The 115,343-nt window shown below is 56.8% G+C and carries 93 protein-coding genes, 11 tRNA genes, 6 rRNA genes and 1 riboswitch (2 of these 111 running past the window's edge); of the genes, 25 read left to right on the forward strand and 85 right to left on the reverse strand.

The window, feature by feature from the left end:
- The 11 genes from aceB to pepQ form a co-directional block, all read right to left on the reverse strand.
- On the reverse strand, nucleotides 1–1,055 hold the 5' portion of the coding sequence (gene aceB, locus V1599_RS01715) for a malate synthase A (RefSeq protein WP_395301554.1). The gene continues 547 nt to the left of window position 1, outside the view; only the first 1,055 of its 1,602 coding nucleotides appear in the window; the start codon lies at nucleotides 1,053–1,055; its stop codon lies beyond the left edge, outside the window.
- Nucleotides 1,056–1,323: 268 nt separating this feature from the next.
- Nucleotides 1,324–2,253 carry a homoserine O-succinyltransferase gene (gene metA / locus V1599_RS01720; RefSeq protein WP_112013231.1) on the reverse strand — a complete coding sequence of 310 codons (930 nt, stop codon included), beginning with the start codon at nucleotides 2,251–2,253 and terminating at the stop codon, nucleotides 1,324–1,326.
- A gap of 176 nt (nucleotides 2,254–2,429) precedes the next feature.
- Nucleotides 2,430–2,545, reverse strand: a 5S ribosomal RNA gene (gene rrf, locus V1599_RS01725).
- 71 nt (nucleotides 2,546–2,616) lie between these two features.
- Nucleotides 2,617–5,522, reverse strand: a 23S ribosomal RNA gene (locus V1599_RS01730).
- Nucleotides 5,523–5,702: 180 nt separating this feature from the next.
- Nucleotides 5,703–5,778, reverse strand: a tRNA-Ala gene (locus tag V1599_RS01735).
- Nucleotides 5,779–5,820: 42 nt separating this feature from the next.
- A tRNA-Ile gene (locus V1599_RS01740) sits at nucleotides 5,821–5,897 on the reverse strand.
- Nucleotides 5,898–5,967: 70 nt separating this feature from the next.
- Nucleotides 5,968–7,509 (reverse strand): 16S ribosomal RNA (locus tag V1599_RS01745).
- The 16S, 23S and 5S rRNA genes sit together here with 2 tRNA genes alongside, the layout of an rRNA operon.
- Nucleotides 7,510–7,863: 354 nt before the next feature.
- A complete protein-coding gene (gene hemG / locus V1599_RS01750) occupies nucleotides 7,864–8,409 on the reverse strand; it encodes a menaquinone-dependent protoporphyrinogen IX dehydrogenase (protein WP_112012589.1) in 546 nt (181 codons plus the stop codon).
- 10 nt (nucleotides 8,410–8,419) lie between these two features.
- Nucleotides 8,420–9,871, reverse strand: a complete 1,452-nt coding sequence (gene trkH, locus V1599_RS01755; protein WP_112012590.1) for a Trk system potassium transporter TrkH — start codon at nucleotides 9,869–9,871, stop codon at nucleotides 8,420–8,422.
- 40 nt (nucleotides 9,872–9,911) lie between these two features.
- Nucleotides 9,912–10,526, reverse strand: coding sequence for an IMPACT family protein (locus tag V1599_RS01760; protein WP_112012591.1), 615 nt, complete (start codon nucleotides 10,524–10,526; stop codon nucleotides 9,912–9,914).
- Nucleotides 10,526–11,857 carry a Xaa-Pro dipeptidase gene (pepQ, locus tag V1599_RS01765; RefSeq protein ID WP_112012592.1) on the reverse strand — a complete coding sequence of 444 codons (1,332 nt, stop codon included), beginning with the start codon at nucleotides 11,855–11,857 and terminating at the stop codon, nucleotides 10,526–10,528. Before pepQ ends, V1599_RS01760 begins: the two co-directional genes overlap by 1 nt.
- 190 nt (nucleotides 11,858–12,047) lie before the next feature.
- Between pepQ and fadB the strand changes: the two genes are divergently transcribed.
- Together fadB and fadA are read left to right on the forward strand one after the other, a co-directional pair.
- Entirely contained in the window at nucleotides 12,048–14,237 is a 2,190-nt protein-coding gene (gene fadB, locus V1599_RS01770) for a fatty acid oxidation complex subunit alpha FadB (protein ID WP_112012594.1), read from the forward strand.
- A 9-nt stretch (nucleotides 14,238–14,246) separates the two neighbouring features.
- Nucleotides 14,247–15,410 carry an acetyl-CoA C-acyltransferase FadA gene (gene fadA, locus V1599_RS01775; protein WP_297123343.1) on the forward strand — a complete coding sequence of 388 codons (1,164 nt, stop codon included), beginning with the start codon at nucleotides 14,247–14,249 and terminating at the stop codon, nucleotides 15,408–15,410.
- Between the two features lie 182 nt (nucleotides 15,411–15,592).
- On the opposite strand, the gene fre is transcribed toward fadA, so the two are convergent.
- Both fre and ubiD read right to left on the reverse strand, forming a co-directional pair.
- Entirely contained in the window at nucleotides 15,593–16,294 is a 702-nt protein-coding gene (fre, locus tag V1599_RS01780) for an NAD(P)H-flavin reductase (RefSeq protein ID WP_112012596.1), read from the reverse strand.
- A 30-nt stretch (nucleotides 16,295–16,324) separates the two neighbouring features.
- Complete coding sequence (gene ubiD / locus V1599_RS01785) at nucleotides 16,325–17,830, reverse strand: 4-hydroxy-3-polyprenylbenzoate decarboxylase (RefSeq protein WP_395300935.1); 1,506 nt, start codon at nucleotides 17,828–17,830, stop codon at nucleotides 16,325–16,327.
- A gap of 161 nt (nucleotides 17,831–17,991) precedes the next feature.
- Here ubiD and rfaH point away from each other — a divergent pair, with 161 nt between their 5' ends.
- The gene (rfaH, locus tag V1599_RS01790) at nucleotides 17,992–18,483 is read left to right on the forward strand and encodes a transcription/translation regulatory transformer protein RfaH (protein ID WP_395300936.1); all 492 of its coding nucleotides are present in this window, start codon (nucleotides 17,992–17,994) and stop codon (nucleotides 18,481–18,483) included.
- Here rfaH and tatD read toward each other — a convergent pair.
- The 9 genes from tatD to udp form a co-directional block, all read right to left on the reverse strand.
- The gene (gene tatD / locus V1599_RS01795; RefSeq protein WP_112012660.1) at nucleotides 18,480–19,262 is read right to left on the reverse strand and encodes a 3'-5' ssDNA/RNA exonuclease TatD; all 783 of its coding nucleotides are present in this window, start codon (nucleotides 19,260–19,262) and stop codon (nucleotides 18,480–18,482) included. The two genes, rfaH and tatD, sit on opposite strands and share 4 nt — an antisense overlap.
- Nucleotides 19,263–19,303: 41 nt before the next feature.
- The gene (gene tatC / locus V1599_RS01800; RefSeq protein ID WP_112012599.1) at nucleotides 19,304–20,074 is read right to left on the reverse strand and encodes a Sec-independent protein translocase subunit TatC; all 771 of its coding nucleotides are present in this window, start codon (nucleotides 20,072–20,074) and stop codon (nucleotides 19,304–19,306) included.
- Between the two features lie 2 nt (nucleotides 20,075–20,076).
- Complete coding sequence (tatB, locus tag V1599_RS01805; protein ID WP_297123337.1) at nucleotides 20,077–20,619, reverse strand: Sec-independent protein translocase protein TatB; 543 nt, start codon at nucleotides 20,617–20,619, stop codon at nucleotides 20,077–20,079.
- Nucleotides 20,620–20,622: 3 nt separating this feature from the next.
- Nucleotides 20,623–20,877 carry a Sec-independent protein translocase subunit TatA gene (tatA, locus tag V1599_RS01810; RefSeq protein ID WP_297123335.1) on the reverse strand — a complete coding sequence of 85 codons (255 nt, stop codon included), beginning with the start codon at nucleotides 20,875–20,877 and terminating at the stop codon, nucleotides 20,623–20,625.
- 76 nt (nucleotides 20,878–20,953) lie between these two features.
- Nucleotides 20,954–22,594: a ubiquinone biosynthesis regulatory protein kinase UbiB gene (ubiB, locus tag V1599_RS01815; RefSeq protein ID WP_395300937.1), complete on the reverse strand. Its 1,641-nt coding sequence runs from the start codon at nucleotides 22,592–22,594 to the stop codon at nucleotides 20,954–20,956.
- Nucleotides 22,591–23,196 carry a ubiquinone biosynthesis protein UbiJ gene (ubiJ, locus tag V1599_RS01820; protein ID WP_395300938.1) on the reverse strand — a complete coding sequence of 202 codons (606 nt, stop codon included), beginning with the start codon at nucleotides 23,194–23,196 and terminating at the stop codon, nucleotides 22,591–22,593. The genes ubiB and ubiJ overlap by 4 nt, the downstream gene beginning before the upstream one ends.
- Nucleotides 23,197–23,209: 13 nt before the next feature.
- On the reverse strand, nucleotides 23,210–23,965 hold the full coding sequence (gene ubiE, locus V1599_RS01825; RefSeq protein WP_112012604.1) for a bifunctional demethylmenaquinone methyltransferase/2-methoxy-6-polyprenyl-1,4-benzoquinol methylase UbiE: 756 nt from the start codon (nucleotides 23,963–23,965) through the stop codon (nucleotides 23,210–23,212).
- 66 nt (nucleotides 23,966–24,031) lie between these two features.
- Nucleotides 24,032–25,489, reverse strand: a complete 1,458-nt coding sequence (rmuC, locus tag V1599_RS01830; RefSeq protein WP_112012605.1) for a DNA recombination protein RmuC — start codon at nucleotides 25,487–25,489, stop codon at nucleotides 24,032–24,034.
- A gap of 140 nt (nucleotides 25,490–25,629) precedes the next feature.
- Complete coding sequence (gene udp / locus V1599_RS01835; protein WP_112012606.1) at nucleotides 25,630–26,391, reverse strand: uridine phosphorylase; 762 nt, start codon at nucleotides 26,389–26,391, stop codon at nucleotides 25,630–25,632.
- Nucleotides 26,392–26,640: 249 nt separating this feature from the next.
- Here udp and V1599_RS01840 point away from each other — a divergent pair, with 249 nt between their 5' ends.
- The gene (locus tag V1599_RS01840; protein WP_112012607.1) at nucleotides 26,641–27,447 is read left to right on the forward strand and encodes a dienelactone hydrolase family protein; all 807 of its coding nucleotides are present in this window, start codon (nucleotides 26,641–26,643) and stop codon (nucleotides 27,445–27,447) included.
- A gap of 85 nt (nucleotides 27,448–27,532) precedes the next feature.
- Here V1599_RS01840 and metE read toward each other — a convergent pair whose 3' ends face one another.
- Nucleotides 27,533–29,794, reverse strand: coding sequence for a 5-methyltetrahydropteroyltriglutamate--homocysteine S-methyltransferase (metE, locus tag V1599_RS01845; protein WP_395300939.1), 2,262 nt, complete (start codon nucleotides 29,792–29,794; stop codon nucleotides 27,533–27,535).
- Between the two features lie 116 nt (nucleotides 29,795–29,910).
- On the opposite strand from metE, the gene metR reads away from it, so the two are divergent.
- A complete protein-coding gene (gene metR / locus V1599_RS01850; protein ID WP_112012609.1) occupies nucleotides 29,911–30,864 on the forward strand; it encodes an HTH-type transcriptional regulator MetR in 954 nt (317 codons plus the stop codon).
- Here the strand turns inward: metR and V1599_RS01855 are convergent.
- The 3 genes from V1599_RS01855 to pldB all read right to left on the reverse strand — a co-directional run bounded on the left by V1599_RS01855 (nucleotide 30,752) and on the right by pldB (nucleotide 33,557).
- Nucleotides 30,752–31,651, reverse strand: coding sequence for a carboxylate/amino acid/amine transporter (locus tag V1599_RS01855; RefSeq protein ID WP_112012610.1), 900 nt, complete (start codon nucleotides 31,649–31,651; stop codon nucleotides 30,752–30,754). The two genes, metR and V1599_RS01855, sit on opposite strands and share 113 nt — an antisense overlap.
- Nucleotides 31,652–31,733: 82 nt before the next feature.
- Nucleotides 31,734–32,534, reverse strand: coding sequence for a sugar/pyridoxal phosphate phosphatase YigL (gene yigL / locus V1599_RS01860; protein WP_112012611.1), 801 nt, complete (start codon nucleotides 32,532–32,534; stop codon nucleotides 31,734–31,736).
- Between the two features lie 30 nt (nucleotides 32,535–32,564).
- Nucleotides 32,565–33,557: a lysophospholipase L2 gene (gene pldB, locus V1599_RS01865; RefSeq protein ID WP_112012612.1), complete on the reverse strand. Its 993-nt coding sequence runs from the start codon at nucleotides 33,555–33,557 to the stop codon at nucleotides 32,565–32,567.
- Nucleotides 33,558–33,666: 109 nt separating this feature from the next.
- Between pldB and rhtB the strand changes: the two genes are divergently transcribed.
- The gene (gene rhtB / locus V1599_RS01870) at nucleotides 33,667–34,287 is read left to right on the forward strand and encodes a homoserine/homoserine lactone efflux protein (RefSeq protein ID WP_112012613.1); all 621 of its coding nucleotides are present in this window, start codon (nucleotides 33,667–33,669) and stop codon (nucleotides 34,285–34,287) included.
- Here rhtB and rhtC read toward each other — a convergent pair.
- The 3 genes from rhtC to pldA all read right to left on the reverse strand — a co-directional run bounded on the left by rhtC (nucleotide 34,284) and on the right by pldA (nucleotide 37,755).
- Entirely contained in the window at nucleotides 34,284–34,904 is a 621-nt protein-coding gene (rhtC, locus tag V1599_RS01875; RefSeq protein WP_112012614.1) for a threonine export protein RhtC, read from the reverse strand. The genes rhtB and rhtC overlap by 4 nt on opposite strands.
- 61 nt (nucleotides 34,905–34,965) lie before the next feature.
- Nucleotides 34,966–36,795 (reverse strand): ATP-dependent DNA helicase RecQ, encoded by a 1,830-nt coding sequence (gene recQ, locus V1599_RS01880; protein WP_112012615.1) that lies wholly within the window; start codon nucleotides 36,793–36,795, stop codon nucleotides 34,966–34,968.
- A gap of 90 nt (nucleotides 36,796–36,885) precedes the next feature.
- On the reverse strand, nucleotides 36,886–37,755 hold the full coding sequence (gene pldA / locus V1599_RS01885; protein ID WP_395300940.1) for a phospholipase A: 870 nt from the start codon (nucleotides 37,753–37,755) through the stop codon (nucleotides 36,886–36,888).
- A gap of 158 nt (nucleotides 37,756–37,913) precedes the next feature.
- Here pldA and yigI point away from each other — a divergent pair, with 158 nt between their 5' ends.
- Together yigI and rarD are read left to right on the forward strand one after the other, a co-directional pair.
- Nucleotides 37,914–38,381 carry an acyl-CoA thioesterase YigI gene (yigI, locus tag V1599_RS01890; protein ID WP_112012617.1) on the forward strand — a complete coding sequence of 156 codons (468 nt, stop codon included), beginning with the start codon at nucleotides 37,914–37,916 and terminating at the stop codon, nucleotides 38,379–38,381.
- Between the two features lie 51 nt (nucleotides 38,382–38,432).
- Nucleotides 38,433–39,329, forward strand: coding sequence for an EamA family transporter RarD (gene rarD / locus V1599_RS01895; protein WP_112012618.1), 897 nt, complete (start codon nucleotides 38,433–38,435; stop codon nucleotides 39,327–39,329).
- Between the two features lie 78 nt (nucleotides 39,330–39,407).
- Here the strand turns inward: rarD and corA are convergent, their stop codons facing one another.
- The 8 genes from corA to V1599_RS01935 form a co-directional block, all read right to left on the reverse strand.
- Nucleotides 39,408–40,358, reverse strand: a complete 951-nt coding sequence (gene corA / locus V1599_RS01900; protein WP_112012619.1) for a magnesium/cobalt transporter CorA — start codon at nucleotides 40,356–40,358, stop codon at nucleotides 39,408–39,410.
- Nucleotides 40,359–40,508: 150 nt separating this feature from the next.
- A complete protein-coding gene (gene ysgD, locus V1599_RS01905) occupies nucleotides 40,509–40,565 on the reverse strand; it encodes a YsgD/CorL family protein (protein WP_212743980.1) in 57 nt (18 codons plus the stop codon).
- A gap of 149 nt (nucleotides 40,566–40,714) precedes the next feature.
- Entirely contained in the window at nucleotides 40,715–42,877 is a 2,163-nt protein-coding gene (uvrD, locus tag V1599_RS01910) for a DNA helicase II (RefSeq protein WP_112012621.1), read from the reverse strand.
- Between the two features lie 76 nt (nucleotides 42,878–42,953).
- Nucleotides 42,954–43,670, reverse strand: a complete 717-nt coding sequence (yigB, locus tag V1599_RS01915) for a 5-amino-6-(5-phospho-D-ribitylamino)uracil phosphatase YigB (protein ID WP_112012622.1) — start codon at nucleotides 43,668–43,670, stop codon at nucleotides 42,954–42,956.
- Nucleotides 43,670–44,572 (reverse strand): tyrosine recombinase XerC, encoded by a 903-nt coding sequence (gene xerC / locus V1599_RS01920; RefSeq protein WP_395300941.1) that lies wholly within the window; start codon nucleotides 44,570–44,572, stop codon nucleotides 43,670–43,672. Before xerC ends, yigB begins: the two co-directional genes overlap by 1 nt.
- Nucleotides 44,569–45,276 (reverse strand): DUF484 domain-containing protein, encoded by a 708-nt coding sequence (locus V1599_RS01925; RefSeq protein WP_395300942.1) that lies wholly within the window; start codon nucleotides 45,274–45,276, stop codon nucleotides 44,569–44,571. The genes xerC and V1599_RS01925 overlap by 4 nt, the downstream gene beginning before the upstream one ends.
- Nucleotides 45,273–46,097, reverse strand: a complete 825-nt coding sequence (gene dapF, locus V1599_RS01930) for a diaminopimelate epimerase (protein ID WP_297123309.1) — start codon at nucleotides 46,095–46,097, stop codon at nucleotides 45,273–45,275. The genes V1599_RS01925 and dapF overlap by 4 nt, the downstream gene beginning before the upstream one ends.
- 35 nt (nucleotides 46,098–46,132) lie before the next feature.
- Nucleotides 46,133–46,336 (reverse strand): lipoprotein, encoded by a 204-nt coding sequence (locus V1599_RS01935; protein WP_297123307.1) that lies wholly within the window; start codon nucleotides 46,334–46,336, stop codon nucleotides 46,133–46,135.
- A gap of 134 nt (nucleotides 46,337–46,470) precedes the next feature.
- Here V1599_RS01935 and cyaY point away from each other — a divergent pair, with 134 nt between their 5' ends.
- Nucleotides 46,471–46,791, forward strand: coding sequence for an iron donor protein CyaY (cyaY, locus tag V1599_RS01940; RefSeq protein ID WP_006179235.1), 321 nt, complete (start codon nucleotides 46,471–46,473; stop codon nucleotides 46,789–46,791).
- 50 nt (nucleotides 46,792–46,841) lie between these two features.
- Here the strand turns inward: cyaY and cyaA are convergent, their stop codons facing one another.
- The gene (cyaA, locus tag V1599_RS01945) at nucleotides 46,842–49,382 is read right to left on the reverse strand and encodes a class I adenylate cyclase (RefSeq protein WP_395300943.1); all 2,541 of its coding nucleotides are present in this window, start codon (nucleotides 49,380–49,382) and stop codon (nucleotides 46,842–46,844) included.
- A 349-nt stretch (nucleotides 49,383–49,731) separates the two neighbouring features.
- Here cyaA and hemC point away from each other — a divergent pair, with 349 nt between their 5' ends.
- From hemC to hemY, 4 genes are read left to right on the forward strand one after another with little or no spacing between them, the layout of a single operon-like run.
- Nucleotides 49,732–50,673, forward strand: a complete 942-nt coding sequence (gene hemC, locus V1599_RS01950) for a hydroxymethylbilane synthase (protein WP_146745795.1) — start codon at nucleotides 49,732–49,734, stop codon at nucleotides 50,671–50,673.
- The gene (gene hemD / locus V1599_RS01955; RefSeq protein ID WP_112012629.1) at nucleotides 50,670–51,410 is read left to right on the forward strand and encodes a uroporphyrinogen-III synthase; all 741 of its coding nucleotides are present in this window, start codon (nucleotides 50,670–50,672) and stop codon (nucleotides 51,408–51,410) included. The genes hemC and hemD overlap by 4 nt, the downstream gene beginning before the upstream one ends.
- A 20-nt stretch (nucleotides 51,411–51,430) precedes the next feature.
- Entirely contained in the window at nucleotides 51,431–52,615 is a 1,185-nt protein-coding gene (gene hemX / locus V1599_RS01960) for a uroporphyrinogen-III C-methyltransferase (RefSeq protein WP_395300944.1), read from the forward strand.
- A gap of 2 nt (nucleotides 52,616–52,617) precedes the next feature.
- Nucleotides 52,618–53,817 carry a protoheme IX biogenesis protein HemY gene (gene hemY, locus V1599_RS01965; RefSeq protein ID WP_395300945.1) on the forward strand — a complete coding sequence of 400 codons (1,200 nt, stop codon included), beginning with the start codon at nucleotides 52,618–52,620 and terminating at the stop codon, nucleotides 53,815–53,817.
- 538 nt (nucleotides 53,818–54,355) lie between these two features.
- On the opposite strand, the gene V1599_RS01970 is transcribed toward hemY, so the two are convergent.
- From V1599_RS01970 to trxA, 17 genes are all read right to left on the reverse strand, one after another.
- Nucleotides 54,356–54,432, reverse strand: a tRNA-Pro gene (locus tag V1599_RS01970).
- A gap of 45 nt (nucleotides 54,433–54,477) precedes the next feature.
- Nucleotides 54,478–54,564, reverse strand: a tRNA-Leu gene (locus V1599_RS01975).
- Between the two features lie 22 nt (nucleotides 54,565–54,586).
- A tRNA-His gene (locus tag V1599_RS01980) sits at nucleotides 54,587–54,662 on the reverse strand.
- A gap of 64 nt (nucleotides 54,663–54,726) precedes the next feature.
- Nucleotides 54,727–54,803: transfer RNA gene (locus V1599_RS01985), tRNA-Arg, on the reverse strand.
- A gap of 102 nt (nucleotides 54,804–54,905) precedes the next feature.
- The gene (locus V1599_RS01990) at nucleotides 54,906–56,291 is read right to left on the reverse strand and encodes an amino acid permease (RefSeq protein WP_297123301.1); all 1,386 of its coding nucleotides are present in this window, start codon (nucleotides 56,289–56,291) and stop codon (nucleotides 54,906–54,908) included.
- A gap of 196 nt (nucleotides 56,292–56,487) precedes the next feature.
- Nucleotides 56,488–57,228, reverse strand: coding sequence for a lipopolysaccharide N-acetylmannosaminouronosyltransferase (wecG, locus tag V1599_RS01995; RefSeq protein WP_112012633.1), 741 nt, complete (start codon nucleotides 57,226–57,228; stop codon nucleotides 56,488–56,490).
- A 12-nt stretch (nucleotides 57,229–57,240) separates the two neighbouring features.
- Entirely contained in the window at nucleotides 57,241–58,593 is a 1,353-nt protein-coding gene (wzyE, locus tag V1599_RS02000) for an ECA oligosaccharide polymerase (protein WP_112012634.1), read from the reverse strand.
- Nucleotides 58,590–59,669, reverse strand: coding sequence for a TDP-N-acetylfucosamine:lipid II N-acetylfucosaminyltransferase (locus V1599_RS02005; RefSeq protein ID WP_112012635.1), 1,080 nt, complete (start codon nucleotides 59,667–59,669; stop codon nucleotides 58,590–58,592). The genes wzyE and V1599_RS02005 overlap by 4 nt, the downstream gene beginning before the upstream one ends.
- Entirely contained in the window at nucleotides 59,666–60,916 is a 1,251-nt protein-coding gene (wzxE, locus tag V1599_RS02010; RefSeq protein ID WP_112012636.1) for a lipid III flippase WzxE, read from the reverse strand. The genes V1599_RS02005 and wzxE overlap by 4 nt, the downstream gene beginning before the upstream one ends.
- Before the next feature lies 1 nt (nucleotide 60,917).
- Entirely contained in the window at nucleotides 60,918–62,048 is a 1,131-nt protein-coding gene (gene rffA, locus V1599_RS02015; RefSeq protein WP_297123292.1) for a dTDP-4-amino-4,6-dideoxygalactose transaminase, read from the reverse strand.
- Nucleotides 62,049–62,052: 4 nt separating this feature from the next.
- Nucleotides 62,053–62,730, reverse strand: coding sequence for a dTDP-4-amino-4,6-dideoxy-D-galactose acyltransferase (gene rffC, locus V1599_RS02020; RefSeq protein WP_112012638.1), 678 nt, complete (start codon nucleotides 62,728–62,730; stop codon nucleotides 62,053–62,055).
- Nucleotides 62,727–63,989, reverse strand: coding sequence for a UDP-N-acetyl-D-mannosamine dehydrogenase (gene wecC, locus V1599_RS02025; protein WP_297123288.1), 1,263 nt, complete (start codon nucleotides 63,987–63,989; stop codon nucleotides 62,727–62,729). Before wecC ends, rffC begins: the two co-directional genes overlap by 4 nt.
- Complete coding sequence (gene wecB / locus V1599_RS02030; RefSeq protein ID WP_112012640.1) at nucleotides 63,986–65,116, reverse strand: non-hydrolyzing UDP-N-acetylglucosamine 2-epimerase; 1,131 nt, start codon at nucleotides 65,114–65,116, stop codon at nucleotides 63,986–63,988. Before wecB ends, wecC begins: the two co-directional genes overlap by 4 nt.
- 56 nt (nucleotides 65,117–65,172) lie before the next feature.
- Complete coding sequence (wzzE, locus tag V1599_RS02035) at nucleotides 65,173–66,219, reverse strand: ECA polysaccharide chain length modulation protein (protein WP_112012641.1); 1,047 nt, start codon at nucleotides 66,217–66,219, stop codon at nucleotides 65,173–65,175.
- Between the two features lie 12 nt (nucleotides 66,220–66,231).
- Nucleotides 66,232–67,338: a UDP-N-acetylglucosamine--undecaprenyl-phosphate N-acetylglucosaminephosphotransferase gene (gene wecA, locus V1599_RS02040; RefSeq protein ID WP_112012642.1), complete on the reverse strand. Its 1,107-nt coding sequence runs from the start codon at nucleotides 67,336–67,338 to the stop codon at nucleotides 66,232–66,234.
- 241 nt (nucleotides 67,339–67,579) lie between these two features.
- Entirely contained in the window at nucleotides 67,580–68,839 is a 1,260-nt protein-coding gene (gene rho, locus V1599_RS02045; protein ID WP_001054528.1) for a transcription termination factor Rho, read from the reverse strand.
- Between the two features lie 341 nt (nucleotides 68,840–69,180).
- On the reverse strand, nucleotides 69,181–69,510 hold the full coding sequence (gene trxA, locus V1599_RS02050) for a thioredoxin TrxA (protein WP_004386384.1): 330 nt from the start codon (nucleotides 69,508–69,510) through the stop codon (nucleotides 69,181–69,183).
- Nucleotides 69,511–69,654: 144 nt separating this feature from the next.
- Between trxA and rhlB the strand changes: the two genes are divergently transcribed.
- Nucleotides 69,655–70,923 (forward strand): ATP-dependent RNA helicase RhlB, encoded by a 1,269-nt coding sequence (rhlB, locus tag V1599_RS02055; protein WP_112012643.1) that lies wholly within the window; start codon nucleotides 69,655–69,657, stop codon nucleotides 70,921–70,923.
- 134 nt (nucleotides 70,924–71,057) lie between these two features.
- On the forward strand, nucleotides 71,058–72,539 hold the full coding sequence (gene gppA, locus V1599_RS02060) for a guanosine-5'-triphosphate,3'-diphosphate diphosphatase (protein ID WP_112012645.1): 1,482 nt from the start codon (nucleotides 71,058–71,060) through the stop codon (nucleotides 72,537–72,539).
- Nucleotides 72,540–72,586: 47 nt separating this feature from the next.
- Here gppA and rep read toward each other — a convergent pair whose 3' ends face one another.
- Nucleotides 72,587–74,611, reverse strand: a complete 2,025-nt coding sequence (rep, locus tag V1599_RS02065; RefSeq protein WP_297123283.1) for a DNA helicase Rep — start codon at nucleotides 74,609–74,611, stop codon at nucleotides 72,587–72,589.
- An 85-nt stretch (nucleotides 74,612–74,696) separates the two neighbouring features.
- Here rep and ppiC point away from each other — a divergent pair, with 85 nt between their 5' ends.
- Nucleotides 74,697–74,978: a peptidylprolyl isomerase PpiC gene (ppiC, locus tag V1599_RS02070; protein WP_395300946.1), complete on the forward strand. Its 282-nt coding sequence runs from the start codon at nucleotides 74,697–74,699 to the stop codon at nucleotides 74,976–74,978.
- 93 nt (nucleotides 74,979–75,071) lie between these two features.
- Here ppiC and ilvC read toward each other — a convergent pair whose 3' ends face one another.
- On the reverse strand, nucleotides 75,072–76,547 hold the full coding sequence (gene ilvC, locus V1599_RS02075) for a ketol-acid reductoisomerase (RefSeq protein ID WP_297123281.1): 1,476 nt from the start codon (nucleotides 76,545–76,547) through the stop codon (nucleotides 75,072–75,074).
- Nucleotides 76,548–76,699: 152 nt separating this feature from the next.
- On the opposite strand from ilvC, the gene ilvY reads away from it, so the two are divergent.
- Nucleotides 76,700–77,599, forward strand: a complete 900-nt coding sequence (gene ilvY / locus V1599_RS02080; protein WP_112012649.1) for an HTH-type transcriptional activator IlvY — start codon at nucleotides 76,700–76,702, stop codon at nucleotides 77,597–77,599.
- A 35-nt stretch (nucleotides 77,600–77,634) separates the two neighbouring features.
- Here ilvY and V1599_RS02085 read toward each other — a convergent pair whose 3' ends face one another.
- The 3 genes from V1599_RS02085 to V1599_RS02095 all read right to left on the reverse strand — a co-directional run bounded on the left by V1599_RS02085 (nucleotide 77,635) and on the right by V1599_RS02095 (nucleotide 81,429).
- The gene (locus V1599_RS02085) at nucleotides 77,635–78,879 is read right to left on the reverse strand and encodes an oligosaccharide MFS transporter (protein ID WP_181573263.1); all 1,245 of its coding nucleotides are present in this window, start codon (nucleotides 78,877–78,879) and stop codon (nucleotides 77,635–77,637) included.
- Nucleotides 78,880–79,039: 160 nt separating this feature from the next.
- Nucleotides 79,040–79,987, reverse strand: a complete 948-nt coding sequence (locus V1599_RS02090) for an aminoimidazole riboside kinase (protein ID WP_395300947.1) — start codon at nucleotides 79,985–79,987, stop codon at nucleotides 79,040–79,042.
- Nucleotides 79,984–81,429, reverse strand: coding sequence for a glycoside hydrolase family 32 protein (locus tag V1599_RS02095; protein WP_395300948.1), 1,446 nt, complete (start codon nucleotides 81,427–81,429; stop codon nucleotides 79,984–79,986). The genes V1599_RS02090 and V1599_RS02095 overlap by 4 nt, the downstream gene beginning before the upstream one ends.
- A 195-nt stretch (nucleotides 81,430–81,624) precedes the next feature.
- Here V1599_RS02095 and V1599_RS02100 point away from each other — a divergent pair, with 195 nt between their 5' ends.
- Nucleotides 81,625–82,620 (forward strand): LacI family DNA-binding transcriptional regulator, encoded by a 996-nt coding sequence (locus tag V1599_RS02100; RefSeq protein WP_112012651.1) that lies wholly within the window; start codon nucleotides 81,625–81,627, stop codon nucleotides 82,618–82,620.
- Nucleotides 82,621–82,651: 31 nt separating this feature from the next.
- Here the strand turns inward: V1599_RS02100 and ilvA are convergent, their stop codons facing one another.
- The 7 genes from ilvA to ilvL form a co-directional block, all read right to left on the reverse strand.
- Complete coding sequence (gene ilvA / locus V1599_RS02105) at nucleotides 82,652–84,196, reverse strand: threonine ammonia-lyase, biosynthetic (RefSeq protein WP_395300949.1); 1,545 nt, start codon at nucleotides 84,194–84,196, stop codon at nucleotides 82,652–82,654.
- A 2-nt stretch (nucleotides 84,197–84,198) separates the two neighbouring features.
- Nucleotides 84,199–86,049, reverse strand: coding sequence for a dihydroxy-acid dehydratase (ilvD, locus tag V1599_RS02110; protein WP_112012653.1), 1,851 nt, complete (start codon nucleotides 86,047–86,049; stop codon nucleotides 84,199–84,201).
- Between the two features lie 60 nt (nucleotides 86,050–86,109).
- On the reverse strand, nucleotides 86,110–87,039 hold the full coding sequence (gene ilvE / locus V1599_RS02115; protein ID WP_297123273.1) for a branched-chain-amino-acid transaminase: 930 nt from the start codon (nucleotides 87,037–87,039) through the stop codon (nucleotides 86,110–86,112).
- Between the two features lie 18 nt (nucleotides 87,040–87,057).
- Nucleotides 87,058–87,321, reverse strand: a complete 264-nt coding sequence (gene ilvM, locus V1599_RS02120; protein ID WP_112012655.1) for an acetolactate synthase 2 small subunit — start codon at nucleotides 87,319–87,321, stop codon at nucleotides 87,058–87,060.
- Entirely contained in the window at nucleotides 87,318–88,964 is a 1,647-nt protein-coding gene (gene ilvG / locus V1599_RS02125; RefSeq protein ID WP_395300950.1) for an acetolactate synthase 2 catalytic subunit, read from the reverse strand. The genes ilvM and ilvG overlap by 4 nt, the downstream gene beginning before the upstream one ends.
- A 2-nt stretch (nucleotides 88,965–88,966) precedes the next feature.
- Nucleotides 88,967–89,017 (reverse strand): peptide IlvX, encoded by a 51-nt coding sequence (gene ilvX / locus V1599_RS02130; RefSeq protein ID WP_112012665.1) that lies wholly within the window; start codon nucleotides 89,015–89,017, stop codon nucleotides 88,967–88,969.
- Between the two features lie 86 nt (nucleotides 89,018–89,103).
- Entirely contained in the window at nucleotides 89,104–89,202 is a 99-nt protein-coding gene (ilvL, locus tag V1599_RS02135; protein ID WP_001311244.1) for an ilv operon leader peptide, read from the reverse strand.
- 342 nt (nucleotides 89,203–89,544) lie between these two features.
- Here ilvL and V1599_RS02140 point away from each other — a divergent pair, with 342 nt between their 5' ends.
- A complete protein-coding gene (locus V1599_RS02140; protein WP_395300951.1) occupies nucleotides 89,545–91,065 on the forward strand; it encodes a YifB family Mg chelatase-like AAA ATPase in 1,521 nt (506 codons plus the stop codon).
- A 32-nt stretch (nucleotides 91,066–91,097) separates the two neighbouring features.
- On the opposite strand, the gene V1599_RS02145 is transcribed toward V1599_RS02140, so the two are convergent.
- Nucleotides 91,098–91,436: a DUF413 domain-containing protein gene (locus V1599_RS02145; protein ID WP_112012658.1), complete on the reverse strand. Its 339-nt coding sequence runs from the start codon at nucleotides 91,434–91,436 to the stop codon at nucleotides 91,098–91,100.
- A gap of 118 nt (nucleotides 91,437–91,554) precedes the next feature.
- Between V1599_RS02145 and hdfR the strand changes: the two genes are divergently transcribed.
- On the forward strand, nucleotides 91,555–92,376 hold the full coding sequence (gene hdfR, locus V1599_RS02150) for an HTH-type transcriptional regulator HdfR (RefSeq protein ID WP_112012659.1): 822 nt from the start codon (nucleotides 91,555–91,557) through the stop codon (nucleotides 92,374–92,376).
- 99 nt (nucleotides 92,377–92,475) lie between these two features.
- Here the strand turns inward: hdfR and V1599_RS02155 are convergent.
- The 9 genes from V1599_RS02155 to btuB all read right to left on the reverse strand — a co-directional run bounded on the left by V1599_RS02155 (nucleotide 92,476) and on the right by btuB (nucleotide 100,832).
- Nucleotides 92,476–92,551: transfer RNA gene (locus tag V1599_RS02155), tRNA-Trp, on the reverse strand.
- A gap of 53 nt (nucleotides 92,552–92,604) precedes the next feature.
- Nucleotides 92,605–92,681: transfer RNA gene (locus V1599_RS02160), tRNA-Asp, on the reverse strand.
- Nucleotides 92,682–92,736: 55 nt separating this feature from the next.
- Nucleotides 92,737–92,852 (reverse strand): 5S ribosomal RNA (gene rrf / locus V1599_RS02165).
- A 70-nt stretch (nucleotides 92,853–92,922) separates the two neighbouring features.
- Nucleotides 92,923–95,828, reverse strand: a 23S ribosomal RNA gene (locus tag V1599_RS02170).
- Between the two features lie 180 nt (nucleotides 95,829–96,008).
- A tRNA-Ala gene (locus V1599_RS02175) sits at nucleotides 96,009–96,084 on the reverse strand.
- Between the two features lie 42 nt (nucleotides 96,085–96,126).
- Nucleotides 96,127–96,203: transfer RNA gene (locus V1599_RS02180), tRNA-Ile, on the reverse strand.
- Nucleotides 96,204–96,273: 70 nt separating this feature from the next.
- A 16S ribosomal RNA gene (locus tag V1599_RS02185) occupies nucleotides 96,274–97,815 on the reverse strand.
- A 379-nt stretch (nucleotides 97,816–98,194) separates the two neighbouring features.
- Nucleotides 98,195–99,046, reverse strand: coding sequence for a glutamate racemase (murI, locus tag V1599_RS02190; protein ID WP_395300952.1), 852 nt, complete (start codon nucleotides 99,044–99,046; stop codon nucleotides 98,195–98,197).
- Entirely contained in the window at nucleotides 98,991–100,832 is a 1,842-nt protein-coding gene (gene btuB, locus V1599_RS02195) for a TonB-dependent vitamin B12 receptor BtuB (RefSeq protein WP_395300953.1), read from the reverse strand. Before btuB ends, murI begins: the two co-directional genes overlap by 56 nt.
- Before the next feature lie 65 nt (nucleotides 100,833–100,897).
- Nucleotides 100,898–101,074, reverse strand: a riboswitch (cobalamin riboswitch).
- 104 nt (nucleotides 101,075–101,178) lie between these two features.
- Between btuB and trmA the strand changes: the two genes are divergently transcribed.
- Complete coding sequence (gene trmA / locus V1599_RS02200) at nucleotides 101,179–102,279, forward strand: tRNA (uridine(54)-C5)-methyltransferase TrmA (RefSeq protein ID WP_112012311.1); 1,101 nt, start codon at nucleotides 101,179–101,181, stop codon at nucleotides 102,277–102,279.
- Nucleotides 102,280–102,371: 92 nt separating this feature from the next.
- On the opposite strand, the gene V1599_RS02205 is transcribed toward trmA, so the two are convergent.
- Together V1599_RS02205 and fabR are read right to left on the reverse strand one after the other, a co-directional pair.
- Complete coding sequence (locus tag V1599_RS02205; RefSeq protein ID WP_112012312.1) at nucleotides 102,372–102,731, reverse strand: YijD family membrane protein; 360 nt, start codon at nucleotides 102,729–102,731, stop codon at nucleotides 102,372–102,374.
- A gap of 9 nt (nucleotides 102,732–102,740) precedes the next feature.
- Nucleotides 102,741–103,379, reverse strand: coding sequence for an HTH-type transcriptional repressor FabR (gene fabR, locus V1599_RS02210; RefSeq protein ID WP_112012313.1), 639 nt, complete (start codon nucleotides 103,377–103,379; stop codon nucleotides 102,741–102,743).
- A gap of 196 nt (nucleotides 103,380–103,575) precedes the next feature.
- Between fabR and sthA the strand changes: the two genes are divergently transcribed.
- Entirely contained in the window at nucleotides 103,576–104,976 is a 1,401-nt protein-coding gene (gene sthA / locus V1599_RS02215; RefSeq protein ID WP_112012314.1) for a Si-specific NAD(P)(+) transhydrogenase, read from the forward strand.
- Here sthA and oxyR read toward each other — a convergent pair.
- The 4 genes from oxyR to argC form a co-directional block, all read right to left on the reverse strand.
- Nucleotides 104,959–105,876: a DNA-binding transcriptional regulator OxyR gene (gene oxyR / locus V1599_RS02220; RefSeq protein WP_112012315.1), complete on the reverse strand. Its 918-nt coding sequence runs from the start codon at nucleotides 105,874–105,876 to the stop codon at nucleotides 104,959–104,961. The genes sthA and oxyR overlap by 18 nt on opposite strands.
- A 354-nt stretch (nucleotides 105,877–106,230) precedes the next feature.
- The gene (gene argH / locus V1599_RS02225) at nucleotides 106,231–107,604 is read right to left on the reverse strand and encodes an argininosuccinate lyase (RefSeq protein WP_112012316.1); all 1,374 of its coding nucleotides are present in this window, start codon (nucleotides 107,602–107,604) and stop codon (nucleotides 106,231–106,233) included.
- A 74-nt stretch (nucleotides 107,605–107,678) separates the two neighbouring features.
- On the reverse strand, nucleotides 107,679–108,455 hold the full coding sequence (argB, locus tag V1599_RS02230) for an acetylglutamate kinase (RefSeq protein WP_395300954.1): 777 nt from the start codon (nucleotides 108,453–108,455) through the stop codon (nucleotides 107,679–107,681).
- Between the two features lie 6 nt (nucleotides 108,456–108,461).
- Nucleotides 108,462–109,466, reverse strand: coding sequence for an N-acetyl-gamma-glutamyl-phosphate reductase (gene argC / locus V1599_RS02235; protein ID WP_395300955.1), 1,005 nt, complete (start codon nucleotides 109,464–109,466; stop codon nucleotides 108,462–108,464).
- A gap of 88 nt (nucleotides 109,467–109,554) precedes the next feature.
- Here argC and argE point away from each other — a divergent pair, with 88 nt between their 5' ends.
- Nucleotides 109,555–110,706, forward strand: coding sequence for an acetylornithine deacetylase (gene argE, locus V1599_RS02240; protein ID WP_395300956.1), 1,152 nt, complete (start codon nucleotides 109,555–109,557; stop codon nucleotides 110,704–110,706).
- Nucleotides 110,707–110,756: 50 nt separating this feature from the next.
- On the opposite strand, the gene yicI is transcribed toward argE, so the two are convergent.
- On the reverse strand, nucleotides 110,757–113,075 hold the full coding sequence (gene yicI / locus V1599_RS02245) for an alpha-xylosidase (protein WP_395300957.1): 2,319 nt from the start codon (nucleotides 113,073–113,075) through the stop codon (nucleotides 110,757–110,759).
- Between the two features lie 12 nt (nucleotides 113,076–113,087).
- On the reverse strand, nucleotides 113,088–114,479 hold the full coding sequence (locus V1599_RS02250; protein ID WP_112012321.1) for a glycoside-pentoside-hexuronide family transporter: 1,392 nt from the start codon (nucleotides 114,477–114,479) through the stop codon (nucleotides 113,088–113,090).
- 291 nt (nucleotides 114,480–114,770) lie between these two features.
- Between V1599_RS02250 and V1599_RS02255 the strand changes: the two genes are divergently transcribed.
- Nucleotides 114,771–114,865: transfer RNA gene (locus V1599_RS02255), tRNA-Sec, on the forward strand.
- 120 nt (nucleotides 114,866–114,985) lie between these two features.
- A protein-coding gene (locus tag V1599_RS02260) for a hypothetical protein (protein ID WP_112012322.1) crosses the window boundary here: on the forward strand, nucleotides 114,986–115,343 show its 5' end (the start). Its footprint extends 1,442 nt past the window's final position; the window shows 358 of its 1,800 coding nt (coding positions 1–358); the start codon lies at nucleotides 114,986–114,988; its stop codon lies off the right edge, out of view.

The raw sequence follows: 115,343 nt of genomic DNA on the forward strand, positions 1-115,343 counted from the left end.
TCCGCCTTCACCTTGCTCAGAACCTGATTATTGCGCTCGGCATCTTTGCTCGGGATGAAAGCCGCCATGCCGCCCATCGCAAAGGCACCGCGCCTGTGGCAGGTCTTAATCAGCAGGCGTGAATAGGCGCTCAGGAAAGGCTTATCCATGGTGACGACCTGGCGATCCGGAAGCACACGATCGGCGTGATTTTTTAGCGTTTTGATGTAGCTGAAGATGTAGTCCCAGCGACCGCAGTTCAGGCCAACGATGTGGTCGCGCAGCGCGTGCAGGATTTCATCCATCTGGAACACCGCCGGCAGCGTTTCAATCAGCAGCGTGGCCTTGATGGTGCCGCGCGGCAGGCTAAACCGATCCTCCGCGTAGCTGAAGACTTCGCTCCACCACGCGGCTTCCTGCCATGACTGGGTTTTTGGCAGATAAAAATAGGGACCGCTGCCTTTTGCCAGCAGGTTTTTATGGTTGTGGAAGAAGTACAGCCCGAAGTCGAACAGGCTGCCCGGAATTGCCTCGCCGCGCCAGGTGACGTGCTTTTCAGGCAGGTGCAGACCGCGCACGCGACAGACCAGAACCGCAGGATTGGGCTTGAGCTGATAAATTTTCCCAGCTTCGTTGGTATGGCTGATCGTGCCGTTAACGGCATCGCGAAGGTTAACCTGCCCGTCGATCACTTTGCGCCAGTCTGGAGCCAGGGAGTCTTCAAAATCTGCCATAAACACTTTAACGTTGGCATTCATGGCGTTAATCACCATCTTGCGCTCAACCGGGCCGGTGATCTCAACGCGACGATCCTGCAAATCCTCCGGAATACCGCGAATTTTCCACTCGCCGCTACGAATGGAAGCAGTTTCCGAAATAAAGTCTGGAAGATTACCGTTGTCAATGGCTTCCTGCTGCTGAATGCGTGCAGCCAGCAGCTTGTTACGCTTCGGCGTAAAGCGGGTAACCAGCTCAGACAGAAATTCGACGGCCTCCGTCGTTAAAATCTGCTGTTCCTGCTCGCCGTGAGGCTGGTTAAACGTAAGTTCGTCCGCCGTCGTTGCCTGTTGAGTCATCATTCTGCTCCTCATCAAAGATCCCAATCCACTCCCCATTACGAGCGAAGATCGTTGTGTAGTTTTCGCTCAGCAGAATTAAGCCTATCTTTATTTTTTCTAAAATCAAAAACTATTTCCATTTTAATTAACAATCACCTGTAACTTATTGATTAATAGTTGATTAAAGTTTTTCTCAGCGTTGAGCTGAATTTCGGAAATAAAAAAGGCACCCGAAGGTGCCTGAACTGATTAGCTGAAACGCTTTAGGATCGATTTTTGCAGAAGATTACTCCAGCGTAGGATTCATGTTCCGCAGATCGTATGGCGTGATTTGATAGACGTAATAGTTAAGCCAGTTGGTAAACAGCAGGTTTCCATGGCTGCGCCAGGATGCGCGCGGCGTGTTTTGCGGATCGTTTTTCGGGAAATAGTTGTACGGCACGTCCGGATTAAGGCCGGCTTCAACGTCACGGAAAAATTCTGTCGCCAGCGTATCGGGATCGTATTCCGGGTGGCCGGTGACGAAGGCAATACGTTTATCTTTGCTGGCGAACAGGTATGCATCACCGTCTTCCGTTTCGGCCAGGATCTCCAGGTCAGTGTAATCACGAATCAGCTGGGCCGGGAAATCTGCGTAGCGGGAGTGCGGCGCGAGGAAAGAATCATCAAAACCACGGGTCAGTAATGCGTGCGGTTGAAGGATGTGGTGTTCATAAACGCCGGAGAGCTTTTCGGTACGCGTTTGCTTAGGGATGCCATAGAGGATGTTTAGCGCGGCCTGTACCGCCCAACAAACAAACAGCGTGGACGTCACGTGATCTTTGGCCCACTCCAGTACCTGTTTGATCTGCGGCCAGTAGGCAACGTCGTTAAACTCCACCAGGCCCAGCGGCGCGCCGGTGACGATCAGGCCATCGAAGTTTTCACCGCGAATGTCATCGAAGTTGCAGTAGAAAGTGTTGAGATGCTCTGACGGCGTGTTACGTGACTCGCGGGCATCGATTCGCAGCAGCTGGATATCAACCTGAAGCGGAGAGTTCGAGAGCAGGCGCAGGAACTGATTCTCAGTTTCGATCTTTTTGGGCATAAGATTGAGGATGAGCACCTTCAGCGGGCGAATTTCCTGACCTGTCGCACGCGAAGCCGTCATCACAAAGACGTTTTCCTCACGTAAGAAATTGACGGCTGGCAGCTCGTCCTGTACCCGAATCGGCATAACTCTCTTTCCTCACAACATACGTATAAACGTTTAGACATCCAGACAGCTAACGATACTTCTAAACGATCGGAATGTCGAGTCTGCAAGTTGAAGGTGAGAAAGTTTCAGGGAGAGGGCGAAATACAAAAGCAAAAAACCCCGCACCTTTCGGTACGGGGTTCTTCTTAATTGATGCCTGGCAGTTCCCTACTCTCACATGGGGAGACCCCACACTACCATCGGCGCTACGGCGTTTCACTTCTGAGTTCGGCATGGGGTCAGGTGGGACCACCGCGCTAAAGCCGCCAGGCAAATTCTGTTCATCTGTATCAGGCTGAATTTTGATTGTTCGTCTCTTCGCCAAAACACCTTCGGCGTTGTAAGGTTAAGCCTCACGGTTCATTAGTATCGGTTAGCTCAACGCATCGCTGCGCTTACACACCCGACCTATCAACGTCGTCGTCTTCAACGTTCCTTCAGGACCCTTAAAGGGTCAGGGAGAACTCATCTCGGGGCAAGTTTCGTGCTTAGATGCTTTCAGCACTTATCTCTTCCGCATTTAGCTACCGGGCAGTGCCATTGGCATGACAACCCGAACACCAGTGATGCGTCCACTCCGGTCCTCTCGTACTAGGAGCAGCCCCCCTCAATTCTCCAGCGCCCACGGCAGATAGGGACCGAACTGTCTCACGACGTTCTAAACCCAGCTCGCGTACCACTTTAAATGGCGAACAGCCATACCCTTGGGACCTACTTCAGCCCCAGGATGTGATGAGCCGACATCGAGGTGCCAAACACCGCCGTCGATATGAACTCTTGGGCGGTATCAGCCTGTTATCCCCGGAGTACCTTTTATCCGTTGAGCGATGGCCCTTCCATTCAGAACCACCGGATCACTATGACCTGCTTTCGCACCTGCTCGAGCCGTCACTCTCGCAGTCAAGCTAGCTTATGCCATTGCACTAACCTCCTGATGTCCGACCAGGATTAGCTAACCTTCGTGCTCCTCCGTTACTCTTTGGGAGGAGACCGCCCCAGTCAAACTACCCACCAGACACTGTCCGCAACCCGGATCACGGGTCTACGTTAGAACACCAGCCATTAAAGGGTGGTATTTCAAGGTTGGCTCCACGCAGACTGGCGTCCACGCTTCAAAGCCTCCCACCTATCCTACACATCAAGGACCAGTGTTCAGTGTCAAGCTATAGTAAAGGTTCACGGGGTCTTTCCGTCTTGCCGCGGGTACACTGCATCTTCACAGCGAGTTCAATTTCACTGAGTCTCGGGTGGAGACAGCCTGGCCATCATTACGCCATTCGTGCAGGTCGGAACTTACCCGACAAGGAATTTCGCTACCTTAGGACCGTTATAGTTACGGCCGCCGTTTACCGGGGCTTCGATCAAGAGCTTCGCGTTGCCGCTAACCCCATCAATTAACCTTCCGGCACCGGGCAGGCGTCACACCGTATACGTCCACTTTCGTGTTTGCACAGTGCTGTGTTTTTAATAAACAGTTGCAGCCAGCTGGTATCTTCGACTGATTTCAGCTCCACCCGCAGGGGCTTCACCTACATATCAGCGTGCCTTCTCCCGAAGTTACGGCACCATTTTGCCTAGTTCCTTCACCCGAGTTCTCTCAAGCGCCTTGGTATTCTCTACCTGACCACCTGTGTCGGTTTGGGGTACGATTTCGTGTTACCTGATGCTTAGAGGCTTTTCCTGGAAGCAGGGCATTTATCACTTCAGCACCGTAGTGCCTCGTCGTCACACCTCAGCGTTAATAAGGTACCGGATTTACCTGGAACCTCCGCCTACATGCTTAAACCGGGACAACCGTCGCCCGGCTGACATAGCCTTCTCCGTCCCCCCTTCGCAGTAACACCAAGTACAGGAATATTAACCTGTTTCCCATCGACTACGCCTTTCGGCCTCGCCTTAGGGGTCGACTCACCCTGCCCCGATTAACGTTGGACAGGAACCCTTGGTCTTCCGGCGAGCGGGCTTTTCACCCGCTTTATCGTTACTTATGTCAGCATTCGCACTTCTGATACCTCCAGCAACCCTCACAGGCCACCTTCAACGGCTTACAGAACGCTCCCCTACCCAACAACACCTGAGTGTCGCTGCCGCAGCTTCGGTGCATGGTTTAGCCCCGTTACATCTTCCGCGCAGGCCGACTCGACCAGTGAGCTATTACGCTTTCTTTAAATGATGGCTGCTTCTAAGCCAACATCCTGGCTGTCTGTGCCTTCCCACATCGTTTCCCACTTAACCATGACTTTGGGACCTTAGCTGGCGGTCTGGGTTGTTTCCCTCTTCACGACGGACGTTAGCACCCGCCGTGTGTCTCCCGTGATAACATTCTTCGGTATTCGTAGTTTGCATCGGGTTGGTAAGCCGGGATGGCCCCCTAGCCGAAACAGTGCTCTACCCCCGAAGATGAGTTCACGAGGCGCTACCTAAATAGCTTTCGGGGAGAACCAGCTATCTCCCGGTTTGATTGGCCTTTCACCCCCAGCCACAGGTCATCCGCTAATTTTTCAACATTAGTCGGTTCGGTCCTCCAGTTAGTGTTACCCAACCTTCAACCTGCCCATGGCTAGATCACCGGGTTTCGGGTCTATACCCTGCAACTTAACGCCCAGTTAAGACTCGGTTTCCCTTCGGCTCCCCTATACGGTTAACCTTGCTACAGAATATAAGTCGCTGACCCATTATACAAAAGGTACGCAGTCACACCACGAAGGTGCTCCCACTGCTTGTACGTACACGGTTTCAGGTTCTTTTTCACTCCCCTCGCCGGGGTTCTTTTCGCCTTTCCCTCACGGTACTGGTTCACTATCGGTCAGTCAGGAGTATTTAGCCTTGGAGGATGGTCCCCCCATATTCAGACAGGATACCACGTGTCCCGCCCTACTCTTCGAGTTCACAGCCTGTGTGCTTTCGTGTACGGGACTGTCACCCTGTACCGTGCGACTTTCCAGACGCTTCCACTAACACACAAGCTGATTCAGACTCTGGGCTGCTCCCCGTTCGCTCGCCGCTACTGGGGGAATCTCGGTTGATTTCTTTTCCTCGGGGTACTTAGATGTTTCAGTTCCCCCGGTTCGCCTCGTTAACCTATGTATTCAGTTAACGATAGTGTGACGAATCACACTGGGTTTCCCCATTCGGACATCGCCGGGTCAAGGGTTCATATCACCTCGCCGGCGCTTTTCGCAGATTAGCACGTCCTTCATCGCCTCTGACTGCCAGGGCATCCACCGTGTACGCTTAGTCGCTTAACCTCACAACCCGAAGATGTTTCTTTCGATTCATCATCGTGATTGCGAAAATTTGAGAGACTCGAACACACATAACATGTGTGTCGTTTCAATTTTCAGCTTGATCCAGATTTTTAAAGAGCAAAACTTCGCAGTGCACCTTTTCAGGTTCACTCTGAAGTTTTCTTGTTTGTGCAGTAAAGATGGTGGAGCTATGCGGGATCGAACCGCAGACCTCCTGCGTGCAAAGCAGGCGCTCTCCCAGCTGAGCTATAGCCCCATCGTTTGCAATCTCTGTACCGCTCATCCTTTAAAAGGAGTTTGGTAGGCCTGAGTGGACTTGAACCACCGACCTCACCCTTATCAGGGGTGCGCTCTAACCACCTGAGCTACAAGCCTGCAGAGATTTTTACTGCTGTTTTTTCATCAGACAATCTGTGTGGACACTGCAAAGGCAGGTTCTTTAAGGTAAGGAGGTGATCCAACCGCAGGTTCCCCTACGGTTACCTTGTTACGACTTCACCCCAGTCATGAATCACAAAGTGGTAAGCGCCCTCCCGAAGGTTAAGCTACCTACTTCTTTTGCAACCCACTCCCATGGTGTGACGGGCGGTGTGTACAAGGCCCGGGAACGTATTCACCGTAGCATTCTGATCCACGATTACTAGCGATTCCGACTTCATGGAGTCGAGTTGCAGACTCCAATCCGGACTACGACGTACTTTATGAGGTCCGCTTGCTCTCGCGAGGTCGCTTCTCTTTGTATACGCCATTGTAGCACGTGTGTAGCCCTACTCGTAAGGGCCATGATGACTTGACGTCATCCCCACCTTCCTCCAGTTTATCACTGGCAGTCTCCTTTGAGTTCCCGGCCTAACCGCTGGCAACAAAGGATAAGGGTTGCGCTCGTTGCGGGACTTAACCCAACATTTCACAACACGAGCTGACGACAGCCATGCAGCACCTGTCTCAGAGTTCCCGAAGGCACCAAAGCATCTCTGCTAAGTTCTCTGGATGTCAAGAGTAGGTAAGGTTCTTCGCGTTGCATCGAATTAAACCACATGCTCCACCGCTTGTGCGGGCCCCCGTCAATTCATTTGAGTTTTAACCTTGCGGCCGTACTCCCCAGGCGGTCTATTTAACGCGTTAGCTCCGGAAGCCACGCCTCAAGGGCACAACCTCCAAATAGACATCGTTTACGGCGTGGACTACCAGGGTATCTAATCCTGTTTGCTCCCCACGCTTTCGCACCTGAGCGTCAGTCTTCGTCCAGGGGGCCGCCTTCGCCACCGGTATTCCTCCAGATCTCTACGCATTTCACCGCTACACCTGGAATTCTACCCCCCTCTACGAGACTCAAGCCTGCCAGTTTCGAATGCAGTTCCCAGGTTGAGCCCGGGGATTTCACATCCGACTTGACAGACCGCCTGCGTGCGCTTTACGCCCAGTAATTCCGATTAACGCTTGCACCCTCCGTATTACCGCGGCTGCTGGCACGGAGTTAGCCGGTGCTTCTTCTGCGGGTAACGTCAATCGACAAGGTTATTAACCTTATCGCCTTCCTCCCCGCTGAAAGTACTTTACAACCCGAAGGCCTTCTTCATACACGCGGCATGGCTGCATCAGGCTTGCGCCCATTGTGCAATATTCCCCACTGCTGCCTCCCGTAGGAGTCTGGACCGTGTCTCAGTTCCAGTGTGGCTGGTCATCCTCTCAGACCAGCTAGGGATCGTCGCCTAGGTGAGCCGTTACCCCACCTACTAGCTAATCCCATCTGGGCACATCCGATGGCAAGAGGCCCGAAGGTCCCCCTCTTTGGTCTTGCGACGTTATGCGGTATTAGCTACCGTTTCCAGTAGTTATCCCCCTCCATCGGGCAGTTTCCCAGACATTACTCACCCGTCCGCCGCTCGCCGGCAAAGTAGCAAGCTACTTCCCGCTGCCGCTCGACTTGCATGTGTTAGGCCTGCCGCCAGCGTTCAATCTGAGCCATGATCAAACTCTTCAATTTAAGTTTGATGCTCGTGAATTAAACTTCGTAATGAATTACGTGTTCACTCAGAGACTTGGTATTCATTTTTCGTCCGAGGACGTTAAGAATCCATGTCACTTTGAGTGCCCACACAGATTGTCTGATAAATTGTTAAAGAGCAGTGCAACGCGGCTTTCGCTCACCGTTGCGAGGTCCCGTATAATACGTTTTCCTCATTCAGAGTCAAGCGCTTATTTTCGCTTTTCTCCGCTAACCCGGCGGCCTGTAAGCCGTTGTTCCGTGTCAGTGGAGGCGCATTATAGGGAGTTATTCTGAAGTGACAAGCATAAAATACAAAAAACTTTTCATTCGCTTACTTTTCAAACATCGCGTTTATTTAACCCGCGAATCGATGGTTAAATGCGCGATTTCACGGGCAAAACTCGCGACCTGCGCCCAGTCGGTATAAACCACCTCTTTGCGCGTATCCGTTTCACCTCCCGTCATCTTCATAATCAGACGGATCATAAAGCGGTCATACCAGCGATAGCGTGGATAACGGAGCGCGCCTGCAAACACCGCGGACAGATCCGGCTGCCATGGCGAGTTCAGTAAAAACTTGCGCGTGTAGCTATTGGTCTGCGGAGTACGCTTCTCCGCTTTCCGCGCCACCAGGTTTACCGAAAAGAACGCGCCGGGTAGCGCATTCAGCACCGTCATGTGCTTTTTCACAAAACGATCCAGCGCTGGATGGAAATGCCCATAGCGAATAGATGCGCCAATAACGACGCGGTCATACTCCTGCCAGGCGATGTCTTCAGTGCGGTTCAGGTTCACCACGTCAGCATAAACGCCGAGCTCCTTTAATTCAGAAGCAATATAGGAGGCAATTTCACGCGTTTGCCCGTCTCGGGTAGAGAAAAGAATAAGTGTTTTCACCGACGTCTCCTTACTCGCGCCAGAATGTTGGGGTAAACAGCACCAGCAGCGTAAAGACCTCAAGGCGCCCAAACAGCATATTGGCGATTAAGATCCACTTCGCGACCGGGTTCATGCTGGCAAAGTTATCCGCTACTACGCCCAGCCCGGGGCCTAAGTTATTCAGCGTCGCTACCACAGAGGCAAACGCCGAGAAATCATCCACGCCGGTTGCGATAATGGCCAGCATGCTGACGATAAACACCAGCGCATACGCCGAGAAGAATCCCCATACCGCTTCCAGAATACGTTCCGGCAGCGCGCGGTTCCCAAGCTTGATGCTGTAAACCGCGTTCGGATGAACCAGACGCTTGAGCTCGCGATTCCCCTGCTTAAACAGCAGCAATATGCGAATCACCTTCAGACCACCGCCCGTCGACCCCGCACAGCCGCCAATAAACGCAGAGCAGAGAAGCAGAACCGGGAGGAACAGCGGCCAGCGCGCGATGCTGTCCGTGGTGAAGCCTGCGGTAGTGGCCATTGACACCACCTGGAAGAACGCCTGGTTTAGCGTGGTGACCGCAGAGCTGTAGACGTCATGGAACCACAGCACCAGAGTACAGATGATCACCAGCGTCAGCTGGACGCCAATAAACATGCGAAATTCTGGATCGCGCCAGTAAACCTTCAGGCTGCGCCCGCTCAGCAGGGAGAAGTGCAGGCCGTAGTTACAGCCGGAGATCAGCAGGAAAATAGCAATAATGGTGTTTATCGTCGGGCTATCAAAGTAGCCGACGCTGGCATCGTGAGTAGAAAACCCGCCGATGGCAATGGTCGCAAAGCTGTGCCCGATGGCGTCAAACGCGGGCATCCCGGCAAACCACAGCGCCAGCGCGCAGGCGACCGTCAGCAATACGTAGATGAGCCACAGCGTTTTTGCCGTCTCCGCGATGCGCGGGCGCATTTTGTTATCCTTCAGCGGGCCGGGCATTTCCGCGCGATAAAGCTGCATGCCGCCTACGCCCAGAATGGGCAGGATGGCCACGGCCAGGACGATGATCCCCATCCCGCCGAACCACTGCAGCATCTGGCGATAAAAGAGAATGGCGTGCGGGAGTGAATCCAGCCCCACCAGCGTCGTCGCGCCCGTGGTCGTTAACCCGGAGAAAGATTCAAAGAAAGCGTCGGTAATCGTCAGGTTCGGCTGCTCGGCAAAGATAAAGGGCAGCGCACCCACGCTTCCCAGCACCGTCCAGAACAGCACCACAATCAAAAAACCCTCGCGGGATTTGAGCTCTCCCTTTTCGCGGCGGTTGGGCCACCACAGCAGCGAACCGATGGCCAGCGCGACAAAAAACGTCTGGGTAAACGCACGCCCCGCACCGTCCCGGTAGATAAGCGCCACCAGCCCAGGGACAATCATCGTCCCGGAAAAGAGTATGACCAGCAGTCCAACGATTCGGGTTATGGCACGAAAATGCATCTCTGCCGCTTCCTTTGGTATTCAAAAAGTAAGGTGGGGATTATTCTTCAATCGGCAGCAATTGCAACGAACCGCGACTAAAATCCGCCAGTTTTGCTGAAAAAGCAGCCAGCTCAGCCTGAGGAAGCGCCACGCGTAATTGCACCATCGCCTGATATTCACTGTGCGCAATCACGCCGTTGAACTGTTTAAGCAACGATTCAATACCCGATAGCTGAGCGTAATCGCACAACAAAGTATATTCGGTCAGCGGCGTTTTGCGGACGGTATTAAGCAGATTGAGCGCCTGCTGGACACCTCCACCGTAGGCTTTGACCAGCCCGCCGGTCCCTAACAAAATACCGCCGTAGTAGCGAACCACCACGGCGGTAATTTCACCCACGCCGCTGCCCATTAGCTGGGAGAGCATGGGTTTACCGGCCGTGCCCGCCGGTTCACCATCATCGGAAAAACCCAGCTGCTGCGAGTCATTCGGCGGCCCGGCGACCCACGCCACGCAGTGGTGGCGCGCGTCAGGATGCTGCGCGCGAACCGATTCGACAAACGCTTTTGCTTGCTCAACGCCGTCTGTATGCGCCAACAGCGTGATAAAGCGGCTTTTCTTTATTTCCTCGACGAAGGTGACCGGTTCAGCCGGTATCAGCCAGCTTTCCATCAGGCCAGCTTCAGATCTCGCGTCATGTTCTCAACGCCGTTTTCGTGGATAACCACGTTATCTTCGATACGAATGCCGCCGAACGGCTTCAGCGCTTCAATTTTGTCCCAGTTGAAGTGCTTGCTGAACTCGCCTTCGCGCCACGGAGCCAGAAGAGATTCGATGAAGTAGATGCCCGGCTCGATGGTCAACACCATGCGCGGCGCAAGCACGCGGGTGCAGCGCAGGTAAGGATATTTAGACGGGGCCGCGAGGTGCGTCCCGGTATCATCCTGCATAAAGCCCGCGACGTCGTGAACCTGCAGGCCCAGCGGGTGACCAATGCCGTGCGGCATAAATGGCCCGGTCAGATTGTTCTCGACCATCGCCTCTTCGCTCATGTCCTTCACAATCTGATGCTTACGCAGCAGCTTGGCGATGCGCTGATGGAACTGGATGTGATAATCCACGTAGCTGGTTCCGGCTTTCATGGTGCCGATAAGCGCCAGCTGTTCGTCGTTCACGTCTTTAATCAGGTGGGCAAAATCGGTATCCGCATTTGCCGCCCAGGTGCGGGTGAGATCCGCCGCATAGCCGTTGTACTCTGCCCCCGCGTCCAGCAGGAAGCTGCGCATTTCGGACGGCACGTGGTGGTCGAGTTTGGTGTAGTGCAGAACGGAAGCATGCTCGTTCAGCGCGACGATGTTGCTGTAGGGCACATCGGTGTCGCGGTGTCCGGTTGCGGTCAGATAGGCCTGGTTGATATCGAACTCGCTCATCCCGGACTGGAACGCTTCGTGCGCCGCGCGATGGCCAATCACGGCCGTTTTTTGCGCTTCACGCATGCAGTACAGCTCGTAATCGGTTTTGTACGCGCGATAGTAGTGCAGGTAGTCCAGCACGCCTTTCGGGTTGAGCTTATCGGCAGGAATATCCAGCCCCAGCGCACGTTCGGCGACCGGGCCAATATAAGCGATGTTGCCGCGCGCAGCAGGCAGCTGGCCGCCAATGCCATCCGCTTTTGGCAGCGCAATAACGTCAATTTCTTCCGTCCAGAAAGAGGTCGGCAGAGGCTCCACGTTATGCCAGTAATCCACCGGCAGGTAGAACCACAGCTTCGGCTTGTTGACGCCGTCCACCAGCAGCCAGCAGTTAGGGACCTGCGTCACCGGCACCCAGGCTTTGAACTGGGGGTTCACCTTAAACGGGTAGGCATGGTCGTCCAGAAACGTGTTCATTAGCTCGCCGGAGTGAATTAATAGCGCATCCAGCTTAAAACGGGCCAACACGTCGCGGGTACGTTCCTGTAGGGTAACGATATGATTTTTATAGAGCGAAGCCAGTGAGTCCATCATTCTTCCTTTCGATTTTATGACCTCAAGTCCTCGCATCTTAGCACACCTCGCTCCGACTGCGTGATCTCCACCAACCGTGATCGGCGCAGCATTTTCTTAATGACTAATTTGCATTTCTTTAACATAAATTCCACACTCGGTCTCATCTGGTATGACCAGATCCCCTTGCTGGATTCAGGAGACTGACATGCTCTACAAAGGCGACACCCTGTACGTAGACTGGCTGGAAGATGGCATCGCCGAACTCGTGTTCGATGCGCCCGGCTCAGTGAACAAGCTTGATACCGCGACGGTGGCCAGCCTTGGCCATGCTCTGGACGTGCTTGAAAAGCAATCTGATTTAAAAGGGCTGCTGCTGCGCTCAAACAAAGCGGCCTTTATCGTCGGTGCCGACATCACCGAATTTCTTTCGCTGTTTCAGGTGCCTGAAGAACAGCTCAGCCAGTGGCTGCACTTTGCCAACAGCGTCTTTAATCGTCTGGAAGATCTGCCGGTTCCGACCCTCTCCGCGGTTAACGGCTACGCGCTGGGCGGCGGCTGCGAATGCGTCCTGGCAACGGATTACCGCCTGGCTACCCCCGACCTGCGCATCGGCCTGCCGGAAACCAAGCTGGGCATTATGCCGGGCTTTGGCGGTTCCGTGCGTATGCCGCGCATGCTGGGTGCCGATAGCGCCCTCGAAATCATTGCCGCAGGTAAAGACGTGGGCGCAGAACAGGCGCTGAAGATTGGCCTCGTCGACGGCGTCGTTAAGCCAGAAAAACTGGTCGAAGGTTCCCTCGCCATACTGCGCCAGGCGATCGATGGCGACCTCGACTGGAAAGCCAAACGCCAGCCGAAGCTTGAACCGCTCAAGCTCAGCAAAATTGAAGCCACCATGAGCTTCACCATCGCCAAAGGCATGGTGATGCAGACGGCGGGTAAACACTACCCGGCGCCCATTACCGCCGTTAAGACCATTGAAGCCGCGGCCCGCATGGGGCGCGATGACGCGTTGAAATTAGAAAACCAGAGCTTTGTTCCGCTGGCGCACACCAATGAAGCGCGCGCGCTGGTTGGTATCTTCCTTAACGATCAGTTCGTAAAAGGGAAAGCCAAACAGCTGACCAAAAGCGTTGAAACGCCAAAACACGCGGCGGTGCTCGGCGCGGGCATCATGGGCGGCGGCATTGCCTACCAGTCCGCCTGGAAAGGCGTCCCGGTGGTGATGAAGGACATCAGCGAAAAATCGCTGACGCTCGGCATGACCGAAGCGGCCAAGCTGCTGAATAAACAGCTTGAGCGCGGCAAGATTGACGGACTCAAGCTCGCTGGCGTGATCTCTACCATCCAGCCAACGCTGGAATATAGCGGTTTTGACCGCGTTGACGTGGTCGTCGAAGCGGTCGTTGAAAATCCGAAAGTTAAAAAAGCCGTGCTGGTCGAGACGGAAGATAAGGTTCGCCCGGGAACCGTTTTGGCCTCTAACACATCAACAATTCCTATCAGCGAGCTGGCAGGCGTGCTGAAGCGCCCGGAAAACTTCTGCGGCATGCACTTCTTTAACCCGGTGCACCGCATGCCGCTGGTTGAGGTGATTCGCGGGGAGAAAACCTCCGACGAGACCATTGCTAAAGTGGTGGCCTGGGCCAGCAAGATGGGCAAAACGCCAATCGTAGTAAATGATTGCCCTGGATTCTTCGTTAACCGCGTGCTGTTCCCGTACTTTGCCGGCTTCAGCCAGCTGCTGCGCGACGGCGCGGACTTCCGCAAGGTTGATAAAGTGATGGAGAAACAGTTCGGCTGGCCGATGGGCCCGGCCTATCTGCTGGACGTGGTCGGCATCGATACCGCGCACCACGCGCAGGCGGTGATGGCGGCGGGCTTCCCGCAGCGCATGCAGAAAGATTACCGCGACGCGATCGACGCGCTGTTCGACGCTAACCGCTTTGGCCAGAAAAACGGCCTCGGCTTCTGGCGCTATAAAGAAGACAGCAAAGGCAAACCGAAGAAAGAAGAAGACCCGGCTGTGGATAGCCTGCTGGCAGAGGTAAGCCAGCCGAAACGCGACTTCTCCGATGACGAAATTATTGCCCGCATGATGATCCCGATGATCAACGAGGTGGTGCGTTGTCTGGAAGAAGGCATTATCGCCAGCCCGGCAGAAGCGGATATGGCGCTGGTCTATGGCCTCGGTTTCCCTCCGTTCCACGGCGGCGCGTTCCGCTGGCTGGATACGCTCGGCAGCGCGCGCTATCTCGACATGGCCCAGCAGTATCAGCACCTTGGTCCGCTTTACGACGTGCCGGAAGGCCTGCGCAATAAAGCGCGCCATAACGAACCCTATTATCCAGCGGTTGAGCCAGCCCGTCCGGTTGGCGAGCTGAAAACGGCTTAAGGAGTCACAATGGAACACGTAGTCATTGTTGATGCGATTCGCACCCCGATGGGCCGTTCAAAGGGCGGCGCATTTCGCAACGTGCGCGCCGAAGATCTGTCCGCACACCTGATGCGCAGCCTGCTGGCGCGCAACCCGGCGCTTGACGCCGCCGCGATCGATGATATTTCCTGGGGCTGCGTACAGCAGACCCTGGAACAAGGCTTCAATATTGCCCGTAACGCCGCGCTGCTGGCGGAGGTACCCCACTCCGTTCCGGCCGTTACCGTTAACCGCCTGTGCGGCTCGTCAATGCAGTCATTGCACGATGCGGCGAGGATGATCATGACCGGCGATGCGCAGGTCTGCATGATTGGCGGCGTAGAGCATATGGGCCACGTGCCGATGAGCCACGGCGTGGATTTCCATCCGGGCCTGAGCCGTAACGTCGCAAAGGCTGCCGGCATGATGGGGCTGACCGCCGAAATGCTCGCACGCATTCACGGTATTAGCCGCGAAATGCAGGATGCTTTCGGCGCGCGATCTCACGCTCGCGCCTGGGCAGCAACGCAGTCCGGCGCGTTTAAGAACGAGATCGTCCCCACCGGCGGTCACGATGCTGACGGCGTGCTGAAGCAGTTTAGCTACGACGAGGTGATCCGCCCCGAAACCACCGTTGAAGCGCTTTCCACGCTGCGCCCGGCGTTTGACCCGGTGACCGGCACCGTTACGGCGGGGACATCCTCGGCGCTGTCCGACGGCGCCGCGGCGATGCTGCTGATGAGCGAAAGCCGCGCCCGCGAGCTGGGCCTCACGCCGCGCGCCCGCATTCGCTCGATGGCGGTTGTCGGCTGCGATCCGTCCATTATGGGTTACGGCCCGGTCCCGGCGTCGAAGCTGGCGCTGAAAAAAGCGGGATTAACCGCCGGCGATATCGACCTGTTTGAGATGAACGAAGCCTTCGCCGCGCAGATCCTGCCGTGCATTAAAGATCTGGGGCTGATGGAACAGATCGATGAGAAGATTAACCTCAACGGCGGCGCGATTGCGCTCGGCCACCCGCTGGGCTGCTCCGGGGCACGTATCAGCACGACGCTGATTAATCTGATGGAGCGCAAAGACGCCCAGTTTGGCCTGGCAACGATGTGTATCGGTCTGGGTCAGGGGATCGCAACGGTGTTTGAAAGGGTGTAAATCAGTAAAAGTATCTCAAAGCCAATGACGTCAGAACAAGGCGGCAAGCGAGCGAATCCCGATGATCTTACTCAAGTAAGTGATTCGGGTGAGCGAGTGCAGCCAACGCGGTTATGGCGTCATTGGCGAAGAGAGACAGTTTAGTTGCCGTTCTTCCCGCCTGTCAGGGGCGGGTTTTTTATTTAGATAAACGCAAACGCATCGCCGAACAGGCGATCTTCACGCGCGCCGCGCTCGTTGCAGAACAGGTCGCGGGCAATTTTCGCCATCTCAAAACGTCCGGCAATATAGATATCGTGTCCCGCCAGCGTGCCGTGATCCTGCAGGACCGCCGTCAGCACCGTGCCGCTGCGGCCGCGCCAGCCCTCTTCCGGCTGTTCAACCACCGGCTCGATGCGCAGGTTCGAATGCGTCACGCTCAGCGCTTCCAGCTCGGACAGGTCATAGAGGTGTTTTTCCTCACGACCGCCCCAGTAGATGGTGATGTCCCGATTCGGATTGCGCGCCAGCGCCGTAAGCAGAATTGAGCGCACGTAAGAGAAGCCCGTGCCGCCAGCAATCAGGATCAGCGGGCGGTCTTCGTCATCGCGCAGCCAGGCTTCACCGTGAGGAATATCAACCACGATTTCACGATCTTTCAGAATGCGATCCATCACGGCCATCGCATAAAGATTAAGCTCAGACGCCCCAATATGAAGCTCAATAAATTCCTGCTCTGCTGGCGTAGAGGCCATAGAGAAAGGACGCTTATCACGCTCGTCCATCACCACCATCAAGTACTGGCCAGCGCGGAAAGAGAACGCCGCTTCTGGCACTAAACGGACGCGATATACGGTGTCGGTGATAGCATCTACCGAGGTCACTTTACAGCTTAAGGTTGTCATTCGCTCTCTCTGTCGGGAAGTCTATAGGGCTTAACGGTCAGTCTCTGGCTTACCGTTACTCATTATGGCCAACTCGTTCCAGATCGCGTCAATTCGCGCGGTCACGGCAGGATCTTTTTTGATCGGGCGGCCCCATTCACGTTCGGTTTCGCCTGGCCATTTGTTCGTGGCATCCAGTCCCATTTTTGAGCCAAGCCCGGAAACCGGCGAGGCAAAGTCCAGATAATCTATCGGCGTATTTTCGACTAACACCGTATCACGCGCCGGATCCATGCGCGTGGTGATAGCCCAAATGACATCGTTCCAGTCGCGGGCGTTGACGTCATCATCGCAGACAATAACAAATTTGGTATACATAAACTGGCGCAGGAAAGACCAAACGCCCATCATGACGCGTTTCGCGTGGCCCGCGTACTGCTTCTTCATCGTCACCACCGCCAGGCGATAGGAACATCCTTCCGGCGGCAGATAAAAATCAACAATTTCCGGGAACTGCTTTTGCAGAATCGGAACGAACACCTCGTTCAGCGCCACGCCCAGTACGGCCGGTTCATCCGGTGGGCGACCCGTATAGGTCGAATGGTAAATCGCATCTTCACGCTGGGTAATATGCGTAACGGTAAACACCGGGAAATTATCCACTTCATTGTAATAGCCCGTGTGGTCGCCGTAAGGCCCTTCCGGGGCCAGCTCGCCCTGTTCGATATAGCCTTCAAGGACGATTTCAGCGCTGGCAGGCACTTCTAGATCGTTAGAAATGCATTTTACCACTTCGGTTTTCGTGCCGCGCAGCAGCCCGGCAAAGGCATATTCGGAAAGGGTATCAGGAACCGGCGTGACCGCGCCCAGAATCGTTGCCGGGTCAGCGCCCAGCGCCACGGAGACGGGGAAACGCTCACCGGGATGCGCCGCGCACCACTCCTGGAAATCCAGCGCGCCGCCGCGATGCGACAGCCAGCGCATGATAAGTTTATTTTTACCGATCCGCTGCTGGCGATAGATGCCGAGGTTCTGACGCTCTTTGTGCGGACCGCGCGTCACGGTCAGGCCCCAGGTGATGAGCGGCGCAGCATCTTCAGGCCAGCACTGCATAATCGGGATTTTCGTCAGGTCGACCGCCTCGCCCTCCAGCACTTTTTGCTGGCACGGCGCGCCGCGCAGGCGTTTGGTGGGCATGTTCAACACCTGCTTAAACTGCGGCAGCTTGTCGAACAGATCGCGGAAGCCTTTAGGCGGCTCCGGCTCTTTCAGAAAGGCCAGCAGCTTGCCGACTTCACGTAACGCCGTGACATCCTCTTGCCCCATGCCCAACGCCACGCGCCGAGGCGTGCCAAACAGGTTGCACAGCACCGGCATTGAGTAGCCTTTGGGGTTTTCAAACAGCAGCGCCGGGCCACCGGCACGCAGGGTGCGGTCGGCTATTTCTGTCATTTCCAGATAGGGATCAACAGGTAGCGTAATGCGCTTGAGTTCGCCCTGCTTTTCCAGCAGCGTCAGGAAGTCGCGAAGATCGTGATATTTCATGCAGTTAGTCATGGCCTCTCTGTAAGCGCTTCATTATACGGCGTAAGGCGGCGTGATGCTGTAATTTTGTTAAATTAGCGTGAACTACCGCGGCTTACGGCCATTATAATCACCTTAGCGATCCAGAAGGGTTTTTGGTATGCTTGCGCCCCGAACAAAGGGAAAAAGTGATTATGCAGGCCTGGTATTTACTGTATTGCAAACGCGGCCAACTTCAGCGCGCGCAGGAACATCTTGAACGTCAGTCTGTAAATTGCCTGACGCCCGTCATTACGCTTGAAAAAATGCAGCGTGGGAAGCGCACGACCGTCAGTGAACCGCTTTTTCCCAACTATCTGTTCGTCGAGTTTGATCCGGAAGTTATCCACACCACAACCATCAGCGCAACGCGCGGCGTCAGCCATTTTGTGCGCTTTGGTGCGCAACCGGCGACGGTTCCGTCAAAGGTTATCCATCAGCTTTCTGTCTATCAACAGCCCGAAGACATCACCGACCCTGACACGCCTTATGAAGGCGACAGCGTGGTGATTACCGAAGGTGCGTTTGAAGGATTGCAGGCCATCTTCTCCGAGCCGGATGGGGAAGCGCGCTCTATGCTGCTGCTTAACCTGCTGAACAAGCAGGTGCTGCAGAGCGTCAAAAACACCGACTTCCGCAAAGTTTAAAATTGCACGCCAAACAGGCGGCGCACGTTTTCGTCCGTTTGCGCTGCCAGCTGCTGCACGTTTTCTCCGCGCCAGTGCGCGACGCGCTCAACAATATGCCCCAGATACGCCGGTTCATTGCGCCGGGATGCAGGCTTAGGCTTCATATCGCGCGGCAGCAGATAGGGTGCATCGGTTTCGACCAGCAGCCGCTCGGCCGGAATTGAGGGCAGCAGTTCTCGGAGTGCCAGCCCGCGGCGTTCGTCGCAGACCCAGCCCGTAATGCCCAGATAAAGCCCCCGCTTCAGGCAATCCTGCGCCTCCTGATATGAACCGGTGAAGCAGTGCAGCACCGCGCCGGGCAGTTTATCGAGCCACGGTTCCAGCAGCGCCAGAAAACGCTCGTGCGCGTCTCGGCAGTGCATAAACACCGGCATCCCCAGCTCTGCCGCCAGCGCAAGCTGCACGGTAAAGGCGTACTCCTGCTCCTGAGGCGTGGAGAAGTTGCGGTTAAAATCCAGCCCGCACTCGCCGATCGCCACTACTTCAGGCGTTTGTGCCAGCGCGCGGAGCGCTTCAGCGCTTTCATTGGTCCACTGGCTGCTGTCATGCGGATGCACGCCCGCGGTCGACCAGCATCGCGCGTAGCGATGCGCCATCTGCTGCGCCTGTTCACTTTCGTGAAGATTCGTACCGGTCAGTAACAGCCCCTTCACGCCTGCATCAAACGCGCGCGCCACAACCTCATCGCGATCTTTAGCAAACTGCGAGCTGGTCAGATTGAGCCCGATATCAAACATGCTGGTCCCCATGTAAAAACCGCCCTGACGGGCGGCTGGAATTATTCTTCGGTGGTCTTTTCAGACTCGTCGTCTTCGTCGTCCCGCCGACGTCCTTTACCCACGTAGAAACGGGAGAAGAAGACCCCCACCTCAAACAGGCAGTACATCGGAATGGCTAACAGCGTTTGCGAGAAAACGTCCGGCGGCGTGAGCAGCATACCGACCACGAACGCGCCAACCAGAATATACGGACGCTTTTTGCGCAGGTCTTCAGGCGTGGTCACGCCAACCCAGCAGAGCAGCACGATCGCTACCGGCACTTCAAACGCCACGCCGAACGCCATAAACAGCGCCATGACGAAGCTAAGGTAGCTTGCGATGTCGGTAGAGACCTGCACCCCAACCGGCGCGGTGTGCGTCAGGAAGCCAAAGGCCAGCGGGAACACCACGAAATAGGCAAACGCCATGCCGATATAGAACAGCAGGGAGCTGGACACCAGCAGCGGGATAACCAGCTTGCGCTCGTGTCTGTACAGCGCGGGTGCCACAAACGCCCACACCTGGTACAGAATGACCGGGGCAGAGGCAATCAGCGACACCCAAAACGTCAGCTTAATCGGGGTAAAGAACGGTGAAGCAACATCCGTTGCAATCATCGTCGCACCCAGCGGCATCTGTTTGATCAGCGGCGCGGAGACAACCTGGTAGATATCGTTGGCGAAATAGACCAGGCACAGGAAAATGAGGAAAACCGCAATAATGCAGTTTAACAGGCGCTTACGCAGCTCAATAAGATGCGTAATAAGCGGTTGAGTATCATCTACTGCCATGGTTACGCTTTATCACTCGACGAGGGGGATGATTCGGAAACGGGCGCTGCGGGTTTGGCTTCAGCCGTTTTGCCGACGGCCTCTTCCGGCTGTACCTGTTTTTTGAGTTCAGATTCCTGCGGCGTCTGCTCCGGCGCATCGGCCTGATGCTCCGCGCTGGCAGGCGTGACGCCCTCTCGCTGCGCTTCGCTGTTCTTCACCACCGGATTATGGATAGTGTTAGCTTCATCGCTCGCTTTTTCAGGATCGTTAACGCTGTATGAGCGCTTCATAGATTCCGCCGCTTCGCGCAGTTCATCCATTGAGGCTTTCAGCTCCGGCGTCAGGTTGTCCATGCTCGCCTTCTCAACCTTTTTCAGGCTGTCCTGAAATTCCTGAAGCTTAAGCTCTTGCGCCAGCTCGTTCTGTACGGTGGTTGCCAGCGAGCGAAGCGCGCGCACCCAACCTACCACGGTTTTCACCGCAACAGGCAAACGCTGAGGCCCAAGCACAATCAGGCCAATCACGAAGACCAATAGCAGCTCACCAAAACCAATATCGAACACGAATTACACCTGCTCTTTATCGTGGCGTTTAGCGTCTTCCTTTTTGGCTTCATCCTGCTTGTCGGCAATAGATTTAGCAGTGAAGTCAGCGTCCTGGCTGGATTTATCCTGCTTATTCTCATCATCGCTCATGGCTTTTTTGAAGCCTTTAATTGATGCACCAAGGTCGGAACCAATGGAACCGAGTTTCTTCGTGCCAAACAGCAGCACGACGATGACGGCAATAATGACCAATTGCCAGATACTGATACCACCCATACATATTCCTCAGTGATAGATGATTAATTAATCAGATCGCATTATACGTATGCGACCTGGTGATAGCGATGCAATTTCAGCGCGTTTTTCTCCAGCCCGCGAGCCAGACGACAACACCAGCGGCCATTAGCCAGGCGGGCATCATTTCCCAATCTGGCCGATTGATCAGCAGAAGCGTTCCGCTTAGCAGCAGCGTCGCGCCAATACCGAAGAGATAGCGCGACTGCCCCTGGCGAACGCGACTAGCCTGCAACTCGCTGGCGATTTTATCCATGCTGTGCTGAAGATTCTTGCTCTGACGCAAACTGTCGTAAACCAGTTCAGGTATTTCGGGCATTTTTTCGATCCAGAACGGTGCTTTCTCCTTAAACGAGCGCACCAGCGCCGGAATACCGACCTGATCCTTAATCCAGGATTCCAGGAATGGCTTTGCCGTTTTCCACAAGTCTAACTGAGGATAGAGCTGGCGGCCTACGCCCTCAACGTAAAGTAATGTTTTCTGAAGTAAAACTAATTGCGGCTGGACTTCCATATTGAAGCGGCGCGCGGTGTTGAACAGGTTCAGCAGAACGTGGCCAAAAGAGATCTCTGACAGCGGTTTTTCAAAAATGGGTTCACACACCGTACGAATAGCAAACTCAAACTCTTCAACGTTGGTATCGGGCGGAACCCAGCCGGAGTCAACGTGCAGCTCAGCCACCTTGCGGTAGTCGCGATTGAAGAAGGCGATAAAGTTCTCGGCGAGATAGCGCTTATCTTCTTTGTTCAGCGAGCCAACAATACCGCAGTCGATACCAATGTATTTTGGGTCTTCGGGATGTTCATAGCTGACGAAGATATTGCCCGGATGCATGTCCGCATGGAAAAAGCTGTCGCGGAACACCTGGGTAAAGAAGACCTGCACGCCGCGCTCGGCCAGCAGCTTCATGTTGGTACCCTGTTTTTCAAGCGCGGCCACGTCAGACACTGGAATACCGTAAATGCGTTCCATCACCATCATATTCTGGCTGCAGTAGTCTGAGTAGACTTCGGGGACGTACAGCATGGGGCTGTCTTCGAAGTTGCGTCGTAACTGAATAGCGTTCGCGGATTCACGCAGCAGGTTCAGCTCGTCAATCAGCGTTTTTTCATATTCACGCACGACTTCCATAGGACGCAGACGGCGTCCATCAGGCAGCAGGCGCGGCACCCAGCGGGCCAGGCGGTAAATTAGCTTCATGTCCGCTTTAATAACCGGCAGGATATCCGGGCGGATCACCTTGATGACGACCTCTTTGCCGTTCTCCTTCAGCCGAGCGGTGTGAACCTGGGCGATTGACGCGGATGCCAGCGGTTTAATATCAAAATCATCAAACCAGGTATCGACGGGAATGCTGCCCATCGCCTCTTCAATCTGTTTTTTCGCTCTCTCTCCGTCAAACGGGGCAACGCGGTCCTGCAGCATCGCAAGCTCATCGGCAATCAGCGGCGGGAAGAGATCGCGCCGGGTAGACAGCATCTGTCCAAACTTGATCCATACCGGGCCAAGCTCCTGCAGCGCAAGGCGCAGACGTTCACCTAACGGCTGATCTTTGTGACGGTTTGGCATCCAGAATAACATCCGCCGCCAGATGCGAAGCGGCAGCGTGATACGCATTTTGGGGATAAGCTCGTCGAGCCCGTAACTCAAAAAGGTGCGGATGATAAAATAGAGGCGCCGAATTTCACCAGGCGTCATTTGCCCTCCAGTTTTTCCAGCCGTTTGGTCAATGCATCAACTGCGCGCTCAACGGCTGCGGTCTCTTCCGCAAACCATGCCATTTCAAGTGGCCCGGGCGCCATGCGCCACTCTTCGGTTAATACTTCAGCCGCGTAGCGCTGCTGGCGCTGCAGGCTTTTACGCAGGAACGTCGTACCGCCGTGGACCGCTTTGCTGATCCCTTCGGCGGCGATGTCGCCAATATAAGGTGCAAGCAGCTCTGCGGGATCAAACTCCGCCAGATCGCTCAGCGCAACGAAGTTCTGTACCACCTGGATATCGCCCTCAACCTGCAATTCACCGCTGCGGATCAGCGTCGTCAGCTGCTGGCGATCGCGCAGTTTTGGCAGCACGCTCATGCGCGTGATAACAGAGCAGTCGGCTTCACCTTCCCACTCGCCCAGCACGTCGAGCTGGCGCTCGCTGAAGACCAGCACAAGCGGCGTTGAAAACTCGCTTAACGAAATGCGTAACACCTTTCCGTTGAGGCGCTGGCGCGCGGACTTTAACGCTGGCGCACGGTACAGGAAGGCATTAAGCACATTCTCGATGCCTGCGGTGACTAAGGGTTTAAAGGGCACAGGAGACCTCCACTCAGAACTTATAACCGCGATGCAGCGCAACGACACCCGCCGTCATGTTGAAATACTCAACGTTTTCAAATTCTGCATCCTGCATCATCGCTTTCAGGGTGTCCTGATCCGGGTGCATACGGATGGATTCCGCCAGATAGCGATAGCTCTCCGCGTCGTTTGCCACAAGCTCGCCAATGCGCGGAAGCACATGGAACGAATAAGCGTCGTAGGCTTTGCTCAGCGGATCGATAATCGGTTTTGAAAATTCCAGCACCAGCAGGCGTCCGCCGGGCTTAAGCACGCGGTACATGGAGCGCAGCGCTTTGTCTTTATCGGTAACGTTACGCAGGCCGAATGAGATGGTGATGCAGTCGAAGGTGTTATCCGGGAACGGCAGTGCTTCGGCGTTGGCCTGCACATACTCCACGTTGCCCACCACACCGATGTTACGCAGCTTTTCGCGTCCCATTTTCAGCATGGAATCGTTGATGTCGGCCAGAACAACGCGGCCGGTTTCGCCTACCAGACGGGAAAACTTCGCTGTCAAATCGCCCGTGCCGCCCGCCAAATCAAGTACCGTTTGCCCGCGACGCACGCCGCTGCAGTCGATGGTGAAGCGCTTCCACAAGCGATGAATGCCGAACGACATCAGGTCATTCATTACATCGTACTTCGCCGCCACGGAATGAAATACGTGGGCCACCATGTCTGCCTTCTGCGCCTTGGCGACAGTCTGAAAGCCAAAGTGCGTCGTGTCTTGTGAATCTTCAACCATCTCAGAGCCTGCTTATCAGTAAAATGTTTGTGAAGTGTAACAGATTGGGCGCGTTTGCCCTACGATTCAACCGCCGCGAACGTAACGTTCCGTTGACTCATCTGGTGGTAAATTCGCCGCTAAATCGTTGTCTCCACCGCCTGTTTTATGATTGTCAGAGGCTTCCCGGAGCCGGAACTCTTCATCCTGCGCCGTCGCCTGCTCCACCAGTTCCGGATTAATCTCGCGTTTTACTTCCACCCCCAAGCTACGAAATGCCTCAGCCTGCGCTAAAAGATTACCGCGCCCGGAAGAGAGCTTTTTCATTGCCTGGCGGTAGTTATCCTGCGCGCGATCCAGGCTTTGCCCAACGGAGGACATGTCGTCCACGAACAGGCGCATTTTGTCGTACAGCTTGCTGGCGCGATCGGCGATTTGCTGTGCGTTACGGCTCTGATGCTCGTAACGCCAGAGATTCGCAATGGTGCGCAAAGCCACCAGCAGCGTCGTCGGGCTAACCAGCATAATGTTATTTCTCAGCGCTTCGGTAATCAGTTCGGGCTGTCTGTCGAGCGCCAGCAGAAACGCGGGCTCTACCGGAATAAACATCAGCACGTAATCTAACGAGCGCAGCCCCGGAAGCTGTTGATAATCTTTTCTGCCCAGCAGGCGAATGTGGTTACGCACGGAGGCAATATGCTCCTGCAGCGCCGCCTCGCGGGTATAGTCGTCTTCCGCATTGAAATAGCGCTCGTAGGCCACCAGCGTCATTTTGGCATCGATCACCACGTCCTTGCCCTGTGGCAGGCGCACGATCACGTCAGGCTGCATACGCGAGCGGGCGTCGTTCTCAATGCTAACCTGTGTTTCGTATTCATATCCTTCACGCAGGCCGGACGCTTCGAGCACGCGCGTCAGCACCACCTCGCCCCAGTTGCCCTGCGTTTTATTGTCGCCCTTAAGCGCGCGCGTCAGGTTAACCGCCTCCTGCGCCATCTGCGCATTCAGCTGCTGGAGATTGCGGATCTCATGCGCCAGCGTGTGGCGCTCGCGCGCTTCCTGGCCAAAGCTGTCCTGTACCTGACGGCGAAAACCGTCCAGCTGCTCGCGCAGCGGCGTTAATAGCCCATTCAGGCTTTGCCTGTTTTGTTCGTCAACGCGCCGGTTGCTCTGCTCAAATATTCGGTTGGCGAGGTTCTCAAACTGCTCGCTCAGGCGCTGTTCGCTGTTGATCATCTGACGAATTTTGTCTTCGGCGTGCAGCTGCGTGGATTCGAGGCGGGTGGTGACTTCGCGGAGATCGGCCTCCAGCGAGGTGTTGATATCGCGAAGGTTTCGCAATTCGTTGTTGAGCAGTTCACACTCGTCGCGCCAGTGGGCACTTTGCGCAAGCTGTTGCTTTGTCGCGCTTAGCTCCGCAACGATCTCTTCGCGCTCTGCAAGCTGGTCGGCTTTTTGCTGCGCGTGTTGATAGCTGGAGATTAGCCAGCCAACGCCTGCGCCCACCAGCGCTATCACCGCATAAATCAGGAATGAGATGTCCACAATGCCCCCTGCATCAACGAATTACCCGCACAACATAGAATTGTGCTGTATAAACGTCCAGTTTGAAAGGGTTTTCCTGCGAGGCGTTACGCAAAAAAGAAAAGGCCGAACGTGTCGGCCTTTTGTCACTGAAGAGAGAACTAGATCAGGCGGCGAGCCGCTTCCACCACGATTTTCACCGCATGACTTTCGGTCTGCTTCATGGTTTCAGCGTTCGGGATCTCCTGCTGGGTACGGTTGACGATAACGCCCGCCACCATACCGGCACGCAGACCCTGGCTTGCGCACATGGTCAGCAGCGTTGCTGACTCCATTTCATAGTTCATAACGCCCATGGACTGCCACTCTTCCATAGAGCCTTTGAAGCGGCTGACCACGCGGCCAGAGAAGGTGTCGTAACGCTCCTGACCAGGATAGAAGGTATCGGAGGAGGCGGTTACGCCCACGTGGGTGGTTGCACCTACGGATTTCGCGGCTTCAACCAGCGCGGTTGTACAGGCGAAGTCCGCCACTGCCGGGAATTCCATCGGCGCGAAGTGCAGGCTTGCCCCGTCCAGACGCACGGATGCGGTCGTCACCAGCACGTCGCCCACGTTGATGTGCGGCTGAATAGCGCCCGTTGTACCGATACGCAGGAAAGTACGAATGCCCAGCTGCGCCAGTTCCTCAACGGCAATAGAGGTAGACGGGCCACCGATGCCGGTAGAACATACGATCACCGCTTTGCCATCCAGCTCTGCGCGCCAGGTGGTGAACTCGCGATGGGCTGCCAGCTTAACCGGCTTATCCATCAGCGCGGCGATCTTTTCCACACGCTCAGGATCGCCCGGGACGATAGCCAGCGTAGCCCCTTGTAGATCGTTTTTAGTGAGGCCGAGATGAAAAACATCAGACTTAGACATAGGTGACTCCTCTGTGGGTCGGTTAGTCAGAAGAAGCAAAACGGTACTTTACAGAAGCACTACGCACATTTTCGTGATGGATCTCACTGCAAGTGAAAATGATTGCAGTGATTTTCCATAAAAAGGTGATTCACATCACATTAACAAGTTATATCGTCGCGTGTTGCACAAAAGATAGACCGTTTCGGGCAGTGTGGGTTGTTATCTTGAGGTCTATATTTATATGCACTTACGGGTACGGAGAATACCATGATTCAGAAAACCAATTTTGCACCTGCCGCCGCCCCGCATGCTTCAACCATTGTTTCTACTTCTGAAGAAGCCATCGTGGCGGGTGAGACCTCCATTCCCTCGCAGGGGGAGAATATGCCTGCCTATCACGCGCGGCCAGAATCTGCCGACGGCCCGCTGCCGATCGTGATTGTGGTTCAGGAGATTTTCGGCGTTCATGAACACATCCGCGACCTCTGCCGCCGCCTGGCGAAGGAAGGCTATCTGGCCGTGGCGCCGGAGCTCTATTTCCGTCAGGGCGATCCGAATGATTACAGCGATATCCCCACCCTGTTCAGCAATCTGGTGAGCAAAGTGCCTGACGCGCAGGTGCTGGCGGATCTTGACCACGTAGCAAGCTGGGCGGCACGTAACGGCGGCGATCCGCACCGCTTAATGGTGACCGGCTTCTGCTGGGGCGGGCGCATTAGCTGGCTGTATGCTGCGCACAATCCGCAGCTAAAGGCCGCCGTTGCCTGGTACGGCAAGCTGGTGGGTGAAAAGACGCTGAACTCTCCTGAGCATCCTGTTGATATCGCAACCGATCTTAACGCGCCGGTTCTGGGGCTGTATGGCGGACAGGATACGGGCATTCCGCTCGACACCGTGGAAACCATGCGCCACGCGCTGCGCGCCGCTAACGCAAAGGCGGAAATAGTGGTTTATCCGGATGCCGGGCACGCGTTTAACGCCGACTACCGGCCAAGCTATCACGAAGAGTCGGCCAAAGACGGCTGGCAGAGGATGCTGGCGTGGTTTAGCCAGCACGGTGGCAAGAAAGCGTAATAGCAAAAAGCCCGGTGGCGGCAACGCCTTACCGGGCCTGCTGGTAGGCCGGGTAAGCGTTAGCGCCACCCGGCAGTCCACACTACTACGCCTGACGCAAATTCTGCGCCGCCTTGACCATGTTCGCCAGCGCGGCGCGCGTCTCCGGCCAGCCGCGGGTTTTGAGGCCGCAGTCCGGGTTCACCCACAGGCGTTCTGCGGGGATCCGCTGGGCAGCCTTCTGCAACAGCGCTTCGATCCACTCCACGCTTGGGACGTTCGGCGAGTGAATATCGTACACGCCCGGCCCGATTTCGTTCGGGTAGTCGAACTCCTCGAACGACTCCAGCAACTCCATGTCCGAGCGCGAGGTCTCGATGGTGATCACGTCGGCGTCCAGGGCGGCAATAGAATCCATGATGTCGTTAAACTCGCAGTAGCACATGTGGGTGTGGATCTGGGTATCGTCCTTCGCCACCGCGGCGTTGATGCGGAAGGCTTCCACGCCCCACTTCAGGTACGCATCCCAGTCGCTGCGGCGCAGCGGTAAACCTTCGCGCAGCGCCGGTTCGTCAATCTGAATGATGCCGATGCCCGCCGCCTCGAGGTCCGCCACTTCGTCACGCAGCGCGAGGGCAATTTGCTTCGCGATGGTTTCACGGCTGACGTCTTCACGCGGGAAAGACCAGCAAAGAATGGTCACCGGCCCGGTCAGCATGCCTTTCACCGGCTTGTCCGTCAGCGACTGGGCGTACTTCGCCCATTCGACGGTAATCGCTTCCGGGCGGCTCACGTCACCAATGACCACCGGCGGCTTCACGCAGCGGGAGCCGTAGCTCTGCACCCAGCCGTTTTGGGTAAAGACGAAGCCGTCGAGATGCTCGCCAAAGTATTCCACCATGTCGTTACGTTCGGCTTCGCCGTGGACCAGTACGTCCAAGCCAAGACGCTCCTGCTCGATAATCGCCTGCTTGATGTGTTCGGCGATGCCGGTGCGGTAGTGATTGGCATCAAGGTTGCCCTTTTTAAAGTCCAGGCGCAGGCCGCGGATCTCGGTGGTCTGCGGGAAGGAACCGATGGTGGTGGTCGGCCACGCGGGCAGGTTAAAGCGGGCGCGCTGGGCTTCGGCGCGCACTTCATACGGGCTCTGACGCTGACTGTCCCGGGCGGTGATGGCTGCCAGGCGTTTTTCGACCGCCGGGTTGTGCACGCGTGCCGAGTGGCGGCGCGCCTGAATCGGGGCGCTCCACTCGGCAATCGCCGCCGTGTCGCCCGAGTTCAGAGCGTCGCGCAGCAGCGCAAGCTCCTCACATTTTTGCAGGGCGAAGGCAAACCAGCTTTTCACTTCCGCATCCAGACGCGTTTCGACGCTCAAATCAATCGGGCTGTGCAGCAGCGAGCAGGAAGAGGCTACCCACAGCTCGCGTTCGCCGACGATCTCTTTAATTTGGCCATATTTTTCCGTGAGATCGGCGCGCCAGACGTTACGACCGTTGATCAGACCGGCGGAGAGCAGCCAGTCCGCAGGCAGGCGGCTGTGCAGCTCGGCCACATCGTCTTTGCCGTGTACCAGGTCAACGTGCAGGCCCTGAACCGGCAGCGCGGTGATGGCGTCGAGGTTTGGCGTGACGCCCTCGAAATAGGTGGTCAGCAGCAGCTTCACCTGCCCGGTGAGCGCGTCGTACGCCGGTTTAAAGGCATCAAGCCAGGCCTGGGGCAGCTCCAGCACCAGCGCCGGTTCGTCGATTTGCACCCACTGGATGCCGCGCTTGCCCAGCTCGCTCAGCACCTGCTTGTAGACCGGCAGAATATCGTTTAGCAGGCTGAGGCGGTCAAACTGCTCGCCTTTGACTTTGCCCAGCCACAGGTACGTTACCGGCCCGAGCAGCACGGGCTTCAACTGGTGGCCCAGCGCCAGCGCTTCATCCACTTCGTCCAGCAGTTGCGTCCAGCCCAGCGTAAACTGCTGGCCCCTCACAAACTCCGGCACCATATAGTGATAGTTGGTGTTAAACCACTTGGTCATTTCCGCCGCTGCCGCTGGCTCACCCGTTGGTGCGCGGCCGCGGCCGATGCGGAACAGGGTATCGATATCGACCGATCCATCTTTGTTCTGATGACGAGCCGGCACGTTGCCTAACAGCAGGCTGGTCGTCAGAACATGGTCGTACCAGGCGAAATCGCCCACCGGCAGGAGGTCAATGCCCGCCTGCTTTTGCTGCTCCCAGTGGCGGGCGCGCAGCTCGCGGCCAACGGCCAGCAGCTCTTCGCGGGTGGAATTGCCCGCCCAGTAGCTTTCCTGTGCTTTTTTCAGCTCGCGGCGCAGGCCAACGCGAGGGAAACCGAGAGTGTGAGTGCGGATTGTCATGGTATGCCCCTTGTGAATTTTTACGTTTTAGACGTCCAGATGTTTACACTTCCATAATGTAAAGGTACTGTATATTCCTCAAGCGCAAAATGTTCATGGCGAAGTGAAGGACTTTCATGATCGAGATAAAACACCTGAAAACGCTACAAGCGTTGCGGAACAGCGGATCGCTCGCGGCGGCGGCGGCCACGCTGCACCAGACCCAGTCCGCCCTTTCCCACCAGTTCAGCGATCTGGAACAACGCCTTGGCTTTCGTCTGTTTGTGCGTAAAAGCCAGCCGCTGCGCTTTACGCCGCAGGGCGAGATTCTTCTACAGCTGGCGAATCAGGTGCTGCCGCAGATTGCCAGCGCGCTGCAGTCGTGCAATGAGCCGCAGCAGACCAGGCTGCGTATCGCCATTGAGTGCCATAGCTGCATTCAGTGGCTGACGCCCGCGCTTGAGAACTTCCGCCAGAAGTGGCCGCAGGTGGAGATGGACTTTAAATCCGGCGTGACCTTTGACCCGCAGCCCTCGCTCCAGCAGGGCGAGCTGGACCTGGTGATGACGTCAGACATTCTGCCGCGCAGCGGCCTGCACTATTCGCCGATGTTTGATTTTGAAGTGCGCCTGGTGCTGGCGCCGGATCATCCGCTGGCGGCCAAAACGCGCATTACGCCAGAAGACCTGGCGACAGAATTGCTGCTGATTTATCCGGTACAGCGCAGCCGCCTGGATATCTGGCGCCACTTCCTGCAGCCGGCAGGCGTGAGCCCGCAGCTGAAAAGCGTGGATAACACCCTGCTGCTGATTCAGATGGTTGCTGCCAGAATGGGCATTGCGGCGCTGCCGCACTGGGTGGTAGAGAGCTTTGAGCGCCAGGGTCTGGTGGTCACCAAAACCCTGGGTGAAGGCCTGTGGAGCCGGCTGTACGCCGCCGTGCGCGACGGCGAGCAGCGCCAGGCCATTACGGAAGCGTTTATTCGCTCAGCGCGGAATCACGCCTGCGACCATCTTCCGTTTGTGCGGAGCGCGGAGCGACCCAGCGTCGATGCACCCACAGCGAAGCCAGAATCACCGCTCCCCCAATAAGGAAGCTCGGCCAGTGCGGCTGCTCCTGCCAGATGGCGAGGTTCACCAGCAGCCCCGCGGGCACATGTACGTTATTCATGATCCCCAGCGTACCGGCGTCGACCTGCGTCGCGCCGTAGTTCCACATGAAGTAACCCAGCCCTGAGGCCACCACGCCCAGCCAGACCAGAACGCCCCACTGTAGCGACGTGGTCGGTAGCTTCTGCGGGTTGCCGAGCATAAACCACGCCGCTACCGCAACGATCGCCGCGCCCATATAGAACCAGGCGAAGGCATTGTGCTGCGGCATCGGGCGGGTTTCCATCAGGCGCTTATAGCCCACCATGCCGATGGCAAAGCTGATATTGGCAAGCTGGACGAACATCAGCCCGGTCCAGAAGTGATCGCTTACCTTGTCATAGCGAATAATCGCCGCGCCGATCACCGCCAGCGCGGCGCTCAGCAAATATCCCCAGCGCAGGCGACGCCTGCTGAGCAGGTCGTATATCAGCGTGATATAGAGCGGCGTGAGCACGGTGAAAAGCAGAAACTCCGAGACGGACAGATAGACATAGGCCCGGAAGCTAAACAGATACATGATGCCGAGCTGCATCGCGCCCACCAGCATGTACAGCAGAATGGTTTTCAGCGACTGCCCGCGCGTACGCAGAAACGGCAGGAACACCAGCGCGGCCAGCCCCACGCGCATCAGCACCGAAAAGTAGCTGTCGACCGAACCCGCAAGGTATTCGCCAATCAGGCTAAAGGAGAAGGCCCACAGGATGGTGGTGATAATGAGTAGCGCCACAATGCTCGTCTCGCAAAAAGAAGGAGGAGCATTGTAGCGAACTCTTTAGTTGACAACTGAACGATAAATAACCGATTGAGGATTATTCAAGGAACAGCTTGCGCAGATACTTCGGAACAGCGTTGTCGCCGTTGGTGCCGATCACTTCCAGCTCCGGGTGCAGGTCTTTCAAACGCTGGTGCGCGTTTTCCATGATGCAGCCTTTGCCCGCCATGGAGAGCATTTCGGCGTCGTTCATGCCGTCACCGAAGGCGATGCAGTCCTTCAGCTCAAAGCCCAGACGCTTCGCGACGGCTTCCAGGGCGTGACCTTTCGACACGCCGCCCGCCATCACTTCCAGGCAGGTCAGCGTCGAGAAGCTCACGTTCACGCGATCGCCCCAGCGCGCGTTGATCGCCTGCTCCAGCGGAAGAAGTTCCTCGTGGCTTTCACAGGTAAAGAACACTTTGCTGATCCCTTCCGGCTCCAGCAAACCCGGCTCGTAGAGAGAATACTGAAAGACCGCCTCTTTGAAGAAGCGCATCTCATCCGGGCGGTGGCGGTTCATAAACCACTCGTCGTCGCGGTAAACGTTGGTGACGATCGCCGGGTTGTTATGCACCACGCCGAAGAGATCGGCGGCGATGTCGCGGTCGAGGTTATGGGTGAAAATCAGGTTACCGTCGGTATCGTGCACGCGCGCCCCGTTGGAGGTGATCATGTACGATTTGATCTCCAGATTATCGCGGATCTGCCCCACGTCTACGTGATGACGACCGGTGGCAAACACGAAGTTCACGCCACGGGCAGTCAGGAGCTTTAGGGTCTCTTTCGCGTAAGGCGAGAGGGTGTGGTCGGGCGAAAGCAGCGTGCCATCTAAGTCAGATGCAACAACCTGGTACATAGGGATCTCAACCTCTGGTAAAAAAAATAATCAGTTATGCCTGTCGAAAAACTCGACGATGGCGTTCAGCGCGACTGAGCGCATAGCGTCCTTTTCGAAAAGGATCTCATGGTACGCGCCGTGGATGACCAGCGGTTTCTCCCCCTCACAGGGATGACCAGCGGCGGCGCGCAGTTCACAAAAGCGGTCGTGCATGCGGTTATCCACCACACGCTCGTCTTCTGCCTGAATCAGAAGCGTCGGCGTGGCATCGTTTGCCACGCCGGCCAATACCTGCTCACCGGCTAAAACACCTTCACGCACCCAGTGCCAGGTAGGGCCGCCCACGCGCAGGCGCGGCTCATCGGCGTAAAAGCGCAGGTTGCGGCGATAGCGCTGTCGGCTGTGGGTGAGCACGTTGAGCGCAAACGGCAGCGCGCGCCAGCGGCCCGTGCCGATGGCATATCCTTCCCGGATGCGCTGATGGCCCTCAGCCCAGTCGAGAAGTGGACGTACCATCCAGTCTGGAAAACGGATCACGATGCCGTACATCGGTGCGGTCAGCGCGATGGCATCGCACTGATGCGCATGACGCTGCAGGAAAAGCGTGGCGATAGCGCCGCCCATCGAGTGCGCCAGGATGTAGCGCTTGCGCCACGGCCCCGGCTGAACTTCCTGCTGCCAGAAGGCGGCGAGATCGTCGACGTAATCGCTGAAATGATCCACGTGACCGCGGTGCGTATCCGACAGCATGCGCCCGGAAAGGCCTTGTCCGCGATGATCGATAATCAGGACATCAAAGCCCATGTGAACCAGGTCATACGCCAGCTCGGCGTATTTGACGTAGCTTTCGATACGGCCAGGGCAGACCACGATGACGCGGTCGTTTTGCTCGTTACGAAAACGCACAAAGCGCACCGGAACGTTATCGACGCCCGTAAACTCATCTTCCTCGCGCTGACGCCAGAAATCGGTCAGCGGCCCCATAGAGAAAGCAGCAAATGCGTTTTCTCGTGTTTCCCAGTCCTTTTTCTGCTGCAACATTGGGTTTCCACCCCTGTAAGCCAAGGAATATCGTTTTTTCTTAACCGGTCACAAAATGACTCAACAATAGCGTATTGTGGCATAAAAACAGACGATTCGGGAGCTTCAAATGACCTTCGAGTGGTGGTTCGCGTACCTGCTGACATCCATTATCCTCAGCCTTTCCCCCGGCTCTGGCGCCATCAACACCATGACCACCTCGATTAACCACGGGTATCGCGGGGCGGCGGCGTCGATTGCCGGTTTACAAACCGGGCTAGGCATCCACATCGTCCTGGTGGGGATTGGCCTCGGCACGCTGTTCTCACGCTCGGTGCTGGCGTTTGAGGTGCTCAAATGGGCCGGTGCGGCGTATCTGATTTGGCTCGGCATTCAGCAGTGGCGCGCGGCGGGCTCGATTGATCTCAATACCCTCGCCCACACGCAAACCCGCGGCCGCCTGTTTAAGCGCGCGGTGTTTGTGAACCTGACTAACCCGAAAAGCATTGTCTTTCTCGCCGCGCTGTTCCCGCAGTTCATCGTTCCGCATCAGCCCCAGGTGATGCAGTACGTGGTCCTCGGCGCGACCACCATTATCGTCGATATCATTGTGATGATTGGCTACGCGACGCTGGCGCAGCGGATTGCGGCATGGATTAAAGGGCCTAAGCAGATGAAGGCCCTCAATAAGGTATTTGGTTCGCTGTTTATGCTGGTGGGCGCGCTGCTTGCGTCAGCGCGTCACGCTTAGCGAGAAATGATGAGGTGGATGCCGAAGCCCGCGAACAGCGCGCCGGCGAAGCCGTCGATCCACTTCGCAATGCGCTGGTAGCCTCGGCGCATCGCCGGTAAGGCAAACAGGCTGGCGACGACGGTGAACCAGGCAAAGGTTTCAACGACGATCAGCAGGAAGATGCCCCAGCGCGCGCCCGCGCCGACGCTATCGCCGACGAACAGAGAGAACACGGACCCGAAGTAAATAATCGCTTTCGGGTTCGCCAGGTTGGTCAACAGCCCTTTCACAAAGCTGCGGCCGCCCGTTGCCAGCTCCACCTGTGGCTCTTCCGCTTTTTTCTCTTCTTTCTTCAGCGCCCCGCGCAGCATCTGATAGCCCATCCAGCACAGATACAGGCCGCCGCCGACCATAATGATGTTATGCAGCCAGGCCATCTTCGCCAGAATCAGGTTCAGGCCAAGCAGCGCAACCGCCGCCCAGACCATTACGCCCATGGTAATGCCCAGCACGCCCATCATCGCCTCTTTACGAGAACGGCTGACGGCAGTTTGCGATACGAAGAAAAAGTCAGGGCCGGGGCTCATCAGCGCAACGATGTGCACTAACGCCACGGTAAGAAATAGCATCAACATAATTAACTCGCGGGGGAATAATTCAGTGAGTCACCATCCTGGCACTTTTTTGCCCGGCTGACTACTCCTCATCATCACCATCAGCGTGAGAGCGAATAAGCGCCATAAACTCCTTGCCGAAGCGCTCGAGCTTGCGCGTGCCGACGCCGTTGACGCTGAGCATTTCGCTTGCGCTAAGCGGCATCTGCTCGGCCATCTCGATAAGCGTCGCGTCGTTGAACACCACGTACGGCGGAATGTTCTCTTCGTCGGCAATGGCCTTACGCAGCTTGCGCAGCTTGGCAAACAGCTTGCGATCGTAGTTGCCGCCGTAAGATTTTTGCATCACGCGCGGCTTGAGCGCGACCACGCGCGGCACGGCGAGCTTCAGTTCAACCTCACCGCGCAGCACCGGCCGCGCCGCTTCCGTCAGCTGAAGCGCAGAGTGTTGAGCAATGTTTTGCGTGGCAAAGCCAAGGTGGATCAGCTGGCGAATAATGCTGACCCAGTGCTCGTGGCTCTGCTCTTTACCTATGCCGTAGACGGGCAGCTTGTCGTGGCCCATATCGCGGATGCGCTGGTTATTGGCGCCGCGCAGCACTTCCACCACGTAGCCCATCCCGAAGCGTTGATTCACGCGACCAATGGTCGAGAGCGCCTTGCGCGCGTCCATCAGGCCATCGTACTGCTTTGGTGGGTCGAGGCAGATATCGCAGTTGCCGCACGGCTCCTGTCGCCCTTCGCCAAAGTAGTTGAGCAGCACCAGGCGGCGGCAGGTTTGCGCTTCGGCAAACGCACCCATCGCGTTGAGCTTGTGACGCTCGATATCCTGCAGCTGGCCCTGGGGCTTCTCTTCCAGACAGCGGCGCAGCCACGCCATATCGGCCGGATCGTAAAACAGCATCGCTTCCGCAGGCAGCCCGTCGCGCCCGGCGCGGCCCGTTTCCTGATAGTAGGATTCGATGTTGCGCGGAATGTCGAAATGCACCACAAAGCGCACGTTGGGCTTGTTGATCCCCATGCCGAACGCCACCGTGGCGACCACGATTTGCAGATCGTCGCGCTGGAATTTTTCCTGCACGTCGGCGCGGATGTGGTTTTCTAACCCGGCATGATAGGCCGCGGCGCTAAAGCCGCGGTTTTGCAGGCGCGCGGCGGTGTCTTCCACCTTCGCGCGGCTGTTGCAGTAGATGATGCCGGATTTGCCGCGCTGCTCCTGCACGTAGCGCAGAAGCTGATCCAGCGGCTTGAATTTTTCCATCAGCATGTAGCGGATGTTCGGGCGGTCAAAGCTGCTGACCTGGATAAACGGATCGTTCAGGCCCAGAAGCCGGACGATATCCTGACGCGTGGTGTCATCCGCCGTGGCGGTGAGCGCCATAAACGGCAGCTCGGGGAAGCGCTGGCGCAGCTGGCCTAGCGCGGCGTATTCCGGGCGGAAGTCGTGCCCCCACTGGGAAATACAGTGCGCTTCGTCCACCGCCAGCAGCACCGGATTCCAGTGCGACAGATGGTCGAGGAAGTTATCCAGCATCAGCCGTTCAGGCGCGATATACAGCAGGCGGACCTGCCCGGTGCGGCAGCCGGCCATCACCTCTTGCTGCTGCTCGCGGGTCTGGGTGGAGTTCAGGCAGGCCGCCGCTACGCCGTTGGCGAGCAGCTGATCGACCTGGTCCTTCATCAGGGAAATGAGGGGGGATACCACCACCGTCAGGCCGTTAAGCACCAGCGCGGGAACCTGATAGCACAGCGATTTCCCGCCGCCCGTCGGCATCACCACCAGACAATCACGGCCTTCCAGCACGGTCTCAATGATGGTTTCCTGGCCGGGGCGGAACTGCTGATAGCCAAAGGTTTCTTGCAAAACCTGTTTAGCCAGCGATTCCTGATTCAATACTTCCGCCTGCGCCACGTTAACCCCATTTGCCAGAAATAAAACAGGCGCTATTTTCAGCGCCTGAGAGAGAAACTTCAACGTTTAACGCAAAAACATTCGAGCAGATCAGAAAATATCGTTCAACATGACGCCCACGCCAACGCGGGTCTGGTTGAAGTTATAGTCGATAAGCGACTCGCCGTAACCGCTATAAACCTGCGTATAAAGACGAACGTGTTTGCTCACCGGGTAGCTGACGCCAAGCTCCGCGCCGCCGTAGCCCGTGTTCCAGTTGTACTGGCCTTTAGCGCTCAGCACCGCGTCACCCAGCTGATAGCCAATCTTAAGCTGGTAGTAACCCATGTATTTGGTGATGTCCGGGTTGTCATCGGTCGATCCCACGACAAACCACGGCTTCACTTCCACCATGTAATTGCCGTTCTGCGCCATCAGGCGGGTATAGGCGCGGTTCCAGCTGCGCGAAGTGGGATCGGAGCGCCCGTTAGAGTCATGGTTAAAACCAACCTCGACGTCGCGCAGCGTCCAGCCGGCAAACTCGTAGTCCGTCGCGAAGCCCAGGAACAGCTGCGGCTCGTAGTTGGTCTCACGGAACGGTGAAGATTCACCGCTGTTCGAGAGCTGCCACCAGGATTTTTGCGTATACGATGCGCCGAGCACCGAGTTCGGCCCCAGGATCCCGCGCCAGAACGGAAACGCCAGGCTGAGCTGGTATTTCACCTCGTCCTTACGCGCATTCTCAGCCCAGTCATAGGAGCGAATCGCTTCTTTATTGAGATCGCTGGTCCAGGTGTAGAGCAAATAGTTGGTGTCGTACGGATAAAGCGTGAACGGATTGTCATGCTCCTGAAGCAGGTTCGCAATGATGCTGCCGCGCACGGCAGGCGTATCATGTACCTCGTTAACCGTTGCTTCCTGCGCATATGCTGTGAGGGGCAGCGAAACCGCCGCCAGTAACCAACCCAGATACGTCCGCATCGGTGGTGTTCTCCTGAGATTGTGACGTCTAATGAATAGTTTTGTAGACGCATTCTACATTTTTCCGCGCGAACTTCCCCTCCTGGTTTCTGAAAGTGGAATTTCTCCGTAGCGAAGCATAAAATCAACATTTTGTTAACAACAAGGATGCTATACCGATGTCAGCCATGCTTACCGCTGAAGAAGCGTTGAAACTCGTGGGCGAAATTTTTGTTTACCACATGCCGTTTAACCGCGCGCTGGGGCTGGAGCTGGAGCGTTACGAGAAGGACTTTGCGAAGCTTAACTTTAACAACCAGCCGATGATGGTAGGTAACTGGGCGCAAAGCATTCTGCACGGCGGCGTGATTGCCTCGGCGCTGGACGTTGCGGCCGGGCTGGTCTGCGTGGGCAGCACGCTGACGCGCCACGACACTATCAACGAGGACGAGCTGCGCCAGCGCCTGTCGCGGATGGGCACGATCGATTTACGCGTCGACTACCTGCGTCCCGGCCGTGGAAACCGCTTCACCTGCACCAGCAGCCTGCTGCGCGCGGGTAACAAAGTCGCCGTGGCGCGCGTTGAGCTGCACAACGAAGAGCAAGTTTATATCGCCAGCGCAACTGCCACTTATATGGTGGGTTAACGCGGTAAAAGCGGGTAAAATTGCCCCACACTTTTGTAATGGATTTTCCCGATGGATGCTAAACAGACGCGGCAGGGCGTTTTACTCGCCCTTGCCGCTTATTTTATTTGGGGCATCGCGCCTGCCTATTTCAAGCTGATCCACTACGTCCCCGCCGACGAGATCCTGACTCACCGCGTGATCTGGTCATTTTTCTTTATGATTGCGCTGATGAGCATCAGCCGGCAGTGGTCAGGCGTCAAAACGCTGCTGAAGACGCCGAAAAAGATTTTCCTGCTGGCGCTCTCGGCGGTGCTGATTGGCGGCAACTGGCTGCTGTTTATCTGGGCGGTGAATAATCACCATATGCTCGAAGCGAGCCTCGGTTACTTTATCAACCCGCTGGTGAATATCGTGCTGGGGATGATTTTCCTCGGCGAACGCTTCCGGCGCATGCAGTGGCTGGCGGTGATACTCGCCTTCTGCGGCGTGCTGGTTCAGCTGTGGACGTTCGGCTCGCTGCCGATCATCGCCCTGGGGCTGGCGTTCAGCTTCGCGTTCTACGGCCTGGTGCGAAAGAAGATTGCCGTTGAAGCGCAAACCGGGATGCTGTTCGAAACCCTCTGGCTGCTCCCCGTTGCCGCCATTTACCTGTTTGGCATCGCCGACAGCGCCACCAGCCATATGGGCAGCAACCCGTGGTCGCTGAACGTGCTGCTGATGGCCGCGGGCGTGGTGACCACCATTCCCCTGCTGTGCTTCACCGGCGCGGCAACGCGCCTGCGCCTCTCGACGCTGGGGTTCTTCCAGTACATTGGCCCAACGCTGATGTTCCTGCTGGCGGTGATGTTCTACGGGGAAGTACCGGGCGCGGATAAGATGGTGACGTTCGCATTTATCTGGGTCGCACTGGCGATCTTCGTTGCGGATGCGATTTATACCCAGCGCAGGACGCGCAGAGGGTTGTAGAATTGTGATATTGCCCTCACCAAAGGGAGAAGGCGTTCGATCGTAGGGCGGGTAAGCGCAGCGCTACCCGCCCGATTTTTACAGCCAGTTCCGGCGCTTAAAGTACAGATACGGCGCCAGCCCGGCGAGGATCATAAAAATAATCGCGCCAGGGTAGCCAAAGCTCCACTTCAGCTCCGGCATAAACTCGAAGTTCATTCCATAGCTTGAGGCCACCAGCGTCGGCGGCAGGAACACCACGGATACCACCGAGAAGATCTTGATGATGCGGTTCTGCTCGATGTTAATAAAGCCCATCGCCGCCTGCATCAGGAAGTTCACCTTCTGGAAGAGGGACTCGTTGTGCGGCAGCAGGGATTCGATATCGCGCAGGATTTCACGCGCCTGCTCCAGCTGGCCGCCAGGCAGGCGGGCTTTACGCACCAGGAAGTTCAGCGCGCGCTGGGTATCCATCAGGCACAGGCGCACCTTCCAGCCGATATCTTCCTGTTCAGCCAGCGTCGAGAGCGCTTCGTCATACTCATCGCCCTGATGGCCTTCCATGATCACGCGGCTCAGCTTTTCCAGATCGCTGTAAATGTTTTCGATTTCATCCGCCAGCTGTTCAATTTTGGTTTCAAACAGGTCGAGCAGCAGTTCGTAGGCGTTGCCTTCCACCATCGCCTGGCTGCGGGCGCGCATGCGGTAAAGACGAAACGCGGGCAGCTCGCGCTCGCGCAGGGTAAACAGGCGGCCGTCGCGAATGGTAAACGCCACGGTGGAGTTACCGGCGTGATCGTCAGCATCTTCAAAAAAGAAGAAAGAGTGAATGTGCAGGCCGTCTTCGTCTTCAAAAAAACGCGCCGATGCCTCAATGTCTTCCAGTTCCGGACGGGTTGCCAGGCTTTGCCCCAGCTCTGATTGTACGCGAAGGCGCTCATCGTCGTCCGGCTCGACCAGATCCACCCATACGGCGTCACTGAGGGGCTGCGACTCTTCGGCTTCAAGCCGAATCAGTCGATTATTTTCGAGTTGAAATGCGCTCAACATGACCGGGACTCCCAATGCAAAAAATATCGGACAGTTCGGTGGGCACACAGAAACAAAATGGGTTTCAGACCATTAAAAGCCTGACTCAGCGCGACGGGAATAATGCAGGTCGCTGACAACCACTAAGGCCATCAGCAAGAGGAGATAGCCTTAGGAGTTGTTCCTGGATGACAGGGAATTGAGCCAGTATCTACTGGGTGTGTCCAAGGCGAATGTCCTCTTAGCGTAATCGTGCGCGCATGTTACGCCAGCATTAACGGCGGCGTCAACACGCAACGGAACGCTGAAGGGTAATAAATCACCTTCAATGTATAAGGCTAGCAGATTATTACAAAATAATGATATTTTTCTGAAAGTTACACAGTTTCCAGCTTGGCATATGCCGCCACCAGCCATTTGATCCCCTGCCCCTGAAACGCGACCTGAAGACGGCTGTGCTCGCCGCTGCCTTCCAGGTTGACGATGGTGCCTTCGCCGAATTTTGAGTGGCGAACGCGCTGGCCCAGCTTGTATCCGGTGTCGGTTTCCGCGATAGGCGAGCCCATGCGCTGATGGCTGACCGGGCGGCTGATGCTGGCGCGCAGGCGTACCTCTTCCACGCACTCCTCCGGCAGCTCGCCGATAAAGCGCGACGGACGGTGGTACACCTCTTTACCGTACAGGCGGCGGGTTTCGGCGTAGGTGAGCGTGAGTTTCTGCATCGCACGCGTCACGCCCACGTAGGCAAGACGACGCTCTTCTTCCAGACGCCCGCCTTCATCCAGCGACATCTGGCTCGGGAACATCCCCTCTTCCATCCCGACGATAAACACCTGCGGGAACTCCAGGCCTTTGGCGGAGTGCAGGGTCATCAGCTGCACCGCATCCTGCCAGGTGTCCGCCTGCCCTTCGCCCGCCTCCAGCGCGGCGTGGGAAAGGAACGCCTGCAGCGGCATCAGGTCTTCATCTTCTTCGTTGTAGCTGAACTGGCGCGTTGCCGTGACCAGCTCCTCTAAGTTCTCAATACGGGTCTGGCCCTTCTCGCCTTTTTCCTGCTCGTACATGGTGCGCAGGCCGGAATCTTTAATTACCCGGTCGGTCTGCACGTGCAGCGGCATATCGGCAGTTTCTTGCGCGAGCGCGTCGATAAGCTCCATAAAGCGCTGGAGCGCGCTGGCCGCACGTCCGGCGAGGGCTTTTTCCTGCAGCAGCTCGCGGCACGCCTGCCAGAGCGTCAGCTGACGATCGCGGGACGCCTGACGCACCACGTCCAGCGTGCGGTCGCCGATGCCGCGCGTTGGCGTATTCACCACGCGCTCGAACGCGGCGTCATCGTTACGGTTGGCGATCAGGCGCAGATACGAGAGCGCATCTTTGATTTCCTGACGTTCGAAGAAGCGCATGCCGCCGTAAATGCGGTACGGCATGCCCACCTGCAGGAGCGCCTCTTCCAGCACGCGCGACTGGGCGTTGCTGCGGTAGAGAATGGCGCACTGCTCCAGCGCGCCGCCGTTGTCCTGCCAGGTTTTGATGCGGTTCACCACGAAGCGCGCTTCGTCGAGTTCGTTGAACGCGCAGTAGATGGAGATCGGCTCGCCGTCGACTCCGTCGGTCCACAGCTTTTTACCCAGACGCCCGTTGTTATTCTCAATCAGGGCGTTGGCCGCGCTCAGGATGTTGCTGGTTGAGCGGTAGTTCTGCTCCAGACGAATGGTCTGCGCGCCGGGGAAGTCGTTCAGGAAGCGCTGGATGTTTTCCACCTGCGCCCCGCGCCAGCCGTAGATTGACTGGTCGTCATCGCCGACGATCATCACCTTGCCGGTGTCGCCCGCCAGCAGGCGGATCCACGCGTACTGAATGTTGTTGGTGTCCTGGAATTCGTCCACCAAAATGTTGGTGAAGCGCTCGCGGTAGTGCTGAAGAATGTGCGGCTTGTTAAGCCAGAGCTCGTGCGCGCGCAGCAGCAGCTCGGCAAAGTCCACCAGTCCGGCGCGGTCGCAGGCTTCCTGGTAAGCCTTGTAGACGTTCTGCCAGGTCTGCTCGACCGGGTTGCCGAAGCTTTGAATATGATGCGGGCGCAGCCCTTCATCTTTTTGACCGTTGATGTACCACATGGCCTGACGCGGCGGCCACTGCTTCTCGTCGAGGTTCATCGCCTTGATCAGGCGCTTAAGCAGGCGCAGCTGGTCTTCGCTGTCGAGGATCTGGAAATCCTGCGGCAGGTTGGCGTCCATGTGGTGCGCGCGCAGCAGGCGGTGCGCCAGGCCGTGGAAGGTGCCAACCCACATGCCGCCCTGGCTGGTACCCATCAGCTGTGCGATACGGTGGCGCATCTCCGCCGCCGCCTTGTTGGTAAAAGTCACCGCCATGATGGAATACGGGGAGCAGTTCTCCACGCTCTGCAGCCAGGCGATACGGTGAACCAGCACGCGCGTCTTACCGCTGCCCGCCCCAGCCAGCACCAGCATGTTGGTGCGCGAGGCGGCTACCGCGTCACGCTGTTTGTCATTAAGGCTGTCGAGCAGGTAAGAAACGTCCATTGGCACCGTCACGTCATGTCGGGCTGGCGAATATGACCCGCCAAAACCCTGTTAATTTATACAGAACAATTGATGATTATATCAGCGTCGTGAGGGATGCCAACCGCGAAATTTCCACGTGCGGCAGCAGGCGGCTGTCCTGCGCTGTCATCAGGTCGGCGCTTTCCGGCTTGATCCAGCACGCCTGCATGCCGCAGCGGATGGCACCGGCGACGTCCGTCGTCAGGTCGTCGCCCACGTGCAGGATCTGGCCGAGCGGCAGATTTAGCTTTTCGGCCGCCAGGTGGTACATATCGCTAAACGGCTTGGCGCGCCCGTGCGGACCCGCGCGGAGCACAAACTCAAAGTAGTCGCCCAGGCCAAACAGCTCCGGCTGCGCGTTGCCGTTGGTGATCGCGACCAGCGGCCACTTTTCGGCAAGCTTCGCCAGCGTCTCGTGGGTTGCCTGCGGCACGTCGATACGGCTGCGCCATTTGGCGAAGTTTTCCATTGACGCTTCGGCCCCGATCGCCGCGTCGCGCGCGCTCAGCCCGACGTTCAGCATCGCCTGCTCCACCGCGCGGCGGCGCCATTCGGTCACGTCGTGATAAATCTCCGGCTCGGTTTCGCGCAGGGACTGGCGCAGCTGCTGGAAATCCTTGTTCTGCATGGCCTTTAGCGCCGGGTGGTAGTTTTGCACAAACGCCAGCGACTCCTGCTCGGTGCGCAGGATCACCTGGCGGTTGTCATAAAGGGTGTCATCAAGGTCAAAGGTGATTGCGGAAATCTGGCCCAGTGGGCGGTAAAAACGCATTATTTCCCCCGTTTGGCGCGTGGATGCGCCGCGTCATACACCGAGGCAAGGTGTTGGAAGTCTAAGTGGGTATAAATTTGAGTCGTCGATAAATTCGCATGGCCGAGGAGCTCCTGCACGCCGCGCAGATCGCCGCTCGACTCCAGCATGTGGGTCGCAAAGGAGTGGCGCAGCTTGTGCGGATGCACGTGGCTGTTCAGCCCCTGCTTGATGCCCCACTCCGCAAAGCGCTTTTGCACGTTGCGCGCGGAGATACGCTTGCCGAGCTTCGACAGAAACAGCGCGTTCTCCTCAGCGCCAAACAGCCCGCGCAGATCCAGCCAGTGCTCAATCCACGAAACGGCGTTGCGGCCAATCGGCAGGCGGCGCTCCTTGCTGCCTTTCCCCATCACCCACACTTCGCCGGATTCCAGATCGAGATGCTTGAGATCGAGGTTGACCAGCTCGGAAAGACGCAGTCCGGCGCCGTACATCACCTCCAGCATCGCGCGATCGCGTACGGCCAGCGGATCGTTAAGATCGATATCCAGCAGGCGGTTCACGTCGTCAACGTCGATATTCTTGGGCAGATGGCGTGGGGCTTTAGGCGTGGCGATACCTTTTGCCGGATTGGCCTTAAGCGTACCCTGGCTCACCAGCCAGTCGAAGAAGCTGCGCAGGGCCGAAAGCCGCAGCGCCAGGCTTGCCGGGCTGAGGTTTTTTTTACGGCTGCGCACGACAAAACCGCGCACCGTTGCCGCGTCACAGTGCTGCCAGCTTTTCAGGCCGATCTCGTCGGCAATCTGCATAATGGCATCAAGCTGACGCTGGTAATTCAGCAGCGTGAGGGGGCTCAGCTGGCGCTCAACGCCCAGATAGCGCAAAAAGCGCGTAACGTCAGTAGAAAGCAGCGCGTCCGTCATATCCGTTCAATCCAGCGCTCCAGCAGCTCCGGCAGCATCAGCGCAAGCTCCTGCAGGAGGTGCGTAGCCTGGCCCTGCTCATAATGATGCGCATCGCGGCTGGTGAAAAGTATCACGCCCAGATCGCCGTCGCGGCCCATCAGCGACATCGCCACCGAGCCAATCGCTTTGGCTTCCGGCAGCACCACCAGCAGCTCGGGCCCGTTCAGCGGCCCGAGATAGTGGTGTTCATGCCCAAGACGCTGAATGCGCAGCGGTTCGAAGGCCTGACGGCTCAGCGCCAGATGGGTAAACCCGGACGGTGCGCCAATGCGCCAGCGGTCGGGAAAGAGGCGAAGCGTTGCGCCCGCCAGCCCCAGCTCGCGCGCCCAGCGGTGGAAGCGGCTCAGGAACTCGTCAAGGCTGTGCGCCGACGCCAGCCGCGCCTGTAGGTTAAGCAGGCGATAGAACAGGCTCTCGTTACTGCTGGCCTGCTCCATCAGCAGCGTCATATTCTCTTCGAGCCGATGAATGTGGTTGCGCGAACGCGCCATGTGCCATTCGACCAGCGACACGGTTCCGCGCACCGGGTGCGGCACGCGCATCTGTTCGACGGCGCGCGCGTTGCGAATAAAGAACTCAGGATTGTTCAGCAGATAATCAACGACGGCCTCATCGTCCAGCGCCATCACCGTTTCCTGCAGTTCTTCCCCTGGTTGTTTCATAGATGGATAAACCCGTCATAGACATGTGCCGCCGGGCCCGTCATATACAGTGGATGACCCGGTCCTTTCCAGGCGATATCAAGACGTCCGCCCGGTAACTCTACGCGCACCTCTTCTGCCAGTAACCCCTGAGAGATACCTACCGCCACGGCCGCGCAGGCGCCGCTTCCGCAGGCCTGCGTTTCACCCGCGCCGCGTTCAAACACGCGCAGACGGATGTGCTCACGCTTCACCACCTGCATAAAGCCGATGTTTGCCCGTTCGGGGAAGCGCTCGTGGCTTTCCAGCACCGGGCCGAGGGATTCAACCGCCGCGGTTTCCACATCATCCACCTGAATCACGCAGTGGGGGTTACCCATTGAGACGACGCCGCACAATACTGTCTTCTCGGCCACGCGCATAATATAGGTCTTTTCCGCTTTGTTGGCGCGAAACGGCACGGCAGAGGGTTCGAAGTTGGGCTCGCCCATATTCACGCGCACCAGTTCGTCATCGGTGACGCTGAGCACCATGCGGCCATTGGCGGTGCTGACGCGAATATCGCGCTTGTTGGTTAGCCCTTTCAGGCGCACAAAGCGAGCAAAACAGCGCGCGCCGTTGCCGCACTGGGACACTTCGCTGCCGTCCGCGTTGAAGATGCGATAGTGAAAATCAAGGTCGGGATCGTAAGGCGGCTCAACCACCAGCAGCTGATCAAACCCCACGCCAAGGTGGCGATCCGCCAGACGGCGGATCAGCTCCGGAGAGAAAAAGACATTCTGCGTTACCGCGTCGACGACCATAAAGTCATTGCCCAGGCCATGCATTTTAGAGAACTGCATCATTTGCTCCACTTCGCGGGTACAGAACGTAATTGTCAGTAATTCACCTGGGTCGGGCCGCCGTTGTCGCCGCGGTCGTTGGTGTCCGGCGTGGTGGAATCAATACCACTTTGTACAGGCCTGGTTGGCGGCGGCGCGGTTTTATCCGCTGGCGGGAAGTACAGCGGTCCCTTCAATCCACAGCCGGTGAGGCTAAACAGCGTGACAAGAACGGCAAGCGCTCGGAAGACGTTTTTCATTATAAAGTTGCCCGTAAGTTCAAATCTGTTTCTATCATCGCAGGAGAAGACACAAAAGCAAGAGTTTGCCGCTTTCCTGCAACGGGATTTATTTAGCGTTATACTGCCGCCATCACGAAAAAAGGAACAAAACCATGAACGACAGTGAATTTCATCGCCTTGCCGACACCCTGTGGATGACCATCGAAGAGCGCCTGGACGACTGGGACGGCGACAGCGATATCGATTGTGAAATCAACGGCGGCATTTTGACCCTGAGCTTCGAAAACGGCAGCAAAATCATCATCAACCGTCAGGAGCCGCTGCACCAGGTGTGGCTGGCGGCGAAACAGGGCGGCTACCATTTCGATCTGAAAGGTGACGAGTGGGTATGCGACCGCAGCGGCGAAACGTTCTGGGATCTGCTGGAGCAGGCGGCGACGGCGCAGGCCGGCGAGACCGTGAGTTTCAGATAGTTTTTTTGCCCGGTGGCGGCTGCGCCTTACCGGGCCTATGGCAGCTTAAATCAGGAGAAATACTGCTGCAGCAGCGGTGCGGTATCCTGATTTGCGGGAACCGGCGCGATAGTCTGGGTGCGGAACGGAATCACCTGCGCGCGCCCGTCCACGTTCACGATCTGGTAGAACTGCGGCAGGTTGAAGTTAATGAAGCTTGAACCGTAGGTGAAGCGGTCGTGAGAAGAGGAGTAGAAGCGGCTGACGTCGCGCACCAGCTCCTCTTTGCTGCCCTCACAGTGGTGATAGACCTCGGCTCGGTTGGTTTCATCCAGAATATAGATATTGAAACCGGCGTCGTCCCCCGACTCTTCAAAGAAGAACTGGATAATCCCTTCGCTCGCAAAGCCGTCCACCACCTGCGGCAGCGTGACGTGGTTGGTTCCCACCTGCACCGACAGGCCGTGCAGCTTGTTGTGCGATATCGCGCCGTAAAACTCGATGGCGTTTTCCAGCTTCTGTACCGACACGTTCAGGCGTTCGAAGAACAGGCCCCAGGTCTGGCCGGAGACGCGCAGCGCCTTAAAGCGCCCGGTTTCCTGCCGGGTGCTGGAGAGGCGAAGCTCGATGCATTCCGACACCAGCTGCTGCACGCGGGTACGGATCAGGCCGCGCAGGTGCTGGCTATAGCAGAACACCTCCACGCTGTCCGGCGGCGCGGCATCCTGGTGCATCTTGCCAAGAATCGTTTTCAGCGCCTCGATCATCGCCTGCTCGCCGTTGAAGTGCAGGGTACGCACTTCGTTCCACGAGTTGCGGTACAGCAGATCGACGCTGCCCACCAGGCAATTTTGCTGCTCGCCGAAGCTAAAGACGTCCAGCTTGCGGAAGTCAAAGTGGACCACCTGATTGCGGAAGGCCGCCGTCGGGTCGTACTCCAGGTTGACGATGATCGCCAGGTGGCGAATTTCACACGGGCTGTAGAGCGCTTTCGGCGTTGGCGCAGGCAGGCGCAGCGGGAAGTGGTGCGACACGTCCGCAACCATCTCCTGCAGCTTGGCTAAATCGACGACCTCATTGCCCTTGATAAACAGGCGCGTGCGCGAGGTCAGCAGGCCATTGAACCAGGCCCAGGCCACCAGCTTGTTCAGATAGCGGTTATATTCCAGCGGCTGATGGCTGATGATGGAATCCATGCTTGGCGCACGGTTGTAGAGATACCACCCGGTGCGGTTCGCGCGGCCCGGCGGCACAAAAATAAAGGTCAGGTTCGGTTCTGACAGGTCCGGCGAAATCTGCGGGTTCACCAGCGTGACTTTCCCCGGCAGCGCTTCGAACGCGGCGTACAGCTTACGGGTCAACACCCCGATATCCTGCGGGCTGGCAGAAACGCTCAGGTTGTTGCGGCGGGCAAAGCGGATCAGGTTGCGGTAGCTTTGCATCATCGCATCAAGCAGTTCGTTGTGCGCTTCGCGCACCTGGTCGATTTTCCAGTTGGCGCGGTTGTCGAGCATGGCGAGACGCGCTTCGTCCCAGCCCCACTCTTTTACTAACTGACTGACCACTTCACGACGCCAGCCCACGCAGGCGCGCTCGCGGCTCAGTTTTTCGCAAACTTTGAGATAGAAACATCGACGCACCAGGTCAAGACGCGTGTGATCGTCGATGGCTTTCAGGTATTCGGTAACGCGCTCCAGCATCATGCAGTAGGCATCAAGCCCGTAGGAGACAATTTCGCCGTCGTGCAGGCGCTGTTTAATGTCTTTCGCCAGCAGGCGCGGCGTCGGGTATTCCCAGGAATAGGCTTCGAGCAGCAGCGTTTTGAGCACCGCTTTGTACGGCGAGTCGATGCTTTTATAAAGCTGCCACAGGCTCGCGCCAAAGTACTCTTCGGCGGACAAGGAGCTGAGGCCGCCCAGGTCCAGCCATTCGTTCGGCGTCAGAACGCCCTGCGAATAGAGCGACATCACGTAATCGTCGTAATGTTCTTCTTCATCGCACGGCACCATATTCCACAGAATACGCTTGCCGGCGAGACGTACCGCGGTACGGTAAAATTCATCCAGCAGCAGGATGTGCTGCGTCGAGCCGCAGTCTTCGCCACCCAGGCTGCCGCTTTCGTTGTGGCGGAAACGGTTTTCATCAATCAGAAAGAAGCTGACTTCCACGCCGAGCGACGCCGCCCAGCTCTCCAGCAGGCTGCATTTACGCTGCAGCAGCTGGCGCTCTTCGTTATCGAGCCAGGATTGATGGCAGACCCAGATGTCGAGATCAGACGAACAGCTTTGCCCTACCGATGAGGTACTCCCCATAGAGTAAACGCCGGTGATCGGCAGTTCACCTTTTGGTGAAACCTGTGGCGGCATACCGCGGTAGAGTTCAAGTTCGTTGAGATAATGCTGTTGGGTTTCATCAGGCGTGAAGAGGCAAATGCCCTGGGGAACGTTACCATCAAGGTAGCCCGGCATCAGCGGATGGTGATAGTGCAGTAATGTCGGCAGCAGACTGTAAACCTGTTGGAATGCAGGTCCCATGGCAGCAAGCGCGCGATCCACACGCAGTTGATTAATGGCATCCAGTCTCTGCTTTAGAGTCTCAATATAGAGGTACAAGACGTATCGCCTGATGTTTCCGGGCGTTACATGCTATTCCAGAATCGAATAACAGCAGGCCCGCAGTATTTCAAAAAGATAACCGTTACCCTTTTTCGCCCTTATCTTTATGGTGGTACAGACGAAAAAATGGTCTAAAACGTGATCAATTTAACACCTTGCCGGTTGACCGTAAAGAAAGATGCGCTACATACAAGTGTAGCACCGTTCTGAACGTGTAAATTCCTGAATACGGCTTTGGCTGACGAGAACGCCGCCCTGTCCCTCACTCGTCTCATCAACCGTAAAACTGCCATCCGAGAGTCAACAATGTTAGGATGGTTAGCGATTGATAATGACGGTAACAAGCATGTTAGACAATGTTTTGAGAATTGCCACACGCCAAAGCCCCCTTGCGCTCTGGCAGGCACATTATGTTAAGCAGCGCCTTGAAGCCTGCCACTCCGGACTGCGCGTCGAGCTGGTGCCGATGGTCACGCGCGGCGATGTGATTCTTGATACGCCGCTGGCAAAGGTGGGCGGAAAGGGCTTGTTCGTCAAAGAGCTTGAGCTGGCACTGCTTGATAAGCGTGCCGATATCGCCGTGCATTCTATGAAAGACGTGCCCGTAGAGTTTCCGGAAGGGCTGGGGCTGGTGACGATCTGCGAGCGCGAAGATCCGCGCGATGCATTTGTCTCAAACCATTATGATTCGCTGGATGCGTTGCCGCAGGGCAGCGTGGTTGGCACGTCGAGTTTACGCCGTCAGTGCCAGCTGGCCGAGCGCCGTCCGGATCTGGTGATTCGCTCGCTGCGCGGCAACGTCGGCACGCGCCTCGGCAAGCTGGATAACGGCGAATACGATGCCATTATCCTCGCGGTGGCGGGCCTGAAGCGCCTGGAGCTGGAGTCGCGCATTCGCGTGGCGTTGCCGCCGGAACTCTCGCTACCGGCAGTGGGCCAGGGCGCCGTGGGTATCGAATGCCGTCTTGACGACGAACGCACCCGCGCGCTGCTTGCCCCGCTGAATCACGACGAGACCGCGATTCGCGTCAAAGCCGAGCGGGCGATGAATACCCGGCTCGAAGGCGGCTGCCAGGTGCCAATTGGCAGCTATGCTGAATTAACTAACGGCGAGCTGTGGCTGCGCGCGCTGGTCGGTGCGCCGGACGGCACGCAGATGGTGCGCGGTGAACGTCGCGGCAGGCCAGAAGAGGCCGAAACGCTTGGCGTATCGCTGGCTGAAGAGCTGCTTGATAACGGCGCTCGCGAGATTCTGGCCGAGGTTTATAACGGAGAACCCCCTGCATGAGCATTCTTGTCACCCGCCCTTCTCCCGCAGGAGAGCAATTAGTGAGCCGTCTGCGCGCACTGGGGCAGGTGGCCTGGAGTTTTCCGCTGATCGAATTTTCCCCCGGTCGGGAACTCTTTGCGCTCACCGACCGTTTAAATGCCCTCCAGGAGGACGATCTCCTGTTCGCCCTGTCGCAGCATGCCGTGGATTTTGCCCATGCGCAGCTTCAGCAGGATGGGACGCGCTGGCCAACCGCTCCGCGCTATTTCGCCATTGGGCGGACGACGGCGCTGGCCCTGCATACCGTAAGCGGAATAGACGTTCGCTACCCGCTGGATCGGGAAATCAGCGAAGTCTTGCTACAATTACCTGAATTACAAACTCTTGTCGGCAAGCGCGCGCTGATCCTTCGCGGCAACGGCGGCCGCGAGCTGTTGGGCGAAACGCTGCGCGAGCGCGGCGCTGACGTGACGTTTTGCGAATGCTATCAGCGCTGTGCAAAACATTACGATGGCGCACAGGAGGCCATGCGCTGGCAGGCGCGCGGCATTTCAACTCTGGTGGTAACCAGCGGTGAAATGCTGCAACAGCTTTGGGCGCTCGTTCCGACATGGTATCGGGAAAACTGGTTACTCCGCTGTCGGCTTCTGGTCGTCAGCGAGCGTCTGGCGAACCTCGCCCGGGAACTGGGCTGGCAGGATATTCGGATCGCTGATAACGCCGACAACGATGCGCTGCTTCGCGCATTACAATAACTCTCAAATGGGAAGCCATAATGACGGAACACGAAAAATCCTCCGCCGTGGTTGAAGAGACCAGGGAAACTGTGGACATTACGCCGCAGCCAGAAACGACTGAGAAAACCGTTGAGAAGAAAAACGGCGGCAGTAAAACCAGCCTTGCGCTGAGTGCGATTGCCGTCGCCATTGCGCTGGCGGCAGGCGTCGGCCTGTATGGCCTGGTGAAGCAACAGGGCACCAACCAGACGGCGACCAGCGACGCGCTGGTCAACCAAATCACCGCCCTGCAGAAAGCGCAGGAGGCGCAAAAATCCGAGCTGGAAGGCGTGATCAAGCAGCAGGCCGCCGAGCTGGCTGACGCGAACGCGAAGCAGCAATCGCTGGCGAAACAGCTCGACGAGGTGCAGCAAAAGGTTGCGACCATTTCCGGCACCGATGCGAAAACCTGGCTGCTCTCGCAGGCGGATTTTCTGGTTAAGCTTGCCGGACGCAAGCTCTGGAGCGATCAGGACGTTACCACTGCTGCCGCGCTGCTGAAAAGCGCCGACGCCAGCCTGGCCGATATGAACGATCCGAGCCTGATCAACGCGCGCCGCGCCATCACCGAAGATATCGCCAGCCTGTCTGCGGTTTCGCAGGTGGATTATGACGGCATCATCCTCAAGGTTAACCAGCTCTCGAACCAGATTGATAACCTCCAGCTGGCGGATAACAACGACGACGACTCCCCGATGGACTCTGACGGCACCGAGCTTTCCAGCTCGCTGAGCGAGTGGCGCATCAACCTGCAAAAAAGCTGGCAGAACTTTATGGACAGCTTCATCACGATTCGCCGCCGCGACGAGACCGCCGTGCCGCTGCTCGCGCCAAATCAGGATATCTATCTGCGCGAAAACATCCGCTCTCGCCTGCTTGTCGCCGCGCAGGCCGTGCCGCGCCATCAGGAAGAGACCTACAAGCAGGCGCTGGATAACGTCTCGACGTGGGTGCGCGCGTACTACAACACCGACGACGCCACCACGACCGCGTTCCTGGAAGATATTGACAAGCTGAGCCAGCAAAACATCACCATGAGCGTGCCGGACAAGCTGGTCAGCCAGCCGATTCTGGAAAAGCTGATGCAGACACGCGTGCGTAACCTGCTGGCGCAGCCGGGCGTTCCGGCAGAGCCTCAGGCTACGGCGCCCGCCTCGGCACCTGAAGCGCCACAAGGAGAGTAACGATGCTTAAAGTTCTCTTCCTCTTTCTCTTGCTCATCGCCGGGATCGTCCTCGGCCCGATGCTTGCAGGCCACCAGGGCTACGTGCTGATCCAGACCGATAACTACAACATCGAAACCAGCGTGACGGGTTTGGTCATCGTTCTGATCCTCGGCGTGGTCGTGCTGTTTGCCATTGAGTGGATCTTGCGCCGCCTCTTCCGCACCGGCGCGCATACGCGCGGCTGGTTCGTGGGCCGCAAGCGTCGCCGCGCCCGCAAGCAGACCGAACAGGCGCTGCTGAAGCTGGCTGAAGGCGATTATCAGCAGGTTGAAAAGCTGATGTCGAAAAATGCCGACCATGCCGAGCAGCCGGTGGTGAACTATCTTTTGGCCGCAGAAGCCGCGCAGCAGCGGGGCGATGAAGCCCGCGCGAATCAGCACCTTGAGCGCGCGTCCGAGCTGTCCGCGAAGGATCCGATTCCGGTTGAAATCACCCGCGTTCGCCTTCAGCTGGCGCGTAACGAAAACCACGCGGCGCGCCACGGCGTCGATCGTCTGCTGGAAATCACCCCGCGCCATCCGGAAGTGCTGCGCCTTGCCGAGCAGGCCTACATCCGCACCGGCGCCTGGGGCTCGCTGCTGGACGTCATTCCGTCCATGGCGAAAGCCGACGTGGGCGATGATGAGCACCGTGACGAGCTGCAGCGCATGGCGTGGATTGGCCTTATGGATCAGGCGCGAGCCGACCTGGGCAGCGACGGTTTGAAAACCTGGTGGAAGAATCAGAGCCGCAAAACGCGCCAGCAGGTTCCGCTGCAGGTGGCAATGGCGGAACATTTGATTGAATGTGACGATCATGACACCGCCCAGGAGATCGTTCTCGACGGCCTGAAGCGTCAGTACGACGATCGACTGGTAATGGTGATCCCGCGCCTGAAAACCAATAACCCAGAGCAAATCGAAAAAGCGCTGCGTCAGCAAATCAAAACCGTGGGCGACCGCCCGCTGCTGTGGAGCACGCTCGGCCAGTCGCTGATGAAGCACGGCGAATGGCAGGAGGCGAGCCTCGCCTTCCGCGCAGCGCTGAAGCAGCGTCCTGACGCGTACGATTACGCCTGGCTTGCGGATTCTCTGGATAAGCAGCACAAGCCCGAAGAGGCAGCCGCCATGCGGCGCGACGGGCTTCTGCTGACGTTGCAGAACAACGGCAATCAGCCGTAAATAAGAGGGAGGCCAGAAGGCCTCCTTTTTTTGCCCATAAAAAAACGCCTGCTATAAAGCAGGCGTTAAAACAGGTCTTTAAGACAACATATTTGGTGCTTCACTCAACGTTGTGTCCATGGTGTCTGATGAGGCCGAAGCGACATCTGTCAGTGGACGATAAGCACCGTAAACGGCTCTGCGTCATTCCTGGGTTTATGAGGCCCTAAGGCGAACATAAGAGATGGAATGAGCATCTACGCGTATATTATTGCACGTAACGTGCCAACATGACACGCAGAACTTTTACATCGCGCAACATTTTAAGATAAAAGGAAATTTCGCTGCTAAGCAGCGTCTTATGCGCATGGCCACGCCGTAAACCGCGTTCAAACGTCGCCATCTGGAGACAATAAACGCGCTTGCATAATATTTACTTCTAAATTAACAAGTTAAGTGTCACCGAAATGCGACATGTAGAGAGCGTGTTGTCGTGAGGAAGCTACAAAGACAGGGAATTGCAGAAAACAAAAAACCCCGCCGAAGCGGGGTTCAAAATTGGTCGGCGAGAGAGGATTCGAACCTCCGACCCACTGGTCCCAAACCAGTTGCGCTACCAAGCTGCGCTACTCGCCGATGTACTGCTTTTTTGAATTTTTAGTTCAATTCATTAAAAAGTCGTGGTGCGAGGGGGGGGACTTGAACCCCCACGTCCGTAAGAACACTAACACCTGAAGCTAGCGCGTCTACCAATTCCGCCACCTTCGCAATTCACAACTCTTTCAAATAATGGGGTGGCTAATGGGATTCGAACCCACGACAACTGGAATCACAATCCAGGGCTCTACCAACTGAGCTATAGCCACCACTGTATTCTTTCACGCGGTACTGACTACTTCTCAGACCACCGCAGCTCCAGCACCGGGTTAATGGTGCGCCCGACAGGATTCGAACCTGAGACCTCTGCCTCCGGAGGGCAGCGCTCTATCCAGCTGAGCTACGGGCGCTTAGCGCCGTTGCGGGGCTGGATATTACGTACCTCAGTCCCCGCTGTCTAGTGCTTTTTTGAAAAAAATGCGCGTTTGGTTATGGTTTGCACATTTTGCCGCTTAATCCTCCACTTTCTGCGTCGAGGCGCGGCGACCGAGGCCAAAAAGCTTGTACGCAGCCGTCACGGCGGCCAGGAAGATAATCCCGACAAACAGCGACATGCGGGTATCTTCATTAAAGTACATCCCAATTAATACGCAAATCAGGAAGGCCATCGTCATGTAGTTCGCATACGGGAATAAAATCGAGCGGAACGGGTGGCTGGCAATCGCCTGCCTGTGCGCCTGGCGAAAGCGCAGCTGGCTAATCAGGATCACGAACCACGGCACCATGCCCGGCAGCACGCTGGCGCTGTAGACGTATACAAACACGCGCTGCGGATTAGGAATGATGTAGTTCAGGCAGGAGCCGATCAGCAGAATGACAATCGATACCGCCACGCCCGCAACCGGGACACCCGCACGCGAGACTTTGCTCATTGCCGCCGGCAGCTGGTTGTTTTTGGAGAGCGCGTAGAGCATGCGCCCGCAGCTGTACATCCCGCTGTTACAGCCGGAAAGCGCGGCAGTCAGGACGACGAAGTTGATGATACCTGCCGCCGCGGTGATGCCAATCTTCGCGAAGGTGAGCACAAACGGGCTGCCGGTGGTGCCGATTTCGTTCCATGGGAAAATAGTGACGATAACGAAGATCGCGCCCACGTAGAAAATCAGGATGCGCCACAAGACTTTGCCCACCGCGCTGCGCAGCGTGACCTGCGGGTTCTTCGCTTCACCTGCGGTAATGCCGATCAGCTCGACGCCCTGATAGGAAGCCACCACGATGCACAGCGCGGTCAGGAAGCCCTTCCAGCCGCCCGCGAAGAAGCCGCCGTGCTCGGTCAGATTGCCAAAGCCAATCGAATGACCGCCGTTGCCAAAGCCGAAGAAGATCACGCCCAGGCCAACGATAATCATCACGATAATGGTGGTGACCTTAATCATCGCGAACCAGAACTCGATTTCGCCGTAAAGGCGAACCGCCGCGAGGTTTGCCAGCGCCACGAGCCCCACGGCGATAAGCGCGGGTATCCACTGGACCATGTCCGGGAACCAGAACTGAACGTAGACCCCTATGGCGGTGATTTCCGAAATCCCTACCGCCATCCACATAAACCAGTACGACCAGGCCGTGAGATAGCCAAAGAAGGGGCTCATATAGCGGTGCGCGTAAACGGCGAAAGAACCAGTAACTGGCTCCATAAACAGCATTTCGCCCATCGATCGCATAATGAAGAAAACGAACAGCCCGGCGATGATATACGCCAGTAAAACGGAAGGCCCTGCCCATTTGAGCGTGCTTGCGGAGCCCATAAACAGGCCCACGCCGATCGTGCCGCCCAGCGCGATCAATTCAATGTGTCGAGCTTCCAGACCACGCTGGAGCTCCGGTTTTTTCTCTGCCATAAATCCTCGGTTGTGTTTGCTGTTTACCGGCTTTTTGCCGGTTATTGTTTTTAGGGGTACTGAAATACGGAGCGAATGGTTTCTCAAAATCGGGCAAATGGCAAACGATGCATAAAAAAAATGAATGCATTGCACATAAACGCAGCAGTTTTGCAGGGGAGTTGCAGCGCGAATAGCAGATCGCGCTACATTTTGATTACATTTTTCCGGTGTAGTGCCAGCTGAGGTAGCGGAGCAGACGAATCTGTCGTTTGATTCGGGTCGGCTGGGACAGCAGACGATAGAGCCACTCCAGCCCCAGCTTTTGCCATACTTTCGGGGCGCGCTTAACGTGGCCGGTGAAAACATCATACGTGCCGCCAACGCCCATATAGAGCGCATTCGGGCTGACGAGACGACAGTCCCGCATCAGGATCTCCTGGCGCGGCGAGCCCATGGCCACGGTGACAATCTTCGCCCCGCTGTCGCGCACGCGTTCAAACAGCGCCTGCTTATCTTCCGGTTTGAAGTAACCGTCCTGGCTGCCCACGATGTTAACATTCCATTGACGACGCAGCTTCTCCTCGGTTTGAGCGAGCACGTCCGGCCTGCCGCCGATCAGGAAAACAGGCGTCCCTTCGGCCCCCGCGCGCGCCATCAGCTCTTCCCACAGGTCGGCTCCCGCCACGCGTGAAACATTAGCGCCGGGATACTTTTTGCGGATTGAGCGCACGACGCTAATGCCGTCCGCGTACTTAAACTCGGCCGCTTCAATCAGGCTTCGCACCTCGGCGTTATCTTCTACCGCCAGCATCTTTTCGGCATTGATCGCCACCAGCGTGCCCGATTTCATCTTTCCGTCGGCAAACAGATAGTCGAGCGCGTGCTGCATATCGCGCCAGCCAATAAGCTGCAGGCCGCGCAGCGCATAGCGCGGTGCGGAGGTTGTGTCAGTCATTACGATCCTTACTCAGACTTGCGACAGCGTTGTGCTGCCCCGTGGTTCGCGCCTGTGAATGAGCCCTGCGCTCTCAAACAGCCAGTACAGCAGCTTGGCGAGCAGCAGGCAGATACCGAAAACCACCATAAAGAAAACGACGCGCGAGACGAACGAATCCAGCCCCTCGCGCGCCAGAACGATCATATTGAAAATGGCACCGAAACAGAAACTGTGCAAAATCGCCGCCTTATAGCGATTCGTCTCCCGGTTGCCGAGCGCGTAGAGCCAGTCGAACCATTTGATGATCAGGCCCACGGCAACGGCCCCCGGCAGGATAAACCAGGTGCCGCCCATGACCACCAGCGAGCCGATAAGCGTAGGAGAAATCGCCAGGCCGGAGTGGTTATTCAGCACTTCCCAGGTAAAGTAGTTCGCAGTGTTGAGCACTACGCCCGGACGGTCCGGCCACAGCCACGTCGGGATAAAGACATAGAAGTCGCGCACGATGGGCGCAAGCCCCTGGAAGTCAATTTTGTCGTAGTTTTGCAGCAGCAGCGCCAGGTTTTCCCACGGCGAGAAGGTGTCGCGCGTCAGGTAGAGGAACGTGTAGAACGCCTCGTCACCGGCCACGTTCAGGCCGTAGCGCTTCAGCGCCAGCCAGAACATCCCGACAATACCGAACACCCCCGCCGCTGCCAGCATCCACAACGAGATCCAGCCGCGAATGATGCCGATAAACAGGAAGATGGCGAAGGCGATAATGATGTTGGCGCGCGTGCCGCCCACAATCATGTAGGTGAGGATACCGAACGCAACGGTGCTGACCAGGAAAAAGAGCCAGGCCTTGCTGTCCTGCCGCAGGAAGAAGACCACCAGCATCGCCGGAATGAAGAAGTAGAAAAAGCGCTTGAGCGCCACGCCGGACACTTCGGCGGAGAAAATCTGGCTGTAAGACTGGAGCTTGAACAGCAGAAAACCGTTATGCATGAAGAACACGGCCACGCTTACCAGCGCGATGGTCATCAGCATCACCCACGTCAGGTGCGTCTCTACCCGGTTCATGGTGAACAGCGCCCTGCGAGGCGCCGTCTCTTTAACGGAACGCAGCCGCGTTTTATAGGTGACGTAGTACACCGCGTAGAAGCAGGTAGCGGACAGCAGCGCTTCCAGCAGGATTTCCGGCGGCGCAACGCCCACGTCAAAGCGAAATACCAGCACGCTGGTTAACGGGAAGCCGAAGTAAAAGGTGAGCAGAAACAGCAGCGAGAAGAAGACGTTGAAGTTAAAACGCACGCGGCGAAACTCAAACCACGTCAGCGTGGCGATAAACAGCGTGCTCAGCAGCCACACCACCAGCAGGCCGCTAAATTGCAACTGGCTCATGCTGTCTCTCCTGAGGCGATACGCAGCGCGCGGTGCCATGGCGTAAGGTAGTTCGGGCTGAAGAAGTCGATGGCGTTTTTATCCACCAGCGCCAGCTGACGCTGCGCTTCACGCACGACCTCAACGTTCAGCGCGTCGGACGTAAACAGCACCGGAATGTGCTGTTCAGCCATATCCTGCCAGAAGGGGTTTTCACGGTTCAAGACGCACGGCACGCCGGCCTGTATGAGCAGACACAGCGTGCCAATCCCCTGCTGGCGGGCAAAGATAAAATAGCCGAGATCGCACCTGCGCAGCAGCGCGAGGTAATCGTCAAATGCCAGCTTCTCCCGCAGAACGTTCACGTTCTCTTCGCTGAAAAGCGCCAACGCCTGCTGGCGCACGTCGTCGATATAGGCGTCGTTATTGGCCGGATAGCCCATCGGCACCACCACGTTTACCGTATCGCCAAACTGCTGATGAACCGCGCGGAGCGCCGCGACGTGTTCGTTGCTGCGATCGCCCGAGTTCCCTACCAGAATTGTCAGCTTACCCTCACGCTGCGACGCGTTCGCCATCGCGTTCAGCGCCGGATCCATGCGGGTCGGGAAATAGAGCAGCTCGCCGCGCACGCCCGGGTGCTGTTTCGCAAAGTAATTAAGATCGCCACGAGTGGCGAACACGCGGCCCACGCGCCCCTGCGCCAGGCGGCGCAGCGGATAGAAAAGGCGGAACTTCCAGCCGTGAGACACTTCGTACAGGTCCGCGCCCCAGATGTGCCAGCTGCACTGTGAAGGCTTAATTCCACCGCTCAGCAGCGCCAGCCACAGGCCGGTATTGAACTGGCCGTGGAAAAAGAAGCGCTGCGCCCGATTGGCTTTCGCCTTCGCGACAACCGCCTTCGCCAGCGCCGCTTTGTTCGGCCAGAAGGTGATATTCAGCGCCGGGCACGCCGCGCTCAGGCCGTTATCCTGGCCAACCACCATAAACTCGCGCGCATCAGACGAGCCGGACGCCAGCTCGTCGTTGAAGAACCGCAGCACGGTCTGGTTATGGTGTGGAATATCCGAACCCAGTATGTGAATCAGTGCAGTCATGCGCGTTTACGCCAAAGTAAAAATACGCCGCAGCAGGCAGCGAAATAAACGATATAGGTTGCCATGTAGGCCTGAGCGGCGCCCAGCGCGCCGTGCACCGGGATCAGCCAGTGGGCGAACGCCGTCAGCAGCGCAAACTGGCTCACCTCTGCGAGGATATACAGCCGCAGCGACGCTTTGGCAATCACCAGATAGCCGAAAACGTAAGCGCCTACTTTCAGTACATCCCCAACCAGCTGCCAGGCAAAGAGATCGCGCATGGCGGTAAACTTTGCCGAAAAGAGCAGCCAGATGGCGACGTCGCGCAGCAGCCAGACGGTAAAGCTCGCCACCGCCACAGCCGGTAAAACAAAGCGCAGGGAGCGGAGGATCTCGCGGGTGATGTCCTGCTTAGTAATAAGGCGCGATAGGGTCGGCAGCAGCCAGACGCTGAAGGACGCGGTGATAAACTGGAGGTAGGCGTCAGAAATGCTGCTTACGCCCTGCCAAATCCCCACCTCATCCCAGCTGTAGTGCGCCGCCAGCAGGTTTCGCATCATCACGTAGGCGACAGGCAGCGTGACGGACGTAATGAGCGCCATCAGGGTAAATTTACCCAGCTGCCCCGCCAGCACTTTGTCCCACTGCGGCTTGAGATAGCGCAGCGGGATATCGCCTCTGCGCATCAGCATAAACGCGGCGGGAATGACCACCAGCGCAGGCACCAGCGCCAGCCCCAGCAGCGCCCCTTCATAGCCGCCGAGGCGGTAGCAGAAGTAATAGGCGATCACGCCAATAACGCTGCCCAGAATCAGCGCCAGCGCGTTTCCGGCCGCGTCGCGGAAGCCTTTCATCAGCGCCAGCAGCAGGTTCGCCCACGCGATCCCCATCTGAACAAGCGCTACCAGCCGCACCAGGCCTTGATAGTGCGTATGGCCAAACAGCCCCTGGCTTATCGGCGCTGCCGCCAGCAAAAAGACCGCCGCCAGCAGCGTGGAAAAGCCCAGCACCATGGAGGATGACGTTCCCACGACGGCGCGGAGCTTTCCGGGATCGTCGTGATGCTGCGCCACATACTTGGTTACGCCGTTAAAGATACCGGCGCCTGCCAGAACGCCCAGCACCGTCACCAGCTGGCGAAAGTTACCCGCCAGCCCCACGCCGGATGGGCCAAACGAGACGGCCAACAGCTTGACGACCAGCAGTCCGGCCCCAATTTTGACGAGCGTGGACGCGGCGGTCCACACCGATGCTTTTGCCAGAGACATATCAGCCGAAGTAGCTCAGGAGGGTATTGATCACCGTGCGCTGGTTAACCGGCGCGAGGTTGTAGAACAGTGGCAACCTTAGTAAGCGCTCACTTTCTTTCGTGGTATACCGGTCTTCACCCGCAAACATGCCAAACTCTTCGCCCGCAGGGCTGGAGTGCAGCGGAATGTAGTGGAACACCGCCATAATCTCCGCTTCTTTCAGCCAGGCAATCAGCCTGCTGCGATCGTCGTTATCGCGCAGCTTGATATAAAACATGTGGGCGTTATGAACGCAGTCGGCCGGTACGGTAGGCAGTTCGATACGCCCGGCTTTCGCCAGCGGCTCCAGCGCGTCGTAGTAGGTTTGCCAGAGGGACAGGCGATGCAGATTAATACGCTCGGCGGCCTCCAGCTGCGCCCACAGGTACGCGGCCTGCAGGTCGGCCATTAGATAGCTTGAGCCAATATCGCGCCAGGTGTATTTGTCCACCTGACCACGGAAGAACTGGCTGCGGTTCGTGCCCTTTTCGCGGATCACTTCCGCGCGCTCCACCAGCGCGCGGTCGTTAATCAGCGTCGCGCCGCCTTCGCCGCCCGCCGTGTAGTTTTTGGTTTCATGGAAGCTAAAGCAGCCGATGTGGCCAATGGAGCCCAGCGCGCGCCCTTTGTAGGTGGACATCACGCCCTGCGCGGCGTCTTCCACCACGAATAGGTTGTGCTTTTTGGCGATCGCCATAATGGTGTCCATTTCGCAGGCGACGCCCGCGTAGTGAACAGGCACGATGACCCGCGTTTTTTCGGTTATCGCCGCTTCAATCAGGGTCTCATCAATGTTCATGGTGTCCGGACGCACGTCCACGAACACGATTTTGGCTCCGCGCAGGACAAAGGCGTTCGCCGTGGAGACGAACGTGTAGCTGGGCATGATCACTTCATCGCCGGGCTGGACGTCCAGCAGCAGCGCCGCCATCTCCAGCGAAGCCGTACAGGACGGCGTCAGCAGCACCTTGGCGCTGTGAAAACGCTGCTCCATCCACTGCTGGCAGCGACGGGTAAATCCGCCGTCACCGCAGAGCTTGCCGCTGCCCATGGCTGACTGCATATAGTCGAGTTCTGTTCCCACAACGGGAGGCGCATTAAAGGGGATCATCTTGTCACCTGTATAACCAGTAGGCGGTGGCATCAACGTTGGCGCCACTCGCGATATAACGTTTAAGCGCGGCGGTATTGCCCATTTGGGTCGCCACCCGCAGCGTCGAAAGATGTTGCCGTTGCGCCCAGTGCAGCGCCGCCTGCATGAGCTTCTCGCCCATGCCGCGCCCGGCCAAAAGCCCAATGCGGGCTTCGCGGTCATTCAGCTTACGCAGAGTAACAAACCCGGTGATGCGGCTATCCTCTGCGCGAAAAACAAAACAGACGTGATCGAACGTGCCTTTAACCGCATTTTCTACCCACTGGGCGTAGAAGCGGCCGCTGTCATCAGGCGCATACCAGGGCGCGCGAAAGCGGCTCAGGGCAAACGCCTCTGCGGCCATCTGGCGCAGCACCGCGATGTCCTGCTCTTTAGCCATTTCCGCACCGGGCGACGCGTGACGGCCCACGGAAAGGGAGAGATCGACCTCTCCCTCAACCATCTGAAAGCCCCGCCGCTGGAGGGCGTCCAGCAGGTCGGCACGTCCGGCGGGGACTTTAGCCTGCACGCGCTGCCACGCCGAAAAGTCAGCTTGGGTAAGCGCGGGAGCCTCCTCGCGCAGGCGCACGATGGCCGAAGGAACCGCAAAAAAGGCGCTTTCCCACTGAAGGGGTTCCAGCACGCCGTTCAGCTCACTCAACGCCAGACGCCTTTGGTATCAACAACGTATTTCTGCGAAACGGCATCGGCAGGCGTTGCTTTAAACTCTTTGTGATCCACCAGCAGCACCAGAACATCCGCCGTCGCCAGCGCGTCGTCTAGCGCGGTAAGCGTGCACTTATCTGCCAGCGTCGCCGGAAGCGCATGGATATTCGGCTCAACCACCAGCGTTTCACCGCTGTGCCAGCCTGCGATTGCATCGGTAATTTCCATTGCCGGGCTTTCGCGCAGATCGTCGATGTTCGGCTTGAACGCCAAGCCGAAGCAGGCGATTTTCAGCTCGCTGGCACGCTTGCCGCTTTCGGCAAGGCAGTCCGCTACCGTGGCCTTAACCTGATTCAGCACCCAGTGCGGCTTGCTGTCGTTGACTTCGCGCGCGGTGCGGATCAGGCGAGCCTGCTCCGGGTTCTGCGCCACGATAAACCACGGGTCCACGGCGATGCAGTGTCCGCCCACGCCCGGGCCCGGCTGCAGGATGTTCACGCGCGGATGGCGGTTCGCCAGGCTAATCAGTTCCCAGACGTTAATTCCACGATCGGCACAAATTAGCGACAGTTCATTCGCAAAGGCGATGTTGACGTCGCGGAAGCTGTTTTCGGTCAGCTTGCACATTTCGGCGGTGCGGGAGTTTGTCACTACGCATTCGCCTTCGAGGAAAATCTTATATAGCTCGCTGGCGCGCGCGGAGCATACCGGCGTCATGCCGCCGATCACGCGGTCGTTCTTAATCAGCTCCACCATCACCTGGCCCGGCAGAACGCGCTCGGGGCAGTAGGCGATGTTGATATCAGCCTGTTCACCCGCCTGCTGCGGGAAGGTGAGGTCGGGACGCGCTTCGGACAGCCACTGCGCCATCTGCTCCGTCGCGCCTACCGGCGAGGTGGATTCCAGAATGACCAGCGCACCTTTCTTTAACACGGGCGCGATGGATTTTGCCGCGGCCTCAACGAAGGCCATATCGGGCTCATGGTCGCCTTTGAACGGCGTCGGGACCGCAATCAGGTAGGCATCCGCCTCTACCGGCACGGTGCTGGCGCGCAGGAATCCGCCCTCGACGGCCTCTTTCACCACGCGATCGAGATCCGGCTCCACGATATGAATTTCACCACGGTTGATGGTTTCCACCGCGCGCGCGTTGATATCCACGCCCACAACCTGCTTTTGACGTGAGGCGAAGGCCGCCGCGGTAGGCAGCCCAATGTAGCCAAGACCAATGACAGAGATGGTAGTAAAACTCATAGCGTTACCCGATTGTGTTTAAGTGCATGCAAAATACGCTCACAAGCCTGCCCATCGCCGTACGGGTTATGGGCCCGGCTCATCGCCTGGTACTCTTCGTCATCGTGCAGCAGGCGCGTCACTTCGTCGACGATACGCTGCTTATCCGTGCCCACCAGGCGTACCGTACCGGCTTTTACCGCCTCCGGGCGCTCCGTGGTTTCACGCATCACCAGCACCGGCTTGCCCAGAGAAGGTGCCTCCTCCTGAATGCCGCCGGAGTCCGTCAGGATCAGCCAGGCGTGGTTCATCAGCCAGACGAACGGCATGTAGTCCTGCGGCTCAATCAGCAGGACGTTCTCAACGTGCCCCAGAATGCGGTTGACCGGCTCGCTGACGTTAGGATTGAGGTGAACCGGATAGACGATTTGCACATCTTTATTGTCGGCAGCGATGTCCGCCAGCGCGTGGCAAATCTGTTCGAAGCCGCGGCCAAAGCTTTCGCGGCGGTGGCCCGTTACCAGGATCGTTTTTTTACCGTTGTTCAAAAACGGATAGCGTGCGGCAAGCTCGGCCTTAAGATCGTCGTTGGAGAGCACCCGGTCGCGCACCCAGATTAGCGCGTCGATTACCGTATTTCCGGTAACGAAAATTTGCTTGTCGGCGATATTTTCACGGAGCAAATTCTGGCGAGAATTTTCCGTTGGCGCGAAGTGGAACATCGCCAGATGGCCGGTGAGCGTGCGGTTGGCCTCTTCCGGCCACGGTGAATAGAGGTTGCCGGTGCGCAGGCCTGCTTCGACATGACCAACGGGAATGCGCTGGTAAAACGCGGCCAGACTGGTCGCCACGGTGGTGGTGGTATCACCATGCACCAGCACCACATCAGGCTTGAAGGATTCCAGAATCGGCTTGAGCTCTTGCAAAATACGGCAGGTGATCTCCGTCAACCCCTGCCCCGGCTTCATGATATTGAGATCGTAATCCGGGACGATAGAAAAGAGAGTTAAGACCTGATCCAGCATCTCGCGATGCTGCGCGGTAACGCATACCCTTGCGTCAATATCAGGATCTCTGGCTAGCGCATGAACCAGAGGTGCCATCTTGATGGCCTCCGGCCTGGTGCCAAATACGGTAAGTACTTTCACATCGATTCTCTTCGATTAGACGATGAAGGCCGAAGCCTTCATCGTAGATGGCGTTCTTAGTTTGTGCGGCGACGCGTTAACGCCACGCCAGCGCCAACCAGGGCACCCACGATACCCCACATGATCATCAGGAATGCGCGACGCGGGCTATCGCGTTTTACAGGTTCTTCAGGGGTTCTCAAATACCGATAGGTCTGAAAACGTGGGTCAAGCGTTGGCCCCACGTTCAGGGTATTCAACATGGCGCGGTTCTGGTCGTAATCGAGGTCAAAATCAGGGCCAACGGCCTGGAGATTTTCAAGGCGCGCCTGAAGCATTGGGCGGCCCAGGAGGAACATTTCCGAATCCGGCAGCTCTTCAGACGGTACGTCCGTCTCGCTGCGGGAAATGTTGCGCTGCTCAGCAATCTTCAGGGCCTGCTCCAGGTTATGTACGCGACGAGCGAAAATAGCTTGCGCGACCTCCTCCTGGCGTTTCACCTGGGCTTTCGTTTGAATGGTGCGGGCAGCCCATGCGCCTTTCAGCTCATCGTTAAGATGGCTTGCAGCGCGCTGGCTGGCAAAAGCAACGTACTGACGCAGCAGGTTATTGGCGTCCGGCGCGGTTTCCGCGATCAGCTTTACGCTGTCGCTAACGTTGCGCAGCGCATCACCGGGCATAAACTGGATGTTGTTAATCATGTCATCCAGCAGCGCCGCATCGACTTTACTGTTTCCGGACATGCGCTGCTTGTAGTAATCCGTCTGGGACCAGAAATCGCGGCGGGTATCCCAGGAAGCCAGCTGCATGACGAACTCTTTGTAGGCTTCGTCCATTACGGAATTTTGGTCCGGCGTGGCAAGGTTCGCCTTGATATCCAGATTATTCAGAAACTGCTGCTGAGAGTAAAAACCACCGAGCATGTTCACCGTTGGCCGGTCCGTGATCGCCGTGGCGCTCCACTCCTGTTTTGCAAAGAAGGTATAGGCCAGCGCAAGCAGCGCAAAGCCCAGCGCTATCCCGACAATCCACAGCTTGCCTCTCCATAACACGCGAAACAAACCACGAATATCCAGTTCATTTTCTGTCACTGCTGATTTCGCTTCCGCCAACGGTTGAGTCATCATAGTCCCGGTTTACTTAGTTAATGTTGTGTTGTTGCCACTGTTCCGACGCATCCTGCGTTTAACACGTTTGATAAATCGCGCTACTTTCCATGCGCGCTTAATGCAATAACCGTAAAGGAAAAATGCAAGCAAGAACAATACCAACATTACCCATTCTGGAATGTAATGGTGCAAGTATTCCGCAGCGACGCCAATACCGGCCAGAATAGCCGCCGCCAGCGTAATGAGCACGAATGCCTGACGTGAAGTGAAGCCCGCACGCATAATGAGGTGGTGAATATGCTGACGGTCCGGGGAGAAAGGACTCATTCCCTTACGCAGACGGCGATACATGATCGCCACCATATCCATCAGCGGAATCGCGATGATCCACAGCGCGGTCACCGGGCTAATAGGGTGGGTTTTTCCCTGCGTGGTTTCGAGCAAAATCCAGATAACGGTAAAGCCGATCAGCGTACTGCCCGCATCGCCCATAAACACTTTATAGCGACGGCCCAGCGCGCCAAGGTTCAGCAGAATGTAAGGCAGGATGGCGGCAATCATGGCAAAGCACCACATTGACAGGCTGTACTGACCGTCAAACCACAAAATAATGCCAATAGCGCCAAACGAGACGGAAGACAGGCCGCCGAGCAAACCGTCAATACCATCAACCATGTTGAAGGCGTTAATGGCGGCCCAGACGGCGAACAGCGTCAGGAAGAAGCCAAACGGACCGAGGACCAGCTCCCAGGGACCAAAAACGTAGCCCAGGCTTCTGAGATAGAGCCCGCCGACAACCATCATGATTACGCCAATGGCGGCCTGCACGGTAGCGCGGATTTTGACGCTGATATCAAAGCGGTCATCCAGCGCGCCGACTAACACCAGCACGCCCGCACACGCGAGGTAAAGCGCCGCGTGTGGAATATAGTAATCAGCAATACCGAACGTGAAACAGATGCCCGCGTAAACTGAAATCCCCCCAACCAGTGGAATGAGGCCCTGATGACGTTTACGGAAATTAGGCTTATCCACCAACCCGATTCTTTTTGCCACCTTACGCGCGATGAACAAAAAACAGGTTGTGAATAAAAAAATACTGATCAGCTCAGTAACTGCAGTGAGTAGATTCACAATGGATTGCTCTCAACAAATGTTAGTCCCGGAAGTATAACCATGAAGCCTCTGCCTCAGAAGGAATAAAGCTCGCCTTTACTACTCCCTTTGTATGTTTTTCAATCAATTATTTCTTTGATTGTTCAAACCGGCTTATTCTCTCACCGACCGTTCGAAAATGGGAGTATGTGGTAATAGCGTATAGCCCATAAATAAAAAACGCCACGTAAAAACGTGGCGTTTACTGGGATTATTTGCGTTACGAGCGCTTCATCATGTCGAAGAAATCGTCGTTGGTTTTGGTCATCGCCAGTTTATTAATGAGGAATTCCATTGCGTCGATTTCACCCATCGGATGGATGATTTTGCGCAGGATCCACATTTTCTGCAGCTCTTCCTGAGTGGTGAGCAGCTCTTCTTTACGGGTACCGGAACGGTTGTAGTCGATAGCCGGGAAGACGCGTTTTTCAGCAATTTTACGAGACAGGTGCAGTTCCATGTTGCCTGTACCTTTAAATTCTTCGTAAATCACTTCGTCCATCTTAGAACCGGTATCGATCAGCGCGGTTGCGATGATGGTCAGGCTGCCGCCCTCTTCCACGTTACGTGCCGCACCGAAGAAACGCTTCGGACGGTGCAGGGCGTTCGCATCCACACCACCGGTCAGCACTTTACCAGAAGCCGGAACCACGGTGTTGTACGCACGCGCCAGACGGGTGATGGAGTCGAGCAGGATGATCACGTCTTTCTTGTGCTCAACCAGGCGTTTCGCCTTCTCGATAACCATTTCCGCAACCTGAACGTGGCGAGATGCCGGCTCGTCGAAGGTGGAAGCCACAACTTCGCCTTTCACCAGACGCTGCATCTCGGTCACTTCTTCCGGACGTTCGTCGATCAGCAGCACCATCAGCACGCAGTCTGGATGGTTGTAAGCAATGCTCTGCGCGATGTTCTGCAGCAGCATAGTTTTACCCGCTTTAGGCGGCGCGACAATCAGGCCACGCTGGCCACGGCCAATTGGTGAGGCCAGATCCAGCACGCGAGCCGTTAAGTCTTCGGTTGAACCGTTACCGCGCTCCATGCGCAGGCGAGAGTTCGCGTGCAGCGGCGTTAAGTTCTCAAACAGGATCTTATTGCGCGAGTTTTCCGGTTTGTCGTAGTTAACTTCATTAACTTTCAACAGCGCAAAGTAGCGTTCACCCTCTTTAGGAGGACGAATCTTACCTGAAATGGTGTCACCAGTGCGGAGGTTGAAACGGCGGATTTGGCTGGGGGATACGTAGATGTCGTCAGGGCCGGCGAGGTAGGAGCTGTCTGCAGAGCGGAGGAAACCAAATCCGTCTTGCAATATCTCCAGCACACCGTCGCCAAAGATATCTTCGCCACTCTTAGCATGCTGCTTCAGGATGGCGAAAATGATGTCCTGCTTGCGCATACGAGCCTGGTTTTCCAGCCCCATATTTTCGCCGAGAGTGATCAGCTCAGAAACCGGCGTATTCTTTAATTCGGTAAGATTCATAATGGTGTGGGTTCTTAAACTCGGGGTAATACTCGAACTTAATGTTGTGAATGGTATGGCAGGGTCATCCATGCCTGTTTAGCGGCCATCAACTCATGTCTGTTCGCTGCCTGGTCACAGGGAAAGAACGCAGAACTGAAACGACAAGACGGATTGAGTGACAAGCCCGGAATCTAGCAACTTCACGCACTGTTTACAGCAACAACGGGAAGTATCGGGTAAAACAAGATTCAAACAACAAGGTATGTTTAAAACGAAGTCATAGCTAACTTAGCACGACTAAAGCCGGGCGTCCAGAGATCCACATCATTTAGGCGCTCTGGACGCGCAGCCGAGAAACCTTACGCCAGGTTAGCGTCCAGGAACTCTTTCAGCTGACCTTTGGACAGTGCGCCCACTTTGGTCGCCGCCACTTCGCCGTTTTTGAACAGCAGCAGGGTTGGGATACCGCGGATGCCGTATTTCGGCGCGGTGCCCGGGTTCTGGTCGATGTTCAGTTTAGCAACGGTCAGTTTGCCCTGATATTCGTCAGCGATTTCATCCAGAATCGGGGCGATCATTTTGCAAGGACCACACCACTCAGCCCAGAAATCGACGAGGGTCAGCCCGTCAGCCTTAAGCACGTCCGTGTCAAAACTGTCGTCAGTCAGGTGAATAATTTTATCGCTCATATATAACTCCACAGGAATAAGCCTGGTGCGTTGGTTTCGCCCTCATCAACGACGTGTTGATGTCGCATTAACCAACTAAAGGTTGACTTTATTTCACCGGATACGCTTTCGTAAAGCAATAGTAAGCTGATATTCTACCACACTATGAGCAAAACACATTTAACAGAACAGAAGTTTTCCGACTTCGCCCTGCACCCTAAGGTGATCGAAGCCCTTGAAAGTAAAGGGTTTCATAACTGCACGCCCATTCAGGCCCTCGCGCTGCCGCTCACGCTGGCCGGTCGCGATGTTGCAGGGCAGGCGCAAACCGGTACTGGCAAAACGATGGCGTTCTTAACGTCAACGTTTCATTATTTACTTTCTCATCCAGCGATTGCAGACCGCAAAGTTAACCAACCGCGTGCGCTCATTATGGCTCCAACGCGAGAACTGGCGGTACAGATCCACGCAGACGCTGAGCCGCTGGCGCAATCAACCGGGCTGAAACTGGGCCTGGCCTACGGCGGCGACGGTTATGACAAACAGCTGAAAGTGCTGGAAAGCGGCGTGGATATCCTGATTGGTACCACTGGCCGTCTTATCGACTACGCAAAACAGAACCATATCAACCTCGGCGCAATCCAGGTCGTGGTGCTGGATGAAGCAGACCGCATGTACGATCTGGGCTTCATTAAAGACATCCGCTGGCTGTTCCGCCGCATGCCTCCGGCAAACCAGCGCCTGAACATGCTGTTTTCCGCAACCCTTTCTTATCGCGTACGCGAGCTGGCGTTTGAACAGATGAACAACGCCGAGTACGTCGAAGTGGAGCCGGAACAAAAAACGGGCCATCGCATTAAAGAAGAGCTTTTCTATCCTTCTAACGAAGAGAAAATGCGTCTGCTGCAAACGCTGATCGAAGAAGAGTGGCCGGATCGCGCCATTATCTTCGCCAACACCAAGCACCGCTGTGAAGATATCTGGGGCCACCTGGCTGCAGACGGACACCGCGTTGGCCTGCTGACCGGCGACGTTGCGCAGAAAAAACGCCTGCGTATCCTCGACGAATTTACCCGTGGCGATCTTGATATTCTGGTGGCGACCGACGTCGCCGCGCGCGGCCTGCATATTCCTGCCGTAACGCACGTCTTTAACTATGACCTGCCGGACGACTGCGAAGATTACGTTCACCGTATCGGCCGTACCGGTCGTGCCGGGGCCAGCGGCCACTCAATCAGCCTCGCCTGTGAAGAGTACGCCCTGAACCTGCCTGCCATTGAGACCTACATCGGCCACTCAATTCCGCAGAGCAAATACAACCCGGATGCCCTGTTGAGCGAACTGCCGCCGCCGAAGCGCCTTACCCGCCCACGCACCGGCAATGGTCCGCGTCGTTCAGGCGGCGCGCCGCGTAATCGTCGTCGTTCAGGTTAAGAAAAGATGCCATACACAAAATCATTCATGATGCATCAAGGCGGCAAGGCAGCGAATCTCCTGGATCTTACTCCAGTAAGTGACAGGTGTGAGCTGGCGCAGCCAACGATGAGGCAGCGTGAAGGATGAAGTGTATGAGTTCTACCTCGCTCTATGCAGCAATCGATCTCGGTTCTAATAGTTTTCATATGCTGGTTGTGCGCGAGGTGGCCGGGAGCATACAAACGCTGACGCGCATTAAGCGCAAGGTCCGCCTCGCTGCGGGCCTGAGCAGCGATAATCATCTCTCCCCTGAAGCCATGGAACGCGGCTGGCAGTGCCTCCGCCTATTTGCCGAACGTCTGCAGGATATCCCTCACGCGCAAATCCGCGTTGTCGCCACGGCGACGCTCAGGCTGGCGGTTAACGCCGTCGACTTTATTGCCAAAGCGCAGGAAATTTTGGGCTGCCCGGTGCAGGTCATCAGCGGTGAAGAAGAAGCGCGTCTGATTTATCAGGGCGTTGCGCACACGACAGGCGGCGACGATCGTCGTCTGGTGGTAGACATCGGCGGCGCAAGCACCGAGCTGGTTACCGGTACGGGCGCGCAGGCGACCTCGCTGTTTAGCCTGTCGATGGGCTGCGTGACCTGGCTTGAGCGCTATTTTACCGATCGCAATCTTGCCCAGGAAAACTTCGACGAGGCGGAAAAAGCCGCGCGCGACGTGCTGCGCCCGGTGATGGATGAATTACGCTACCACGGCTGGAAGGTCTGCGTGGGTGCCTCCGGTACCGTGCAGGCATTGCAGGAAATCATGATGGCGCAGGGAATGGACGAGCGTATTACGCTAGCCAAACTCCAGCAGCTTAAGCAGCGCGCTATCCAGTGCGGCCGTCTGGAAGAGCTGGAAATTGAAGGCCTCACCCTCGAACGCGCGCTGGTTTTCCCAAGCGGGCTTGCGATTCTTATCGCGATTTTCACCGAGCTGAACATTCAGTGCATGACGCTGGCCGGCGGCGCGCTGCGCGAAGGTCTGGTTTACGGGATGCTGCATCTGTCGGTCGATCAGGATATCCGCAGCCGCACGCTGCGCAACGTTCAGCGCCGCTTTATGGTGGATACCGATCAGGCGGGACGCGTCAGTCAGTTAGCCTCGCTCTTCGCCGATCGGGTAGAAAAAAGCTGGGATATTGAACCGCTAAGCCGCGATCTTCTGCTAAGCGCCTGCGCGCTGCACGAGGTCGGACTGAGCATCGATTTTAAGCAAGCGCCTGCTCACGCCGCCTATCTGGTGCGTAACCTCGACCTACCGGGCTATACGCCCGCGCAGAAAAAGCTGCTGGCAACGCTGCTGCTGAACCAGACCAACGCCGTGGACCTCTCTTCTTTGCATCAGCAGAACGCCGTGCCGCCGCGCGTGGCCGAGCATCTTTGCCGCCTGCTGCGCCTGGCGATCCTGTTTGCCAGCCGTCGACGGGACGATCTGCTGCCCGCGACGACGCTGACGGTGGAAGGCGAGAAGCTGATCCTGACGCTGCCGGAAAATTGGCGGGAGAGTCATCCGCTGGGTGCGGAGCTGATTGAGCAAGAATGCCAGTGGCAAAGCTACGTTCACTGGGTGCTTGAGGTTAAGTAATACCCTGAAACTTGCCCGGTGGCGCAGCGCTTACCGGGCCTACAAAATCAGCCTTTCTCTTTCGCTTTTGCCAGCATCGCGCGAATGTTCGCCACGTTAGCCTGGCCTTTGTGCATCCGCTCCTCGGCCGTAATCACCTTGCGCTCCTGCTCCCAAATCAGATCGTCCTGCGGCAGTTCCAGCAGGAAGCGGCTTGGCTCTGGGCGCACCAGCTCGCCGTACTGCCTGCGCTCTTTGCAGAGGGTAAACGTCAGCTCTTTTTGTGCACGCGTGATCCCCACGTAGGCCAGGCGGCGCTCTTCATCGACGTTATCTTCATCGATGCTGCTCTGGTGGGGCAGCAAGCCCTCTTCCATTCCCACCAGATAGACGTACGGGAACTCGAGGCCTTTTGACGCGTGAAGCGTCATCAGCTGAACCTGGTCGGCCTCTTCTTCGCTCTCACCGCGCTCCATCATATCGCGCAGGGTAAAGCGGGTGACGACCTGGGTGAGGGTCATCGGCTCGTCGATCTCAGAGCCTTCCAGCATCTCCGTCATCCAGCTGAACAGCTGATTGACGTTTTTCATGCGCATTTCCGCCGCTTTCGGGCTGGCAGACGTTTCGTAGAGCCAGGACTCATAGTCGATGCCGTGGATCAGGTCACGCACTGCCGCCACGGGCTCGCGTTCCGCCAGGCGCTGAATTTCGCCCAGCCAGTGGGTAAAGCGGGTCAAATTGTCGTAGCCGCGCCCGGTCAGCGTCTGGCTCAGGCCCATATCGAAGCTGGCAGTGAACATGCTTTTGCTGCGCGTCATCGCCCATTCGCCCAGCTTTTGCAGGGTCGCAGGCCCGATTTCACGCTTCGGCGTATTCACGATGCGCAAAAACGCGCTGTCGTCATCCGGGTTGGTGAGCACGCGCAGATAGGCCAGCAGGTCTTTGATTTCAGGGCGCGAGAAGAACGACGTGCCGCCGGAAATTTTGTACGGAATGCGGTTTTGCATCAGCATCTTTTCAAAGACGCGCGACTGGTGGTTGCCGCGATAGAGGATCGCGTAATCTTTGTATTCGGTTTTATTGACGAAGTGATGAGCGATCAGCTCGCCGGTCACGCGCTCCGCCTCGTGCTCTTCGTTGTTCGCGCTAAGCACCTTGAGCTCGGTGCCGTAGCCCAGCTCGGAGAACAGGCGTTTTTCAAAAACGTGCGGGTTATTGGCGATCAGAATATTCGCCGCCTTCAGGATACGCCCCGACGAGCGGTAGTTTTGCTCCAGCTTAATCACCTGCAGCGCAGGAAAATCCTTACTCAGCAGCACCAGGTTTTGCGGACGCGCGCCGCGCCAGGAGTAGATGGACTGATCGTCGTCGCCGACGACGGTAAAACGCGCGCGTTGCCCCACCAGCAGCTTTACCAGCTCGTACTGGCTGGTGTTGGTGTCCTGATATTCATCCACCAGCAGGTAGCGGATCTTGTTCTGCCAGCGTTCGCGCACCTCTTCGTTGCTCTGAAGCAGCAGCGTCGGCAGGAGGATCAGATCGTCAAAATCCAGCACGTTGCACGCTTTCATGTGCGCGTCGTACAGGCCGTAGCAGTGGGCGAAGATCCGATCCCGCTCGCCCTTGGCGATCGCCGCCGCCTGGGCTGGCGTCATCAGATCGTTTTTCCAGTTGGAGATCGTGGAGATCAGCTGTTGCAGCAGGACTTTATCATCCTCGATCAGCCCCTCGGTCAGCTCTTTAAGCAGTGCAACCTGGTCGGTATCGTCAAACAGCGAGAAGTTCGATTTCATCCCCAGCGCCGCGTATTCGCGCTTGATGATATCCAGCCCCAGCGTGTGGAACGTGGAGATCATCAGCCCACGCGCCTCTTTACGCCCCAGCGTCTGCCCGACGCGCTCCTTCATTTCTCGCGCCGCTTTGTTGGTAAAGGTGACCGCCGCAATGTGGCGCGCCTGATAGCCGCAGCCGCGGATCAGGTGCGCAATCTTATTGGTGATGACGCGCGTTTTACCGGAACCCGCGCCCGCCAGCACCAGACAGGGTCCGGTGACAAATTCGACGGCTTGTTGTTGTCCGGGGTTTAAACGCATAAATGATCACTCAATGAAAGTCAGGAGGGGAGAATAACAGCGTGGTAGTATAGCGAGCCTCATCCATACCACTCAAGGCACGATCATGGCAAAAATGGCAGCAGCAGTGCATATCCTTGTTAAGGAAGAAAAACTGGCTCTCGATCTTCTGGAGCAAATCAAAAAAGGCGCCGACTTCGGCAAGCTGGCGAAGAAACACTCTATCTGTCCGTCAGGCAAACGCGGCGGTGACTTAGGTGAATTCCGCCAGGGCCAGATGGTTCCGGCGTTCGATAAGGTGGTCTTCTCCTGCCCGGTGCTGGAGCCAACCGGCCCGCTGCACACGCAGTTCGGTTACCACATCATCAAGGTGCTGTATCGGAAATAAACAGCAAGGCCTTCTCTAAGAGAAGGCCTTTAATGTTTGCACCCTCTCCCCGTGGGAGAGGGTCGGGGTGAGGGCATCAGCCCGCACCTGGTATTAGCCCGCTACCGCGATACGCTTCATATCGGTCATGTAACCACGCAGTTTGTGACCCACTTTCTCGATCTGGTGGCTGCGAATCGCTTCATTTACGTCACGCAGCTGCGCGTTGTCTACCGCACCTTCCGCAATCGGCTTGCCCAGGTCGCCCGGCTGCAGCGTGGTCATGAACTCTTTCAGCAGCGGCACGCAGGCGTAAGAGAACAGATAGTTACCGTACTCGGCGGTGTCGGAGATAACCACGTTCATCTCGTACAGGCGCTTGCGGGCGATGGTGTTGGCGATCAGCGGCAGCTCGTGCAGTGATTCATAGTACGCAGACTCTTCGATGATGCCGGAATCCACCATGGTTTCAAACGCCAGCTCAACGCCCGCTTTCACCATCGCGACCATCAGTACGCCCTTATCGAAGTACTCCTGCTCGCCGATTTTACCTTCATACTGTGGTGCGGTTTCGAACGCGGTTTTGCCGGTCTCTTCGCGCCAGGTCAGCAGGTTTTTGTCGTCGTTTGCCCAGTCCGCCATCATGCCGGAAGAGAACTCGCCGGAAATGATGTCGTCCATGTGTTTCTGGAACAGCGGCGCCATGATGGTTTTCAGCTGTTCGGACAGCGCGTAAGCGCGCAGTTTCGCCGGGTTGGACAGACGGTCCATCATCAGCGTGATGCCGCCCTGCTTCAGCGCTTCGGTGATGGTTTCCCAGCCGAACTGAATAAGTTTTTCGGCGTATGCCGGGTCCGTACCCTCTTCCACCAGCTTGTCGAAGCACAGCAGAGAGCCGGCCTGCAGCATGCCGCACAGAATGGTCTGCTCGCCCATCAGGTCAGATTTCACTTCGGCAACGAAAGAGGATTCCAGCACGCCCGCGCGGTGGCCGCCGGTGGCCGCCGCCCACGCTTTGGCGATTGCCATGCCCTCGCCTTTCGGATCGTTTTCCGGGTGAACCGCAATCAGCGTCGGCACGCCAAAGCCGCGCTTGTACTCTTCGCGAACTTCGGTACCCGGGCACTTCGGCGCCACCATCACTACGGTGATGTCTTTACGGATCTGCTCGCCCACTTCAACGATGTTGAAGCCGTGGGAGTAGCCCAGCGCCGCGCCGTCTTTCATCAGCGGCTGTACGGAACGCACAACGTCAGAGTGCTGCTTGTCCGGCGTCAGGTTAACCACCAGATCCGCCTGCGGGATCAGCTCTTCGTAGGTGCCCACTTTGAAGCCGTTTTCGGTCGCTTTACGCCATGACGCGCGCTTCTCGGCAATCGCCTCTTTGCGCAGCGCGTAGGAGATATCCAGACCGGAGTCACGCATGTTAAGGCCCTGGTTCAGGCCCTGTGCGCCACAGCCGACGATGACCACTTTTTTACCCTGAAGGTAGCTCGCGCCATCGGCAAATTCATCGCGCGCCATGAAGCGGCATTTGCCCAGCTGCGCCAGCTGCTGGCGCAAGTTCAGTGTATTAAAGTAGTTAGCCATGGGTGATACCTCGTGATGTTGTGTGTCTTATTGTTCGGTTCGCGTTTCAGCGAGAATGTACCCACATTACAACAGGAAATTTATTGCGGAAATTGATATATTCACAACGTCACGTTGCAATTTCTGCAATGTAAAAAGAGGGAGTGGAATCGGTGGATTTACGCGATCTGAAAATGTTCCTACACCTGGCGGATAGCCGGCATTTTGGGCGCAGCGCGCGCGCCATGCACGTCAGCCCCTCCACGCTCTCGCGCCAGATCCAGCGCCTTGAGGAAGACCTCGGCCAGCCGCTGTTCGTGCGCGATAACCGTACGGTCACGCTTACGGAAGCGGGCGAAGAGCTGCGCGTTTTTGCGCAGCAAACGCTGCTGCAGTATCAGCAGCTGCGTCATACCATCGACCAGCAGGGGCCGTCCCTTTCCGGCGAGCTGCATATTTTCTGCTCCGTGACCGCCGCCTACAGCCACCTTCCCCCTATCCTCGACCGCTTCCGCGCCGAGCATCCGTCGGTTGAAATTAAGCTTTCTACCGGCGACGCCGCCGACGCGATGGAAAAAGTGGTGACGGGCGAAGCCGATCTGGCGATTGCCGGCAAGCCGGAAACGCTGCCCGGCGCGGTGGCGTTCTCGATGCTGGAAAATCTGGCGGTGGTGCTGATCGCCCCCGCGCTGCCCTGCCCGGTGCGTAATCAGGTGTCGGTTGAAAAACCGGACTGGTCGACGGTGCCGTTCATCATGGCCGATCAGGGGCCGGTGCGCCGCCGCATTGAGCTGTGGTTCCGACGCCAGAAGATCAGTAACCCGTCCATTTACGCCACGGTCGGCGGCCACGAAGCCATGGTATCGATGGTGGCGCTGGGCTGCGGCGTGGCGCTGCTGCCGGAAGTGGTGCTGGAGAACAGCCCGGAACCGGTGCGCAACCGCGTGATGATTCTGGAGCGCAGCGACGAAAAAACGCCGTTCGAGCTTGGCGTGTGCGCACAGAAAAAGCGGCTGCATGAGCCGCTTATTGATGCGTTCTGGAAAATCGTTCAAACCCATAACAATGCCTGACGGGCAGGAGAAGCCCTGCGCTTCTCCTGCAGAGGTTAAGGCTCATACACCGTCTGAATCTCTTCCTTTTTATGTGATTTCTTACTTAACGTAAAATATCCCTGGATAATCATCGCAATCACGACGGAGGCAATAATCAGGAATATTGTATGGTAACCCACTTTGTCAAACAGCCGCCCAATCGGCAATGAAAGCATAATAATGCCCAGCGAACCTGCGATATTAAATCCAACCAAATAGATAGTCGCTGACAAGCGTTTATCGAAGTTCGCTACGCTGAATTTAAAGACCGACAGCACAAACAGGGGGACTTCAATCGCATGCAGCATTTTTATAAAGGAGATGATGTAAATATCCGAGAAAATGGCGGATCCTAAAATACGGCAGGCCATAATCATTCCGCCCAATAGCAGCGCCGACTTTGGACCAATTCGATTAATCAGAAAAGGCACCAGCGCCATTCCAACGGCCTCCATAATAACCTGCACAGAATTCAGATAGCCATAGACCCGCGCCCCCGTCTCTGGATTATCAAACAGGCCGGCGTAAAATACGGGAAACATCTGCTGGTCGTAGATATTATAAAATGACCAGGTGCCAATCACGAAGATAACAAAGAACCAGAACTGCTTATCCTTAAAGATGGACAAAAAATCCTGCGTTCTGACGACATTGCTCTGCTCCGCATGCCGACGCGGCACGTCCGACTTGAGCACTATGTTGATGAACAGGAAGCAAACGCCCATCACCGAAACGCCCCAGAAATTGATATGGGGGTTGATGCTGAAGCAGATCCCGCCAATCAACGTCCCAACGGCATAGCCAACGCTACCCCAAAGCCGGGCGGTGCCAAATTCAAAGCTGAACAGGCGGCTTAACTTTTCAACGTAACTCTCGATTAATCCGCATCCCGCCAGAAATCCCAGGCCAAAGAAAATCGCGCCGACGAACATGCCCAGCGTAAAGCTGGAAGACAGTAATGGCTCATAAACATAGATCAGAAAGGGCCCGGTCAGAACCAGCACCATACTCATCAGCCAGATTAGCGTTTTCCCGATCCCTAATTTATCCTGGATAAATCCATATCCAATCATAAATATCATGCTGAAGAATTGATTAACGGAATAAAGCAAACCTAACTCTTCACCGCTGAGCCCAATTTTTGTTTTCAACCATATCGCATAAAAAGACCACCACAGCGACCAGGCGCCAAAAAAGAAAAGCAGATACCCTGATGCGCCAAAATATTTTCTATTACTGAACAGCATGCTTGTTTTCATTTTTCATCCTGCCATAAGGAGACGATGCCCAATAAGCTTTCGTTGCGCCAGACATTCAGGGTGAGTCACCCATTTTTCAGGAAACAGGTACCCACCTCATTCCGATTAAAAGGAGAGAGACGTCATTCATCACCGCTGCAAAGCACGTTATCGGGGATGATTATCCTTTGCTTTCCACCTCCAGCGTTGGGGAAGATTGCAGGAATAACTCAAGCTGCTGTCGATCCGCTATGGCGGTGAGCGCCCCTTTTTGCGTTGTCGCCAGTGCGCCGCAGGCGCTGGCCTGAGTGACCAACGCAGCCAGTTCCTCAAACGTCTCCGGCCAGCCTGAACGGGAAAGGGCGCTCAACGTGCCGGCCATAAACGCATCACCAGCCCCTGTAGTATCAATGCTCTCTACGCGAAAGCCGAAGAAATGAAAGGCTTTGCCCTGCCAGATAACCAGCGTGCCCTGCGCACCGTAGGTCACCAGCTTTAAGCGGGCAGGATAAGCCTCCAGCCTGGCGAGCGCGGTGGTGAAATCGTGACTGCCGGTCAGCCAGTACCACTCTTCCTCCGAGAGTTTCAGCACATCGGCCTCGAGCGCCTTTGCCTGAATGGTATTGAACATCTCCCCGGCATCGCTCCACATCTGCTCACGCAGGTTGATATCAAAGCTCACCACGCCGCCTGCGCGACGAATATTCTCTATTGCCCGCTCAAGCGTATTCCGGCAGGTTTCAGCCGCGAGCGCGAGGGAGCAAAAGTGTAAGATATCAGCGCCGAAGTCAGGCAGAGCGTCCCGCGTCAGATAGCGGTCCGCCGAGGCGCTCACCAGAAAATCAAACTGGCGTTCCCCGTCGTCGTTTAATGACACGACGACGGTGCTGGTATGATGTTTTTCATCAAACTGCATCTGTCGGGTATTCACGCCAAATGCCGTCAGGCTGCGATGCAAAGAATGGCCAAAGGGATCATCCCCTACGCGACCGATAAAACCGCTCTCACAGCCCAGACGCGCGGCGCCTACGGCAACATTCACCGGCGCGCCACCCGCGCAGGCTTCAAACTTCATGTTTTCAAACGGCAGTAAATCCACTACGCCGTCACCGAGCGCCCAGATTCTCATGACGGCTCCCCAGCGCTTAATGGCCATGCGCAGGCGTGATGCACGGTGGCGTTACCTGAGTGGCTGAATAATGCCATCTGGCGATCGTCGTCCGACGGGTAAATACGACTGCTCATCGTGTATTCCCCCGCATTGATAAACAGCTCAAGCGACGAACTGTCGATGAACAACCGCCAGCGTAAAAGGTCACCCTCTGGAAGGGGTACGCTGCGGTAACCGCTGATGTTGTGCTCAGGATAATGCCGCTCGAGAACAATACGCTGCGACTGGTTATCCACATATATCCGGGCACCGTTGCCCAGGGAAAGCCCGTAACGTTCGGCATCGCTGGATGAGGTATCCCACTCGACCTGCACCTCCATTGCCCGGACATGTTCCTTCAGGATAACCTTCTGCTGCTGAAGCTTTGCTGGCTGCCATTGCTCGCAGGTGCCGCGCAGCGCTTCCAGCTCTTTAACCGGATGTTGGCAAACCCGTCCATCCTCAGACAACGTCAGCTCGCGCGGCAACGACAGCATCCCCGCCCATCCGTCTGCTTTTTCCGGCATCACGGATTCCCACATGGCAAGCCATCCCATGATCACGCGGCGTCCGTCAGGCGTGGTAAAGCTTTGCGGCGCGTAAAAATCATGTCCGTGGTCAAGCTCCTGAAACGCCCCTTCTGGGGCAAAGGTCTCTCCCGGCTGCCAGCGGCCCACCACATAGCCGCTCTGGAAGAGATTGCGATAGCGGTAGCCTTCCGCCGCAACGCCCTGAGGAGAGAACATCAGGATGTGCTTATCGCCGAGCGGGAAAAGGTCCGGACATTCCCACATGTAAGCGCTGCAAATCGCCTCGCCTGCGATAGCGCTCTCAACGTCCCAATGGCGTAAATCCGCCGAGCGGTAAATTTGCACCTCACCCTTGCCCTGTTTTTTTGCGCCAACCACCATGTACCAGGCCTCTTTCTCGCGCCACACCTTGGGATCGCGGAAATGATGCAGGCCTTCGGGTGTATCCAACACCATTCCTTCCCGCTGAAAGGTGACTCCGTCGCTGCTGGTCGCAAGGCATTGCACCTGATAAAGGTTTTCATCGACAGGCTGACCGTGAAACTTATGGCCGGTGTAAATCAGCGCGAGTTTTTCACCCGCTACCACGGCAGACCCGGAAAAGCAGCCGTCGCGATCCTCCGGGCCTTCCGGCGCGAGCGCGACGGGCAGGTGCTCCCATCGCACCATGTCCCGGCTGCGCGCGTGCCCCCAATGCATAGGTCCCCACTCGGGCGACGAGGGGTGGTGCTGATAGAACGCGTGAAAATAGCCGTCGAACCACGTCAGGCCGTTGGGATCGTTCATCCAGCCAACCGGGGGGGCCAGATGGTATTCGGGATACCAGCGTGGCTTAATCTCCTTCTGATTTTCTTTAATAGCGCTATTTGCAGCCTGCAATAACGATTCCATCTTCATCCACCGCCCTCAAAGTTATCCGTTGCGCCGCCTGATACGATTCGGCCCTCTGCACAAAAAGATAACGTTAACATTTCTCCCAATCATGCACCCTTTGTCGCGCTTGCGATGTTAATCACAAAAGTTAACGTTAACATTGCGGTATTGTTAACCCCTTCGCATTTTTCAAGATTGGGACGGATTTTCATCATGGCGTCATTAAAAGACGTAGCAAAGTTGGCAAACGTATCGTTGATGACGGTTTCACGCGCCCTTAATGAACCCGAGCGCCTGAAAAAGGACACCTACGAGCGGGTTATGGCGGCGGTCAACGAGCTGAACTATGTATCTGATATCTCGGCGCGCAAAATCCGCGGGGCAAAATCTACGCTGAATACCATCGGCGTGCTGGCGTTAGACACCACCACTACGCCATTTTCCGTCGAGATTACGCTGTCGATAGAAGAAACCGCGCGCGCCCACGGCTGGAACAGCTTTCAGGTCAACATGTTCTCTGACGACAATCCCGACAAGATCGTCGATCTGCTGCTCTCCCATCGGCCTAATGGCATCATCTACACCACAATGGGCCTGCGCCAGGTCCCCATTCCGCAAAAGCTGCGCACCCTTCCCTGCGTACTGGCGAACTGTGAAAGCCTGACGGAAGAAGTGGCCAGCTACATCCCGGATGATGAAAACGGGCAATACGCGGGGATGAAAGCAGTGCTGGAAGCAGGGTATCGAAAACCGCTGTGCATTCATTTGCCGAAGGAGTTGGTCGTCAGCCAGCGACGTCGGGCGGGCATTGAACGAGCCTGTAAGGAATATGGCGTCGACCCTCAGCGGCTCGTCCATCATTATCTGCCGGAAGGAGACGCGCATTATCTGGACGCCGCGAAGCTGGTTTATCGCTGTCTGACCGGATCGGAGCGCCCGTTTGACGCCATTATTTGCGGTAACGATCGTATCGCTTTTGTGGTCTATCAGGCGTTGCTGACCAGGGGGCTCAAGATCCCGCAGGACGTTGCCGTACTGGGGTACGACAATATGGTGGGGACAGGTGACCTCTTTCTGCCGCCGTTATCTACCGTGCAGTTGCCGCACTATGAAATCGGCCGTCAGAGCGCCCTGCATATTATTAACGGGTTAACCCATCAAGAGACTGTCCTGGTCGATAGCCCTTATCTGCCAAGACAGTCGCTCTGATTTTACGTTCTGGTACAGAAGGAGGGATTCGCTAGCCCGCCAGGAAGAACCTGAACGCCGGATTATGGGTTTCATCGTGGCACTCATAGCCCAATTCGTTCAGCCGCGTTTCGAAATCCGGCTCGTGCTCGCCCAGCTCGAACGCCGCCAGCACGCGGCCGTAGTCGGTGCCGTGGCTGCGATAGTGGAACAGAGAGATGTTCCAGTGCGTGCCCAGCGTGTGCAGGAACTTCAGCAGCGCGCCCGGCGATTCAGGGAACTCAAAGCTGAACAGGCGTTCCTTGAGCGGCTTCGACGGACGTCCGCCGACCATATAGCGCACGTGCAGCTTCGCCATCTCGTCGTCGGAAAGATCGACCACGCTGTAGCCGCCCCCGTGCAGCAGGCTGAGGATCTCCTTGCGTTCTTCGAGGCCACGGCTCAGGCGCACGCCGACAAAAATGCAGGCGTCTTTGGCATCGGCAAAGCGGTAGTTGAACTCCGTCACCGAACGGCCGCCCAGCAGCTGGCAGAACTTGAGGAAGCTGCCCTTCTCTTCCGGAATGGTCACCGCCAGCAGGGCTTCACGCTGTTCGCCCAGCTCGCAGCGCTCGGACACGTAGCGCAGGCCGTGGAAGTTAACGTTAGCGCCCGAAAGCACGTGCGCCATGCGCTCGCCGCGAATGTTGTGCTGCGCGATGTATTTCTTCATCCCCGCCAGCGCCAGCGCGCCGGACGGCTCCGCGACGGCACGCACGTCTTCGAACAAATCTTTCATCGCCGCGCAGATCGCGTCGCTGTCGACGGTGACGATATCGTCGAGATACTCCCGGCACAGGCGGAAGGTTTCATCCCCGATGCGCTTCACCGCCACGCCCTCGGCAAACAGCCCGACGCGCGGCAGGTCCACCGGATGGCCCGCATCCAGCGCTGCCTTCAGGCAGGCGGAATCTTCCGCTTCAACGGCGATGACTTTGATCTGCGGCATCAGCTGTTTGATCAGCACCGCCACGCCCGCGGCTAAGCCACCGCCGCCCACCGGGACGAAGACGCGGTCAAGATGCGCATCCTGCTGCAGCATCTCCAGTGCCAGCGTGCCCTGCCCGGCAATCACCATCGGGTGATCGAACGGCGGTACCCAGGTAAAGCCCTGCCGCTGCGCCAGCTCAATCGCTTTGGCTTTGGCTTCGTCAAAGTTGGCCCCGTGCAGCAGCACTTCGCCGCCAAAGCCGCGCACCGCGTCGACTTTGATATCCGCCGTGGCAACCGGCATCACGATCAGCGCTTTTAGCCCCAGACGGGCAGAAGAGAATGCCACGCCCTGCGCGTGGTTGCCCGCGGAAGCGGTAATGACGCCGCGCGCTTTTTGCTCGTCGGTCAGCCCGGCCATCATCGCGTAGGCGCCGCGCAGCTTAAAGCTGTGTACCGGCTGACGGTCTTCGCGCTTCACCAGAATGACGTTGTCGAGGCGAGAAGAAAGCTTTTCCATTTTCTGCAGCGGCGTGACCTGCACGGCTTCATAGACCGGCGCGCGCAGTACCGCCCTCAGGTATTCCGCCCCCTCGGGGGCGGCGGATAAGGGTTGTGACTCGGCCATCGTTAGCCCCCAAGCTTCGATTTATCGCGCACCGCGCCTTTGTCCGCACTGGTGGCAAGGCTCGCGTAGGCGCGCAGGGCGAAGGAGACTTCACGCTGGCGGTCTTTCGGCGTCCAGGCTTTGTCGCCGCGCGCTTCTTGTGCCTCACGACGGGCCGCAATCTCCCGATCGCTCAGCTTCAGCTGGATGCCGCGGTTCGGAATATCGATTTCAATCAGGTCACCGTCTTCGATGATCGCGATGTTGCCGCCGCTTGCCGCTTCAGGAGAGACGTGGCCGATAGAGAGGCCGGACGTACCGCCGGAGAAACGGCCGTCGGTGATCAGCGCGCAGGCTTTGCCGAGGCCCATGGATTTCAGGAAGGTGGTTGGGTAGAGCATTTCCTGCATGCCCGGACCGCCTTTTGGTCCTTCGTAGCGGATCACGACAACGTCGCCTTCCACCACTTTGCCGCCGAGGATGGCCTCTACCGCATCGTCCTGGCTCTCATAGACTTTTGCCGGACCGGTGAATTTCAGGATGCTGTCATCCACGCCAGCGGTTTTGACGATGCAGCCGTTTTCCGCGAAGTTACCGTAGAGCACGGCCAGGCCGCCGTCTTTGCTGTAGGCGTGCTCAAGGGAGCGAATGCAGCCTTCGGCGCGGTCGTCATCCAGCGTGTCCCAGCGACAGTCCTGTGAGAACGCCTGAGTGGTGCGAATGCCCGCCGGACCCGCGCGGAACATATTCTTCACCGCGTCGTCTTTGGTTAGCATCACGTCGTATTTGTCCAGCGACTCCGGCAGCGTCAGGCCGAGCACGTTTTTCACGTTACGGTTCAACAGGCCCGCACGATCCAGCTCGCCGAGAATGCCGATAACGCCACCGGCGCGGTGTACGTCCTCCATGTGGTACTTCTGGGTGCTTGGCGCGACCTTACAGAGCTGCGGCACCTTGCGGGACAGCTTGTCGATATCGCTCATGGTGAAATCGATTTCCGCTTCCTGCGCGGCGGCCAGCAGGTGGAGAACGGTGTTGGTGGAGCCGCCCATGGCGATATCCAGAGTCATGGCGTTCTCAAACGCGGCTTTGCTGGCGATATTTCGCGGCAGCGCGCTGGCGTCGTCCTGCTCGTAGTAGCGCTTGGTCAACTCAACGATGCGCTTACCGGCATTGAGGAACAGCTGCTTGCGGTCGGCGTGGGTCGCCAGCAGGGAGCCGTTGCCCGGCTGAGACAGGCCCAGCGCTTCGGTCAGGCAGTTCATGGAGTTGGCGGTGAACATCCCGGAACAGGAGCCGCACGTTGGACACGCGGAGCGCTCCACCTGGTCGCTCTGCTCGTCAGAGACTTTCGGGTCCGCGCCCTGGATCATCGCATCGACCAGGTCGAGCTTGATGATTTTATCGGAAAGCTTGGTTTTCCCCGCTTCCATTGGGCCGCCGGAGACGAAGATCACCGGAATGTTCAGGCGCAGGGAGGCCATCAGCATCCCCGGGGTGATTTTGTCGCAGTTGGAGATACACACCATCGCATCGGCGCAGTGGGCGTTCACCATGTACTCTACCGAGTCGGCGATCAGCTCGCGAGACGGCAGTGAATAGAGCATGCCCCCGTGCCCCATCGCGATACCGTCATCGACCGCGATGGTGTTGAACTCTTTCGCCACCCCGCCGGAGGCTTCGATTTGCTCAGCAACCAGCTTGCCGAGATCGCGCAGGTGTACGTGGCCCGGTACGAACTGGGTGAAGGAGTTCACCACGGCGATAATCGGCTTGCCGAAATCGGCGTCGGTCATCCCGGTGGCGCGCCAGAGCGCGCGAGCTCCAGCCATGTTGCGGCCGTGGGTGGTGGTGGCGGAACGATACTTAGGCATGCTTTATTTACTCCCGTCTGACTATTTAATGGGACGGTGCGTGCCGTCCCAAATTTATGCTTAGTGATTAACCTGATCCAACCAGCCGTATTTGTCTTCGGTTTCGCCAGTGAAGAGGCCAAAGAAGGCTTGCTGAATACGCTTGGTGATCGGGCCACAGCGGCCTTCGCCGACCTGGATACCGTCTACGCTGCGAACCGGCGTGATTTCCGCCGCGGTGCCGGACATAAAGACTTCATCCGCCAGATACAGAGATTCGCGGGACAACACCTGCTCGCGCACTTCGATACCGAGATCTTTCGCCAGCTTGATGATCGCGTCGCGGGTAATGCCCGGCAGCGCGGAAGAGGTGAACGGCGGGGTAAACAGAATGCCGTCTTTTACCTCAAACAGGTTTTCACCTGCGCCTTCAGAGATGTAGCCGTTGACGTCCAGCGCGATGCCTTCCTGATAGCCGTGGCGGCGCGCTTCGCTGCCAACCAGCAGGGAGGAGAGGTAGTTACCGCCCGCTTTTGCCGCCGTTGGGATAGTGTTTGGCGCAACGCGGTTCCAGGAAGAAACCATGGCGTCGATCCCCTGATCCAGCGCTTCGGCACCCAGGTAAGCGCCCCACGGGAACGCGGCAATGATCACGTCGGTGTTATAGCCAGCCGGCGGGTTAACGCCCATGCCCACATCACCTACGAACACCAGTGGACGAATATAGGCACTGGTCAGGTTGTTCTTGCGGATCACCTCGCGGCAGGCTTCCATCAGCTCGTCAACGCTCTGGGAAACCGGGAAACGATAGATTTTGGCTGAGTCATGCAGACGCTGCATGTGTTCGCGATGGCGGAACACCACTGGCCCTTTGTGAGAATCGTAGCAGCGGATACCCTCAAACACGGAGGTACCGTAGTGCAGCGCGTGGGACATCACGTGAACTTTCGCGTCTTCCCAACGAACCATCTCACCGTTGAACCAAATGTAATCAGCTTTTTTCGTCGTCATTTTCTCTTCCTGTCACGCTCAAGCGCGGATTTGTTGTGATGTGGTTGTGCTCTGGCAGATGGCAACATGGGCAACGTCTACCAGCTTATTTAATTGACTAAACAGTAAGTCGACCGGCCGCTGACTGGCAACGGTTAATTCAATGTTAATGTTCTGGGCATCGGTGGCCGTCTCCATATTCATAGAGCAAATCTGAAAGCCACGATGACGGACCACGCGCAAAACGCGTTCTAAGGTTTCCGGGTTGAAGCGAGCCTGCACGGCGACCTGATGCTGCATCATGATAATTTCTCCATCATTTGTGCGTTACTGGCACCTGGCGGTACCAACGGCCAGACGTTCTCAAGCTCGTCGATTGAGACATGAAGCAGGTACGGCCCTTCGCTTGAGAGCATGGCGTCGAGTGCCGCTTCAACCTGGTCTTTACGGGTAATGTGCTGCCCAGGGATACCAAAGGCGCTGGCCAGCACGAGGAAATCGGGGTTATCGGTGAGCGTCGTTTCGCTGTAGCGCGCCTGGAAAAACAGCTGTTGCCACTGGCGCACCATCCCTAAGCGCTGGTTATCGAGCAACACAATTTTCAGCGGCAGCTGCTTGCGCTTCACGGTGCCGAGCTCTTGCACGTTCATCATGAACGAACCGTCGCCGGAGATGCAGATAACGGTATCGTTCGGGCGAGCAACCTGCGCGCCAACCGCTGCGGGCAGGCCAAAGCCCATTGTTCCTAAGCCGCTGGAGGTGATGAAGTTTTCCGGGCGGGTGTAGGTCATGTGCTGGGCTGACCACATCTGATGCTGGCCCACGTCCGTGGTGACAACGCTGTCTGCGGGCTTGCGGTCGGACAGCTGTTTCAACAGCAGCGGGGCGTAGATGGCGTCACCGGGATGATCGTAGCGCCACGCGTGTTCAGCGCGCATATCGGCGGTGTGCTGGCGCCATGCGTTGATATCCAGCGGCTGTTGCAAGGCGGGTAACAGCGCGTTGAGATCGCCCTGCAGCGCAACGTGCGCCTGACGCAGCTTGTTCATCTCCGCCGGGTCGATATCCATATGGATCACTTTGGCGTTCGGCGCAAAGGTATTCAGCTTGCCGGTAACGCGGTCATCAAAACGGGCCCCCACGGCGATGAGCAGATCGCACTCCTGAACGGCCAGGTTTGCCGCTTTGGTGCCGTGCATTCCCAGCATCCCCAGATAATAGGGGTACTCTGCGTCTACCGCCCCCAGCCCTTTCAGCGTGCAGGTAGCGGGCATTTGCGTAACGGCAATAAACTCGCGCAGAGCCGGCACCGCCTGCGCCATCCCCACGCCGCCGCCCACGTACAGCATCGGCTGTTTTGCCTGAGCCAGCATCTGACGCGCGTCTTCTACTTCGCTATGCGGGAAGTCATGATCGTTTTTGACGGTGGAGAAGTGCGGCTCAAGATCGGCCAGCGCAACCTGTATATCTTTAGGGATATCGACCAGAACCGGGCCGGGACGGCCCGAGTTTGCCACGTCAAATGCTTCCGCCATCACGCGCGGTAGCTCTTCCAGAGATTGAACGAGGAAGCTGTGCTTGGTACAGGCGAGCGACAGGCCAAGCACGTCCACCTCCTGGAAGGCATCGGTGCCGATGAACGGAGACGCCACCTGGCCGGTGATAGCGACAACGGGAACGGAATCAAGCAGCGCATCGGCCAGGCCGGTGATCAGGTTGGTTGCGCCCGGACCGGAAGTGGCCATGCAGACGCCGGTTTTTCCCGTGGCGCGCGCATAGCCTATGGCCGCCATCGCTGCCCCCTGCTCGTGCCGACACAGTAGGTGTTCCACGCCGCCGTCATACAGTGCATCGTAAATCGGCATAATTGCGCCGCCCGGATAACCGAATACGGTTTCAACTCCCTGCGCACGCAACGCATGTACTACCCACTGTGCCCCATTCATAGTTAGTTCCCCGTCATAAATCGGGAGAAACAGAATTTTGTGCTAGCATTCATTCTCTGCTCCTCGTTTACGTTTTTTAGTCATAAAAAAACCCCCGGACCTTTCGGTGCGGGGGTCTTAGTTCGTTAAGGCTTGATTTCTAAGCCTTTCCTCGTCCAAGTGCAGCCCCGCACGGTGGGATAATAATCACCACCACGCTAATCACGACCAGGCTAATCACTCGTAGAAGGGCTGTCATTTTCAGTTCTTTTTGCATCTTGTTCGAAGGAATACCTAAAGAGGTATCACAGTTTTTTAAATAAGCACAAGATTTATTTATGATGATTTTATTTAGGCAGCAAATTATTTTGCTGAAAATCTTTGTTTTATATAAGGAAAATTGAAAATGAATTTTTTTCATTTTTTTAGTCCTCCTTGTTCCGCCGATTAGCAGCCTGTAGCTCCTATGCGAGCACGATTCCAACGTCATGCAATCATTACAAAATGGCGCTAAAAATCATGAACGCGCCTCGTATATACACAAAATGAAGATAAAAGCTGATAACAGACACAGGCATAGTAAGGCCAAAAGGAGGGCGTCATGTCTCTGTCAGTTGTGTATACGCGAGCGGCGTTAGGCGTGAAGGCGCCGCTGATTTCTGTTGAGGTGCATCTGAGCAATGGTCTGCCCGGGCTAACCCTGGTGGGTCTGCCCGAAACGACGGTCAAAGAGGCACGGGACCGGGTGCGCAGCGCGATCATCAACAGCGGTTATTCTTTCCCGGCAAAAAAGATAACCATCAATCTCGCCCCGGCGGATCTGCCTAAAGAGGGGGGACGATATGATTTACCTATCGCTATTGCGCTTCTCGCGGCCTCTGAGCAGCTTAATACGACTCGGCTAGGCTCGTATGAGTTCGTGGGCGAGCTTGCGCTTACAGGCTCGTTAAGAGGCGTTCCTGGTGCGATATCAAGTGCTTTAGAAGCGATTCGGGCCGGAAGACAAATTATTGTGGCGAATGAGAACGCGTCAGAAGTGAGCCTTATCGCTGAGAAAGGGTGTCTGGTAGCCGGGCATTTGCAGGAGGTATGTGCCTACCTTGAAGGGCGACACGAGCTGAAAGCGCCGGAAGAAAGTGATGCGTACACCCCGGATACGAGTGAAGATCTTTGCGACATTATGGGCCAGGAGCAAGGTAAGCGAGCGCTAGAGATTACCGCCGCAGGCGGGCACAACCTTTTGCTTATAGGTCCACCGGGAACGGGTAAGACTATGCTGGCCAGCAGGCTGAACGGACTGCTTCCGCCGCTTAATAACCGGGAAGCGTTGGAAAGCGCGGCGATATTTAGCCTGGTCAGCACGGTGTCGCTGCAAAAACAGTGGCGCCGTCGTCCATTTCGCTCGCCACACCACAGCGCCTCGCTGACGGCCATGGTTGGCGGAGGGTCAATTCCCGCACCGGGTGAAATCTCGCTGGCGCACAACGGCATTCTGTTTCTGGATGAACTGCCGGAATTTGAGCGCCGCGTACTGGACGCGCTTCGTGAGCCCATCGAATCGGGGGAGATTCATATCTCCCGTACGCGAGCGAAGATCAGCTATCCCGCAAAGTTTCAACTGGTTGCCGCAATGAACCCTAGCCCCACGGGGCATTATCAAGGTAACCATAACCGCTGTACGCCCGAGCAAACGCTGCGCTATTTGAGCAAATTGTCCGGACCGTTTCTCGACAGGTTCGATCTCTCCCTGGAGATTCCTTTACCGCCGCCGGGCCTGCTTCGGCAAACTCATGCTCAGGGTGAAGGTACGGCTTCGGTGCGTGAAAGAGTCATTGCAGCACAGGCGCGTCAGTATTCGCGCCAGCATACGTTGAACGCTCGGCTGGATAATGCGGGGATTCGGCAGTACTGCCACCTCACCGCTGAGGATGCCGGCTGGCTAGAGGACACGTTATCACGATTTGGCCTTTCTATACGGGCCTGGCAGCGTTTACTCAAGGTAGCAAGAACTATCGCTGACCTCGAAGCAAGCCCCGATATTGAAAGACGTCATCTTCAGGAGGCGCTGAGCTATCGCGGGATCGATCGTCTTTTGTTACATCTGCAAAAGATGCTGGCATAAAAAAAGGGGCCGCAGCCCCTTTTTGTATCAGATCAGTCGTCAGACTCGGTGTAGTCTTCAGCACCTTCCATCTGCGGCTTACCGCCAGACAGCGTATGGAAGCGTTTCGGACGCTTGATACGCGCCATGTACTTGCTCCATACGCGTTCTACTTCAGATTCCGGCTCACGCTCACCGCGGCAAACAGCAAGGAACTGTTTTTCTTCTTCAGTTACTGGCTCACGCTTGCCCAGATCCAGCTCGTTAAAGGCATAACCATGGCGCTCAAGAAGCTGAGCCTCTTTGATTGTGAAATCGCCGTGACGAGAGAACCCGCGCGGATAATGTTTATTGTCGAAAAAACGATTAGTCGTCGTAAAGCTTTCCGCCATCCTACACGCTCCTAATTCTTTGGCCGAGCTATTTATGGCGCGGAGTATTAGTTACGCTTGACAGAGTGTAAAACAAAACATTTAAATCATAACGACAAATAATTTTGTGGAGAAGGATGTGGATACGGAATTGCTAAAAACTTTCCTTGAAGTGAGCAGAACGCGTCACTTTGGGCGAGCAGCTGAAGCTCTTTATCTCACGCAGTCAGCGGTCAGTTTTCGTATTCGGCAGCTGGAAAATCAATTGGGTGTCAATCTTTTCACCCGTCATCGCAACAACATCCGCTTGACGCCAGCCGGTGAAAAACTGTTGCCGTATGCCGAAACATTGATGAATACCTGGCAGGCCGCCCGCAAGGAGGTGGCGCATACATCCAGACACAATGAATTTTCAATCGGTGCGAGCGCTTCGCTATGGGAGTGTATGTTGAGTCAATGGCTTACGCGTCTCTACGGGACTCATACACACCTGCAGTTTGAAGCCAGAATTGCGCAACGGCAGTCGCTGGTTAAGCAACTCCATGAACGCCAGCTGGATCTTCTGATCACGACAGAAGCGCCTAAAATGGATGAATTTAGCAGCCAGATCGTTGGGCAGTTTGGTCTTGCGCTTTATGCCTCAGCGCCATCCATGGTAAAAGCCGATCTCAATTATCTCCGTTTAGAGTGGGGACCGGATTTTCAGCAGCATGAGAGTGGATTAATCGCCAGCGATGACGTTCCCCAGCTGACGACGAGTTCCGCAGAGATTGCGTGCCAGCAGCTTTCCCTACTAAAGGGTTGTACCTGGCTACCTACGCGCTGGGCAGACAACAAACCGGGATTACACACCGTCACTGATTCTACGGCGCTCTCCCGGCCGCTCTATGCCATTTGGTTGCAGAACAGCGATAAGCAATCCCAGATAAAAGATCTGTTAAAAATCAACATACTGGATTGACTAGTAAGGCGGCAAGGACGCTAGCCTCACTTTGACTAGAGCGAATATTGTCGAGCTACAGGCAAAAAAAAATCCTTTGCCGAAGCAAAGGATTCTATATGGCAGGGGCGGAGAGACTCGAACTCGCGACACCCGGTTTTGGAGACCGGTGCTCTACCAACTGAGCTACGCCCCTAAATCGTCTTACCACTAAGCCTGCCCAGAAGGCAGGCTTAGTGTCTTAATAAGTGGCGGAACGGACGGGACTCGAACCCGCGACCCCCTGCGTGACAGGCAGGTATTCTAACCGACTGAACTACCGCTCCACCGAAGACTGCTGTAACCACCGGATTTATGCACCGGCTTACTACTTAATTTGATGCCTGGCAGTTCCCTACTCTCACATGGGGAGACCCCACACTACCATCGGCGCTACGGCGTTTCACTTCTGAGTTCGGCATGGGGTCAGGTGGGACCACCGCGCTAAAGCCGCCAGGCAAATTCTGTTATCTGTATCAGGCTGAATTTTGATTTTTCGTCTCTTCGCCAAAACATCTTCGGCGTTGTAAGGTTAAGCCTCACGGTTCATTAGTATCGGTTAGCTCAACGCATCGCTGCGCTTACACACCCGACCTATCAACGTCGTCGTCTTCAACGTTCCTTCAGGACCCTTAAAGGGTCAGGGAGAACTCATCTCGGGGCAAGTTTCGTGCTTAGATGCTTTCAGCACTTATCTCTTCCGCATTTAGCTACCGGGCAGTGCCATTGGCATGACAACCCGAACACCAGTGATGCGTCCACTCCGGTCCTCTCGTACTAGGAGCAGCCCCCCTCAATTCTCCAGCGCCCACGGCAGATAGGGACCGAACTGTCTCACGACGTTCTAAACCCAGCTCGCGTACCACTTTAAATGGCGAACAGCCATACCCTTGGGACCTACTTCAGCCCCAGGATGTGATGAGCCGACATCGAGGTGCCAAACACCGCCGTCGATATGAACTCTTGGGCGGTATCAGCCTGTTATCCCCGGAGTACCTTTTATCCGTTGAGCGATGGCCCTTCCATTCAGAACCACCGGATCACTATGACCTGCTTTCGCACCTGCTCGAGCCGTCACTCTCGCAGTCAAGCTAGCTTATGCCATTGCACTAACCTCCTGATGTCCGACCAGGATTAGCTAACCTTCGTGCTCCTCCGTTACTCTTTGGGAGGAGACCGCCCCAGTCAAACTACCCACCAGACACTGTCCGCAACCCGGATCACGGGTCTACGTTAGAACACCAGCCATTAAAGGGTGGTATTTCAAGGTTGGCTCCACGCAGACTGGCGTCCACGCTTCAAAGCCTCCCACCTATCCTACACATCAAGGACCAGTGTTCAGTGTCAAGCTATAGTAAAGGTTCACGGGGTCTTTCCGTCTTGCCGCGGGTACACTGCATCTTCACAGCGAGTTCAATTTCACTGAGTCTCGGGTGGAGACAGCCTGGCCATCATTACGCCATTCGTGCAGGTCGGAACTTACCCGACAAGGAATTTCGCTACCTTAGGACCGTTATAGTTACGGCCGCCGTTTACCGGGGCTTCGATCAAGAGCTTCGCGTTGCCGCTAACCCCATCAATTAACCTTCCGGCACCGGGCAGGCGTCACACCGTATACGTCCACTTTCGTGTTTGCACAGTGCTGTGTTTTTAATAAACAGTTGCAGCCAGCTGGTATCTTCGACTGATTTCAGCTCCACCCGCAGGGGCTTCACCTACATATCAGCGTGCCTTCTCCCGAAGTTACGGCACCATTTTGCCTAGTTCCTTCACCCGAGTTCTCTCAAGCGCCTTGGTATTCTCTACCTGACCACCTGTGTCGGTTTGGGGTACGATTTCGTGTTACCTGATGCTTAGAGGCTTTTCCTGGAAGCAGGGCATTTATCACTTCAGCACCGTAGTGCCTCGTCGTCACACCTCAGCGTTAATAAGGTACCGGATTTACCTGGAACCTCCGCCTACATGCTTAAACCGGGACAACCGTCGCCCGGCTGACATAGCCTTCTCCGTCCCCCCTTCGCAGTAACACCAAGTACAGGAATATTAACCTGTTTCCCATCGACTACGCCTTTCGGCCTCGCCTTAGGGGTCGACTCACCCTGCCCCGATTAACGTTGGACAGGAACCCTTGGTCTTCCGGCGAGCGGGCTTTTCACCCGCTTTATCGTTACTTATGTCAGCATTCGCACTTCTGATACCTCCAGCAACCCTCACAGGCCACCTTCAACGGCTTACAGAACGCTCCCCTACCCAACAACACCTGAGTGTCGCTGCCGCAGCTTCGGTGCATGGTTTAGCCCCGTTACATCTTCCGCGCAGGCCGACTCGACCAGTGAGCTATTACGCTTTCTTTAAATGATGGCTGCTTCTAAGCCAACATCCTGGCTGTCTGTGCCTTCCCACATCGTTTCCCACTTAACCATGACTTTGGGACCTTAGCTGGCGGTCTGGGTTGTTTCCCTCTTCACGACGGACGTTAGCACCCGCCGTGTGTCTCCCGTGATAACATTCTTCGGTATTCGTAGTTTGCATCGGGTTGGTAAGCCGGGATGGCCCCCTAGCCGAAACAGTGCTCTACCCCCGAAGATGAGTTCACGAGGCGCTACCTAAATAGCTTTCGGGGAGAACCAGCTATCTCCCGGTTTGATTGGCCTTTCACCCCCAGCCACAGGTCATCCGCTAATTTTTCAACATTAGTCGGTTCGGTCCTCCAGTTAGTGTTACCCAACCTTCAACCTGCCCATGGCTAGATCACCGGGTTTCGGGTCTATACCCTGCAACTTAACGCCCAGTTAAGACTCGGTTTCCCTTCGGCTCCCCTATACGGTTAACCTTGCTACAGAATATAAGTCGCTGACCCATTATACAAAAGGTACGCAGTCACACCACGAAGGTGCTCCCACTGCTTGTACGTACACGGTTTCAGGTTCTTTTTCACTCCCCTCGCCGGGGTTCTTTTCGCCTTTCCCTCACGGTACTGGTTCACTATCGGTCAGTCAGGAGTATTTAGCCTTGGAGGATGGTCCCCCCATATTCAGACAGGATACCACGTGTCCCGCCCTACTCTTCGAGTTCACAGCATGTGTGCTTTCGTGTACGGGACTGTCACCCTGTACCGTGCGACTTTCCAGACGCTTCCACTAACACACAAGCTGATTCAGACTCTGGGCTGCTCCCCGTTCGCTCGCCGCTACTGGGGGAATCTCGGTTGATTTCTTTTCCTCGGGGTACTTAGATGTTTCAGTTCCCCCGGTTCGCCTCGTTAACCTATGTATTCAGTTAACGATAGTGTGACGAATCACACTGGGTTTCCCCATTCGGACATCGCCGGGTCAAGGGTTCATATCACCTCGCCGGCGCTTTTCGCAGATTAGCACGTCCTTCATCGCCTCTGACTGCCAGGGCATCCACCGTGTACGCTTAGTCGCTTAACCTCACAACCCGAAGATGTTTCTTTCGATTCATCATTGTGATTGCGAAAATTTGAGAGACTCGAACACACATAATATGTGTGTCGTTTCAATTTTCAGCTTGATCCAGATTTTTAAAGAGCAAAACTTCGCAGTGCACCTTTTCAGGTTCACTCTGAAGTTTTCTTGTTTATGCAGTAAAGATGGTGGAGCTATGCGGGATCGAACCGCAGACCTCCTGCGTGCAAAGCAGGCGCTCTCCCAGCTGAGCTATAGCCCCATCGTTTGCAATCTCTGTACCGCTCATCCTTTAAAAGGAGTTTGGTAGGCCTGAGTGGACTTGAACCACCGACCTCACCCTTATCAGGGGTGCGCTCTAACCACCTGAGCTACAAGCCTGCAGAGATTTTTACTGCTGTTTTTTCATCAGACAATCTGTGTGGACACTACAAAGGCAGGTTCTTTAAGGTAAGGAGGTGATCCAACCGCAGGTTCCCCTACGGTTACCTTGTTACGACTTCACCCCAGTCATGAATCACAAAGTGGTAAGCGCCCTCCCGAAGGTTAAGCTACCTACTTCTTTTGCAACCCACTCCCATGGTGTGACGGGCGGTGTGTACAAGGCCCGGGAACGTATTCACCGTAGCATTCTGATCCACGATTACTAGCGATTCCGACTTCATGGAGTCGAGTTGCAGACTCCAATCCGGACTACGACGTACTTTATGAGGTCCGCTTGCTCTCGCGAGGTCGCTTCTCTTTGTATACGCCATTGTAGCACGTGTGTAGCCCTACTCGTAAGGGCCATGATGACTTGACGTCATCCCCACCTTCCTCCAGTTTATCACTGGCAGTCTCCTTTGAGTTCCCGGCCTAACCGCTGGCAACAAAGGATAAGGGTTGCGCTCGTTGCGGGACTTAACCCAACATTTCACAACACGAGCTGACGACAGCCATGCAGCACCTGTCTCAGAGTTCCCGAAGGCACCAAAGCATCTCTGCTAAGTTCTCTGGATGTCAAGAGTAGGTAAGGTTCTTCGCGTTGCATCGAATTAAACCACATGCTCCACCGCTTGTGCGGGCCCCCGTCAATTCATTTGAGTTTTAACCTTGCGGCCGTACTCCCCAGGCGGTCTATTTAACGCGTTAGCTCCGGAAGCCACGCCTCAAGGGCACAACCTCCAAATAGACATCGTTTACGGCGTGGACTACCAGGGTATCTAATCCTGTTTGCTCCCCACGCTTTCGCACCTGAGCGTCAGTCTTCGTCCAGGGGGCCGCCTTCGCCACCGGTATTCCTCCAGATCTCTACGCATTTCACCGCTACACCTGGAATTCTACCCCCCTCTACGAGACTCAAGCCTGCCAGTTTCGAATGCAGTTCCCAGGTTGAGCCCGGGGATTTCACATCCGACTTGACAGACCGCCTGCGTGCGCTTTACGCCCAGTAATTCCGATTAACGCTTGCACCCTCCGTATTACCGCGGCTGCTGGCACGGAGTTAGCCGGTGCTTCTTCTGCGGGTAACGTCAATCGACAAGGTTATTAACCTTATCGCCTTCCTCCCCGCTGAAAGTACTTTACAACCCGAAGGCCTTCTTCATACACGCGGCATGGCTGCATCAGGCTTGCGCCCATTGTGCAATATTCCCCACTGCTGCCTCCCGTAGGAGTCTGGACCGTGTCTCAGTTCCAGTGTGGCTGGTCATCCTCTCAGACCAGCTAGGGATCGTCGCCTAGGTGAGCCGTTACCCCACCTACTAGCTAATCCCATCTGGGCACATCCGATGGCAAGAGGCCCGAAGGTCCCCCTCTTTGGTCTTGCGACGTTATGCGGTATTAGCTACCGTTTCCAGTAGTTATCCCCCTCCATCGGGCAGTTTCCCAGACATTACTCACCCGTCCGCCGCTCGCCGGCAAAGTAGCAAGCTACTTTCCGCTGCCGCTCGACTTGCATGTGTTAGGCCTGCCGCCAGCGTTCAATCTGAGCCATGATCAAACTCTTCAATTTAAGTTTGATGCTCGTGAATTAAACTTCGTAATGAATTACGTGTTCACTCAGAGACTTGGTATTCATTTTTCGTCCGAGGACGTTAAGAATCCATGTCACTTTGAGTGCCCACACAGATTGTCTGATAAATTGTTAAAGAGCAGTGCAACGCGGCTTTCGCTCACCGTTGCGAGGTCCCGTATAATACGTTTTCCTCATTCAGAGTCAAGCATTTATTTTTGCTTTTCTCCGCTGGCGTTCATCGCTGAACCCCGCTAACCCGGCGGCCTGTAAGCCGTTGTTCCGTGTCAGTGGAGGCGCATTATAGGGAGTTCTCAGACGTTGACAACCCCTCTTTAAAAAAAAACGTTCAACCGTCTCTTTTTTGCTCAAAAGGGCATTACAACGCCAGTTTTTCGAGCGTTTCAAACCCATAACGCCGCAAAACGGGTAAAAGCTGCTCAGTTTCGGGAGTCAGCGCCATGCAAAACGCGATATTGGCATCTGATGATTTTGCGTCAGGCGCTTCATGCTCAAGCAGCCACGCCGTGCGACGCGCAATGGCCGCGCCGGAATCCACCAGGCGCGTTCCCTCCGGCAGCACTTCTAACAGCTCGTCCTGCAATAAAGGGAAATGCGTGCAGCCCAGCACGACCGTGTCCGGCGGCTCGGGCATTTTCAGCCACGGGCGCAGAATACGGCGCAGCTCGTCGAGCGATACCGTTTCACCATGCAGCTTTGCTTCCGCCATTTGCACCAGCTCGGCCGAACCCAGCATCGCAATCTGGCATTCGTTGGCGAAACGGTCGATAAGCTCACGCGTATAAGGGCGTTTAACCGTACCGCGCGTTGCCAGCAGGCCGACAATGCCGTTCGCCGTGAGGCGAGCCGCGGGTTTGATGGCAGGCACCACGCCCACGACAGGAAACTGGAATTTTTCGCGCAGGGCAGGAAGGGAAACCGTGCTCGCCGTGTTGCAGGCAATCACTGCCAGCGCGAGGGGATAGCGCTGCTGTACCGCGGTGACGATTTCTACCACGCGCTCAACAATAAACTCTTCGCTCTTCTCTCCATAAGGGAAAGCGACGTTATCGAAGGCGTAGATATAATGGAGATCCGGCAGAAGACGCCGAATCTCATCATAGACCGAAAGCCCACCGACGCCGGAATCAAACACCAGCACGGTGGGACGCGGATCAGAAGGTGTAGCTGCCAGACAAGGTGTATTCCCGTCCTGCAGTTTGGTAGCCATAAACTGTCTCGTAATCTTTATCGAACAGGTTGGCTATTTTACCACGAACTGTGAGATGTGAGGTGACAGGATATGAAACGGCAGCGTCCCACAGGCTTATGCCGCCCATTTTAACCTTTTGATAGGTGTTGAAGTCCGTGTCGTAACGCGTGCCCAGGTAGTGATACGTCAGGCTCCAGTCAAAATCATAAATCTGCGTATCAAGCTGATACTTCACCTGCTGCTTAGCACGGCGGTCCAGAAGCGCGTTGGTTGCCGCATTGCGCGCATCCACATAATCGTAGCCGACGGTGTGCGTCAGCGGACCGGTATCAAACGACGCCGTTGCTTCTATACCTTTAATACGCGCTTTGCCGACGTTGTAATACTCCTGAAGGTTATTGTTGAAGTCGATCAGGTTATCAACGTCATTGCGATAACCCGATACGCGCCAGCTCACGCCGGCCGTCAGGCCTTCAAACGCGCCCTCCCACTGCTTACTCTCTTCAGGATCAAGATGGTCGTTGCCATAGAAGCCGTAAAGCTGCCCCAGATTCGGCGCTTTATAGGCCGTACCGTAAGAGGCAATAAAGCGATATCCCTCAATGAATTCCCAGGCGGCGCTGCTCTGCCACGTCCCATGGCGACCAAACTGAGAGTTATCGTCGCTGCGAGCCGCCCCTTCCAGGGTGAAATCACCAAACTTTTGTAGCGCGGTCAGGTAAACGCCGGTATTACGGATGTCGTAGCCGTTTGAGACATAGCTGGTATTCGGCTCCGTGCTTTGCTTCTGCCAGTCAACGCCGGCCCCAACGTTGCCATGCCCAACATCCACGGAGTTCGTCCACTGAAGGTTGTACTGCTTGATTTCATCCAGCGTGGCCGTTGAATCGTAGCGTCCCAGATGCGGATCGTAGTTATAGTCCTTGCTGTGGCCGTAGCTGGAGAGCAGCTGTGAATGGAAAATGTCTTTGTTGAAGCGCAGCCCGGCGTCCCAGGTCTGGCTATACAGCTGGCGGGTGTCGACCAGCACGTCAGGCGTAAACGAGCTGTAGTAGCCGTCGTAGGCGGTACGGTTGCTGTAGCCATAGCCGCGAACAAAACCGCTCCACTGGTCTGAGAAAGCATGTTCCAGCGCGCCGTAGATCGTTTTATTCATAAAGCCGTCGCGATCGGGCTGGGCAAGGCCGCCGTTGTTGCCGTCAGCAACCACGTCAAAACCTTTCGTGTAGGTGTAATCACCGGCCAGCGTCACGCGCGTACTGTCGCCAAGCGTTTGCTGGGTGCTGCCGCCGTAGTTCTGATAGCCATGCGATCCTACGCCCGCATTCAGCGTCGTGCCGTCCTTTGCGCGCGTGGTGATAATATTGACAACGCCGCCAATCGCATCCGAACCGTAAACGGCGGAGCGCGGCCCGCGAATGTATTCAATGCGCTGCACCAGGGCGATCGGGAACTGGCTGAGGTCGGAAGAACCGGTCACGCCGGCCTGGTTCAGGCGGATACCGTCGACCAGGATAAGCACGTGGCTGGAGTTAGTACCGCGAATAAAAAGAGAAGAAAGCTGCCCCATCCCGCCGTTTTGCGCCGTATCAACGCCGGGCAGGCGACGCATTACGTCCACGAGCGTTGTCGATTGCCAGCGATCGATATCCTCACGCGTCACCACGGACGTTGGCGCAAGAACGGTATTAGCAGGCTGTTCAAAACGGTTTGCAGTCACCACCAGCGAGTCGGCGCTATCCTGCGCCCAGCCCGAAAATGCCGTGACGGACAGCGCCGTACACAGCGATACCTTTTTAATCATTGTTAAAGCATCCACAATATAAGAAGGATGCCGCAGGCCTCATCCATAGCACGCGATGATGAAACCAATTGCGACGTGATCCCGGCAGGTCTTCGGGCTAGGTGGCGATTACGGATATAAGACTTCCCATTTTCACAGTGTCTACAATGCATATCCCGCCAGTCTTTACCGCTGCGCGTCAGCTCCAGATTTGCACTGGATTCCCTTTTCACTCTCAGGAGACCGGAAACAGAATGCTACAATTAGATACGGATAGATGTCCAGACAGCCATGAGCCATTAAATCTGGACATCCCCTGCACAATCCCTACAATCCCCGCGTAATTCTTTATCACTCAGGACGTATCATGACCCCCGAACACCTCCCGACAGAACAGTACGACGCACAGCTGGCAGAGAAAGTTGTCCGCCTGCAAAGTATGATGACGCCTTTCAACGCGCCCGTTCCCGAGGTGTTTCGTTCTCCGGTCAGCCACTACCGCATGCGCGCCGAATTCCGCATCTGGCACGACGGTGATGACCTGTACCACATCATTTTCGATCAGCAGACCAAATCCCGCATCCGCGTGAACAGCTTCCCGGCGGCGAGCGAGCTCATTAACCAGCTCATGACGCTGATGATCGAAGGCGTGCGCAACAATCCCGCGCTGCGCCACAAGCTTTTCCAAATCGACTACCTGACCACGCAAAGCAATCAGGCTATCGTCACCCTTCTTTATCATAAGGCGCTGAACGACGAATGGCGCGAGCAGGCAGAAGCCCTGCGCGACGCGCTGCGGGCGCAGAACATCAACGTTCATCTGATTGGCCGCGCGACAAAAACCAAAATCATGCTCGATCAGGATTACGTCGACGAGCGTCTGCCGGTGGCGGGTAAAGAGATGATCTATCGCCAGGTGGAGAACAGCTTCACCCAGCCAAACGCCGCGATGAACGTGCAGATGCTTGAATGGGCGTTGAACGCCACGGAAGGATCAACGGGCGATTTGCTGGAGCTGTACTGCGGCAACGGCAACTTCTCGCTGGCGCTGGCGCGTAACTTCGATCGCGTGCTGGCAACCGAAATCGCGAAGCCATCCGTCGCCGCCGCGCAGTACAACATCGCGGCGAACCATATTGATAACGTGCAGATTATCCGCATGGCGGCAGAAGAGTTTACCCAGGCAATGAACGGCGTGCGTGAATTTAACCGCCTGCAGGGGATTGATTTGAAGAGCTACCGGTGTGAGACGATTTTTGTCGATCCGCCGCGCAGCGGGCTGGACAGCGAAACCGAGAAGATGGTGCAGGCGTACCCGCGTATTTTGTACATCTCCTGCAACCCGGAGACGCTGTGCAAGAATCTCGAAACACTAAGCCAGACGCACAACGTTGAACGTCTGGCGCTGTTCGATCAGTTCCCGTATACGCACCATATGGAGTGCGGCGTGCTGCTAACGGCAAAGTAACCTGCTTTACGTCGGGCAGGTAAGCGAAGCGCCACCTGCCGATAAATGCCGGATGACGCCTCGCTTATCCGGCCTGCAACGTCATAACCCTCTTACTCCGGCTGCCTGTCCTTGCGGCTGCGCATGCGCGAGCCAATCCAGAACACCAACACCACCGACAGCAGCGCTGGCAGGAAGTTAGAGCCGAGATCCGGGTATTCCGCGCGCACCACGGTGCTAAACAGCAGCACGCCCAGAATAAAGCAGGCGGCGGCCAGACCCGGCAACCCCACCGGCATGGTGCGGTTGAGATAGCGCTGATGCAGGCAATAGACCGTCAGCACCAGCGAAATAAGCGGGAAAATCGAGAAAGGGACGATTGAGCTAAAAATCGCTGCAAACGTGCCATTAATGGATAAGCCAGCGATCAATGCCAGCAACAACGTTCCTCTATCCTGACCTGACTGTTTCATTACTCACCTTCACTCAACGGTTTGATGTGCCAACTTCTCTTGTTCACGGCGATACCAGTAATACGCACCCTTGGAAATCATCCTCAGCTGCAGTACCAGCCGCTCTTCGAGTTGCTTACGCTGTTCAATGCCCACGTCCAGCGCCTCGGCGCCGGCACTAAAGACAATCGTCACCATAGCCTCGGCCTGCGCTTCGGTAAACGCACGCGGCATGTGGTTTTCGAGTTCAAGATAGTCGGCAAGTTCCGCAATAAAGTGCTGAATTTCGCGTGCGACCGCCGCACGAAACGCGGACGACGTTCCCGAACGCTCGCGCAGCAGCAGGCGGAACGCGTTAGGGTTATTGCCGATAAATTCCATAAACGTTGATACGGAGGTGCGGATCACGCTGCCGCCTTTCGCGATACGCTGACGCGCCTGGCGCATCAGCTGGCGCAGCATTAGCCCGCTCTCGTCGACCATGGTCAGGCCCAGCTCGTCCACATCACGAAAATGACGATAGAAGGACGTTGGCGCAATCCCGGCCTCGCGTGCGACTTCGCGCAGGCTTAAGCTGGCAAAACTTCGCTCGGCGCTCAGTTGACTGAATGCCGCTTCCACCAGCGAACGCCGGGTTTTCTCTTTTTGTTGTGCTCTTACGCCCATCACGATAGTTGAATCCTTCCAAAGGCCTGCTGGCACTATACCAGAGAATAAAATTAATCTGTTTGCTCAGCTTTGTGAATGATTGTTTACGCGCGGTTTGTGCTCCACTGTCGGAAAAAAGCACAACGATAATTGGGTTACTCAGGCAATGATGTTATGATTCTGTTGCTTTTATGTATAAGAATAGGTAAGCCTTGCCATGCCACATTCCTACGATTACGACGCAATAGTTATTGGTTCCGGCCCCGGCGGCGAAGGCGCTGCTATGGGACTGGTGAAACAGGGAGCCAGAGTAGCGGTCATTGAGCGCTACCATAACGTTGGCGGCGGTTGCACCCACTGGGGCACCATCCCGTCCAAAGCCCTCCGCCACGCCGTTAGCCGCATTATTGAATTTAACCAGAACCCCCTTTACAGCGACCATTCCCGACTTCTTCGCTCCTCCTTTGCCGATATCCTGAACCACGCAGACACCGTGATTAACCAGCAAACGCGGATGCGCCAGGGTTTCTACGAGCGTAACCACTGCGAAATTCTGCAGGGGAACGCCCATTTCGTGGACGAGCACACGCTGGCGCTGGAGTGCCATGACGGCACCGTTGAAACCTTAACGGCAGAAAAATTCGTCATCGCCTGCGGTTCGCGCCCTTACCATCCGGCGGACGTCGACTTTACGCACCCGCGCATCTACGACAGCGATTCGATCCTTAGCCTGCACCACGAGCCGCGCCACGTCATTATCTACGGCGCAGGGGTGATCGGCTGCGAATATGCGTCGATCTTCCGGGGAATGGAGGTCAAGGTCGATCTGATCAACACCCGCGATCGCCTGCTGGCGTTCCTCGATCAGGAGATGTCGGATTCCCTCTCCTACCACTTCTGGAACAGCGGCGTGGTCATCCGCCACAACGAAGAATACGAGAAGATCGAAGGCTGCGACGACGGCGTGATCATGCACCTGAAGTCCGGTAAGAAGCTGAAAGCGGACTGCCTGCTCTACGCCAACGGCCGCACCGGCAACACCGATTCCCTGCAGCTGGAAAATCTTGGGCTTGAAACCGACAGCCGCGGCCAGCTGAAGGTCAACAGCATGTACCAGACCGCGCTGCCGCACGTCTATGCGGTGGGCGACGTGATTGGCTACCCAAGCCTGGCGTCAGCCGCTTACGACCAGGGGCGCATTGCCGCGCAGGCGCTGGTGAAAGGCGAAGCGACGGCGCACCTCATCGAAGACATCCCGACGGGCATCTACACCATTCCGGAAATCAGCTCCGTGGGTAAAACCGAGCAGCAGCTGACGGCCATGAAGGTGCCTTACGAGGTCGGTCGCGCGCAGTTTAAACACCTGGCGCGGGCGCAAATCGTGGGAATGAGCGTGGGAACGCTGAAGATTTTGTTCCATCGCGAGACGAAAGAGATCCTCGGTATTCACTGCTTTGGTGAACGCGCCGCGGAAATCATTCATATCGGCCAGGCAATCATGGAGCAAAAAGGCGGTGGCAACACCATCGAGTACTTCGTTAACACCACCTTTAACTACCCAACCATGGCGGAAGCCTATCGGGTAGCGGCGCTCAACGGGTTAAACCGCCTGTTTTAACGCGCTGTCGAAATGGCCATCCATCGAACTTCGGATGGCCTCAGCCAGCTGCTCATAGCGGCTGCGCAGCGGTGATCCCGGACGATAAACCAGGCCAATGGTGCGGCGCGGTTCAGGCTTGATGCACGGCAGATAGACCACCCCATCGCGCTTGCGCTCGTTCGGCACGGCCAGCGCGGGCAGTAGCGTAATGCCGCTTCCCGCCGCTACCATGTTGCGCAGCGTTTCCAGGCTGGTTGCGCGGAAGTGGGTATCTTCATCCGCACCCGCTTCAAAGCAGAAGCCCATTGCCTGATCGCGAAGGCAGTGCCCATCTTCCAGCATCAGCAGCTTTTCACCGGCCAGATCGGCCATCGGCACGCGATCGCGGTTTGCCCACGGGTGATCTTCATAGATCGCCAGCATCATCGGCTCGTCGAACAGCGGCACTTCAATAAAGGCTTCACTCTCTTTGACCAGCGCCAGAATGGCGCAGTCGAGCTTGCCGCTATCGAGCTGGGCCAGCAGCTGATGGGTTTGCGCTTCATGCAGGTACATTTCGAGTTTCGGGAAGGTCTGGTGCAGCATGGGGATAATCTGCGGCAGCAGGTACGGGCCAACGGTAGGGATCAGGCCAATATGCAGCGGGCCGGACATCGCCTCCCCCTGCTGGCTTGCCATTTCCTTGAGCACTTTGACCTCGCGCAGCACGGTGCGCGCCTGATCCACCAGCAGAAGACCGGCCTGGGTGAACAGAACCTTACGACTGGTGCGCTCCAGCAGCATCACGCCCAGCTCATCTTCCAGCTTGCGGATCTGGCCGCTCAGCGTGGGCTGGCTGACGTGGCAGGAATCTGCCGCGCGGCGAAAATGACGGTGCTCGGCTAACGCTACCAGGTATTCAAGATCACGAATATTCATTATTCATCCTCCGTCGCCACGATAGTTCATGGCGATAGATAGCATAGCAACGAACGATTATCCCTATCAAGCATTCTGTTGAATAATACACCACATAGACGAGGCGGCACGTGTTTGACCCAAAACGACCCCGCACCGTCAGAGAGTTTCTCTCAAAACTCGAACAACTAAAGCCAACGTGAACTTTTGCGGACCCCGTGGTCCGCTTTTTTTTTGCGTAAAAAAAAGCCCGGCTTAACGCCAGGCTTTGTTTTCTCCCCTCACCCTAGCCCTCTCCCTAAGGGAGAGGGAACCGATCGAGCCCCTCTCCCGGTGGGAGAGGGGTTGGGGTGAGGGCATCAGACCGCAATATTGTCAAACCAACCGCTTTTTCGCATCCGCAATCGCCTGCGCAACCTGCTTCGGCGACACGCCGCCTTTCGCCGCGCGCTTATCCAGGCACGACTGCAGCGCCAGTATCGGATACACATCATCCCCAATCACCGCGCTGAACTTCTGCAGGTCAGCAAGCGCCAGGTCTTCCAGCGGTTTCCCCTGACGAATGGCTTCCACCACCGCTTCACCCACAATATGGTGCGCTTCACGGAACGGTACGCCTTTCGCCACCAGGTAATCCGCCAGCTCGGTGGAGTTGGCATAGCCCTGCTGCGCCGCTTCCTGGCAGCGCGGGCGCTTCACCTGAATGCCGTCCAGCACCAGCGCGCCCATATGCAGACAGTCCAGCCAGGTGTCGAGCGCGTCGAACAGCCCTTCCTTGTCTTCCTGCATATCTTTGTTGTACGCCAGCGGCAGCCCTTTCAGGGTCATCATCATGCCGGTCAGCGCGCCCTGCACGCGGCCACACTTGCCGCGGATCAGCTCCAGCGCGTCCGGGTTTTTCTTCTGCGGCATCAGGGACGAGCCGGACGTCACGCGGTCAGACAGCTCCACAAACCCGGCTTCACCGGAGTTGAAGAAGATCAGGTCTTCGGCAAAGCGCGACAGGTGAACCATGCCGATTGAGGCATTCGAGAGCAGCTCCAGCACGTGGTCACGGTCAGAGACGCTGTCCAGGCTGTTGCGGGTGGCGGACGCAAAGCCCAGCCAGCCGGCCAGCTGCTCGCGGTCGATTTCATACGCCGTACCGGCCAGCGCGCCGCTGCCCAGCGGGCTGACGTCCAGACGCTTCAGCGTATCCTGCAGGCGGCTTTCATCGCGCGCCAGCATTTCAACGTAGGCCAGGCACCAGTGGGCAAAGGTCACCGGCTGCGCGCGCTGCAGGTGGGTATATCCCGGCATCACCGCGTCCTGGTTGTTCTGCGCGGTCTCCACCAGCGCGCTCTGCAGCTGACGGTTAGCCGCCAGCAGTTCGCCCACGGTCTCTTTACACCACAGCTTGAGATCGGTCGCCACCTGGTCGTTACGGCTGCGGCCGGTGTGGAGCTTTTTCCCCAGCGGGCCGACTTTATCGATCAGCTTGCCTTCCACCCAGCTGTGAATATCTTCGGCATCGCTCTGCAGGATTTGCTGTGGGTCCAGGCGCACCTCTTCCAGCAGGTTGTTCAGCGCCTCTTCCAGCTGCAGCTGTTCGTCTGCGGTCAGTACGCCAACGGTGACCAGCGCTTTGGACCAGGCCACAGAGCCGACGATATCCTGTTCGGCCAGGCGGTAGTCGAAGCGCAACGAGTCGTTGAACTGTTTGAACCGATGATCCGCTGCCTGTGTAAAACGCCCACCCCAAAGTGCCATAACATGCTTCCTTTATTCGTTAGTTCCGCCGGGTGGCGCTTCGCTTACCCGGCCTACGGTCATTCAGTAATTACTTACGCTAAAATACGCGTGCCGATCGGCGTGCCGTTAAACAGCGCCGGGAGCTGCTCCGCGTGACGCCAGGAGGCGATGTCCACCGGGCGGCCGAGCGCGCGCGCCGCGTCCAGCGCCGCGTTCACCTTGACGATCATCCCGTCGGTGATAATCCCCTGGTCGATCAGCTGCTCGGCTTTCGCGGCGGTCATCTCCGCGATGCGCTGGCCTTTACCGTCCAGAATGCCGCTCACGTCGGAGAGCAGGATCAGGTCCGCGCCCAGCGTCGCCGCCAGCGCGGTGGCCGCCTGGTCCGCGTTAACGTTCATCAGCTCGCCCTCTTCGGTCACGCCGATAGAGCTCACCACCGGCAGAAAACCGCCGTTCAGCAGGGTGTTAATCAGCGTAGGCGAACCCGGCTGGGCCAGTCCAACGTGGCCGAGCGCTTCGTCGAGCTGGGTCACTTTTACGCTGTCCCCGTCGCCCAGATAGAGGCCCACGGACGCGATGTGGTGTTTTTTCGCCCACGCCAGCAGCGTTTTGTTCGCCGTTCCCGCCAGCGCACCAGTAATGATGTCAATCTGGTCGGCAGGCGTGACGCGCAGGCCGTTTTTCTTGGTCACCGGCAGGTTGAGCCCTTTCATCAGCTCATCCACCACGCAGCCGCCGCCGTGAACAATCACCAGCGGGCGCTGATGTGATTCGCGGTAGTTCACCAGCGCGGTAAAAAGACGCTCCAGCGCTTCTTCGCTGTCCAGCAGTACGCCACCGAGTTTGATAATTAATGGGTTCATCATCACACCTTAAATAAGAGCCTGCGTTTCAGGGAAGCCGAAACGAATGTTTGCACACTGCACTGCCTGCGCGGCGGCGCCTTTGAGTAAGTTATCTTCCGCGGCGACCACGATCAGATGCTCGTTCTGCACGGCAAAGCCGATGTCGCAGAACGGCAGGCCAACCACGTTTTTGAGCGCGGGAACGCCTTTGTCATACAGACGCACCAGCGGTTTGTCCGCGTACGCCTGCGCAAACGCCTCGCTGACCTGATCCCTGGTCACACCCGGCTTCAGGCGGCAGGTGATGGTTTCGAGGATGCCGCGCGGGAAGCTGCCCAGGTGCGGCGTAAAGATCACGTCCGCGCCAAGATGAGTGGTGATTTCAGGATGATGGCGGTGGTTGAACACGCCGTACGGCTGAAGGCTGACTTCGCAGAAGCTGTTAGCGATCGCGGCCTTACGCCCCGCGCCGCTGACGCCGCTCGTGGCGTTGATCACCGGCCACTGGCTCAGATCCAACAGGCCCGCGTCGATCAGCGGCTTCAGGGAAAGCTGCGCCGCCGTCGGGTAGCATCCCGGCACGGCAATCAGGTTCGCTTCTTTCAGTTTATCGGTGCTCCACTCCGCCAGCCCGTAGACCGCCTGTTCAAGCAGATCCGGGTGCTGATGGGTGAAACCATAATATTTTTCGTAGAACGCACCGTCGTTAACGCGGAACGCGCCGGAGAGGTCGAACACCACGCAGCCAGCGGCCAAAAACTGCGGCGCCAGGTCGTGGCTCACTTCATGCGCGGTGGCTAAAAACACCACGTCGACGCCGCCGGCAAACTCGCTGATGTCGGACATCGGCTGCAAAGGCAGATCGACAATCCCCTTGAGCTGCGGATGCAAATCGGAAATTAACTTTCCGGCATCATTGCTTTGCGCTGACACGGTCAAAGCGGTTATGGTCATATGTGGGTGGCGATTCACGTAGCTTACAAGCTCTGCGCCCGCATAACCGCTAGCGCCTACAATCAGCGTATTCAACATCGGGTTCCTTTATGCTCAACGTTAGTGTATTTTTATTCACATTTATTGCATGAATATTGATACTATCACGACCTAAGGTGTGTCAACAATGAAAATGAATTTACCGCCATTTATCGAGATCTACCGCGCCCTGATTGCCACACCCTCCATCAGCGCAACCGAAGAATCGCTGGATCAAAGCAATGAGTCTTTAATCACTCTCCTGGCGGGCTGGTTTAGCGATCTTGGGTTTAACGTTGAGGTTCAGCCCGTTCCCGGAACGCGCCATAAATTCAACCTGCTGGCCAGCACCGGAAGCGGCGCGGGCGGCCTGCTGCTGGCTGGCCATACCGACACCGTGCCGTTTGACGATGGCCGCTGGACGCGCGATCCGTTCACCCTGACCGAGCACGACAACAAGCTCTACGGCCTGGGCACCGCGGACATGAAAGGCTTCTTCGCCTTTATCCTCGACGCGCTGCGTGACGTGGACGTGACGAAGCTGAAAAAGCCGCTCTACATTCTGGCGACCGCCGACGAAGAGACCAGCATGGCGGGCGCGCGCTATTTCTCGGAAAACACGGCGATTCGCCCGGACTGCGCCATTATCGGTGAGCCAACCTCGCTGCAGCCGATCCGCGCCCACAAAGGCCACATTTCCACGGCGGTGCGCGTGCTGGGCCAGTCCGGCCACTCCAGCGATCCGGCGCGCGGCGTCAACGCCATCGAGCTGATGCACGACGCCATTGGCCGCATCATGCAGCTGCGCGACGGCCTGAAAGAGCGCTATCACTACGAGGCGTTCACCGTGCCGTATCCGACGCTGAACCTCGGCAGCCTGCACGGCGGCGATGCGTCCAACCGCATCTGCGCCTGCTGCGAGCTGCATATGGACATTCGCCCGCTGCCGGGCATGACGCTGAGCGATCTTGACGGCCTGCTGAACGAGGCGCTTGCGCCGGTGAGCGAGCGCTGGCCGGGGCGTTTAACCGTATCCGAACTGCATCCGCCGATCCCGGGCTACGAATGCCCGCCGGATCACCAGCTGGTTGCGGTGGTGGAGAAACTGCTTGGGGAGAAAACCGACGTGGTGAACTACTGCACCGAAGCGCCGTTCATCCAGACCCTGTGTCCGACGCTGGTGCTTGGCCCGGGTTCGATTAACCAGGCCCACCAGCCGGATGAATATCTGGAAACCCGGTTCATCAAGCCAACGCGCGAGCTGATAACCCAGGTTGTGCATCACTTCTGCTGGCATTGATGCGCACCGCGCTCCCTCCCGCTAACGAGAGAGGGAGCGCGTGTAGGGCGTTAAAGCTGAACAACCACCTCGCTGCCCTCAGCGTTCACGACCACGCCCCATTCGCTGCCCGCCTGCGAGCCGCCCTGCACGCCCGCGACCTTCTGAACGTTGCGTAAGCAAACCGACCAGCTTTCCGCGTCGCCTGCGCCCTTAATCGTCACCGTATCGCCGCGGCGGGTGGCCGTCAGGGTAAAGATGACGGAGCCGTCGGCCGCAGGCACTTCGCTGACCGCCGTTGCGCCGTCGTCCAGGTTAAACAGCTGGAACGCCGTGCCCTCGTGCCACGCATAGTCCGGCTTCCGGTCATTGTTACCCAGCGCCAGCAGCGTGTTGTCGCGCACGTAGACCGGCAGGCTCTGGAAATCATATTGCTGCTTATGCCAGCGGCTGCCCTGGATCTCGTCGTTGTGCCACAGGTGCGTCCAGCGGCCTTCCGGCAGGTAGAACTGCACGTCGCCCGCTTCCGAGAACACCGGCGCGACCATCACCGCATCCCCGAGCATGTACTGTCGGTCGAGGTAGTCACACGCCGGATCGTCCGGGAACTCCAGCATCATCGCGCGCAGCATCGGCGTGCCGCACTCGCGGGCTAGCGCCGCCTGACGATAAAGGTACGGCATCATCCAGCACTTAAGCTGGGTGAAGTGGCGCACCACGTCGCAGGACTCGTCGTCGTACGCCCACGGCACGCGGTAGGATTTGCTGCCGTGCAGGCGGCTGTGGCTGGAGAGCAGCCCAAACGCGCACCAGCGCTTGTAGACGTGCGCCGGAGCGGTATTCTCGAACCCGCCGATGTCGTGGCTCCAGAAGCCAAAGCCCGACAGGCCGATCGACAGCCCGCCGCGCAGGCTTTCCGCCATCGACTCGTAGTTGGCGTAGCAGTCGCCGCCCCAGTGCACCGGGAACTGCTGCGCACCGACGGACGCAGAGCGGGCAAACAGCACGGCCTCTTCTTCGCCCACCGTCTCTTTCAGCACGTTCCACACCAGTTCGTTGTAGATGTAGGCGTAGTGGTTGTGCATTTTCTGCGGATCGGAGCCGTCGAACCACTGGACGTCGGTCGGGATACGCTCGCCGAAGTCGGTTTTGAAGCAGTCCACGCCGATGTCCACCAGGCCCTTGAGCTTATCGGCGTACCACCGGCACGCCTCCGGGTTGGTGAAATCGTAAATCGCCAGCCCCGGCTGCCATTTGTCCCACTGCCACAGAGAGCCGTCCGGGCGCTTGAGCAGGTAGCCCTTCTCTTTTAGCTCCTGGAAGATCGGCGACTTCTGGCCGATGTACGGGTTGATCCACACGCAGACCTTCAGCCCTTTCTCCTTCAGGCGGCGGATCATCCCCTCCGGATCCGGGAAGGTCACTGGGTCCCACTCGAAGTCGCACCACTGGAAGGCCTTCATCCAGAAGCAGTCGAAGTGGAAGACGTGCAGCGGCAGGTCGCGCTCGGCCATGCCGTCGATAAAGCTGTTCACCGTCGCTTCGTCGTAGTTAGTGGTGAACGAGGTGGTCAGCCACAGGCCGAACGACCACGCGGGCGGCAGCGCCGGACGGCCGGTAAACTGCGTATAGCGGTTGAGCACCTCTTTCGGCGTCGGGCCGTCGATCACGAAATACTCGAGGTACTCGCCCTCCACGCTGAACTGCACCTTGGAGACCTTCTCGGAGCCGACTTCAAACGAGACGTTTTCCGGGTGGTTAACCAGCACGCCGTAGCCGCGGTTGGTGAGGTAGAACGGGATGTTTTTGTAGGACTGCTCGGTGCTGGTGCCGCCATCGCGGTTCCAGGTTTCGACCGTCTGGCCGTTGCGCACCAGCGCGGTGAAGCGCTCGCCCAGGCCGTAGACCGTTTCCCCCACGCCCAAATCGAGGCGCTCGAACATATAGTTGCGATCGCTGTTGCCGTCCTGCACGTAGCCGTTGTTTTTCAGCTGGCTGCCGGTGATGCGCTGGCCGTTGCGCAGGAAGTCCAGCGCCCAGAACTCGCCCTTGGTCACGCGCACGCTGACGCTGCCGCTTTTCAGCTCGGCAAATTCCGCGTTGTTTTCAATCTCGACCTTCACGTCTTTCAGCACGTTAAGCGGGTAGTGCGGGCCGTTGTCCAGCGCGCCCTGGAAGTGCTCGATGCGCACCCCGACAATCCCCTCCTGCGGGGCAAACAGACGAACCGTGAACATCAATGTGTCGAGCTGCCAGGTGCGCTCGCGCACGTCGCGCGGAGCAACGTAGACCACGAGGTCATTGCCCTGCTGCTCCACGTCGAACACCTGCACCGGATACGTCACGTTCAGGCCCGGTTGAATGAGCCAGTTTCCGTCACTGATTTTCATACTTTCGTCCTCTTAGTTCCGTAATTCTTTGCTGCCCGGCAGCGGGGCAAATTCCTGCTGGTTGCGGCGCGCGCCCTGCGCCAGCTCGCGCATGATCTTCACCAGGAACGGCGTTTTCAGCGTGTAGTAGCGCTTGGCGATGATGGCGCTCAGCGCGTAGCAGACCGCCGGGGCCAGGGTAAACAGGCCGACAATGATGCTGATGGTGGCGCTGTTCTGGGTTTTAGCCGCGGCGTCGTAGCCGCCGCCCGCCAGCATCCAGCCGATCATCGCGCCGCCCAGCGCCAGGCCGAGCTTCAGCACGAACAGCGTGCCCGCGAAGCTGATGCCGGTGAGGCGTTTGCCGTTGGTCCATTCGCCGTAGTCGACGGTATCGGACATCATCACCCACTGGATGGGCGTCACCAGCTGGTGGAGCACGCCAATCACGAAGATGAAGGCGAACATCACCACGGTGGCATGCATCGGCACGAAGAACATCGCGACGCTCACCACCGCCAGCGCGGCGTTGGTCCACCAGAAGATGCTCACCTTGCACTTCCAGTCGGTGAGCGGTTTCGCGAGCGCGGAGCCGATCAGGTTGCCGACGCAGTAGGTGGTGAGGAACGCGACGAACACTTCCGGCGAGCCCATAATCCAGGTGCAGTAGTACATCATCGCGCCGCCGCGCACGCAGACGGCGAGGATGTTGAGGATGGTGAGCACGCCGACGATGCGCCACTGGTCGTTTTGCCAGATGTCGCGTAGGTCTTCGCGCATGGAGGTGGTGGCAGGCGGCACCTGGATGCGCTCTTTGGTGGTGAAGAAGCAGAACGCCAGCATCAGGAACGCGATGACCGACAGCACGGCGATGCCGCCCTGGAAGCCAAAGGCTTTGTCTTCCCCGCCAATCAGCTTGACCAGCGGCATCATCAGCACCGTCGAGAGCATGCCGCCCGCCGTCGCCAGCACGAAGCGCCAGGACTGAAGGGAGATGCGCTGCGTCGGGTCGTTGGTGATAACGCCGCCCAGCGCGCAGTAAGGGATATTGACCACGGTGTAGAGCAGGGTCAGCAGGGTGTAGGTGACGGCGGCATAAATCAGCTTGCCGTTATGGCTGAGGTCCGGCGTGGTATACGCCAGCACGCAGACGATGCCAAACGGAATGGCGCCGAACAGTATCCACGGGCGGAACTTGCCCCAGCGGCTGCGGGTGCGGTCGGCAATCAGGCCCATGCACGGGTCGGAGATCGCATCCAGCGCGCGCGCCAGCAGGAACATGGTGCCGACGAACCCGGCGGGAATACCGAAAATATCGGTGTAGAAAAACATCATGTACAACATGACGTTATCAAAAATGATATGGCTGGCGGCATCGCCCATGCCGTAGCCAATCTTCTCTTTAACGGACAGTACTTCGCTCATATTTTATATATCCTTCACGCTGTAGGGGGCGCTGAGACCGGTAACTGTGTTTTTAAACCATTGTTTCACGGGCGGGTATTGCGTTTTATGGTTATTAAATTACGTTTCTTGTTTTTTGTGATCGCGTTAAAGGTGGGCAGGCGTCAAAAGCTAACCTGAGGATTTTCTTAGGAATTAACCGAAACAGGTGGGTGAAGGTCAAAAGAGACGTGAAAAAAGCGTGTCGGGGTATGTGGTAAATGCCTGAAAGTAGCTATAATGCGCCCCGCCTCCATGTAGCAATCGAGGCGCGGAAGATCGTCATCTCCGGTGAGGTGGCTGGACTTCAAATCCAGTTGGGGACGCCAGCGTTCCCGGGCAGGTTCGACTCCTGTGATCTTCCGCCAAAAATTTATATTCTCGATATATTTTTCATATATCCTATCTTTGTGACAAACATCACTACATATATTCTACTATTAATATAATTATCTCCTCTCGATTACCCATCATTTAATGAGACAGTTATGAACGATGTTCAAAAGGAACACCTTTCACCTTTTTTTTCTATTTTAATTGGATTTAATAAGTCAAATTATACAGCAAAATACTTGCACACGTCAGTAATGCAAGTTATCGATACCAAAATCTATAACGAAGGAGAAATAAAGCAATATCCAGCCACATCTGAAACAATAAATGAGGCTAATGTATTAATTTCTCCCTACTCGATAAATAAAATCCCTAGTTGGACTAAAAGAAACGATATACATGATATAGAGAATCATATAGCGCTTACTTTTACTCTCGGAAGCTATGTAGCATTTTACTTCTCAGAAAAGGGAATGAAAGATCTAATAAGAGAAAATTTCAAAAGTGCACCAT

The organism is Enterobacter sp. ECC-175 (assembly GCF_043968675.1).
GTDB lineage: Bacteria > Pseudomonadota > Gammaproteobacteria > Enterobacterales > Enterobacteriaceae > Enterobacter.

Excerpts from the sequence above, each read along its gene's own strand:
- metA (WP_112013231.1), bottom strand. The coding sequence starts at position 2,253 with ATGCCGATTCGGGTACAGGACGAGCTGCCAGCCGTCAATTTCTTACGT.
- trkH (WP_112012590.1), bottom strand. The coding sequence starts at position 9,871 with ATGCATTTTCGTGCCATAACCCGAATCGTTGGACTGCTGGTCATACTC.
- V1599_RS01760 (WP_112012591.1), bottom strand. The coding sequence starts at position 10,526 with ATGGAAAGCTGGCTGATACCGGCTGAACCGGTCACCTTCGTCGAGGAA.
- pepQ (WP_112012592.1), bottom strand. The coding sequence starts at position 11,857 with ATGGACTCACTGGCTTCGCTCTATAAAAATCATATCGTTACCCTACAG.
- fadB (WP_112012594.1), top strand. The coding sequence starts at position 12,048 with ATGCTCTACAAAGGCGACACCCTGTACGTAGACTGGCTGGAAGATGGC.
- fadA (WP_297123343.1), top strand. The coding sequence starts at position 14,247 with ATGGAACACGTAGTCATTGTTGATGCGATTCGCACCCCGATGGGCCGT.
- fre (WP_112012596.1), bottom strand. The coding sequence starts at position 16,294 with ATGACAACCTTAAGCTGTAAAGTGACCTCGGTAGATGCTATCACCGAC.
- ubiD (WP_395300935.1), bottom strand. The coding sequence starts at position 17,830 with ATGACTAACTGCATGAAATATCACGATCTTCGCGACTTCCTGACGCTG.
- rfaH (WP_395300936.1), top strand. The coding sequence starts at position 17,992 with ATGCAGGCCTGGTATTTACTGTATTGCAAACGCGGCCAACTTCAGCGC.
- tatD (WP_112012660.1), bottom strand. The coding sequence starts at position 19,262 with ATGTTTGATATCGGGCTCAATCTGACCAGCTCGCAGTTTGCTAAAGAT.
- tatC (WP_112012599.1), bottom strand. The coding sequence starts at position 20,074 with ATGGCAGTAGATGATACTCAACCGCTTATTACGCATCTTATTGAGCTG.
- tatA (WP_297123335.1), bottom strand. The coding sequence starts at position 20,877 with ATGGGTGGTATCAGTATCTGGCAATTGGTCATTATTGCCGTCATCGTC.
- ubiB (WP_395300937.1), bottom strand. The coding sequence starts at position 22,594 with ATGACGCCTGGTGAAATTCGGCGCCTCTATTTTATCATCCGCACCTTT.
- ubiE (WP_112012604.1), bottom strand. The coding sequence starts at position 23,965 with ATGGTTGAAGATTCACAAGACACGACGCACTTTGGCTTTCAGACTGTC.
- udp (WP_112012606.1), bottom strand. The coding sequence starts at position 26,391 with ATGTCTAAGTCTGATGTTTTTCATCTCGGCCTCACTAAAAACGATCTA.
- V1599_RS01840 (WP_112012607.1), top strand. The coding sequence starts at position 26,641 with ATGATTCAGAAAACCAATTTTGCACCTGCCGCCGCCCCGCATGCTTCA.
- metE (WP_395300939.1), bottom strand. The coding sequence starts at position 29,794 with ATGACAATCCGCACTCACACTCTCGGTTTCCCTCGCGTTGGCCTGCGC.
- metR (WP_112012609.1), top strand. The coding sequence starts at position 29,911 with ATGATCGAGATAAAACACCTGAAAACGCTACAAGCGTTGCGGAACAGC.
- yigL (WP_112012611.1), bottom strand. The coding sequence starts at position 32,534 with ATGTACCAGGTTGTTGCATCTGACTTAGATGGCACGCTGCTTTCGCCC.
- pldB (WP_112012612.1), bottom strand. The coding sequence starts at position 33,557 with ATGTTGCAGCAGAAAAAGGACTGGGAAACACGAGAAAACGCATTTGCT.
- rhtB (WP_112012613.1), top strand. The coding sequence starts at position 33,667 with ATGACCTTCGAGTGGTGGTTCGCGTACCTGCTGACATCCATTATCCTC.
- rhtC (WP_112012614.1), bottom strand. The coding sequence starts at position 34,904 with ATGTTGATGCTATTTCTTACCGTGGCGTTAGTGCACATCGTTGCGCTG.
- pldA (WP_395300940.1), bottom strand. The coding sequence starts at position 37,755 with ATGCGGACGTATCTGGGTTGGTTACTGGCGGCGGTTTCGCTGCCCCTC.
- yigI (WP_112012617.1), top strand. The coding sequence starts at position 37,914 with ATGTCAGCCATGCTTACCGCTGAAGAAGCGTTGAAACTCGTGGGCGAA.
- rarD (WP_112012618.1), top strand. The coding sequence starts at position 38,433 with ATGGATGCTAAACAGACGCGGCAGGGCGTTTTACTCGCCCTTGCCGCT.
- corA (WP_112012619.1), bottom strand. The coding sequence starts at position 40,358 with ATGTTGAGCGCATTTCAACTCGAAAATAATCGACTGATTCGGCTTGAA.
- uvrD (WP_112012621.1), bottom strand. The coding sequence starts at position 42,877 with ATGGACGTTTCTTACCTGCTCGACAGCCTTAATGACAAACAGCGTGAC.
- yigB (WP_112012622.1), bottom strand. The coding sequence starts at position 43,670 with ATGCGTTTTTACCGCCCACTGGGCCAGATTTCCGCAATCACCTTTGAC.
- xerC (WP_395300941.1), bottom strand. The coding sequence starts at position 44,572 with ATGACGGACGCGCTGCTTTCTACTGACGTTACGCGCTTTTTGCGCTAT.
- V1599_RS01925 (WP_395300942.1), bottom strand. The coding sequence starts at position 45,276 with ATGAAACAACCAGGGGAAGAACTGCAGGAAACGGTGATGGCGCTGGAC.
- dapF (WP_297123309.1), bottom strand. The coding sequence starts at position 46,097 with ATGCAGTTCTCTAAAATGCATGGCCTGGGCAATGACTTTATGGTCGTC.
- V1599_RS01935 (WP_297123307.1), bottom strand. The coding sequence starts at position 46,336 with ATGAAAAACGTCTTCCGAGCGCTTGCCGTTCTTGTCACGCTGTTTAGC.
- cyaY (WP_006179235.1), top strand. The coding sequence starts at position 46,471 with ATGAACGACAGTGAATTTCATCGCCTTGCCGACACCCTGTGGATGACC.
- hemC (WP_146745795.1), top strand. The coding sequence starts at position 49,732 with ATGTTAGACAATGTTTTGAGAATTGCCACACGCCAAAGCCCCCTTGCG.
- hemD (WP_112012629.1), top strand. The coding sequence starts at position 50,670 with ATGAGCATTCTTGTCACCCGCCCTTCTCCCGCAGGAGAGCAATTAGTG.
- hemX (WP_395300944.1), top strand. The coding sequence starts at position 51,431 with ATGACGGAACACGAAAAATCCTCCGCCGTGGTTGAAGAGACCAGGGAA.
- hemY (WP_395300945.1), top strand. The coding sequence starts at position 52,618 with ATGCTTAAAGTTCTCTTCCTCTTTCTCTTGCTCATCGCCGGGATCGTC.
- V1599_RS01990 (WP_297123301.1), bottom strand. The coding sequence starts at position 56,291 with ATGGCAGAGAAAAAACCGGAGCTCCAGCGTGGTCTGGAAGCTCGACAC.
- wecG (WP_112012633.1), bottom strand. The coding sequence starts at position 57,228 with ATGACTGACACAACCTCCGCACCGCGCTATGCGCTGCGCGGCCTGCAG.
- wzyE (WP_112012634.1), bottom strand. The coding sequence starts at position 58,593 with ATGAGCCAGTTGCAATTTAGCGGCCTGCTGGTGGTGTGGCTGCTGAGC.
- V1599_RS02005 (WP_112012635.1), bottom strand. The coding sequence starts at position 59,669 with ATGACTGCACTGATTCACATACTGGGTTCGGATATTCCACACCATAAC.
- wzxE (WP_112012636.1), bottom strand. The coding sequence starts at position 60,916 with ATGTCTCTGGCAAAAGCATCGGTGTGGACCGCCGCGTCCACGCTCGTC.
- rffA (WP_297123292.1), bottom strand. The coding sequence starts at position 62,048 with ATGATCCCCTTTAATGCGCCTCCCGTTGTGGGAACAGAACTCGACTAT.
- wecC (WP_297123288.1), bottom strand. The coding sequence starts at position 63,989 with ATGAGTTTTACTACCATCTCTGTCATTGGTCTTGGCTACATTGGGCTG.
- wzzE (WP_112012641.1), bottom strand. The coding sequence starts at position 66,219 with ATGACTCAACCGTTGGCGGAAGCGAAATCAGCAGTGACAGAAAATGAA.
- rho (WP_001054528.1), bottom strand. The coding sequence starts at position 68,839 with ATGAATCTTACCGAATTAAAGAATACGCCGGTTTCTGAGCTGATCACT.
- trxA (WP_004386384.1), bottom strand. The coding sequence starts at position 69,510 with ATGAGCGATAAAATTATTCACCTGACTGACGACAGTTTTGACACGGAC.
- rhlB (WP_112012643.1), top strand. The coding sequence starts at position 69,655 with ATGAGCAAAACACATTTAACAGAACAGAAGTTTTCCGACTTCGCCCTG.
- gppA (WP_112012645.1), top strand. The coding sequence starts at position 71,058 with ATGAGTTCTACCTCGCTCTATGCAGCAATCGATCTCGGTTCTAATAGT.
- rep (WP_297123283.1), bottom strand. The coding sequence starts at position 74,611 with ATGCGTTTAAACCCCGGACAACAACAAGCCGTCGAATTTGTCACCGGA.
- ppiC (WP_395300946.1), top strand. The coding sequence starts at position 74,697 with ATGGCAAAAATGGCAGCAGCAGTGCATATCCTTGTTAAGGAAGAAAAA.
- ilvC (WP_297123281.1), bottom strand. The coding sequence starts at position 76,547 with ATGGCTAACTACTTTAATACACTGAACTTGCGCCAGCAGCTGGCGCAG.
- V1599_RS02085 (WP_181573263.1), bottom strand. The coding sequence starts at position 78,879 with ATGAAAACAAGCATGCTGTTCAGTAATAGAAAATATTTTGGCGCATCA.
- V1599_RS02090 (WP_395300947.1), bottom strand. The coding sequence starts at position 79,987 with ATGAGAATCTGGGCGCTCGGTGACGGCGTAGTGGATTTACTGCCGTTT.
- V1599_RS02095 (WP_395300948.1), bottom strand. The coding sequence starts at position 81,429 with ATGGAATCGTTATTGCAGGCTGCAAATAGCGCTATTAAAGAAAATCAG.
- V1599_RS02100 (WP_112012651.1), top strand. The coding sequence starts at position 81,625 with ATGGCGTCATTAAAAGACGTAGCAAAGTTGGCAAACGTATCGTTGATG.
- ilvA (WP_395300949.1), bottom strand. The coding sequence starts at position 84,196 with ATGGCCGAGTCACAACCCTTATCCGCCGCCCCCGAGGGGGCGGAATAC.
- ilvD (WP_112012653.1), bottom strand. The coding sequence starts at position 86,049 with ATGCCTAAGTATCGTTCCGCCACCACCACCCACGGCCGCAACATGGCT.
- ilvE (WP_297123273.1), bottom strand. The coding sequence starts at position 87,039 with ATGACGACGAAAAAAGCTGATTACATTTGGTTCAACGGTGAGATGGTT.
- ilvM (WP_112012655.1), bottom strand. The coding sequence starts at position 87,321 with ATGATGCAGCATCAGGTCGCCGTGCAGGCTCGCTTCAACCCGGAAACC.
- ilvG (WP_395300950.1), bottom strand. The coding sequence starts at position 88,964 with ATGAATGGGGCACAGTGGGTAGTACATGCGTTGCGTGCGCAGGGAGTT.
- ilvL (WP_001311244.1), bottom strand. The coding sequence starts at position 89,202 with ATGACAGCCCTTCTACGAGTGATTAGCCTGGTCGTGATTAGCGTGGTG.
- V1599_RS02140 (WP_395300951.1), top strand. The coding sequence starts at position 89,545 with ATGTCTCTGTCAGTTGTGTATACGCGAGCGGCGTTAGGCGTGAAGGCG.
- V1599_RS02145 (WP_112012658.1), bottom strand. The coding sequence starts at position 91,436 with ATGGCGGAAAGCTTTACGACGACTAATCGTTTTTTCGACAATAAACAT.
- murI (WP_395300952.1), bottom strand. The coding sequence starts at position 99,046 with ATGGCTACCAAACTGCAGGACGGGAATACACCTTGTCTGGCAGCTACA.
- btuB (WP_395300953.1), bottom strand. The coding sequence starts at position 100,832 with ATGATTAAAAAGGTATCGCTGTGTACGGCGCTGTCCGTCACGGCATTT.
- trmA (WP_112012311.1), top strand. The coding sequence starts at position 101,179 with ATGACCCCCGAACACCTCCCGACAGAACAGTACGACGCACAGCTGGCA.
- V1599_RS02205 (WP_112012312.1), bottom strand. The coding sequence starts at position 102,731 with ATGAAACAGTCAGGTCAGGATAGAGGAACGTTGTTGCTGGCATTGATC.
- sthA (WP_112012314.1), top strand. The coding sequence starts at position 103,576 with ATGCCACATTCCTACGATTACGACGCAATAGTTATTGGTTCCGGCCCC.
- oxyR (WP_112012315.1), bottom strand. The coding sequence starts at position 105,876 with ATGAATATTCGTGATCTTGAATACCTGGTAGCGTTAGCCGAGCACCGT.
- argH (WP_112012316.1), bottom strand. The coding sequence starts at position 107,604 with ATGGCACTTTGGGGTGGGCGTTTTACACAGGCAGCGGATCATCGGTTC.
- argB (WP_395300954.1), bottom strand. The coding sequence starts at position 108,455 with ATGATGAACCCATTAATTATCAAACTCGGTGGCGTACTGCTGGACAGC.
- argC (WP_395300955.1), bottom strand. The coding sequence starts at position 109,466 with ATGTTGAATACGCTGATTGTAGGCGCTAGCGGTTATGCGGGCGCAGAG.
- argE (WP_395300956.1), top strand. The coding sequence starts at position 109,555 with ATGAAAATGAATTTACCGCCATTTATCGAGATCTACCGCGCCCTGATT.
- yicI (WP_395300957.1), bottom strand. The coding sequence starts at position 113,075 with ATGAAAATCAGTGACGGAAACTGGCTCATTCAACCGGGCCTGAACGTG.
- V1599_RS02250 (WP_112012321.1), bottom strand. The coding sequence starts at position 114,479 with ATGAGCGAAGTACTGTCCGTTAAAGAGAAGATTGGCTACGGCATGGGC.